Annotated in this window: 116 protein-coding genes and 1 pseudogene (1 of these 117 running past the window's edge); 72 read left to right on the top strand and 45 right to left on the bottom strand. The window is 68.8% G+C overall.

Going from position 1 to position 111,245, the window contains the following annotated elements:
• The 3 genes from FNH24_RS09390 to FNH24_RS09380 form a co-directional block, all read left to right on the top strand.
• Positions 1 to 447, top strand: the 3' portion of a protein-coding gene (locus FNH24_RS09390) for a carbohydrate ABC transporter permease (protein ID WP_152361916.1). 444 nt of this gene lie to the left of the window's left edge; 447 of the gene's 891 nt are visible here — the last part of the coding sequence; its start codon lies off the left edge, out of view; it ends in the stop codon at positions 445 to 447.
• Positions 448 to 556: 109 nt separating this feature from the next.
• Positions 557 to 2,296 (top strand): glycoside hydrolase family 97 protein, encoded by a 1,740-nt coding sequence (locus FNH24_RS09385; RefSeq protein WP_152361915.1) that lies wholly within the window; start codon positions 557 to 559, stop codon positions 2,294 to 2,296.
• A gap of 30 nt (positions 2,297 to 2,326) precedes the next feature.
• On the top strand, positions 2,327 to 3,556 hold the full coding sequence (locus tag FNH24_RS09380; protein ID WP_152361914.1) for a carbohydrate-binding protein: 1,230 nt from the start codon (positions 2,327 to 2,329) through the stop codon (positions 3,554 to 3,556).
• 136 nt (positions 3,557 to 3,692) lie between these two features.
• Here FNH24_RS09380 and FNH24_RS09375 read toward each other — a convergent pair whose 3' ends face one another.
• Complete coding sequence (locus FNH24_RS09375) at positions 3,693 to 5,483, bottom strand: glycoside hydrolase family 36 protein (protein WP_152361913.1); 1,791 nt, start codon at positions 5,481 to 5,483, stop codon at positions 3,693 to 3,695.
• 454 nt (positions 5,484 to 5,937) lie between these two features.
• Between FNH24_RS09375 and rpsJ the strand changes: the two genes are divergently transcribed.
• The 24 genes from rpsJ to FNH24_RS09255 all read left to right on the top strand — a co-directional run bounded on the left by rpsJ (position 5,938) and on the right by FNH24_RS09255 (position 18,481).
• Positions 5,938 to 6,246 (top strand): 30S ribosomal protein S10, encoded by a 309-nt coding sequence (gene rpsJ, locus FNH24_RS09370; protein WP_012923688.1) that lies wholly within the window; start codon positions 5,938 to 5,940, stop codon positions 6,244 to 6,246.
• Positions 6,247 to 6,257: 11 nt separating this feature from the next.
• Positions 6,258 to 6,938, top strand: a complete 681-nt coding sequence (rplC, locus tag FNH24_RS09365) for a 50S ribosomal protein L3 (RefSeq protein WP_152361912.1) — start codon at positions 6,258 to 6,260, stop codon at positions 6,936 to 6,938.
• On the top strand, positions 6,935 to 7,816 hold the full coding sequence (rplD, locus tag FNH24_RS09360) for a 50S ribosomal protein L4, sunset domain variant (RefSeq protein ID WP_152361911.1): 882 nt from the start codon (positions 6,935 to 6,937) through the stop codon (positions 7,814 to 7,816). Before rplC ends, rplD begins: the two co-directional genes overlap by 4 nt.
• Positions 7,813 to 8,121, top strand: a complete 309-nt coding sequence (rplW, locus tag FNH24_RS09355; protein ID WP_152361910.1) for a 50S ribosomal protein L23 — start codon at positions 7,813 to 7,815, stop codon at positions 8,119 to 8,121. Before rplD ends, rplW begins: the two co-directional genes overlap by 4 nt.
• A 20-nt stretch (positions 8,122 to 8,141) precedes the next feature.
• Complete coding sequence (rplB, locus tag FNH24_RS09350) at positions 8,142 to 8,978, top strand: 50S ribosomal protein L2 (protein WP_152361909.1); 837 nt, start codon at positions 8,142 to 8,144, stop codon at positions 8,976 to 8,978.
• A gap of 17 nt (positions 8,979 to 8,995) precedes the next feature.
• Positions 8,996 to 9,277, top strand: coding sequence for a 30S ribosomal protein S19 (gene rpsS, locus FNH24_RS09345; protein ID WP_152361908.1), 282 nt, complete (start codon positions 8,996 to 8,998; stop codon positions 9,275 to 9,277).
• 20 nt (positions 9,278 to 9,297) lie between these two features.
• On the top strand, positions 9,298 to 9,702 hold the full coding sequence (gene rplV / locus FNH24_RS09340; RefSeq protein WP_152361907.1) for a 50S ribosomal protein L22: 405 nt from the start codon (positions 9,298 to 9,300) through the stop codon (positions 9,700 to 9,702).
• Positions 9,703 to 9,704: 2 nt separating this feature from the next.
• A complete protein-coding gene (gene rpsC, locus FNH24_RS09335) occupies positions 9,705 to 10,559 on the top strand; it encodes a 30S ribosomal protein S3 (RefSeq protein ID WP_152361906.1) in 855 nt (284 codons plus the stop codon).
• Positions 10,560 to 10,562: 3 nt separating this feature from the next.
• Entirely contained in the window at positions 10,563 to 10,982 is a 420-nt protein-coding gene (gene rplP / locus FNH24_RS09330; protein WP_152361905.1) for a 50S ribosomal protein L16, read from the top strand.
• The gene (gene rpmC / locus FNH24_RS09325) at positions 10,982 to 11,251 is read left to right on the top strand and encodes a 50S ribosomal protein L29 (protein ID WP_152361904.1); all 270 of its coding nucleotides are present in this window, start codon (positions 10,982 to 10,984) and stop codon (positions 11,249 to 11,251) included. Before rplP ends, rpmC begins: the two co-directional genes overlap by 1 nt.
• A gap of 1 nt (position 11,252) precedes the next feature.
• The gene (gene rpsQ / locus FNH24_RS09320; protein ID WP_152361903.1) at positions 11,253 to 11,552 is read left to right on the top strand and encodes a 30S ribosomal protein S17; all 300 of its coding nucleotides are present in this window, start codon (positions 11,253 to 11,255) and stop codon (positions 11,550 to 11,552) included.
• Between the two features lie 37 nt (positions 11,553 to 11,589).
• Entirely contained in the window at positions 11,590 to 11,958 is a 369-nt protein-coding gene (gene rplN / locus FNH24_RS09315) for a 50S ribosomal protein L14 (protein WP_152361902.1), read from the top strand.
• Between the two features lie 4 nt (positions 11,959 to 11,962).
• Complete coding sequence (rplX, locus tag FNH24_RS09310; protein WP_152361901.1) at positions 11,963 to 12,370, top strand: 50S ribosomal protein L24; 408 nt, start codon at positions 11,963 to 11,965, stop codon at positions 12,368 to 12,370.
• Positions 12,370 to 12,942 carry a 50S ribosomal protein L5 gene (rplE, locus tag FNH24_RS09305; protein ID WP_152361900.1) on the top strand — a complete coding sequence of 191 codons (573 nt, stop codon included), beginning with the start codon at positions 12,370 to 12,372 and terminating at the stop codon, positions 12,940 to 12,942. Before rplX ends, rplE begins: the two co-directional genes overlap by 1 nt.
• A gap of 14 nt (positions 12,943 to 12,956) precedes the next feature.
• Positions 12,957 to 13,142 carry a type Z 30S ribosomal protein S14 gene (locus tag FNH24_RS09300; protein WP_152361899.1) on the top strand — a complete coding sequence of 62 codons (186 nt, stop codon included), beginning with the start codon at positions 12,957 to 12,959 and terminating at the stop codon, positions 13,140 to 13,142.
• An 83-nt stretch (positions 13,143 to 13,225) separates the two neighbouring features.
• Positions 13,226 to 13,633 carry a 30S ribosomal protein S8 gene (gene rpsH, locus FNH24_RS09295; protein WP_152361898.1) on the top strand — a complete coding sequence of 136 codons (408 nt, stop codon included), beginning with the start codon at positions 13,226 to 13,228 and terminating at the stop codon, positions 13,631 to 13,633.
• Positions 13,634 to 13,659: 26 nt separating this feature from the next.
• Positions 13,660 to 14,202, top strand: a complete 543-nt coding sequence (gene rplF, locus FNH24_RS09290) for a 50S ribosomal protein L6 (protein ID WP_152361897.1) — start codon at positions 13,660 to 13,662, stop codon at positions 14,200 to 14,202.
• 1 nt (position 14,203) lies between these two features.
• On the top strand, positions 14,204 to 14,587 hold the full coding sequence (rplR, locus tag FNH24_RS09285) for a 50S ribosomal protein L18 (RefSeq protein ID WP_152361896.1): 384 nt from the start codon (positions 14,204 to 14,206) through the stop codon (positions 14,585 to 14,587).
• 46 nt (positions 14,588 to 14,633) lie between these two features.
• Positions 14,634 to 15,227, top strand: a complete 594-nt coding sequence (rpsE, locus tag FNH24_RS09280; RefSeq protein WP_152361895.1) for a 30S ribosomal protein S5 — start codon at positions 14,634 to 14,636, stop codon at positions 15,225 to 15,227.
• Complete coding sequence (gene rpmD, locus FNH24_RS09275) at positions 15,227 to 15,409, top strand: 50S ribosomal protein L30 (protein WP_152361894.1); 183 nt, start codon at positions 15,227 to 15,229, stop codon at positions 15,407 to 15,409. Before rpsE ends, rpmD begins: the two co-directional genes overlap by 1 nt.
• Position 15,410: 1 nt before the next feature.
• Complete coding sequence (rplO, locus tag FNH24_RS09270; protein WP_152361893.1) at positions 15,411 to 15,902, top strand: 50S ribosomal protein L15; 492 nt, start codon at positions 15,411 to 15,413, stop codon at positions 15,900 to 15,902.
• A gap of 108 nt (positions 15,903 to 16,010) precedes the next feature.
• Complete coding sequence (gene secY / locus FNH24_RS09265; RefSeq protein WP_152361892.1) at positions 16,011 to 17,327, top strand: preprotein translocase subunit SecY; 1,317 nt, start codon at positions 16,011 to 16,013, stop codon at positions 17,325 to 17,327.
• Positions 17,327 to 17,926 carry an adenylate kinase gene (locus tag FNH24_RS09260; RefSeq protein WP_152361891.1) on the top strand — a complete coding sequence of 200 codons (600 nt, stop codon included), beginning with the start codon at positions 17,327 to 17,329 and terminating at the stop codon, positions 17,924 to 17,926. Before secY ends, FNH24_RS09260 begins: the two co-directional genes overlap by 1 nt.
• A 297-nt stretch (positions 17,927 to 18,223) precedes the next feature.
• A complete protein-coding gene (locus FNH24_RS09255; protein ID WP_152361890.1) occupies positions 18,224 to 18,481 on the top strand; it encodes a hypothetical protein in 258 nt (85 codons plus the stop codon).
• 77 nt (positions 18,482 to 18,558) lie between these two features.
• On the opposite strand, the gene FNH24_RS09245 is transcribed toward FNH24_RS09255, so the two are convergent.
• From FNH24_RS09245 to FNH24_RS09235, 3 genes are read right to left on the bottom strand one after another with little or no spacing between them, the layout of a single operon-like run.
• Complete coding sequence (locus FNH24_RS09245) at positions 18,559 to 19,473, bottom strand: carbohydrate ABC transporter permease (protein WP_152361889.1); 915 nt, start codon at positions 19,471 to 19,473, stop codon at positions 18,559 to 18,561.
• Positions 19,474 to 19,478: 5 nt separating this feature from the next.
• A complete protein-coding gene (locus FNH24_RS09240; RefSeq protein ID WP_152361888.1) occupies positions 19,479 to 20,360 on the bottom strand; it encodes a carbohydrate ABC transporter permease in 882 nt (293 codons plus the stop codon).
• A gap of 16 nt (positions 20,361 to 20,376) precedes the next feature.
• Complete coding sequence (locus FNH24_RS09235) at positions 20,377 to 21,723, bottom strand: ABC transporter substrate-binding protein (protein WP_161606064.1); 1,347 nt, start codon at positions 21,721 to 21,723, stop codon at positions 20,377 to 20,379.
• Between the two features lie 188 nt (positions 21,724 to 21,911).
• Here FNH24_RS09235 and FNH24_RS09230 point away from each other — a divergent pair, with 188 nt between their 5' ends.
• Positions 21,912 to 22,337, top strand: coding sequence for a MarR family winged helix-turn-helix transcriptional regulator (locus FNH24_RS09230; RefSeq protein ID WP_152361886.1), 426 nt, complete (start codon positions 21,912 to 21,914; stop codon positions 22,335 to 22,337).
• A gap of 182 nt (positions 22,338 to 22,519) precedes the next feature.
• Here the strand turns inward: FNH24_RS09230 and FNH24_RS09225 are convergent, their stop codons facing one another.
• The 5 genes from FNH24_RS09225 to FNH24_RS09205 form a co-directional block, all read right to left on the bottom strand.
• Positions 22,520 to 23,062 (bottom strand): DinB family protein, encoded by a 543-nt coding sequence (locus FNH24_RS09225; RefSeq protein WP_152361885.1) that lies wholly within the window; start codon positions 23,060 to 23,062, stop codon positions 22,520 to 22,522.
• 43 nt (positions 23,063 to 23,105) lie between these two features.
• A complete protein-coding gene (locus tag FNH24_RS09220; RefSeq protein ID WP_161606063.1) occupies positions 23,106 to 24,848 on the bottom strand; it encodes a glycoside hydrolase family 140 protein in 1,743 nt (580 codons plus the stop codon).
• 190 nt (positions 24,849 to 25,038) lie between these two features.
• Positions 25,039 to 26,325, bottom strand: coding sequence for an RNA polymerase sigma factor (locus FNH24_RS09215; RefSeq protein WP_246186821.1), 1,287 nt, complete (start codon positions 26,323 to 26,325; stop codon positions 25,039 to 25,041).
• A complete protein-coding gene (locus FNH24_RS09210; protein WP_152361883.1) occupies positions 26,312 to 26,701 on the bottom strand; it encodes a YciI family protein in 390 nt (129 codons plus the stop codon). The genes FNH24_RS09215 and FNH24_RS09210 overlap by 14 nt, the downstream gene beginning before the upstream one ends.
• Positions 26,698 to 27,789, bottom strand: a complete 1,092-nt coding sequence (locus FNH24_RS09205; protein ID WP_152361882.1) for an aminoglycoside phosphotransferase family protein — start codon at positions 27,787 to 27,789, stop codon at positions 26,698 to 26,700. Before FNH24_RS09205 ends, FNH24_RS09210 begins: the two co-directional genes overlap by 4 nt.
• A 184-nt stretch (positions 27,790 to 27,973) precedes the next feature.
• On the opposite strand from FNH24_RS09205, the gene FNH24_RS09200 reads away from it, so the two are divergent.
• Entirely contained in the window at positions 27,974 to 28,636 is a 663-nt protein-coding gene (locus FNH24_RS09200) for a cysteine hydrolase family protein (RefSeq protein WP_152361881.1), read from the top strand.
• A 70-nt stretch (positions 28,637 to 28,706) separates the two neighbouring features.
• A complete protein-coding gene (locus tag FNH24_RS09195; protein WP_152361880.1) occupies positions 28,707 to 29,462 on the top strand; it encodes a DUF899 family protein in 756 nt (251 codons plus the stop codon).
• A 435-nt stretch (positions 29,463 to 29,897) separates the two neighbouring features.
• On the opposite strand, the gene FNH24_RS09190 is transcribed toward FNH24_RS09195, so the two are convergent.
• The 3 genes from FNH24_RS09190 to FNH24_RS09180 form a co-directional block, all read right to left on the bottom strand.
• Positions 29,898 to 31,172 carry an MFS transporter gene (locus FNH24_RS09190; RefSeq protein ID WP_152361879.1) on the bottom strand — a complete coding sequence of 425 codons (1,275 nt, stop codon included), beginning with the start codon at positions 31,170 to 31,172 and terminating at the stop codon, positions 29,898 to 29,900.
• Positions 31,169 to 31,732 (bottom strand): ArsR/SmtB family transcription factor, encoded by a 564-nt coding sequence (locus tag FNH24_RS09185; RefSeq protein WP_152361878.1) that lies wholly within the window; start codon positions 31,730 to 31,732, stop codon positions 31,169 to 31,171. The genes FNH24_RS09190 and FNH24_RS09185 overlap by 4 nt, the downstream gene beginning before the upstream one ends.
• A gap of 64 nt (positions 31,733 to 31,796) precedes the next feature.
• Entirely contained in the window at positions 31,797 to 32,768 is a 972-nt protein-coding gene (locus tag FNH24_RS09180; protein ID WP_152361877.1) for a helix-turn-helix domain-containing protein, read from the bottom strand.
• A gap of 256 nt (positions 32,769 to 33,024) precedes the next feature.
• Here FNH24_RS09180 and FNH24_RS09175 point away from each other — a divergent pair, with 256 nt between their 5' ends.
• Positions 33,025 to 37,347: a S8 family serine peptidase gene (locus tag FNH24_RS09175; protein WP_152361876.1), complete on the top strand. Its 4,323-nt coding sequence runs from the start codon at positions 33,025 to 33,027 to the stop codon at positions 37,345 to 37,347.
• 76 nt (positions 37,348 to 37,423) lie between these two features.
• Here the strand turns inward: FNH24_RS09175 and FNH24_RS09170 are convergent, their stop codons facing one another.
• Positions 37,424 to 38,695: a YeeE/YedE family protein gene (locus FNH24_RS09170; RefSeq protein ID WP_152361875.1), complete on the bottom strand. Its 1,272-nt coding sequence runs from the start codon at positions 38,693 to 38,695 to the stop codon at positions 37,424 to 37,426.
• A gap of 109 nt (positions 38,696 to 38,804) precedes the next feature.
• Here FNH24_RS09170 and FNH24_RS09165 point away from each other — a divergent pair, with 109 nt between their 5' ends.
• Both FNH24_RS09165 and FNH24_RS09160 read left to right on the top strand, forming a co-directional pair.
• Positions 38,805 to 40,931 carry a prolyl oligopeptidase family serine peptidase gene (locus FNH24_RS09165; protein WP_152361874.1) on the top strand — a complete coding sequence of 709 codons (2,127 nt, stop codon included), beginning with the start codon at positions 38,805 to 38,807 and terminating at the stop codon, positions 40,929 to 40,931.
• 669 nt (positions 40,932 to 41,600) lie between these two features.
• Entirely contained in the window at positions 41,601 to 42,509 is a 909-nt protein-coding gene (locus FNH24_RS09160) for an aldose epimerase family protein (RefSeq protein WP_152361873.1), read from the top strand.
• Here the strand turns inward: FNH24_RS09160 and FNH24_RS09155 are convergent.
• Entirely contained in the window at positions 42,464 to 42,892 is a 429-nt protein-coding gene (locus FNH24_RS09155; protein WP_170304488.1) for a VOC family protein, read from the bottom strand. The two genes, FNH24_RS09160 and FNH24_RS09155, sit on opposite strands and share 46 nt — an antisense overlap.
• Before the next feature lie 60 nt (positions 42,893 to 42,952).
• Here FNH24_RS09155 and FNH24_RS09150 point away from each other — a divergent pair, with 60 nt between their 5' ends.
• Complete coding sequence (locus FNH24_RS09150; RefSeq protein ID WP_152361872.1) at positions 42,953 to 43,963, top strand: sigma-70 family RNA polymerase sigma factor; 1,011 nt, start codon at positions 42,953 to 42,955, stop codon at positions 43,961 to 43,963.
• A gap of 136 nt (positions 43,964 to 44,099) precedes the next feature.
• On the opposite strand, the gene FNH24_RS09145 is transcribed toward FNH24_RS09150, so the two are convergent.
• The gene (locus tag FNH24_RS09145; RefSeq protein ID WP_161606062.1) at positions 44,100 to 44,687 is read right to left on the bottom strand and encodes a TetR/AcrR family transcriptional regulator; all 588 of its coding nucleotides are present in this window, start codon (positions 44,685 to 44,687) and stop codon (positions 44,100 to 44,102) included.
• Between the two features lie 211 nt (positions 44,688 to 44,898).
• Here FNH24_RS09145 and FNH24_RS09140 point away from each other — a divergent pair, with 211 nt between their 5' ends.
• Positions 44,899 to 46,416 carry an MFS transporter gene (locus tag FNH24_RS09140; protein ID WP_152361870.1) on the top strand — a complete coding sequence of 506 codons (1,518 nt, stop codon included), beginning with the start codon at positions 44,899 to 44,901 and terminating at the stop codon, positions 46,414 to 46,416.
• Here the strand turns inward: FNH24_RS09140 and FNH24_RS09135 are convergent.
• Positions 46,349 to 47,413, bottom strand: coding sequence for a LacI family DNA-binding transcriptional regulator (locus FNH24_RS09135; RefSeq protein WP_152361869.1), 1,065 nt, complete (start codon positions 47,411 to 47,413; stop codon positions 46,349 to 46,351). The genes FNH24_RS09140 and FNH24_RS09135 overlap by 68 nt on opposite strands.
• An 86-nt stretch (positions 47,414 to 47,499) precedes the next feature.
• Between FNH24_RS09135 and FNH24_RS09130 the strand changes: the two genes are divergently transcribed.
• Positions 47,500 to 47,871, top strand: a complete 372-nt coding sequence (locus FNH24_RS09130) for a DUF1707 SHOCT-like domain-containing protein (RefSeq protein WP_152361868.1) — start codon at positions 47,500 to 47,502, stop codon at positions 47,869 to 47,871.
• Positions 47,872 to 47,880: 9 nt separating this feature from the next.
• Here the strand turns inward: FNH24_RS09130 and FNH24_RS09125 are convergent, their stop codons facing one another.
• Positions 47,881 to 48,483 (bottom strand): GNAT family N-acetyltransferase, encoded by a 603-nt coding sequence (locus tag FNH24_RS09125; RefSeq protein ID WP_152361867.1) that lies wholly within the window; start codon positions 48,481 to 48,483, stop codon positions 47,881 to 47,883.
• A 121-nt stretch (positions 48,484 to 48,604) separates the two neighbouring features.
• Here FNH24_RS09125 and FNH24_RS09120 point away from each other — a divergent pair, with 121 nt between their 5' ends.
• The 4 genes from FNH24_RS09120 (at position 48,605) to FNH24_RS09105 (ending at position 50,960) form a co-directional block, all read left to right on the top strand.
• On the top strand, positions 48,605 to 49,489 hold the full coding sequence (locus tag FNH24_RS09120) for a GTP-binding protein LepA (protein WP_152361866.1): 885 nt from the start codon (positions 48,605 to 48,607) through the stop codon (positions 49,487 to 49,489).
• Between the two features lie 125 nt (positions 49,490 to 49,614).
• Positions 49,615 to 50,082: an SRPBCC domain-containing protein gene (locus tag FNH24_RS09115; RefSeq protein WP_152361865.1), complete on the top strand. Its 468-nt coding sequence runs from the start codon at positions 49,615 to 49,617 to the stop codon at positions 50,080 to 50,082.
• Positions 50,079 to 50,417: an ArsR/SmtB family transcription factor gene (locus tag FNH24_RS09110; protein WP_152361864.1), complete on the top strand. Its 339-nt coding sequence runs from the start codon at positions 50,079 to 50,081 to the stop codon at positions 50,415 to 50,417. The genes FNH24_RS09115 and FNH24_RS09110 overlap by 4 nt, the downstream gene beginning before the upstream one ends.
• 90 nt (positions 50,418 to 50,507) lie before the next feature.
• Positions 50,508 to 50,960 (top strand): SRPBCC family protein, encoded by a 453-nt coding sequence (locus tag FNH24_RS09105; protein ID WP_152361863.1) that lies wholly within the window; start codon positions 50,508 to 50,510, stop codon positions 50,958 to 50,960.
• A 43-nt stretch (positions 50,961 to 51,003) separates the two neighbouring features.
• Here the strand turns inward: FNH24_RS09105 and FNH24_RS09100 are convergent, their stop codons facing one another.
• Positions 51,004 to 51,378, bottom strand: coding sequence for a VOC family protein (locus tag FNH24_RS09100; protein ID WP_152361862.1), 375 nt, complete (start codon positions 51,376 to 51,378; stop codon positions 51,004 to 51,006).
• Between FNH24_RS09100 and FNH24_RS32625 the strand changes: the two are divergent.
• Positions 51,377 to 51,853: pseudogene (locus FNH24_RS32625) on the top strand (alpha/beta fold hydrolase); the annotation flags it as partial. The gene FNH24_RS09100 and the pseudogene FNH24_RS32625 overlap by 2 nt on opposite strands.
• A gap of 528 nt (positions 51,854 to 52,381) precedes the next feature.
• Here the strand turns inward: FNH24_RS32625 and FNH24_RS09090 are convergent.
• A complete protein-coding gene (locus FNH24_RS09090; protein WP_152361861.1) occupies positions 52,382 to 53,752 on the bottom strand; it encodes a sulfatase-like hydrolase/transferase in 1,371 nt (456 codons plus the stop codon).
• Positions 53,753 to 53,848: 96 nt separating this feature from the next.
• The gene (locus FNH24_RS09085; RefSeq protein WP_152361860.1) at positions 53,849 to 54,214 is read right to left on the bottom strand and encodes a hypothetical protein; all 366 of its coding nucleotides are present in this window, start codon (positions 54,212 to 54,214) and stop codon (positions 53,849 to 53,851) included.
• Between the two features lie 253 nt (positions 54,215 to 54,467).
• Between FNH24_RS09085 and FNH24_RS09080 the strand changes: the two genes are divergently transcribed.
• Positions 54,468 to 54,815 carry a YciI family protein gene (locus FNH24_RS09080; RefSeq protein ID WP_152361859.1) on the top strand — a complete coding sequence of 116 codons (348 nt, stop codon included), beginning with the start codon at positions 54,468 to 54,470 and terminating at the stop codon, positions 54,813 to 54,815.
• 73 nt (positions 54,816 to 54,888) lie between these two features.
• Positions 54,889 to 56,085 carry an RNA polymerase sigma factor gene (locus FNH24_RS09075; protein ID WP_217428117.1) on the top strand — a complete coding sequence of 399 codons (1,197 nt, stop codon included), beginning with the start codon at positions 54,889 to 54,891 and terminating at the stop codon, positions 56,083 to 56,085.
• A gap of 138 nt (positions 56,086 to 56,223) precedes the next feature.
• Here the strand turns inward: FNH24_RS09075 and FNH24_RS09070 are convergent, their stop codons facing one another.
• Positions 56,224 to 57,318, bottom strand: a complete 1,095-nt coding sequence (locus FNH24_RS09070; RefSeq protein ID WP_152361857.1) for a carboxylate-amine ligase — start codon at positions 57,316 to 57,318, stop codon at positions 56,224 to 56,226.
• A 190-nt stretch (positions 57,319 to 57,508) separates the two neighbouring features.
• Here FNH24_RS09070 and infA point away from each other — a divergent pair, with 190 nt between their 5' ends.
• From infA to rplQ, 7 genes are all read left to right on the top strand, one after another.
• Positions 57,509 to 57,730, top strand: a complete 222-nt coding sequence (infA, locus tag FNH24_RS09065; protein ID WP_152361856.1) for a translation initiation factor IF-1 — start codon at positions 57,509 to 57,511, stop codon at positions 57,728 to 57,730.
• Positions 57,731 to 57,839: 109 nt separating this feature from the next.
• Entirely contained in the window at positions 57,840 to 57,953 is a 114-nt protein-coding gene (gene rpmJ / locus FNH24_RS09060; RefSeq protein WP_020575560.1) for a 50S ribosomal protein L36, read from the top strand.
• A gap of 216 nt (positions 57,954 to 58,169) precedes the next feature.
• A complete protein-coding gene (rpsM, locus tag FNH24_RS09055) occupies positions 58,170 to 58,544 on the top strand; it encodes a 30S ribosomal protein S13 (RefSeq protein ID WP_152361855.1) in 375 nt (124 codons plus the stop codon).
• A 44-nt stretch (positions 58,545 to 58,588) separates the two neighbouring features.
• Complete coding sequence (gene rpsK / locus FNH24_RS09050; protein ID WP_152361854.1) at positions 58,589 to 58,990, top strand: 30S ribosomal protein S11; 402 nt, start codon at positions 58,589 to 58,591, stop codon at positions 58,988 to 58,990.
• 22 nt (positions 58,991 to 59,012) lie between these two features.
• The gene (gene rpsD / locus FNH24_RS09045) at positions 59,013 to 59,618 is read left to right on the top strand and encodes a 30S ribosomal protein S4 (protein WP_152361853.1); all 606 of its coding nucleotides are present in this window, start codon (positions 59,013 to 59,015) and stop codon (positions 59,616 to 59,618) included.
• A gap of 96 nt (positions 59,619 to 59,714) precedes the next feature.
• Positions 59,715 to 60,740, top strand: a complete 1,026-nt coding sequence (locus FNH24_RS09040) for a DNA-directed RNA polymerase subunit alpha (protein ID WP_152361852.1) — start codon at positions 59,715 to 59,717, stop codon at positions 60,738 to 60,740.
• 32 nt (positions 60,741 to 60,772) lie between these two features.
• On the top strand, positions 60,773 to 61,489 hold the full coding sequence (gene rplQ / locus FNH24_RS32570; protein WP_152361851.1) for a 50S ribosomal protein L17, sunset domain variant: 717 nt from the start codon (positions 60,773 to 60,775) through the stop codon (positions 61,487 to 61,489).
• Positions 61,490 to 61,520: 31 nt separating this feature from the next.
• Here the strand turns inward: rplQ and FNH24_RS09030 are convergent, their stop codons facing one another.
• A complete protein-coding gene (locus FNH24_RS09030) occupies positions 61,521 to 62,594 on the bottom strand; it encodes an SPFH domain-containing protein (protein WP_152361850.1) in 1,074 nt (357 codons plus the stop codon).
• Positions 62,595 to 62,623: 29 nt separating this feature from the next.
• The gene (locus FNH24_RS09025; protein ID WP_246186824.1) at positions 62,624 to 63,037 is read right to left on the bottom strand and encodes an NfeD family protein; all 414 of its coding nucleotides are present in this window, start codon (positions 63,035 to 63,037) and stop codon (positions 62,624 to 62,626) included.
• 242 nt (positions 63,038 to 63,279) lie between these two features.
• Here FNH24_RS09025 and FNH24_RS09020 point away from each other — a divergent pair, with 242 nt between their 5' ends.
• Positions 63,280 to 65,364 (top strand): outer membrane protein assembly factor BamB family protein, encoded by a 2,085-nt coding sequence (locus tag FNH24_RS09020; RefSeq protein ID WP_152361848.1) that lies wholly within the window; start codon positions 63,280 to 63,282, stop codon positions 65,362 to 65,364.
• On the opposite strand, the gene FNH24_RS09015 is transcribed toward FNH24_RS09020, so the two are convergent.
• Entirely contained in the window at positions 65,365 to 66,201 is an 837-nt protein-coding gene (locus FNH24_RS09015) for a helix-turn-helix domain-containing protein (protein WP_152361847.1), read from the bottom strand. It lies immediately after the preceding gene.
• A gap of 106 nt (positions 66,202 to 66,307) precedes the next feature.
• Here FNH24_RS09015 and FNH24_RS09010 point away from each other — a divergent pair, with 106 nt between their 5' ends.
• The gene (locus FNH24_RS09010; protein ID WP_152361846.1) at positions 66,308 to 67,126 is read left to right on the top strand and encodes a phytanoyl-CoA dioxygenase family protein; all 819 of its coding nucleotides are present in this window, start codon (positions 66,308 to 66,310) and stop codon (positions 67,124 to 67,126) included.
• 7 nt (positions 67,127 to 67,133) lie between these two features.
• On the opposite strand, the gene FNH24_RS09005 is transcribed toward FNH24_RS09010, so the two are convergent.
• The 4 genes from FNH24_RS09005 to FNH24_RS08990 all read right to left on the bottom strand — a co-directional run bounded on the left by FNH24_RS09005 (position 67,134) and on the right by FNH24_RS08990 (position 69,978).
• The gene (locus tag FNH24_RS09005) at positions 67,134 to 67,904 is read right to left on the bottom strand and encodes an SDR family oxidoreductase (protein ID WP_152361845.1); all 771 of its coding nucleotides are present in this window, start codon (positions 67,902 to 67,904) and stop codon (positions 67,134 to 67,136) included.
• Positions 67,901 to 68,614 (bottom strand): VC0807 family protein, encoded by a 714-nt coding sequence (locus tag FNH24_RS09000; RefSeq protein ID WP_152361844.1) that lies wholly within the window; start codon positions 68,612 to 68,614, stop codon positions 67,901 to 67,903. Before FNH24_RS09000 ends, FNH24_RS09005 begins: the two co-directional genes overlap by 4 nt.
• Before the next feature lie 74 nt (positions 68,615 to 68,688).
• The gene (locus tag FNH24_RS08995) at positions 68,689 to 69,309 is read right to left on the bottom strand and encodes a TetR/AcrR family transcriptional regulator (protein WP_152361843.1); all 621 of its coding nucleotides are present in this window, start codon (positions 69,307 to 69,309) and stop codon (positions 68,689 to 68,691) included.
• A 24-nt stretch (positions 69,310 to 69,333) separates the two neighbouring features.
• On the bottom strand, positions 69,334 to 69,978 hold the full coding sequence (locus FNH24_RS08990; RefSeq protein ID WP_152361842.1) for a maleylpyruvate isomerase family mycothiol-dependent enzyme: 645 nt from the start codon (positions 69,976 to 69,978) through the stop codon (positions 69,334 to 69,336).
• Between the two features lie 52 nt (positions 69,979 to 70,030).
• On the opposite strand from FNH24_RS08990, the gene FNH24_RS08985 reads away from it, so the two are divergent.
• The 6 genes from FNH24_RS08985 to FNH24_RS08960 all read left to right on the top strand — a co-directional run bounded on the left by FNH24_RS08985 (position 70,031) and on the right by FNH24_RS08960 (position 76,717).
• Positions 70,031 to 70,726 carry a winged helix-turn-helix transcriptional regulator gene (locus tag FNH24_RS08985; RefSeq protein ID WP_152361841.1) on the top strand — a complete coding sequence of 232 codons (696 nt, stop codon included), beginning with the start codon at positions 70,031 to 70,033 and terminating at the stop codon, positions 70,724 to 70,726.
• Between the two features lie 34 nt (positions 70,727 to 70,760).
• A complete protein-coding gene (locus FNH24_RS08980) occupies positions 70,761 to 71,504 on the top strand; it encodes a MerR family DNA-binding transcriptional regulator (protein ID WP_217428116.1) in 744 nt (247 codons plus the stop codon).
• A 152-nt stretch (positions 71,505 to 71,656) separates the two neighbouring features.
• Complete coding sequence (locus FNH24_RS08975; protein ID WP_152361839.1) at positions 71,657 to 72,979, top strand: ABC transporter substrate-binding protein; 1,323 nt, start codon at positions 71,657 to 71,659, stop codon at positions 72,977 to 72,979.
• 6 nt (positions 72,980 to 72,985) lie between these two features.
• Positions 72,986 to 73,876, top strand: coding sequence for a carbohydrate ABC transporter permease (locus FNH24_RS08970; RefSeq protein ID WP_152361838.1), 891 nt, complete (start codon positions 72,986 to 72,988; stop codon positions 73,874 to 73,876).
• 52 nt (positions 73,877 to 73,928) lie between these two features.
• Complete coding sequence (locus tag FNH24_RS08965; protein ID WP_152361837.1) at positions 73,929 to 74,771, top strand: carbohydrate ABC transporter permease; 843 nt, start codon at positions 73,929 to 73,931, stop codon at positions 74,769 to 74,771.
• Positions 74,772 to 74,995: 224 nt separating this feature from the next.
• The gene (locus FNH24_RS08960; protein WP_152361836.1) at positions 74,996 to 76,717 is read left to right on the top strand and encodes an ATP-binding cassette domain-containing protein; all 1,722 of its coding nucleotides are present in this window, start codon (positions 74,996 to 74,998) and stop codon (positions 76,715 to 76,717) included.
• 77 nt (positions 76,718 to 76,794) lie between these two features.
• On the opposite strand, the gene FNH24_RS08955 is transcribed toward FNH24_RS08960, so the two are convergent.
• Complete coding sequence (locus FNH24_RS08955) at positions 76,795 to 77,730, bottom strand: phytanoyl-CoA dioxygenase family protein (protein WP_152361835.1); 936 nt, start codon at positions 77,728 to 77,730, stop codon at positions 76,795 to 76,797.
• Positions 77,731 to 77,823: 93 nt separating this feature from the next.
• Between FNH24_RS08955 and FNH24_RS08950 the strand changes: the two genes are divergently transcribed.
• Positions 77,824 to 78,714, top strand: a complete 891-nt coding sequence (locus tag FNH24_RS08950) for a helix-turn-helix transcriptional regulator (protein WP_152361834.1) — start codon at positions 77,824 to 77,826, stop codon at positions 78,712 to 78,714.
• 63 nt (positions 78,715 to 78,777) lie between these two features.
• Positions 78,778 to 79,512 (top strand): helix-turn-helix domain-containing protein, encoded by a 735-nt coding sequence (locus tag FNH24_RS08945; protein WP_152361833.1) that lies wholly within the window; start codon positions 78,778 to 78,780, stop codon positions 79,510 to 79,512.
• Between the two features lie 17 nt (positions 79,513 to 79,529).
• Here the strand turns inward: FNH24_RS08945 and FNH24_RS08940 are convergent, their stop codons facing one another.
• On the bottom strand, positions 79,530 to 80,519 hold the full coding sequence (locus FNH24_RS08940; protein ID WP_152361832.1) for a methyltransferase: 990 nt from the start codon (positions 80,517 to 80,519) through the stop codon (positions 79,530 to 79,532).
• A gap of 304 nt (positions 80,520 to 80,823) precedes the next feature.
• Between FNH24_RS08940 and FNH24_RS08935 the strand changes: the two genes are divergently transcribed.
• From FNH24_RS08935 to FNH24_RS08925, 3 genes are read left to right on the top strand one after another with little or no spacing between them, the layout of a single operon-like run.
• Complete coding sequence (locus FNH24_RS08935; protein WP_246186819.1) at positions 80,824 to 81,783, top strand: ABC transporter permease; 960 nt, start codon at positions 80,824 to 80,826, stop codon at positions 81,781 to 81,783.
• A gap of 17 nt (positions 81,784 to 81,800) precedes the next feature.
• Positions 81,801 to 82,706 carry a carbohydrate ABC transporter permease gene (locus FNH24_RS08930; protein WP_246186818.1) on the top strand — a complete coding sequence of 302 codons (906 nt, stop codon included), beginning with the start codon at positions 81,801 to 81,803 and terminating at the stop codon, positions 82,704 to 82,706.
• A 2-nt stretch (positions 82,707 to 82,708) separates the two neighbouring features.
• Complete coding sequence (locus FNH24_RS08925; protein ID WP_152361830.1) at positions 82,709 to 84,322, top strand: type 2 periplasmic-binding domain-containing protein; 1,614 nt, start codon at positions 82,709 to 82,711, stop codon at positions 84,320 to 84,322.
• Positions 84,323 to 84,328: 6 nt separating this feature from the next.
• Here the strand turns inward: FNH24_RS08925 and FNH24_RS08920 are convergent, their stop codons facing one another.
• Complete coding sequence (locus tag FNH24_RS08920) at positions 84,329 to 84,688, bottom strand: LacI family DNA-binding transcriptional regulator (RefSeq protein WP_152361829.1); 360 nt, start codon at positions 84,686 to 84,688, stop codon at positions 84,329 to 84,331.
• Between the two features lie 132 nt (positions 84,689 to 84,820).
• On the opposite strand from FNH24_RS08920, the gene FNH24_RS08915 reads away from it, so the two are divergent.
• Both FNH24_RS08915 and FNH24_RS08910 read left to right on the top strand, forming a co-directional pair.
• On the top strand, positions 84,821 to 85,381 hold the full coding sequence (locus tag FNH24_RS08915; RefSeq protein ID WP_152361828.1) for a CGNR zinc finger domain-containing protein: 561 nt from the start codon (positions 84,821 to 84,823) through the stop codon (positions 85,379 to 85,381).
• A 186-nt stretch (positions 85,382 to 85,567) separates the two neighbouring features.
• A complete protein-coding gene (locus FNH24_RS08910) occupies positions 85,568 to 86,296 on the top strand; it encodes a DUF899 family protein (protein WP_152361827.1) in 729 nt (242 codons plus the stop codon).
• Positions 86,297 to 86,374: 78 nt separating this feature from the next.
• Here FNH24_RS08910 and FNH24_RS08905 read toward each other — a convergent pair whose 3' ends face one another.
• The 5 genes from FNH24_RS08905 to FNH24_RS08885 are packed head-to-tail and all read right to left on the bottom strand — an operon-like array spanning position 86,375 to position 91,727.
• Complete coding sequence (locus tag FNH24_RS08905) at positions 86,375 to 87,175, bottom strand: ABC transporter ATP-binding protein (RefSeq protein WP_152361826.1); 801 nt, start codon at positions 87,173 to 87,175, stop codon at positions 86,375 to 86,377.
• Positions 87,172 to 88,038 (bottom strand): ABC transporter ATP-binding protein, encoded by an 867-nt coding sequence (locus FNH24_RS08900; RefSeq protein ID WP_152361825.1) that lies wholly within the window; start codon positions 88,036 to 88,038, stop codon positions 87,172 to 87,174. Before FNH24_RS08900 ends, FNH24_RS08905 begins: the two co-directional genes overlap by 4 nt.
• Complete coding sequence (locus FNH24_RS08895) at positions 88,035 to 88,937, bottom strand: ABC transporter permease (protein ID WP_152361824.1); 903 nt, start codon at positions 88,935 to 88,937, stop codon at positions 88,035 to 88,037. The genes FNH24_RS08900 and FNH24_RS08895 overlap by 4 nt, the downstream gene beginning before the upstream one ends.
• Entirely contained in the window at positions 88,937 to 89,947 is a 1,011-nt protein-coding gene (locus tag FNH24_RS08890) for an ABC transporter permease (RefSeq protein WP_152361823.1), read from the bottom strand. Before FNH24_RS08890 ends, FNH24_RS08895 begins: the two co-directional genes overlap by 1 nt.
• A 19-nt stretch (positions 89,948 to 89,966) precedes the next feature.
• On the bottom strand, positions 89,967 to 91,727 hold the full coding sequence (locus FNH24_RS08885; RefSeq protein ID WP_246186817.1) for an ABC transporter substrate-binding protein: 1,761 nt from the start codon (positions 91,725 to 91,727) through the stop codon (positions 89,967 to 89,969).
• A gap of 234 nt (positions 91,728 to 91,961) precedes the next feature.
• On the opposite strand from FNH24_RS08885, the gene FNH24_RS08880 reads away from it, so the two are divergent.
• Positions 91,962 to 92,273, top strand: a complete 312-nt coding sequence (locus FNH24_RS08880) for a putative quinol monooxygenase (protein WP_152361821.1) — start codon at positions 91,962 to 91,964, stop codon at positions 92,271 to 92,273.
• Positions 92,274 to 92,696: 423 nt separating this feature from the next.
• Here the strand turns inward: FNH24_RS08880 and FNH24_RS08875 are convergent, their stop codons facing one another.
• On the bottom strand, positions 92,697 to 94,622 hold the full coding sequence (locus FNH24_RS08875) for a PQQ-binding-like beta-propeller repeat protein (RefSeq protein ID WP_152361820.1): 1,926 nt from the start codon (positions 94,620 to 94,622) through the stop codon (positions 92,697 to 92,699).
• Between the two features lie 103 nt (positions 94,623 to 94,725).
• Here FNH24_RS08875 and FNH24_RS08870 point away from each other — a divergent pair, with 103 nt between their 5' ends.
• From FNH24_RS08870 to FNH24_RS08860, 3 genes are all read left to right on the top strand, one after another.
• On the top strand, positions 94,726 to 96,288 hold the full coding sequence (locus tag FNH24_RS08870; protein WP_246186816.1) for an ATP-dependent DNA ligase: 1,563 nt from the start codon (positions 94,726 to 94,728) through the stop codon (positions 96,286 to 96,288).
• 116 nt (positions 96,289 to 96,404) lie between these two features.
• A complete protein-coding gene (locus FNH24_RS08865; protein WP_246186815.1) occupies positions 96,405 to 97,076 on the top strand; it encodes a response regulator transcription factor in 672 nt (223 codons plus the stop codon).
• Positions 97,073 to 98,401, top strand: a complete 1,329-nt coding sequence (locus FNH24_RS08860; protein ID WP_152361818.1) for a sensor histidine kinase — start codon at positions 97,073 to 97,075, stop codon at positions 98,399 to 98,401. Before FNH24_RS08865 ends, FNH24_RS08860 begins: the two co-directional genes overlap by 4 nt.
• A gap of 92 nt (positions 98,402 to 98,493) precedes the next feature.
• On the opposite strand, the gene FNH24_RS08855 is transcribed toward FNH24_RS08860, so the two are convergent.
• From FNH24_RS08855 to FNH24_RS08830, 6 genes are all read right to left on the bottom strand, one after another.
• Complete coding sequence (locus FNH24_RS08855; protein ID WP_161606061.1) at positions 98,494 to 99,765, bottom strand: MFS transporter; 1,272 nt, start codon at positions 99,763 to 99,765, stop codon at positions 98,494 to 98,496.
• A 111-nt stretch (positions 99,766 to 99,876) separates the two neighbouring features.
• On the bottom strand, positions 99,877 to 101,169 hold the full coding sequence (locus tag FNH24_RS08850) for a DUF1501 domain-containing protein (protein WP_152361816.1): 1,293 nt from the start codon (positions 101,167 to 101,169) through the stop codon (positions 99,877 to 99,879).
• A 30-nt stretch (positions 101,170 to 101,199) separates the two neighbouring features.
• Entirely contained in the window at positions 101,200 to 102,483 is a 1,284-nt protein-coding gene (locus tag FNH24_RS08845; protein ID WP_152361815.1) for a DUF1800 domain-containing protein, read from the bottom strand.
• A 69-nt stretch (positions 102,484 to 102,552) separates the two neighbouring features.
• Positions 102,553 to 103,338, bottom strand: a complete 786-nt coding sequence (locus FNH24_RS08840) for an ABC transporter permease (RefSeq protein WP_152361814.1) — start codon at positions 103,336 to 103,338, stop codon at positions 102,553 to 102,555.
• Positions 103,335 to 104,105, bottom strand: a complete 771-nt coding sequence (locus FNH24_RS08835) for an ABC transporter permease (RefSeq protein WP_152361813.1) — start codon at positions 104,103 to 104,105, stop codon at positions 103,335 to 103,337. The genes FNH24_RS08840 and FNH24_RS08835 overlap by 4 nt, the downstream gene beginning before the upstream one ends.
• Positions 104,102 to 105,085 (bottom strand): ABC transporter ATP-binding protein, encoded by a 984-nt coding sequence (locus tag FNH24_RS08830; RefSeq protein ID WP_246186814.1) that lies wholly within the window; start codon positions 105,083 to 105,085, stop codon positions 104,102 to 104,104. Before FNH24_RS08830 ends, FNH24_RS08835 begins: the two co-directional genes overlap by 4 nt.
• Before the next feature lie 62 nt (positions 105,086 to 105,147).
• Here FNH24_RS08830 and FNH24_RS08825 point away from each other — a divergent pair, with 62 nt between their 5' ends.
• From FNH24_RS08825 to FNH24_RS08815, 3 genes are all read left to right on the top strand, one after another.
• Positions 105,148 to 106,119: a helix-turn-helix transcriptional regulator gene (locus tag FNH24_RS08825; RefSeq protein WP_152361812.1), complete on the top strand. Its 972-nt coding sequence runs from the start codon at positions 105,148 to 105,150 to the stop codon at positions 106,117 to 106,119.
• Positions 106,120 to 106,183: 64 nt separating this feature from the next.
• Entirely contained in the window at positions 106,184 to 107,236 is a 1,053-nt protein-coding gene (locus FNH24_RS08820) for a DUF418 domain-containing protein (RefSeq protein ID WP_152361811.1), read from the top strand.
• Between the two features lie 45 nt (positions 107,237 to 107,281).
• The gene (locus FNH24_RS08815; RefSeq protein ID WP_152361810.1) at positions 107,282 to 108,301 is read left to right on the top strand and encodes a YdcF family protein; all 1,020 of its coding nucleotides are present in this window, start codon (positions 107,282 to 107,284) and stop codon (positions 108,299 to 108,301) included.
• Between the two features lie 551 nt (positions 108,302 to 108,852).
• On the opposite strand, the gene FNH24_RS08810 is transcribed toward FNH24_RS08815, so the two are convergent.
• Complete coding sequence (locus FNH24_RS08810) at positions 108,853 to 109,722, bottom strand: DinB family protein (protein ID WP_161606060.1); 870 nt, start codon at positions 109,720 to 109,722, stop codon at positions 108,853 to 108,855.
• A 45-nt stretch (positions 109,723 to 109,767) separates the two neighbouring features.
• The gene (locus tag FNH24_RS08805) at positions 109,768 to 111,051 is read right to left on the bottom strand and encodes an MFS transporter (RefSeq protein ID WP_152361808.1); all 1,284 of its coding nucleotides are present in this window, start codon (positions 111,049 to 111,051) and stop codon (positions 109,768 to 109,770) included.
• Positions 111,052 to 111,245 lie beyond the last annotated feature (194 nt).

Here is a 111,245-nt window from a genome sequence, read left to right as displayed (position 1 = left end):
TTCGCCAAGCTCGGCTGGGTCGACAGCTATCTGCCGCTGGTGCTGCCGAACTTCTTCGGCTCGGCGCTGTTGATCTTCCTGCTGCGCCAGTTCTTCACCTCGATCCCGGAGGAGCTGGTGGACTCGGCCCGGGTCGACGGCGCCGGCGAGCTGCGGATCCTGTGGTCGATCATGCTGCCGCTGTCCCGGCCGGCGATCGCTACCGTGACCCTGCTGTCCTTCATCGGCACCTGGCCCGAGTATCTCGATCCGCTGATCTATCTGCGGTCGACCGAGAAGTTCACCATCCCGCTCGGCATCGCCATGTTCCGCGGCCAGTACGACACCCAGTATCACCTGATGATGGCGGTGTCGGTGCTCGCCCTGATCCCGATCGTGATCACCTTCCTGGCCGCCCAGAAGTACTTCATCCGCGGCATCACCCTGACCGGCCTCGGCGGCCGTTGACCCACCAGCATCGGAGCCACTGTGCAGATCACCGTGTGGAACGAGTTCCACCAGGAACGCACCGACCCCGAGTTCCCCGACCGACCACCGCCAGCACGAGGAGACCGATATGCCCACCTGGAAGCTGACCGCCGGAACCCTGGAAGCCGTGATCGAGCTGACCGACGGGGGTGAGCTGACGCTCGAGGCCCGGCACGACGGGCGTCCGGTGATCGCCGCCTCACGACTCGGCCTCCGGGCCGCCCACGCCGACCTGACCGACGGGCTGGCGTTCGATTCGATCACCGAGCGTGCGGTCGACGAGTCGTACCGGACCATGATCGGCAAGAGTCGCGATCATCACCACACCGCGACCGAGTGGACGCTGACGTTCAGCAAGGGCACTGATCGACTGCTGCTCCAGATCCAGCTCGGTGATCAAGGAATCGGCTACCGCTATCAGGTGCCGTGGTCCGGCCCGGTCACCGTCTGCGAGGAGATCTCCGGCTACGTCATCGACCCCGAGGCGCGGGCGATCCTGCTGCCGTACGACAACGGCCGCTGCGACTACGAGGAGATCCAGCACCAGACCACGGTCGGGCGGGCCGAGCCGATCCGGTACGGCTATCCGGCGCTGTTCGGCCTCGGTGACGAACTCTGGTTGATGATCACCGAGTCCGGTCTGGACGGCGGCTACGCCGGATCCCGGTTGGGCTTCGACGGGACCGTCTTCTCCCTGGACCTGCCGGACGCCTACGTCACCGCCGCCAGCCCGCTGATCACACCGTGGCGGACGATGATCATCGGCAGCCTGGGCTCGATCGTGGCCAGCGACCTGATCACCGGCCTGGCGCCGCCGTCCCGGGTGCCGGACACCTCCTGGATCAAGCCCGGTCCCGCCGCCTGGTCCTGGTGGTCGGACGGGCCGTCCAGCTGGGATCCGGAGGCGCAGCGCCGGTGGATCGACTTCGCGGCCGAGGTCGGCTGGCCGTACGTCCTGCTCGACTCCGGCTGGCATCGGGACTGGGCCCCGGAGGTGATCGCGTACGCCAAGGAGAAGGGGATCGGGGTCTGGCTCTGGACGCACTGGCAGCATGTCGACACCGAGCTGGAGCACCGGGAGAAGCTCGAGCTGTGGAAGGAGTGGGGCGCGGTCGGGATCAAGATCGACTTCACCGAATCCGACGGCCAGGAACGGATGCGCTGGTTCGATTCGATCCTGGCGGCGACGGCCCGGATCGGGCTGATGGTCGTCTTCCACGGCGGCACGATCCCGCGCGGCACCGAGCGCACCTGGCCCCAATTCCTGTCGGCCGAAGCGGTCAAGGGCGCCGAATGGATCAAACCCAAGCCGGGCAAGGAGCCGCTCTATCCGCCGACCCACTATCTGGCGCTCGCCTTCACCCGCAACGTGCAGGGTCCGATGGACTTCACGCCGTGCACGTTCAGCGCGGTCCGCACCATCTCGGCCGGCTTCGAGCTCGCCCTGTCGGTGATCTTCGAGTCCGGCATCCAGCACTTCGCCGACTCGATGGAGGTCTACCGGTCGATGCCGGAGGCCACCGCGCTGCTCTCCCGGGTCCCGGTGGCCTGGGACGAAACCCGGCTGCTGTCCGGCGATCCCGCCGATCACATCGTGCTGGCCCGGCGACACGGCGCCGATTGGTATGTCGGCGCCGGGATCACCGGGGCAGCCCGGGCGCTGACCGTACCGCTGGACTTCTTGGACGCGGGCGACTGGACCGCCGAGCTGTACGCCGACGCTGACGGCGACCGGATTGCGCGGACCACCACCCAGGTGGCGGCCGGTGCCGTGCTGGAGATCCCGGTGGCGGACAACGGCGGCTGCACCATCCGACTCACCCGCTGAGCCACGGCACCATTCACGGAAGGAACCCCGATGAGACGTCGACGTCCCCGGTGGACATCAACCCTGCTGACCCTGACCCTGATCATGGTCGGCGCGACCGTCGTGATCAGCCCTGCGGCCGCCCAGCCCGGCGGCGCCGACGACCGGCGCGACCGCTGGGAACTGCGCTGGAATCCACGCCCGGACCGAGACGGTCTGCAGGCGTTCGAAGCCCTCGAGGACGACCGCCGTGGATCGCACCCGGAGGGCTATCCGCACGTCACCGTCGAGCGTGATCACTGGCGCTTCGACGCGCACCTGGAGGACCGGGACGGCTCGGACCGGATGCGCAACGAGGTGCGCGGCATGCGGGACGCCAAGGGCATGCCGCTGGAGATCCGGAAGGACGAAGTGTGGCGGCTCAGCTGGCGGATGTTCATCCCGGACACCCTCGACGCGACCAGTTCGTTCAGCCACATCTGGCAGGTGAAGACGTCCGACACCGGCACCCCGCTGCTGCAGCTCAGCCTGCCGATCAAGAACGGCGTGCCCAAGCTCGAGGCCCGCTACTGGATCCTCGACGGCAGCGCTCAGCCCATCGCGACCTATGACCTGGCCCCGCTGCAGAACCGGTGGGTGAGCACCACGGTGGAATGGAAGTCGTCCGACGACGGCTACGTCCGCTGGTCCTTGCGGGACGATCGGGACAGACTGTTGGTCGACCAGCAGGTGGACGACGTCGATCTCTACTGGACCGAGGAGCAGTACAACCGGCCCAAGTGGGGCATCTATCGCAGCATCAACAGCGCCGGCCTGCAGGAGACCCACCTGTTGATCAAGGACCTGAAGGCCTGGCAGCGCGGCCCCGCCACCCCGCCCGTGCAGCTGCCGCCGCCGGACACCTCACCCGGCGCCTACGAGGCCGAACGGGTCGGCAACGTCTTCGAGGGCGCGGCCGAACCGGTCTACTGCAAGATCTGCTCCGGCGGTCGGAAGGTGATCCTGATCGGTGGCAACACGTACGACTACACAGCGATCAAAGGCATCCTCTCGACGACGACCGGCACCCGTCAGCTGACCATCCACGCAGTGGTCGACGGCACCCAGACCTTCCGGCTCAGCGTCAACGGTGCCGACTCGATCCCGGTGATCATGACCGGCACCAAGGACAAGATCACCACCGCCACCATCGGTGTCCCCTTGATCAACGGCGTCAACAACATCCGCTTCTTCAACCTCGAAGCCCGCTCCCCGGAGCTGGACAAGATCGTGATCATCTAGCGCGCTTCCGTTCCCTGATCCCAGGTCGAAGGGCAAGCCAGGCCGTGCCGCCTTTCTGGTCGGCCCGTCGGCCGGAAATGATGCGCCGAGGACGGGCAGGTTGCCGCGCTCCGCGGGAATCGCGGCCGGATCGCGGCTACTCGATCGACAGCAGCCCGCCGACCGGGATGTCGATGATCTGGTGGCCGGGCACCAGCCGCAGTTCGGTGCGGCTGACGTCCTGGCCGCGGCAGTCGCGCACGGTGGCCAGCACGGCGCGCTCGCCATGGCTGACCAAGGTCGTCTCGGTGGAGGGATCGGCGTTGGCGATGATCAGGCGGCGGTCAGCGGGCACCGCGATCGGCAGTGGGGCATAGCGGCCGACGATCTCCAGGTCGGCGTCGGCGGCTGAGACCAGGGGATAGCGCAGGTCCGGCCGGGTGGGACGGAAGGCGCCCTGCTGCAACACGGCGGCGTGCTCGGTGACGAAGGCCAGCCAGAAGCGCAGGACGTCGAGCTGCTCCGGGGTCTGTTCGGTCAGGTCCACCGAGATCTGCGGTACGGCGAACAGGGTGTTGATCAACTGGACCGCGACCTGCTCGGGCCGCTCGGTCGGGTGCCACATCATCATGTCGGCGTGCACGGCCAGCGGACCGGCGATCAGTCGCAGGTCGACGGTGCGCTGCCGGTTCTGGGTCGGGCTGAGCGGGCAGTCGCCGGCTCTGATCATGCTCGCGTGCCGCCACAGGCCGGGGCTGACGTACGGCTGCCGCAGCTCCACCATCGGCTCCCGGCCGACACTGCGTAGTCGATCATGAAGCTCGGCCAACAACCGATCGACCCCCTCGGTCACCGAACCGCAGTCGGCCTCCGGCCCCGCGGGCGGCGGATCCTCGACGGCGAACTGGTCGATGAAGTCGATCTTGAGCCCGTCCATGCCCCACTCGGTCACGGCCCGGCTCAGCCGGTCGGTGATCAAGGTCCGGATGAACGGATAGCGCGGATCGACGACGCCGGCGTCCAGGTGCTCCCGGAACGTCAGCAGATAGGGCTCGACCCGGGAATACAGCTCGGTCCGGCGGCCGACGAACGGGATGGCGTACCAGAGCAGATAATCGAGCCCGGCGTCGTGCACGGCGGCGACGTGCGCGGCAAGATCGGGGAAGGCGGCCGGCGACGGCTCCCACTCGCCGACCAGCCCGTAACCGCGGCCACGGTCGGTGCTGTGCCAGCCGTCGTCGACGATGATCATGGTGCAGCCCAGCTCGGCCGCCGGCCCGACCTGCCGTTCGATCGTCGCCGCGGTGACATGCTGCTGCATCGTGTACCAGGTCGAATAGGCCGGCCGGCGCACCGCCGAAGGCACCGGCTCGACCGGATACAAGGTGCTCCACCAGTCGGCGACCCCGGCCAGTGTCTCGGCGAAGTGCCGACCGCTCAGGTCCAGGCGCAGCCGCAGCTCGCTCACCGGATCGGCGGTCTGCTCCACCCAGAAGCCGAAATCGCCGGTCTCCTCGACCACCCCGGTCCGCACCGCGACCGGCCGCACCCCCTCACCCGCGGCGAACGTACACACCGCTCGGTCGGCGATGTCGATCAACGACCCGACCGGCGCCCCCTTCTCCAGCGCCGACGTGCGTGGCCGGCGCCAGAACGGCGGCAGTCCGCGGTGCTCGCCGCTGTCCGGGCTCCAATAGGTCGGCGCGGCCGTCGCCGGCAGTTGCCAGGCGGCCCGGACCACGGTGGTCGCGGCCGGGGTCAGCCGCACCTCGACCACGCCCGGTTCGACCGATACCACCTCGGCCGTCACCTCCTGATCGGCCGTGACCTCCAGGGTCAGCGAGACCCCGTCCCGCGCCAATCCGGTCGGCACCGGTTGCCGCCGGACCTCGCCGGCCGGCCGGTCGTGCGGTTGCCAGGGCTGTGGTGCACCGTCGGTCATGGTCATCCTCGTCGATCGTGGTCGGGGAACCGTACGGGATTACTTTACGGAGGAATGGAATTCGCCGGTTGGGGATCCCCGCGCGAATGTGGCAGGTTGGGCCTTCTGCCGAGCCGTCAGTTCGGCTGCGACACGCCGCAAAAACGGCCGCGGATGTGACGGGTCGGCGGTATTGGGGGGTGGATTTGCCCTGATGGGGCGGGTCTGTCAGGATTGTCGGGTTGCTCCGACGGGGTCGCCGGGGTGTGTTGCGCTGTCAGCAGTGTGACCACCGCACCGCGAGACCTCGGGAAGCCCGATCCGATTGGGCCTTGAAGGACCTGATTGGGATCGTGGCGCCAAATCCCAGCAAAAGCGCGACTGTGGTCGTGCTGTGCTGAGAAAGGCGCGACACACCCGACCTCGGGGGTCGGAGCAGAGGCAGCATTCCAGCCGGAAGTACGACAGTAAGGACGATGACGTGGCGGGACAAAAGATCCGCATCAGGCTCAAGGCCTATGACCACGAGGTGATCGACTCCTCGGCGCGCAAGATCGTCGACACGGTGACCCGCACGGGGGCCAAGGTTGCCGGCCCGGTGCCGCTGCCGACCGAGAAGAACGTGTTCTGCGTGATCCGTTCTCCGCACAAGTACAAGGACAGCCGGGAGCATTTCGAGATGCGCACCCACAAGCGGCTGATCGACATCATCGATCCCACCCCGAAGACGGTCGACTCGCTGATGCGGCTCGACCTGCCGGCCGGTGTCGACATCGAGATCAAGCTCTAAGGACTGCACCGATGACCGCCAAGAATGCAGAACGCAAGGTGAAGGGCCTGCTGGGCACCAAGCTCGGCATGACCCAGCTCTGGGACGAGAACAACCGGGTCGTGCCGGTGACCGTCATCCAGGCCGGACCGTGCGTCGTGACCCAGGTCCGGACGCCGGGCTCCGATGGCTACGCGGCCGTCCAGCTCGGCTTCGGCGCGATCAAGGCCAAGCAGGTCACCAAGCCCTCCGCCGGCCACTTCGAGCGGGCCGGCGTGACGCCGCGCAAGCACCTGGTCGAGATCCGCACCACCGATGCCAGCGAATACACCCTCGGTCAGGAACTGACCGCCGAGGTGTTCGCCAGCGGTGAGGTGCTGGATGTGACCGGTGTCAGCAAGGGCAAGGGCACCGCCGGCGTCATGAAGCGGCACGGCTTCCACGGTCTGCGCGCCAGCCATGGTGTGCACCGCAAGCACCGCGCCCCCGGCTCCATCGGCGGCTGCGCCACCCCCGGCCGCGTGTTCAAGGGCCTGAAGATGGCCGGCCGGATGGGCGCCGAGCGCGTCACCGTGCAGAACCTGACGGTCCACTCGATCGACACCGAGCGCGGCCTGATCCTGATCGAGGGTGCGATCCCGGGCGCCAAGGGCGGCCTGATCGTGCTGCGCACCGCGGCCAAGAAGGCCGGCAAGGAAGGAGACGCGGCATGACCGACACCGTTCTGGAGACCAGGAGCGTCGACGTGCTCGACGCATCCGGCGCCAAGTCCGGCACGGCCGAGCTGCCTGCGGAGATCTTCGACGTCACCGCCAACATCCCGCTGATCCACCAGGTCGTCACCGCCCAGCTGGCGGCGGCCCGGCAGGGGACCCACTCGACCAAGGGTCGGGGCGAGGTCCGCGGCGGCGGTCGGAAGCCGTACCGGCAGAAGGGCACCGGCCGCGCCCGGCAGGGCTCGATCCGGGCCCCGCAGTACACCGGTGGTGGCGTCGTGCACGGCCCGACGCCGCGCAACTACTCCCAGCGGACCCCGAAGAAGATGATCGCCGCCGCCCTGCGCGGAGCGCTCTCCGATCGGGCCCGCGGCGGTCGCGTGCACGTGGTCAGCGAGCTGGTCGGCGGTGACACCCCGTCCACCAAGACGGCGATCGCCACGCTGGCCAAGGTCGCCGACGCCGAGCGCACCCTGGTAGTGCTGCACCGCGACGACGATCTCGCCTGGCTGAGCCTGCGCAACGTCGTGACGGTGCACGCGCTGGCCGTCGATCAGCTGAACGCCTACGACGTGCTGGTCAACGACGTCGTGGTGTTCACCGAAGCCGCGCTGAAGTCGTTCGTCGGCCGCTCCGCCGGCACGGTCGAGACCGAGCACGCACACCCGTACGGCGACGGTTCCTACGTCGGCGACGAGCCGCCGGCCGGCTTCGACATCAAGGGCAACGAGGACTCGAAGAAGTTCCACACGCCCCAGTCGTCGCACTACGGGCGGACCGAGGCCGAGGTGTGGTTCAACAGCGTCGAGGCCGCTGAAGCCGCCGGCTTCGTCGCGACCAAGGGCGACGCCGGAGCAGGAGAGAAGTCCGAATGAGCAACCCGGTTAAGTACCGCGACCACCGCGACGTGCTGCTCGCTCCTGTGGTGAGCGAGAAGAGCTACGGCCTGCTGGACGAGAACAAGTACACGTTCCAGGTCACCCCGGACGCCAACAAGACCGAGATCAAGATCGCGGTCGAGACGGTGTTCAAGGTCAATGTGATCGGCGTGAACACGATCAACCGCAAGGGCAAGCGTCGCCGCACCCGCAACGGCTGGGGCAAGCGCCCGGACACGAAGCGTGCGATCGTCACCGTCGCCGACGGTGAGAGCATCGACATCTTCTCCGGCGCGGTCTGAGCGAGAGGACGAGACGAGACATGGGAATCCGTAAGTTCAAGCCGACGACCCCGGGCCGCCGTGGCGGTTCCGTCGCCGACTTCGTCGAGTTGACCCGCTCCACTCCGGAGAAGTCGCTGCTGGCGCCGAGCCCGAAGACCGGCGGTCGCAACAACACCGGCCGGATCACCACCCGGCACATCGGTGGCGGCCACAAGCAGTCCTACCGGATCGTCGATTTCCGGCGGTACGACAAGGACGGTGTCCCGGCCAAGGTCGCGCACATCGAGTACGACCCGAACCGCACCGCCCGGATCGCGCTGCTGCACTACCTGGACGGCGAGAAGCGCTACATCATCGCGCCGCAGGGCCTGAAGCAGGGCGCCCCGGTCGAGGCCGGTGAGGGTGCCGACATCAAGCCCGGCAACAACCTGCCGCTGCGCAACATCCCGGTCGGCACGACGATCCACGCGGTGGAGCTTCGTCCCGGCGGTGGCGCCAAGCTCGGCCGGTCCGCCGGCGCGAGCATCCAGCTGGTCGCCCGCGAGGGCAAGAACGCCACGCTGCGGATGCCGTCCGGTGAGATGCGGATGGTGGACGTGCGCTGCCGGGCGACGGTCGGCGAGGTCGGCAACGCCGAGCAGTCGAACCTGTCGCTGGGCAAGGCCGGTCGCAACCGGTGGAAGGGCAAGCGCCCGACCGTCCGCGGCGTCGCCATGAACCCGGTCGACCACCCGCACGGTGGCGGCGAGGGCAAGACTTCCGGTGGTCGTCACCCGGTGTCCCCGTGGGGCAAGCCGGAGGGTCGGACCCGGAACAAGAACAAGGCGAGCAGTCGCCAGATCGTCCGCCGTCGTCGTACCGGCAAGAAGCGCTGATCAGGAGTTTGTGAACAATGCCACGCAGCCTGAAGAAGGGCCCCTTCGTCGATGAGCACCTGGCCAAAAAGGTCGAGGCGCTCAACACCAAGGGCAGCAAGACCGTGATCAGGACCTGGTCCCGTCGCTCGATGATCGTGCCGGACATGATCGGCCACACCATCGCGGTGCACGACGGCCGCAAGCACGTCCCGGTCTTCATCAGCGATTCCATGGTCGGTCACAAGCTGGGCGAGTTCGCCCCGACCCGGACCTTCCGCGGTCACGAGAAGGACGACCGGAAGTCCCGGCGGCGGTAAGGCAGGGAGAGGAAAAGATCATGAGCACTTCAGAGAAGGCCCGGCCGAGCCGCCGCGCCACCCTCCTCGGCGACCGCCCCGGTTCGTACGCGATCGCGAAGCAGGTCCGGATCTCGGCCACCAAGGTGCGCCGGGTGGTGGACCTGGTCCGCGGCATGCCGGTCAGCGAGGCCCTGGCCACGCTGCAGTTCGCGCCGCAGGCCGCCAGCGAGCCGGTCTTCAAGGTGGTGGCCAGCGCCGCCGCCAACGCGGAGCAGACCGACAACCTGCGCCGCGACGACCTCTACATCTCGCAGGCGTTCGTCGACGAGGGCATGACGATGCGCCGCATCCGGGCCCGCGCCAAGGGCAGTGCGAGCCGGATCCTCAAGCGGTCCAGCCACATCACCGTGGTAGTCGAGCCCAAAGAAAGCAAGGAGGCCTGAGCATGGGTCAGAAGATCAACCCGCACGGCTTCCGGCTGGGCATCTCGACCGATCACAAGAGCCGTTGGTACGCCGACAAGCAGTACGCCGAGTACGTGGGCGAGGACGTCAAGATCCGCGAGACCCTGACCAAGGGTCTGGAGCGGGCCGGCATCTCCTCGGTGGAGATCGAGCGGACCCGGGACCGGGTCCGGGTCGACATCTACACCGCGCGGCCGGGCATCGTCATCGGCCGCAACGGCGCCGAGGCGGAGCGCGTCCGGGGCCAGCTGGAGAAGCTGACCGGCAAGCAGGTGCAGCTCAACATCCTCGAGGTCAAGAACCCCGAGACCGACGCCCAGCTGGTGGCTCAGGCCACCGCCGAGCAGTTGGCCTCCCGGGTCGCGTTCCGGCGGGCGATGCGCAAGGCGCAGCAGTCCGCGATGCGCTCCGGCGCCAAGGGCATCCGGATCCAGTGCTCGGGCCGACTGGGTGGGGCCGAGATGAGCCGGTCCGAGTTCTACCGCGAGGGCCAGGTGCCGCTGCACACGCTGCGCGCCGACATCGACTACGGCTTCTTCGAGGCCCGTACCACCTTCGGCCGGATCGGCGTGAAGGTCTGGATCTACAAGGGTGACGTGGCCGGCACGCGGGCCGAGCGCGCCGCGCAGAAGGCCGCCCGTTCGGCCGCCGGCGGCGGTCGGCGCCCGAACCGCGGTGGCCGCAGCGATCGTCCCACGCGGGCCGATCGGATGGAGCGTGGCGGCGGTCGTCGTCGGTCCGACGCGGCCCCGCAGGCCGATGCGCCGGCGAGCAACGCGCCTGCCGAGTCCGCCGACAACGCGCCCGCGACCACCACCGCAGGACAGGAGGCGTGAGCCATGCTGGTGCCCCGTAGGACCAAGTTCCGTAAGCAGCACCATCCCAAGCGTGGCGGGATGGCCAAGGGCGGCACGTCGCTCGCCTTCGGTGAGTACGGCATCCAGGCCCTGGAGAGCCACTACCTCACCAACCGGCAGATCGAGTCCGCTCGTATCGCCATGACCCGGCACATCAAGCGTGGCGGCAAGGTCTGGATCAACGTCTTCCCGGACCGCCCGCTGACCAAGAAGCCGGCCGAGACCCGGATGGGTTCCGGCAAGGGTTCCCCGGAATGGTGGATCTCCAACGTCAAGACCGGACGGGTGCTCTTCGAGCTGTCCGGCGTGACCGAGGAAGTCGCCCGCGAGGCGATGCGTCTGGCCATCCACAAGCTGCCGATGAAGGCACGGTTCATCAAGCGTGAAGGTGGTGACAACTGATGGCGAAGACCACCACCGCAGCTGAGCTGCGCGGGCTGACCCGAGGCGAGCTCGACCAGAAGGTCAAGGAGTTGAAGGAGGAGCTGTTCACGCTCCGCTTCCAGGGCGCGACCGGACAGCTCGAGTCGCACGGTCGGCTGCGCACCGTACGCAAGGACATCGCGCGGATCTACACCGTGCTGCAGGAGCGGGTGCTCGGCATCGTCGATGACCCCGATCTCGAGAACGAGGACGAGTCGGCCGAGGCCGAGGAGCGGGTGAAGGCCTGAGATGAGTGACGTGAACACCGAGAAGACCGTGGCCGAGACCGACGCCCCCGAGCGCGGCCGGCGCAAGGTCCGTGACGGGTACGTCGTCAGCGACAAGATGGACAAGACCGTCATCGTCGCCGTCGAGGACCGGGTGAAGCACCGCCTGTACGGCAAGGTGCTGCGCCAGACCGCTCGGCTGAAGGCACACGACGAGGAGAACTCCGCCGGCGTCGGCGACCGGGTCCGGATCATGGAGACCCGTCCGCTGAGCGCCACCAAGCGCTGGCGCCTGGTCGCCATCCTCGAAAAGGCCAAGTGACTCATCCGCACCCGCGGATATCTGAAAGAAGGAACGGATGATTCAGCAGGAGTCGCGACTGAAGGTCGCCGACAACACCGGTGCCAAGGAGATCTTGTGCATCCGCGTGCTCGGTGGATCCGGTCGCCGCTACGCCGGGATCGGCGACACCATCGTCGCGACGGTGAAGGATGCGATCCCGGGTGGCAACGTGAAGAAGGGCGAGGTCGTCAAGGCGGTCATCGTCCGTACCGTCAAGCAGCGGCGCCGGGCCGACGGCTCCTACATCCGGTTCGACGAGAACGCCGCCGTGATCTTGAAGGCTGACGGAGACCCGCGGGGCACCCGCATCTTCGGTCCGGTCGGCCGGGAACTCCGCGAGAAGCGCTTCATGCGCATCATCTCGCTCGCGCCAGAGGTGATCTAGGAATATGGCTGTGAAGAAGACTGAGCGTACGAAGGCCAAGCTGCACGTCGTCAAGGGCGACCGGGTGAAGGTCATCGCCGGCAAGGACAAGGGAGCGGTGGGCGAGATCATCGCCGTCGACCGCGAGCGTCAGCGGGTGACCGTGTCCGGCGTCAACATCGTCAAGCGGCACCTGCGCGACACGTCCGCGCAGCCGCAGAGCCGGCAGACCACCAAGGGCGGGATCGTTGCGTCCGAGGGCGGGATCCACGTCTCCAACGTGCAGCTGCTGGTGAAGAACAGCGACGGCGACGAGGTCGTCACCCGGGTCGCGTACGAGCGCCAAGAGGTGACCCGGCGTCGCCCGAACGGCGAGGAATACAAGGCCTTCCGCAGCGTGCGCATCGCTCGGGTGACCGGGGAGGAAATCTGATGACCGCGACTGCGACGACCGAGGTGACCGTGCCTCGGCTGAAGGTGCGCTACCACGAGGAGATCACTGCTGCCCTGCAGCAGGAGTTCAACTACGCGAACCCGATGCAGCTGCCCCGGCTGAACAAGATCGTCGTCAACATGGGCGTCGGCGAGGCGGCTCGGGACTCGAAGCTGATCGACGGCGCGACCCGCGACCTGACCACGATCACCGGGCAGAAGCCGCAGGTGACCAAGGCCCGGAAGTCGATCGCCCAGTTCAAGCTGCGCGAGGGCATGCCGATCGGCGTCCACGTCACCTTGCGCGGTGCGCGGATGTGGGAGTTCGCCGACCGGCTGCTGACCCTGGCGCTGCCCCGGATCCGTGACTTCCGCGGCCTGTCGCCCAAGCAGTTCGACGGCAACGGGAACTACACCTTCGGCCTGACCGAGCAGGTGATGTTCCACGAGATCGACCAGGACAAGATCGACCGGGTGCGCGGCATGGACATCACCTTCGTCACCTCGGCCAAGACCGACGACGAGGGGCGGGCGCTGCTCCGGCAGCTCGGCTTCCCGTTCCGGCAGAACTAAGAGGAGACGACGAGATGGCGAAGACAGCTCTGCGCGTGAAGCAGCAGCGGAAGCCGAAGTTCGGCGTCCGGGCCTACACCCGGTGCCAGAAGTGCGGCCGGCCCAAGGCCGTGCTGCGCAAGTTCGGTCTCTGCCGGGTGTGCCTGCGTTCGATGGCACACAAGGGCGAGCTGCCGGGCATCACGAAGTCGTCCTGGTAGTCCCGCGCTCCTCCATTGACCAACGGCGCAGGTCCCCGGGCGAGACCCGTGGGAAACCACGCTGAGAAAGAAAAGATGACGTTATGACGATGACAGATCCGATCGCGGACATGCTGACCCGGTTGCGGAACGCGAACCAGGCCTACCTGGACGCCGCGACGATGCCGCACAGCAAGATCAAGGTCGGGATCGCCGAGATCCTGGTCGAGCAGGGCTACATCGCCTCGTACGCGGTCGAGGACGCCCCGGAGGGGCAGGTGGGCAAGACGCTCACGGTGACCCTGAAGTACGGCCAGAACCGGGAGCGGTCGATCGCCGGCGTGCGGCGGATCTCCAAGCCGGGTCTGCGGGTGTACGCGAAGTCGACCGGGCTGCCCAAGGTGCTCGGCGGGCTGGGCATCGCGATCATCTCCACGTCCGGCGGTCTGATGACCGACCGGCAGGCACACAGGGCAAGCGTGGGCGGGGAAGTCCTCGCCTACGTCTGGTAACCGGACGAGACAGGAAAGGAAACGCCATGTCACGCATTGGCAAGATGCCGATCACCGTTCCGTCCGGCGTCGAGGTCAGCATCGACGGCCAGCAGGTGCAGGTCAAGGGGCCGAAGGGCACCCTGCAGCACCAGGTCGCGGTCCCGATCACGGTGGCCCGGAACGACGAGGGTCTGCTGGAGGTGTCCCGGCCGGACGAGGAGCGAGTGAGCAAGTCGCTGCACGGCCTGACCCGGACGCTGGTCAACAACATGGTCACCGGGGTCACCGATGGCTATGAGAAGAAGCTGGAGATCGTCGGTGTCGGTTACCGGGTGATCTCCAAGGGCCCGGCCCAGCTCGAGTTCGCGCTCGGCTTCAGCCACCCGGTCATCGTGAAGGCGCCCGAGGGCATCACCTTCGCCGTCGAGTCGGCCACCAAGTTCTCGGTCCAGGGGATCGACAAGCAGCAGGTGGGCGAGGTCGCGGCCAACATTCGTAAGATCCGCAAGCCGGAGCCGTACAAGGGCAAGGGCGTGCGGTACGCGGGCGAGCACGTCCGTCGCAAGGCTGGAAAGGCTGGTAAGTGACATGGCGGTTTCGCTGACGCACCGGAAGCACACGGCGCCCAAGACCGCGTCCCGGTTGCGGCGCCAGCTCCGGGTCCGGAAGAAGATCTTCGGCGCCCCCGCCCGGCCCCGCCTGGTGGTGACCAAGTCCGCCCGGCACATCTCCGTGCAGGTGATCGACGACACGGTCGGCCGCACCCTGGCCTCGGCCTCGACCATGGAGTCGACGGTGCGGACCGCCGACGGGGACAAGACCGACAAGGCCAAGCAGGTCGGCCAGGCCATTGCCGACCGGGCCAAGGCAGCCGGCGTGACCGAGGTCGTGTTCGACCGCGCGGGTCACAAGTACCACGGCCGGATCGCGGCCCTGGCCGACGGTGCCCGCGACGGCGGGCTGGGCTTCTGATGGCGGCCCGGGAATCTGCCGGACACGACGAGATTAAGGAAATGCGATGAGTGCACAACAGCGCCGCGGTGGCGGTGGCGGTGAGCGTCGCGGTCGGGACGATCGTCGTGGCCAGGCGCAGGACAAGAGCAATTACATCGAGAAGGTCGTAGCGATCAACCGGGTGGCGAAGGTCCACCAGGGTGGCCGCCGCTTCAGCTTCACCGCGCTGGTCGTCGTCGGTGACGGCGACGGGACCGTCGGTGTTGGCTACGGCAAGGCCAAGGAGGTGCCGGCCGCGATCGCGAAGGGTGTCGAGGACGCGAAGAAACACTTCTTCAAGGTGCCGCGGATCCAGGGCACCATCCCGCACCCGGTGCAGGGCGAGAAGGCGGCCGGCGTGGTCATGCTGCGTCCCGCCTCTCCCGGTACCGGCGTGATCGCCGGCGGCTCGGCTCGCGCGGTGCTCGAGTGCGCGGGAGTGCACGACGTGCTGGCGAAGTCGCTCGGTTCGACCAACGCGATCAACGTGGTGCACGCCTGCGTCGAGGCGCTGCAGTCGCTGGAGGAGCCGGAGCAGGTGGCGAAGCGTCGCGGACTGTCCGTCGAGGACGTCACGCCGGCCGCCATCCTGCGGGCTCGGGCCGAGGTGCACGCGTGATGCCCCGCCTCAAGGTCACCCAGGAGAAGTCCGGCATCGGCCGGGCCCAGAATCAGCGCGACACGCTCCGTTCGCTGGGGCTGAAGCGCATCGGTGACGTCGCCGTGAAGGAGGATCGCCCGGAGATCCGGGGGATGCTGTCCACGGTGACGCACCTGATCAAGGTCGAGGAGGTCGACTGACATGGCCAAGACTCCTGCCAAGACGGAGTCGGTGGACGAGCCCCAGACGGGTGGCGGCCTGCGGGTGCACCACCTGCGTCCGGCGCCCGGAGCCAAAACCGCCAAGACCCGCGTCGGCCGCGGTGAGGGCTCCAAGGGCAAGACCGCCGGCCGGGGCACCAAGGGGACGAAGGCTCGCAACACCGTGCGGGTCGGCTTCGAGGGCGGCAACCTGCCGCAGCATCGCAAGATGCCGAAGCTGCGCGGGTTTGTGAACCCGTTCCGGACCGAATACCAGGTGGTCAACCTGGAGCGGCTGGGCCTGCTGTTCCCCGAGGGCGGCACGATCGGCGTGGACGAGCTGGTTGCGGCCGGCGCGGTCCGGGCCGACCGGCCGGTCAAGGTGCTCGGCACCGGCGAGATCTCGGTCGCGGTCCAGGTGAGCGCGCACGCGTTCTCCGGCTCCGCGAAGGAGAAGATCGTCGCTGCCGGTGGCTCGATCACGCAGCTGTAGTAGACGCCTGAACCGCGTCCTCTGGCGACCGCTCGGCCTTGATAGGGTCGAGCGGTCCTAGCCGCTAGGCGGGCCAGTGGGGCCGAACAAGAATTGGGAGGGCGAGGAGTGCTCAAAGCGTTCGCCAATGCATTCCGGAGTCCGGATCTGCGGAAGAAGATCTTCTTCACGCTGGGCATCCTGGCGTTGTTCCGACTGGGTTCGATCATTCCGGTGCCGAACGTCAACGTCAGCCAGGTGGAGTTCTGCAACAGCCAGGCGCAGGCCGGTGAACAGGCCGGCATCTATTCGCTGATCAACCTGTTCTCCGGTGGCGCGCTGCTGCAGTTGGCCATCTTCGCCCTCGGCATCATGCCGTACATCACGGCGAGCATCATCCTGCAGCTGCTCACCGTCGTCATCCCGCGGCTCGAGGCGTTGAAGAAGGAAGGCCAGTCGGGCCAGGCGAAGATCACCCAGTACACCCGGATCCTGACCCTGGTGCTGGCGCTGCTGAACTCGACCGCCTTCGTCACCCTCGCCGCGAACGACCAGCTGTTCCCGGGTTGTACCGGCATCCTGTTCTCGACGCCGGCCAGCGATCCGGACGGCTACATCTTCCCGATCGTCGTGATGATCCTGACGATGACCGCGGGCACCTCGATCATCATGTGGATGGGCGAGCTGATCACCGAGCGCGGGATCGGCAACGGCATGTCGGTGATGATCTTCACCCAGGTCGCCGCGGTGATCCCCACCGCCCTGTGGGGCCTGCAGGTGACCCGGGGTTGGGCCACCTTCCTGATCGTCATCGCCCTCGGCCTGGTCGTGATGGCTGCGGTCGTCTTCATCGAGCAGTCGCAGCGCCGGATCCCGGTGCAGTACGCCAAGCGAATGGTCGGCACCCGGGTCTTCGGCGGCAGCTCGACGTACATCCCGATCAAGGTCAACCAGGCCGGCGTCATCCCGGTCATCTTCGCGTCGTCCTTGCTCTACCTGCCGTCGCTGTACGCCCAGTTCCGGCCGAACACGCCCGAGTCGGAGTGGATCACCACCCACTTCGTCCGCGGTGACCATCCGGTTTACCTGATCAGCTACTTCCTGTTGATCATCTTCTTCGCCTACTTCTACGTGTCGATCACCTTCAATCCCGAAGAGGTCGCCGACAACATGAAGAAGTACGGCGGATTCATCCCGGGCATCCGGGCCGGCAAACCCACGGAGAGTTACCTGGCTCACGTGCTGTCCCGGCTGATGTTCCCCGGATCCCTCTATCTGGGCCTGATCGCCCTCGTACCTTCTGCGGCGTTTATCCTCTTCGAGGCCAACCAGAACTTCCCGTTCGGTGGCACTTCGATCCTGATCCTCGTCGGCGTTGGACTGGACACGGTGAAGCAGATCGAAAGCCAGCTCCAGCAACGCAACTATGAAGGGTTCCTCCGCTGATGCGTCTGTTGATCATGGGTCCGCCGGGGGCGGGCAAAGGGACACAGTCGAAACGCATCGGTGATCACTACGGCATCCCGGCGATCTCCACCGGCGACGCGCTGCGGGCCGAGGTCAGTGCCGCGACCCCGCTGGGTCTCGAGGTGAAGCCGATCCTGGACTCCGGCGGTTACGTCAGCGACGACACGCTGAACCAGATCGTCGCCCACCGGCTCGAGCAGCCGGACACCGGCGCCGGCTTCCTGCTCGACGGCTACCCCCGGACGCTGGCCCAGGTCAGCGCCCTGGAGCAGCTGTTGACGAAGCAGGGGCGCACCCTGGACGCGGTGCTGGCACTGGAGGCCGACGTCGAGGAACTCGTCGACCGGCTGTCCCGGCGCGCCCAGATCGAGGGCCGCTCGGACGACACCGAGGACGCGATCCGGATCCGGCAGAAGAAGTATGCCGCTGAGACCGAGCCCCTCCTGGAGGGCTACGCCGAGCGCGGCCTGCTGGTCCGGGTGAACGGCCTCGGCTCCGTCGAAGAGGTCTCCGACCGCATCTTCGACGCCCTGGCCGCCGTTCCCCGCCGCCCCGAGCCCGGCCCCGTCGCTTCCTGATCTTTCTGGCTTGGGGTCCGCGACTTTCGCGGCACTCGTGCTGGGTGCCGCGCCGGTTGCCTTCTGGCATCCGCGGCCGCCATGCAAGTTTTGAGTCGCACTCGAGCGAGCGCCAGGTCGTCGAGTGTGACGTTATCGACGTAGTTCCGCCGAATTCACGTCGCTAGGGTCACTCTCGACAGCACTTCAGACGCTCGTCGTCGACCGCGACCTACATGGGGTCGATCTGCTAAAGGTAGCGCCGGGGATCTGCTAAAAGTAGCGTAGATGCGCTGCTAAAGGTTGCGAATGCGGCCGATGACCCTCCACGAGCGACAGCTGGTAAAACCAACCGTCAGGCTGGCCCGCCTCGTCGCAGGTCAGCAGGATGAGATCTCCGGGGTGACCGAATTCCTGGCCTCGGACTACTTCTCGGCGATCGAAACGAGTGGTTTTCCGGCGCTCCAGGGACAGCCGGCGCGACTCATCCGCAGTCAGCTGGACGCCTACCTGCAGCGGATTGTCTCCTGTGGCTGCGAGATCAACTTCCGAGTGAGGTTGTCGATCTCGTGGTGATCACGACCGGCAGGCAGGCCTACCGGCGGACCGATGGTGTCGCTGTCGTACCGTTGGCGCTGCTCGGAGCTTGATCCTCAGCCCTTCAGAGCGCCGCTGGTCAGGCCGCGCATGATCTGGCGGTTGAGGACGACGAACAGGATCAGCAGGCCGAAGACGTTGATGCAGATGCCGGCGAACAAGGGGCCGTAGTTGATCTGGCCGTATTCGCCGCTGAAGTTGAGCAGCCCGGCCTGGATCGGGCGCAGGTCGGGGTTGGTGGTGAAGGTGAGGGCGATCAGCAGGTCGTTCCAGATCCGGAGAAACTGCACCAGGCCGATGGTGAACAGCGAGTTGCGGACCATCGGCAGTCCGATCGCGAAGAACGAGCGGAGCATGCTGGCGCCGTCGATGGTCGCCGCCTCGAACACCTCCCGCGGGATGGCCCGGAAGAAGGCGGCCATCATGAAGACGGTCAGCGGCATGCCGAGACCGGTGTAGGTGATGATCATCGGCCAGTAGGTGCCGCTGATGCCGATCTTGAAGTACGCGATGAACAGCGGGATCAGGATCATCTGCCCGGGGATCATGATCCCGGAGACGAACAGCAGCAGGGTGAGGTTACGGCCCTTCCAGCGCATCACCTCGATGGCGAACGCCGCGCCGACACCGAACAGCAGGGTGAGGGTCAACGACGGGGCGGTGACGATCACCGAGTTGAGGAAGTTCCGGGCGATGTTGCCGGTTGTCCAGGCCGCGACGTAGTTGTCGAAGCTGAACGACTCCGGCAGGGCGAAGGTCGATTCCTGGATGAACTCGCGCTGGGACTTGAAGGAGCTCAGGAACAACCAGAGGACCGGATAGACGCCGATCACCAGCAGCACGGCGATGCCGAGCCAGGCCGGGATCGCGGTCTTCAGCCGGCGGGCGGTCCAGCGGCGCAGCCGCCGGGGTGGCCGGCGCTGCGGCTCGGCGGACGTCGCGGTGACGGAATCGAGATCGAGGGTGGTCATCGGTCTCAGGCCTCCGTCCGATCCTTGCGCGCCGGACCGAAGATCAACAGCGTCACCACCAGGCAGATGATCGTCAGCACCACGGCCAGCGTCGAGCCGTAGCCGTAGTCCTGGAAGGTGAACGTCGTCTTGTACATATAGAGGGTCAGCGGCTGGGTCGAGGTGCCCGGCCCGCCGTTGGTCAGGGCGAAGACCGAGTCGAAGACCTTCAGCGTGGCGTTGAAGCTGAAGATCACCGCCGACAGCAGCACCGGCGCCGACAACGGCAGGATGATCCGTCGGACCAGCTGCCAGCCGTTAGCGCCGTCGATCCGGGCCGACTCCAACATCTCTTCCGGGATGTCCAGCAGACCGGCGTAGAGCAGCACGGCGAAGAAGCCCATCGAGCCCCACAGCTCCATGATCACGATCACGATGAAGGAGCTGTCGGCCTGACCGAGCCAGTCCACCGACGGCAGGCCGAACAGGTTCAGGCCGGCGTTGATCGGGCCGGTCTGCGGTGCCACCTCGAACAGCCGGGTGAACAGCAGGGCCACCGCGACCGTCGGCAGCACCGTGGGGAAGAAGATGATCGCGCGGATCACGGCCGACGACTGGCGCAGGACGAACACGTAGAACAGCGCCAACAGGTAGCCGAGCAGCACCTGGCCGATCGTCATGATGATCGAATACTTCAAGCTGAACAAGATCGCCGCGCCGAGCTCGGCATCGGTGAACAGTGCGGCGAAGTTGGCGACGCCGACGAAGTCGAAGCCGCGCAGATTGCCCTCGAAGAAGGACAATCCGAACGACCAGAGGACCGGGACCAGCTTGACCAGGGTGTAGCAGAGCAGCGCCGGGCCGAGCAGGATGAGGACGGTCTTCTTGTCCCCGAGTACGGATTTCACCGATGCCAGTCCTTACTCAGCGCTTCTTCGCCAGGTCCTCGTCGATCGCCGCCTGGACGGTCTGGGCGAACTCAGCCGCGGTCATCGATCCGGTGATCAATGGAGCGGCACTCTCGCCGGCCGCCTGGGCGCCGCGCTGACCGAGCGGCTGCTCGAACCAGGTCACGGTCTCGGTGGTGCTGGTCATGATCTTCTGGATCTCGGCGGTCAGCGGTGGCACGTCCTCCACCGGCTGGTTGAGCTTGAACCCGGAGATCACGCCCTGGTTGTTCATCGCGCTGGAGCCGAAGTTGTCGGCGATGCAGGTCAGCCAGGCGCCGACCTTCTCGTTGTAGAGCTTGGTCGACAGCGCGGTCGGCGCTCCCGTGTTGGCCGGATACTGATCAATGCTGCCGGCCCCGCCCTCGACGGCCGGGAACGGGGCGAAGCCGAACGCGTCCGGGCCGAGCTTGTTCAGCTCCTCGTCGTTGATGCTGGCCAGCATGAAGCTGCCGTTGTACATCATGCCGGCCTCGCCGGTGAGCAGCAGGTTGGTCGCGGTCTGGATGTCCATCGTCGCGGTGCCGGGGCCGAGATACTTCTGCAGCCCGGCGATCTGCTCGATGCCCTGGACGTACTGCGGATCGGTCAGCTTCGCCCGGCCTTCGGCGACCTCCTTCATGGCGTCCGGACCGAGGGAGCGGAACAGGTAGTTGCCGACCCAGCGCAGGATCGTCCACGACTGATCACCGGACACGGTGATCGCCTGCTTGCCCGACGCCTGGATCTTGTCGGCCGCCGCGATCAGATCGGTCCAGGTCTTCGGCGGTTCCAGGCCGAGCTCGGCGAACAGCTCCTTGTTGTAGAAGACGCCCTCGATGTTGAACTGGTACGGCAGCGAGACGAACCGGCCGCCGTAGATGTTCTTCACCGTGGTCGCGGCCGCGGGCAGCACGTCGTCCATCGCGCCCAGCTCGGTCAGCGTGCTTTCCAGATTGAGCGCGACCTCGTCATCGCCGAGAGTGCCGCCGGGCTTGAGCTCGGAGGTGGAGCCGATGAACATCTCCGGCAACGCGTCCTGGCTGGCCAGCAGGGTGATCCGCTGGTTGACGTCGCCCTGCGGCAGGGTCTCCACCTTGAGCGGCATCGCCTGCTGCTGCGCCGCGCACTGCTTCTCACCGAGCAGGGCGAGCTCGTCGCGGATCAGCGAACCCTCGTTGGCCGCCAGGTAGTCGAACGTCTCGCCGCCACCCGCTGTGCCGTTGCCGCCGCCGCAGGCCACCAGTGACAGCAGCGCCAGTCCCGACACCGCCGCCAGCGCGATCTTCCTCGACCGCCGGGCCGTTCGGCTCCTCGCCGGCGCGGACGTCCATGCTGCAGACACAGTTCCTCCTCGAATGTGCGCGGCTTGCGTAATGAATATATACGCATCGACGCATTTACATGCCATCACGGTATGGCGCGCCCGGCACCCTGTCAAGGAGTAGGGCGACGCCGACCGTTAGCGGGACTAATCGAATGGCAGGTCGGGCGGTGCGGGAATCCGGGACCCGGTCCCACTAAGCTCCCTGCATGGCTGCGTCGATCGCGAGTCAGGGGACCGAAGTCCGGCTGGCCGTCTTCCGCTTGTCCCGTCGACTCCGGCTGGAGAAGACGGACGACGAACTGAGCGACACCCAGTTCGGCGTGCTCGCCGTGCTCAACCGGCACGGGGCGCACACCCTGTCCGCGCTGGCCGATCGGGAACGGGTGACCGCGCCGTCGATGAACCGGACGGTGAACTATCTGGAGGAGCGCGGCTACCTACGCCGGGACGCCGACGAGGAGGACCGCCGCCGCTCCAACATCGTGATCACCGAGGCCGGCGCCGCCGTCGTCCGAGAGACGATCGCCAAGCGCGACGCCTGGCTGACCTCGCGAATCCGCCGGCTCCCGCCGCAGGAACGCGCCATCCTGATCGAGGCCGCGGAGATCATCGGCCGCATCGCCGCCGAATAGTCCGTCACGGCCCCTGAGCCTGTCGAAGGGCTTGCTGGTTCCGTTCCCTGAGCCTGTCGAAGGGCAGGTCCGATGGGCCTCCGCAGCTCGCTTCACTGCGGGATCCGGCTTGCCCTTCGACAGGCTCAGGGAACGGAACGAGCCGTCCGGCTTGCCCTTCGACGGGCTCAGGGTACGAAGGTTCAGTAACCGGTGGTGCCGTCGAGGCACTCGCGGATCAGGTCGGCGTGGCCGAGGTGGCGGGCGTACTCCTCGATCAGGTGGGTGTAGACCCAGCGCAGGTTGACCGGCTCGCCCCTGCGGAGTCCGGGCAGGGGAGCGTCGAGCTCGCGGACGACGGCGGCATGATCACGAGACACGGCGAGCTCGGCGTGGAAGCGGTCCAGGTCGTCGAAGGCGCGGGCCGGATCGAGGTCGTGGTAGTCACCATCGGGATCGTCCGCGCAGTACAACGGTGGCGCATCGATGCCGGCGACGACGTTGGTGAACCAGACCCGCTCGACGTAGGTCAGATGCCGCACGATCCCGAGCAAAGTGAGCGAGGACGGCGGCACCGTGGCCCGGCAGAGCTGTTCGCCGGTCAGCCCGCCGATCTTGATCGGCACCGTCTCCCGGTAGAACTCGACCCAGGTCTCCAGGGACTCGCGGTCCCCGGCCAGGAAGGGTGGACCCTGCCGCTGATCTTCGACCGCGGGGCTGCGACGATCGTCGGTCGGTTCGGTCATACCGGTGGATTATTCCGGAGACCGTAACGGAGGCGGGAGCCGGTCAGTCCGGGTCGGCGGCCACCAGATGCAGCACCCAGTCCTCGGCGTCCGGTGCAGTGAAGGACTGCTCGCCGGCGGCGACGTCGACGGTCGCGTGGCTCTCGCCGGTCCGCGGGTTGAACCACTCGGCCCGGCTGGTCGGCGCGGTCAGCGTGGCCGAGCCGCCGGTGACGAAGTAGATCAGGTATTCGTCGTCCTCGGCGGCGAGACAGTAGACAAGATCATCACCGGAGTTGATCAGCCGGTCGTTCGGGCGCATCCGCCAGAACCGTACGCCGCGGGACTCGATGAACTCCACCTGCCGCCGGATGTCGCCGTAGATCGGCGGCACGCCGTCCAGGCCGAACTTGACCGACTCACCCAGCCGACCGTCGATCACGGTCGGGTAGTGCCGGTCGCAGCGCCCCATCGAGTAGCCGGCGGTCAGGGCAACCCAGTAGAGCCGGCGCTCCGCGTCGTAGCGCCCGTTGTTGCCGGCCGTCATCTCGCCGATCACCACCGGCCGGCCGAACTTCCACATCAGCTCGCCGAACGCGTTCATCGCCCGATACCAGTCGGCGACGTCGTCCTTGGGGTAGTTCCGCGGGTCCTGGGTGACGATGAAGTTGTTGTAGGCCGTGCTGACCATCAGCTCCTGCCGGCCGGCGTCGCCGAACGACTTCAGCCGGCCGTACGGATCGCGTCGGTTCAGGTAATCGGCCCAGTACGAATACCAGGCGGCCGGGATCGCCGGATCGATGAACGCCTGCGGCAGCCGCTCGTCGTTGATCTTGGCCAGATTGCCGTTCTCCGATCCGAGCGACCAGATCACGTTCCAGAACGCGCCGAACCGGGCCCACGTGTAGCGGACGTAGCGCCGGGTGTAGTCGAGATGGGTCGGGTTGTCCAGGTCGAACATCGGCTGCCAGCCGACGCCGGCCTCGTTGCCCTCGAGCCAGCCGCCGTTGGCGACATTGACCGGGTGGTGGTCCCACTCCCGCGGCCGGACCACCGAGTTGTCATAGAGCAGCTCCATCGCGAAGAAGATCCCCTTCTCCTTCGCGTGCCGCAGTTGACGATCATGACGCTGGTAGAACTCGAGGTTGAACCGGTCCTTGTCGATCTTGTTCGTCGCCGGATCGATCACCTTCCAGGGCCAGCGGAACGACGTGTCGGTGATCGTCGACTGCCGGGCGTAGAGCTGGCCGATGTCGACGATCAAGTTGATCTTGTGGTCGGCCAGGATGTCGAGGTAGCTGAGCCAGTCGGCCTCACTCGGCTGCTGGAAGTCGACGTCCTCGAAGGTCAGGTCGCCGTCCTTCAGCCGGCGACCCGGCGGCGGTTGGTACGTCGTCGTCGGCGCGACCGCGGCCTTGCGGGACCGGTTGGCCACATGGGGATACCAACCGTCGTTGGCGATGAAGGTGTGGCTGCCGTCCTGCCGCTCGAACCAGTTGCCGAAGGTGCCGCTGACCCGCAAGGCCCCGGCCGAAATCGCCGGCGTGCAGGTGAAGGAACCGTTCGTCCGCAGCTCCGGATCGTCGGCCGTCGTCGCGTACGTCCACTCGCCCTCCTCGGTCGGTGCGAACCGGACCCGCCAGACGTGCCGGCCCTCCTCGACGCCGTCGTAGAAGCCGTCCACCCGGTGCCGCACGCCACCGCTGGAGAACTCAGCTCGGACGTCGACCTCGAGGAACGGGTTCTCGTACTCGGCCGAGGTCGACAACGTCGCCTCGAACACCTCCCACTTGGCGATCTTCGACACCGAAGCCATCCTCTCCCACGAATCAGTTAGCAACGCTAATGAGCAACCCTAACTGACTAGGCATGCGTTGGCGAGTATCCAAGCAGAGTGGTTCGTTCCCTGAGCTTGTCGAAGGGCAAGCCACCTCACCTTGGCCCTTCGACAAGCTCAGGGAACGAACACTCAAACGTCCCCATCGACCAGCCCGGCGTCAGACCCGTGGCGTCCGCTCCTTCAGGTCCAGATATCGGCTGTTGAGGTAGCGCTGTTCGGGGAGACTGGTGGTGAGTTGGGCGGCGCGGAGGTAGGACTCCATCGCGCCGTCGGGATCGCCGGCTCGCTCCAGCAGGTGGGCCCGGACGGCATGGACGCGGTGATGCCGCTGCATGGCCGGGTCGGCGAGCAGCCCGTCGATGATGATCAACCCCTGCTCGGGGCCGAGGGCCATGCCGACGGCGACGGCCCGGTTGAGCGTCACGGCCGGGCTCGGCGCGACCTGGTCCAGCATCCCGTAGAGCAGGCTGATCTCCAGCCAGTCGACGTCGGCGGCGGTCGGCGCCTCGGCCTGCACCGCGGCGATCGCTGCCGACAGCTGGAACCGGCCGACTGGACCGCGGGGCAGGATCCGCTGCACGATCTCGACGCCCTCGGTGATCAGCGTCCGGTCCCAGAGCCCGCGATCCTGCAGGTCCAGGGGGATCAGGTCACCGGCGGCATCGACCCGGGCCGCGGCCCGGGCCTGGGTGAGCAGCATCAGAGCCAGGGCGCCGGCCACCTCGTCATGATCAGGAAGCGCCCGGTGCAGCTGCCGGGTCAGCCGGATCGCCTCGGTGGTCAGGCCGACGTCGAGCAACTCCTCGCCGCCGCTGCGGGTGTAGCCCTCGTTGAACATCAGGTGGCACACGTCGAGCACCGCCGCGATCCGTTCCGGCAGCGCGTCCGCCGCCGGAAGTTCGAACTCCGCGCCGGCGTCGCGCAGGGTCGCCCGGGCCCGGGTCAGCCGCTGCGCCATGGTCCGCTCCGGCACCAGATAGGCGGCGGCGACCTGAGCGGTGGACAGGCCGCCCATCGCCTGCAGGGTGAGCGCGACCTGGGACGGCCGGCTCAGGCTCGGGTGGCAGCAGAGCAAGATCAACCGGAGCGTGTCGTCGCTCTCCGAGCTCGGCGCCACGTCGGCCGGCGGAGCTTGATCGACATCCGCCGGCCGGGCGGTGCCGACCGTGGTCTCCCGGTCGGCCCGGGCCCGGTCGGACCGGAACCGGTCGATCAACTTCCGCGACGCGACCCGGATCAGCCAGGCCCGCGGATTGTCCGGTACGCCCTCGCCGGGCCACTGTGCGGCGGCTGCCTCCGCCGCTTCCTGGGCGGCGTCCTCGCAGTCGCCGAGATCGCCGTACCGCCGGAGCAGGGCGGCGAGGACGTGCGGCGACTCCCGCCGCCACACCTCCCCGATCCCGGCGGCCGGCTCGGCAGGTCCGCCAGATTCAGGCGTCGCCACCGGGCCCCATCAGCGGTCGCAGCTCGACCGTCTCGCCCGGGCCGGAGAAGCGGGCGGTGATCTCCTCGGCCCGCTGCTGGCTGTCCACGTCGATCAGGAAGAACCCGGCCAGGTGCTCCTTCGCCTCCGCGTACGGGCCGTCGGTGGCGAGCGGCTTCCCGTCTGCCCAGCGGAACAGCCGAGAGGTGGCCGGGTCGCCCAGGGCCTGGCCGCTGACCAGCTCGCCGTTGGTGTGCAGCTCGGTCAGCAGCGCCTCGAAGTCGGCGTTCATCGCATCCACCTGCTCGGGGCCCAGCTCGGCGTACTCGGGCAGGAAGTTGGAGGTCGGATGGCCCCAGGGCTGAGGGTTGGAGTGGATCAGGATGACGTACTTCATGAGTGCTCCTCGGATCTGCCGGAGCCGGCCTTCGGCTCCTTCGCCTGCGACGTCGGTGCTGAATCGGTCTCGTCGACATCGTCGACGAGATTCAGCAAGAAATTTCCGGCCGCGGCCCAGGCGGGCGCTCCCACAGCCAGTGGCCGGCCGTTCAGCGTGGCCCGGTTCTCGGCGACACATTCCAGGAGGGCGGGCACGGTCCAGCCGAGCTTGACCGCGACCGTGATGATCATGGCCTGCCGGATCGCGGTTGCATCAATCGCTCCGCCGCCCTCCCGAAAGCCCGTGGCGTAGCCGTCGGCGACCAGCTCGAACAGCTCGGCCAACAGCTCCGGGCCGAGGTGGTAGTCGTAGATCGCCTCGAGGGCCAGGCAGGCCGGATCCAGGCCGACCGGCCCGACGCCGGCGTAGGCCCAGTCGATCACCACGGTTTCGCCGTCGGCGTCGAAGAGGTTGCCGGGATGGATGTCGAAGTGGGTCAGGGTCGGCGGCAGCGTCTCGACCCGGTCCAGCCAGGTCGGCAGCCTGGCCCAGAGCGCGGCCATCCGGTCCGGCGCGTCGGGCCCGAACAGGCCGGCGGTCAGCGCCGGTTGCCAGATCCCCGGCCGGGTCAGGGTGTCCTCGTCGCGGTGCAGGGCGACGTGTTCCCGCAACCAGGTCCGGGACAGTTCCGGCGCGGCCAGCAGCGGGGACTCTGCGAGGGCGGCCTGGGTCCGGCCGAGCTGGACGGCCGCTACCCGATAGCGGTCGGGGGCCCACTCCGGACCGAACTTGCCCGTCAGCTGTTCCAGCCAGAGCGCGACCGTGTCGTCGGGCCGATCGAAGACGCCGTGACAGCGCACCGCCCGGATCCCGCCGGGCACCGCGTCCAGCGCCTGTCGGAGCCGGCTGTCCGGAGCGAGCAGGTCGGCCTCACGGCGCCAGTAGTAATTGCTGTCGGGTTCGGCGCTGGTCGGCCACCGCGGATCACCGGAGCTGCCGCAGTGGATCTGCTTCAGCACCATCGGCCCGCCGGGCAACCGCACCCGCCAGACCCCGACGGTCGCGCCGGTGATGGGTTCGTACAGCACGTCGGTCGGGTACGCCACGGGACCATCCTGCACCGATCCGGGGCGGCCGGAATTTCGGGTGGCCGCGGAGCGCGGAAGGCCTCACAATTCGAGTGGCGGGGGGATTAACCAGGCTGAAATGACGCCCTAACCGCGACGACACCAGGTCCGCTGACCATGGCTGTAGCGACGGCAGCAGGCACGTCGGAAAGGAGAACGGACCATGATGTCCGATTGGACGAGCGACCTGGACTGGTCCAAGAGCGCGCTGCTCGTGATCGACCTACAGAACGACTACTGCCACTGGCAGGGCGCCGAGGTGCTCAACGGTGGCGACGTCACCCGGCGGACCGCGATCCTGCCGGCCGTGCAGCAGTTGATCGACGCGGCTCACCGCTCCTCGACTCCGGTGATCTTCGTCCGTACGACGCACGAGCCCAGCACCACTTCGGCGGCCTGGTCGACCCGGCGGAAGGGTAAGGAGTGGCGGCATCCGTACTGCCTCACGGGGACCTGGGGCACCGAATACTTCGGCGTGGCGCCGGAGGAGGGCGACCTGGAGGTGACCAAGCACCGGTTCAGCGGCTTCGTCGGCACCGACCTGGAGCTGCGGCTGCGGGCGCTCGGCCGGGAGACCTTGATCATGACCGGCGTCGACACCAACGTCTGCGTCGAGTCGACGATGCGGGACGGCTTCATGCGCGACTTCGCATGCGTACTGGTGACGGACGCGACGGCCGCCGGATCGGCCGAGGAGCATGCCGCGGCCTGCGCCACCCTCGGCCGCTATTTCGGCTGGACGGCCAGGACCGCCACCGTGGTCGCTCAGCTGGACACGGTCGGCCCGTGGATTCCGGGACTCGGGGAGGCCCTCGCGGCCGGGTGATCAACTCGGCGCCCGGATTCGTGACAAATGACATCTGGGCGGACGGGGCCGGCGTCGGCATGATGACCCCATGAACGGGATATCAACCGGCGTCGGTGACGCCCCTGGTCAGCCGGCGATCGTCGATCGGGATGCCTTCGAAGCCGAACGCGTCGCCCTGCTGGATCGCGAGAAGGCCCACACCCGGGAGGGCGACGCCATCGCGGCCGCCCGCCGCCGGCTGCCGATGGTCGAGGTGGACGGCCGGCTGGAGCTGACCGGGCCGAACGGTCCGGTCACCCTGCTCGACGCCTTCGAGGGCCGGCGCCAGCTGATCGCGTACTACATGATGTGGTCGGCCGGCCGGTCGGCGACCGACCAGTGTGAGGGCTGCACCTGGAACAACAGCCAGGTCGAGGAGCTGTCGTACGTGCACTCGCGCGACATCACCTATGCGGTGCTCTGCCAGGGTCCGTACGACGAGAGCAGCCGCTACCGCGACTTCATGGACTGGAAGATGCCGTGGTATTCCGCCCTACCGTCTCTTGATCAACTACTGGTCGGTCGGCGGAACGGCATGATGCACGTCGTCTGCTACCTCCGCGACGGCGACCGGGTCTTCGAGACCTACTGGACCGCCGCCCGCGGGGTCGAAGCGGTGGACATCAACTACCGGCTGATGGATCTCACCGTGTACGGGCGTCAGGAGCCGTGGGAGGACTCGCCGCCCGGCTGGTTCCGGGCCTGGGGCGAGGGTGACGACTCGTTCCGCACCAACGGCCGCCCGATCGCCCACTGGTCCCGGATCGAGGCGGGACGTTCGGACGATCTCACCGGCGGGCGGTGATTCGGGCCTCCATTCCGCGAGTCTGGCGGTGGTCGGGTTGGTCTCGCGCGTCGGGTTGGGGCGTTGGGCACCCTTCTTGGCGCCAAAGGGGGCGGGTATGGCGCCGGGTGGCGTTGAGTTCGCCCCGTCCGGTTGGAGCGGGCATCGAGAGTGAACTTTTCCACCCGAGTTCGGCATTTGGACGTGGATAAGGTCACTCTCGGCGTTGCGTGGGCGTACCGACGTGGGGGCTTGGGTCCGGTAGCGCCGAGTGTGACCTTAACGACGCGAACTCTGCGATTCGGCGTCACTTTCGTCACTCTCGATGACCTCGCACCCGGCCGCCCAGCCCAACCGACGCCAGACCTGCCCTCCTCGTCGCGCAGTAGGGTCTCCACCCGCCGACGTACGACGCGGCACCCAACCTGATCCACCCAATGAGGTCGCGAATCATGATCATGACTTGGACACGAGCCGGGCGCGCTCCCGCTCCGCCCGCAGCGCGGGCAGATAGAGCGCGGCGCCGATCATGCTGAAGGCACCGGCGCAGATCATGGCGAGCTGATTCGAGCCGACGCCGGCGAGCCAGCCGAGCAGCGGGCCGATCAGGCTCAGCGAGCCGAAGGCGATCATGGAGTTCATCGAGAGCACGGTCGCGCGGTTGCGAGCCGCCGCCTCGCGGTGCAGCAGGGCGCTGTGCATCGGACCGGCGGAGCCGTGCAGGGAATAGGTCACCAGATAGGCCGCGATCAGCGCTGCCGGCCCGGCGACCAGCCCCATCACCACGGCGCCGAGACCGTTCAGGATCCGGGCCAGGATCGCGGTCCGGGCGACCCCGAGCCGGGACGACGCCATCCCGGCCAGGGCCGAGCCGAGGGCGAAGGCGCCCCAGCCGACCGAGGCGACGGGACCCATCAGGGCGCCGGCCTGCTCCTCGCTGCCGAGGATCTCGGCCAGCCGGATCGGCTGGAAGGACTCGAAGACGAGCATCGCGGTGACCCAGAACACCTCGACCAGGGTGATGCCGCGCAACACCTTGTTGGTCCGCAGCAGCCGCAGCCCGTCCCGGATCACGACCGGCGTCTGCCTGGCCGAGGCGACGGCCCGCCGGGCTCCGGTGGCGTCGAGCCGGGTCCGCGGCTCCTTGAGCAAGATCACGACCGCGACCAGGTGCACCACGGTGAGGCCCGAGGAGACCAGGAACGGCAGCAGCAGGGCGGATTCGAAGCCGAACGGGTTCCAGAGGACGAGGCCGCCGGAGACCAAGGCGCCGAAGGCGATCGAGCCGCCGAGCACGGTGTCCCGTACAGCCAGCGGCCGGCCCACGTCAGCGCCCGGGGTGCTGGCGTGCACGGTGTCGACGAACCAGGCATCGAACGGTCCGGAGTCCAGGGCGCGGAAGATGCCCATCAGCCCGGCGGCGAGCGCGAACGCCCACAAGGAGTCGGCCACCGTGTAGACCAGCGACGCGATCACGTTGACCACGGCCGCGCCGATGAACACCGGGCGCCGGCCGAACGCGTCGGCGAAGCCGCTCGTCGGCAGCTCGAGGGCGAAGACCACGAAGCCCATCACCGACCAGGCCAGCATCGTCTCGGCGACCGACAGCCCGCGCTCGATCGGCAGCAGGGTCGTCACCCCGACCACCAATCCGACCGGGAACCAACGGGTCACGGTCAGCGCCAGGAAGACCCGGCGGGCGGCGACGGGGGAGAGGGCGGCGCCGGTCACGGCTGGTCCGGGTCGGTCGGGTGCATCAGCTGCCAGATCGAGATCTGCCGGGCCTTCGGGTCCTCGACCGGTGAGCGCTTGTAGCGCTGGATCACCTCGTCGAGTTCCTCGTGCAGGGCCCGGGTCTGGGCCGGCGTCAGCACCAGGATGTCGTCGCTGATGCCGAGTGCGTCCCGCCATTCGGCCGACCAGCCGTGCTCGGCGTCGAACCAGCGCTGCATCAGCTCGGCGGCGTGCCGGACGTAGTCGCGGGTCAGCCAGGCCAGCGAGGTCTCGGCGTCCTCATCACCGGCGAAGTCGCTGGCCTGCCACGAGTGGTATTCGCTGCTGGCCCGCCAGACCCGCCGCTTGCCCTCACCCTCGTCGGTGTCCTCGACCAGCCCCACCGACTCGAGCTTGCGCAGGTGATAGCTGGTGGCGCCGGTGTTGGTGCCGAGCCGCTCCGCGAGCTCGGTGGCCGTCGCCGGGCCGTGCAGCCGCAGCGCCGACAACAGCCGGGAGCGCAGCGGGTGGGCGAGGACACGGATCGCCGCCGAGTCGAGCTGGATGTTCCGAGGCATGCGTACACAATAAGTGTGCACGGAACATATGCACAACTCTTCTGTACGCCTCCGAAGCGAGGGGTCAGATCCAGCCGCGGCGTACGGCCTGGACTCCGGCCTGGAAGCGGTTGGAGACGGAGAGCTGGTCGAAGATCGCGCTGACCCGGCGGCGCATGGTGCGGGTCGACCAGCCCATCTGGCGGGCGATCGCGGTGTCGGTGAGGCCGGCGGTGAGCAGGGTGATCAGGGTCCGGTCGGTGTCGCCGAGTTCGGCGTCGGGCTGGTCCGGGCCGATCGGTACGGCGCGCTCCCAGAACTGTTCGAAGAGGCAGATCAGCGCGTCCAGCAGCAACGACTCGCGGATCAGCGCCACCGGTGCCGTGGCCAGGTCGAAGTGCAGCGGCAGCATGGCCAGCCGGCGGTCGGCGATCGCCAGCTTGATCGGCAGGTTGGGCAGCACCCGGCCCTGCTCGCCCAACCGGGCCAGCTCGGCGACCTCGGCCATCGCGCCGGGCTGCTCCAGCGCCTCGGGCGCATAGATCGCGCGCCAGGCGATGCCGTCGGCCAGCAGCCCGGGCTCGACCGGGTTGGTCGCGGCCAGCGCGTACGGCGGCCGGTCCAGCACCAGCATTTCCTCCCGCGCCTGCTGCTGCAGCCGGACGAACCAGCGGCCGAGCTCGGCCGAGCCGGGCAGCAACTCGATCGGGCCGCCACGGCTCTCGATCCGTTGCGTGGCATGGAATACGGCCGACAGGGCCGCCGCGGTCTCCCGGGCCCGGGCCAGCTCGCCGGTGCGCTGCCGGATCAGCTGCTCGATCGCCGGTTCCGGATCGGTCACCGCGAAGCGCCGCGGACGGCCGGAAAGCTGAGTGATCAGGCCACTGCCGCGGAGCGCGCTGAGCGATCGGAGGGCCCGGCGCCCGGTCAGGGACAGTTCCGCCGCCACCTCGGCCGGAGTGGCGGACGGTCGGGTCAGCAGAAACCGGTAGACCCGCTCGTCGAGGTCCTCGATCCCGACCGCGGCCAGGATCTGATCTTCGACCTCCCCGGACATCGGCACATCATCGCAGAACCGGGCTCTGCCGGCACCGGTCGAACGCCGGCTGGACGCCGGTCGGACGCTGGCCGAGCGCGGGCCGCGGATCCCGCCCGTCCCGGCGCCCCGGGCCGAGCCGCCAGTTGTGCGTCGACACGCCGCAAAAACGGCCGCGGATCTGACGGGTCGGCGGTTGGCCGTTTGGTGCCATTGGCCGCGATCAGCCAGGCGAATTCATTGCGGCGACTCCGGCCGATTTCTTAGCGTCGGGGCCATGACTCACGTCGCTCCGCCCCGTGGCCATGCCCCCAGCAGTTCCCGGCCGCTCCTCCTGGGCGGCGTGATGATCATGGCCGTGCTCGGTGCCCTGCTGATCGGTCCCCCCGGGCCGGCGGGCGCCGAGCCGGCCGCACCCACCGATCCCGTGCGCGCGATCCTGATCTTGGACCAGGACCCGGCGCTGGCCGAGGTCTCGGCCGCCGAATCGGATCGGGCCGCCAGATCGGGCAGCGCGGAGCGGCGCCGGCTGGATCAGCGGCGGACGGCGATCCGGTCCGAGCAGGACACCGTTGTCGCGGCCGCGCGGAAGGCCGGCATCGCGATCGAGCAGCGCCGCACCCTGGTCGACCTGATCAACGCCGTCGCGGTCGAGGTGGACCCGGGCCGGCTCGACGACCTGGCCGCCCGACCCGGCGTCGCCGCGGTGCTGACCGATCAGCGGCTGACGATCGGCACCAGCACCTCGGTGCCGCACATCGGTGCGCCCGAGGTGTGGCGGCAGAGCGACCCGGCCGGCGAGCTCGTCCGCGGCGCCGGCTCGACGATCGCGGTGATCGACACCGGCATCGACTACAGCCATCCCTCGCTCGGCGAGGGCTTCGGGCCCAAGCACAAGGTGGCCGCCGGCTACGACTTCGCCAACAACGACGACGATCCGATGGACGACCAGGGTCATGGCACCCACGTGGCCGGGATCGCGGCCGGCGACGGCGGGGCCGGGCTGGTGACGGGCGTCGCGCCGGAGGCCACCCTGACCGCGTACAAGGTGCTGGACGAGTCCGGCGGCGGCTACGAGTCCGACATCATCGCCGGGCTGGAGGCGGCGGTCGACCCGGCGAATCCGTATCGCGCCGACGTGATCAACCTCAGCCTCGGCGGGTCCGGCGACGGCACCGATCCCCTCGGCCTGGCGGCGACCCGGGCCAGCCAGCTCGGCGCCGTCGTGGTCGCCGCCGCCGGCAACTCCGGCCCCGGCGCCCAGACCGTCGGCACTCCGGCCGCCGCGGCCGGTGTGCTCTCGGTCGGCGCGTCCGTCACCGGCGTCAGCGCGCCGGTGGCCAAGATCAAATCCCCGGTCGACGAGCCGCTCGGCGGCTTCCGGGTGCCGTTCAGCGCGGCCGGGCCGCAGCAGCCGATCAGCGCCGAGGTGATCGACGTCGGTCTCGGTCGGGAAGAGGACTACGAGCGGGTCGGCGACGTGACCGGCAAGATCGTCGCCTACCGGGCCAACCTGCCGTCGCAGATGCAGGACGTCACCGACGTGATGGTCGAGCACGCCCGGCTGGCCGAGACCCGGGGCGCGATCGCGGCCCTGGCCTACTCGCCGAGCAACACGCCGTTGGCCGAGCAACTCGCCCGGCAGGTCCGGAGCGGAGCCGGGTCGGCGGATCCGGTGGCGGCGCTGTCGCCGAAGCTCAGCGTGCAGCCCGATCCCTGGCGCCTGGACGAGCTGGTCGTGATCGGCCTGCTCGACCTGCAGTGGACGGCGATCCAGCGGCTGCTGGCCGACGGCCCGGTGACGATCGAGGTGTCGGCCGCCGACCTCACCGATCAGGTCGCGTCGTTCTCCTCCCGCGGCCCGACCAGCCGGTTCGCCGCCGGGGTCGATCTGGTCGCACCGGGGGTGGAGATCAGCTCCTCGCTGCCGAAGGCGAACTACGAGCAGGGCACGTACCGGATGTCCGGCACCTCGATGGCCGCCCCGCACGTCGCCGGCGCCGCCGCGTTGTTGCATCAGCTCCGTCCGGACCTGACCGGGGCCGACCTCTCCGCTCAGCTGACCGGGTCGGCGCACAAGATCAACGCCGGACCGACCGTCCAGGGCGCCGGCCGGCTCGACGTCGCCGCGGCCGCCCGGGCGACCGTGCTGGCCTCGCCGGGCACCCTCGACCTCGGCCTGGCCGGCAACGCCGCGAAGTCGATCAAGAAGTCCGGCACGGTGAGCTGGAGCAACCTCGGCGCCAAGCCGGTCACCCTCGATCTGCACGCCGAGCGGTACGGCAGCGCGGGCTCGGTCAAGCTGAGCAAGACCAAGCTCACCATCCCGGCCGGGGGCAGCGCCGCGGTCACCGTCACGGTGTCCGGGGCGGTCTCCGGCGCGGACCAGGACTTCTCCGGCTGGGTGGTGGCCACCCCGGCCGGGGGCAAGCTGCCGTCGGTCCGGACGCCGTACCTGATCGCGGTCCGGCCGCTGATCGTGCAGCCGTCGCCCGATCCGGCCGAGACGTCATCGACGGCGCTGGTCTGGAGCCCGCGGCCGGTCACCGAGCCGCCGATGATCACGCTGGTCGATCCGCAGGGCAAGGAGCAACGGATCCGGACCGTACTCGATCATGGTCAGTGGTTCCGGGCCGCGCTGCCGCTGCGCCGGGCCGGTGAGTTCGAGGTCCGGGCCACGGCCCGCACCGACACCGGGGTCGAGCTGGTCGGATCCGCTTATCTGGAAGCGATGCGGCCCAACCCCAGAGCAAAGTGGGAGCCGATCGGCCCGAACAACACCTCCGGTGCGCTGGCCGCCTCCGACGCCGATCCGGACCGGATCGTGATCAACCAGTGGGGCAAGGTCAGCCCCTGGTTCAGCGACGACGGCGGTCAGAGCTGGCAGCAGCGCCCGGTCTGGCAGGTCGCGGCCGGCAGTGGCGACGTGGTGATCGATCCGGACAATCCGGATGCCATGTGGTACGCGGTGAACGGCACGATCGGCACCGGTCCGCTGGCGTCGGTGCTCGACCCGACCTACCAGGGCACGATCCTGCGCAGCCGCGACGGCGGCCGCAGCTGGCAGCGGCTGGCGGTGCCCAACGCCTCGTACCAGAAGTTGATCATGGACGAGGAGGGTCGGGCGCTGGTGGCGGTGACCGCCGACCTGATCCTGATCAGCCGCGACGGCGGCGAGACCTGGAGCCGGACCGCCAACCCGCTCGGCGACGACCTGAACGGCGCCGGGCTGACCGGCTCGGATCTCTTCCTGGCCGGCTATTCCACGGTCTGGAAGGTGCCGGGCGTGGTCGCCGGCAAGCCGGGTGCGGCGGAGTTGATCATCGATCAGCAGCCGGGGATCGCCGGCCTGGTCGCCGATGCCGAGCAGGTCGCCTATCTGGACAGCCAGGACCGGGTCCAGGCCTCGATCGACGGCGGCGGCAGCTGGCGGGAGATCTTCGCCGAACCGGACAAGTCGGCCTACGGGCTGGTGCTGCGGTCCGGCACCCTGATGGTCTACACGCTCCGCGGTCACCAATGGCTGGGCCGGGATCACGGCGCCGAATGGACCAAGATCGCCGACATCGCCCCGGGAGCGCCGGAGACCGACTTCCTGCCGCGGCCGAACGGCGACCTGCTGTGGTCCACCCCCGGGTCCGGGCTCTACCGGAGCCGGGCGGGGGAGAAGCCGGTCCGGGTTGGCGTGCCGGGCGAGACCGTTTACGACCTGGCCGTCGCCGACCGGGACGGCAAGCCGGAGCTGATCGCCGGCACCCGGTTCGCCACCTACGACACCCCGTTGCCGGCCGGGAAGGTGACCCCGGCGACCAGCGAGTGGGGCTCCTCGGGCGGCGAGGCGTACTACGGCAAGACGGTGCACACCCTGTCGGCGTACCCGAAGGATCGGTCGATCGTCTGGCGCACCATGAAGACCGCGGCCGGCGACTTCCGGGTCGAGCGCAGCGACGACGGCGGCCGCACCTGGAAGTCGCGGGGCACGACGTTCGAGATCCCGCTGGACGTCTCGGTGTCGCCGAGTTCGCCGGACCGGGTGGTGGCCCTCTTCGGGTCACTGGTGGGCTTCGGTCTGTTCGCCACCGACGACGGCGGCCGGACCTGGCAGAAGTTCTTCCATGATCAACTGTTCACCGTGATCGAGCACGACCCGGCCGATCCGGAGCGGCTCTGGCTGGGCAGCGCCGAGGGCCTGTTCCGGTCCGACGACGGTGGCCGGACGGTGACCCGGGTGTACGACCGGCCGGTCACCGCGATCACCGTGACCGAAGATCGCATCGTGGTCGGCGGTCACGGACTGGCCGTGAGCGAGGACGGCGGAAAGACCTTCCGCGCCGGGGATTCCGGCTCGCTGCCGATCCGGGTCACCGATGTGGCCGTGGCCGGCGACACCCTGTACGCCGGCACCTCGAGCTGGTCCGGCAACGGCCTGGTCAAGGGTGGCCGCGGCGTCCTGGCCAGCACCGACGGCGGCGCGACCTGGCACAACGTGTCGGCCGGCCTGCAGAACCTGTCGGTGACCAGCCTGCAGGTCAGCCCCGACGCCCGCCTCCTGTTCGCCGGCACCGAGGAAGGCGGCGTCCACCGCCTCCGCCTCCGCTAACCCCCACTCCACCCCGACTTGTCAGACTCTCACCACGCCAGGGCGTGGTGAGAGTCTGACAAGTCGGGGGGTGGGTTCAGCAGATGGAGTCGGTGGGTTTGGGGTTGGGGAGGGCGAAGAGGGGGCGGAGTTTGAGGCCGATCCAGGTGCCGCCGAGGGCGAAGACGGCCCAGAGCCAGCCGTGCAGGCTGCCGCGGCTGATGCCGCCCAGGTAGGCGCCGATGTTGCAGCCGCCGGCCAGCCGGGCACCGATGCCCATCAGGATGCCGCCGATCAGGGCGGCGACGGCGGTCCGCCAGGGGATGCCGGTGTGGATCTTCCAGGCGCCGGCCGCGGCGGCGGCGACCCCGGCGCCGATCATGATCCCGACATCGGTGAGCGTCGTCTTGTCCTGCCAGACCGAGGCGGCCAGTGCCTTGGCGTTGCTCGGCTGCTGCCAGAACGCCCACAGCTCGGGCTGGAATCCCAGCAGCTGCAGGAACTTCGCGCCCCACAACCCGAAGGCGTACGTCACCCCCCAGGTGCCGCCGGAGACCAGGAAGACCGCTCCGGCGAGCACGCCGAGCACCACCGCGCCGACCAGGATCGGCCAGGAACCGCGGAAGATCCGGGCCGGGCCGGTCGCCGTCGGCACCACATCGGTGGGCGGCGGAGTGCGCCGCGCCTGCACCAGCTTGGTCACCGCGACGATGATCAACAGCGCGGCGATGGTGATCGCCCAGGCGCCGAGCCAGCCGACCTGATCGGACAGCGCCACGCCCGGCACCTGCGGCCAGCCGGTGAAGACCGGGTAGCCGGCGGTGTAGATCACCGACCCGGCGATGAACCCGAACAGGGTGATCAGGATCGACGTCTGACCGGACCCGACGGCGAACAGGGTGCCGGAGGCACACGCCCCGCCGAGCTGCATCCCGATCGCGAACACGGCCGCGCCGACGAACAGTGGCAGCCCGATCGCTCCCGGGCTGGCGCTCGGCGTCGCGCCGAACAGGGTCGTGCCGCTGGCCGCGATCAGCATCACCAGCGTCGCCGCGGTCCCCAGCAGCAGGGCATGCGCCCGCAGCCCCTGGCCGTTGCCGATCGAGATCAACTGCCGCCAGGCCGAGGTGAACCCGAACCGGGAGTGGAACAGTGCGAATCCGAGCCCGAGGCCGATGATCAACAACAGCCCCTGCGACAGCCCGTGCACGACGGTCACGTAGCCGGCGACGCCGACCGCCAGCAGGACGAAGATCAGCAGCGGGATCCGTCGCACCGGCTGCTGCGGCTCGGGAGTGGGAGCCGAGCCGGAGGTCGCAGCCGGGGCCATCATGGTCCGCAGTCGGGGGAGTTCGAGAGAGGACGTCATGTCCGGGATCAATTCCTAGTGTTGTGAGGGGTAATCCCACGACACTAGGTGTCTCGGCGGGACGGGAACCGCCTTCTTGGATGATGAGACGCCGGGTTAGCCTGCCGGGGTGGAGTATCCGACGACGCGCCGTGACGACCTGATCGAGACCCTGCACGGGCAGGAGATCGCCGATCCGTACCGCTGGCTGGAGGACCCCGACTCGGCCGAGACGGCGGACTGGGTCAGCCGGCAGAACGAGGTCACCGAGGAGTTTCTGGCGGAGTTGTCGGGCCGGGACTGGTTCCGGCAGACGATGCAGCGGATCCTGCGCCGACCCCGGGCCGGGACGCCGGTCCGCAAGAGCGGGCGCTACCTGGTCGGCCGCAACGACGGCGAGCAGAACCAGGACGTGATCTTCGTCGCCGACTCGCTGGCCGAGTTGCTCGCCGGCGGCCGGGTGATCATGGATCCGAACGGGTTGTCGACCGACGGGACGACGGCGGTGAACGGCTACACCGTCTCACCGGACGGGAAGACGATCGCGTTCGCGGTCAGCGAGGGCGGCAGCGACTGGCTGACCTATCGGCTGCGCGACCTGGACACCGGCGAGGACGTCGCGGACGACGTCCGGCAGGCGAAGTTCAGTGTGCCGGAATGGCTGCCGGATTCCCGCAGCTACCTGTACGTCCACTTCCCGGGCGGTGGCCGGGCCGAGGGGACCGAGACCTCGGCCCAGGGCGGCGGCCAGCTGAAGCTGCACCGGGTCGGGGCACCGCAGGCCGAGGATCAACTGATCTTGGAGTTCCCCGACGATGATCAACTGATGTTCTGGGGCGAGACCTCCCATGATCATCGCTACCTGGTGGTGCACCTGGTCCGCGGCACCGAGAACCGCAACCGGCTCTGGCTCATTCCGATCACCGACACCGACGGCACCAGCGGGCTGGGCGAGCCGATCAAGCTGATCGACCGGCCGGGCGCGATGTTCGAGTTCGTCCGGGTGGCCGACGACCGGGTCTATCTGCACACGGATCTGGACGCGCCGCGCGGCCGGGTGGTCAGCTGTGTCATCGCCGCCCCGACCGGGGATGATCTGCCGGACTTCGACGAGGTCGTCCCGGAGAGCGATTCCACCCTGTCGACCGTGGTCGCCGCCGGCGACGGGTTGCTGGTCGAAGGGCTGGCGGACGCCCAGCCGGTGGTGCAGCGGTTCGGCCTGGACGGAACCGAGCGGGGGCCGCTGGACCTCGGCGGCGGGGCGCTGAACCTGATCAACGGCCAGCCCGATCAGCGGGAGGCCTTCGCCGGAATGTCCGCCGTGGTCGCTCCGAACCGGGCCTACCTGATCGACACCGAGACCGGCGAGACGACGCCACTGGACGGCCTGGTGAGCGCCGGCGAGGGTGGTTGGGTCCCCCCGGACTACACGGTCCGCCGCCGCCGGGCGACCAGCGCCGACGGCACTGAGGTGCCGTACTTCTTGATCACTCCGGGCGATGAGCAGGAAGCCGAGGCAGACGGCCCGCGACCGACGCTGCTGTACGGCTACGGCGGTTTCAAGATCCCGATCTTCGCCTCCTATCGGGCGATCTGGCCGGCCTGGCTCGCCGCCGGCGGCGTGCTGGCGATCGCCAACCTGCGCGGCGGTGGCGAGTTCGGCACCGACTGGTACGACGCCGGCCGGCTGACCAAGAAGCAGAACGTCTTCGACGACTTCATCGCCGTCGGTGAGCACCTCGCCGAGACCGGCGTGACCAGCCCGAAGCAGCTGGCCCTGCACGGCGGCAGCAACGGTGGGCTGCTGGTCGGCGCTGTGTTGACCCAGCGCCCCGAGCTGGCCGCGGCCGCGCTGCCCGCGGTCGGCGTGCTGGATCTGCTCCGCTTCCACAAGTTCACCGTCGGCGCCGCCTGGACCTCCGACTTCGGTGATCCCGACGATCCGGACGACTTCGTCACCGCGCTGGCGTACTCCCCGCTGCACAACGTGCGCACCGGCACGAACTATCCGGCCACCCTGGTGATCACCGGCGATCATGACGACCGGGTGGTGCCCCTGCACAGCCACAAGTTCACCGCTACCCTGCAGCAGGCCCAGGCCGGCGACGCCCCGATCCTGACCAGGATCGAGACCGACGCCGGCCACGGGATGGGCAAGCCGACCGCCAAGATCGCCGCCGAGAGCGCCGACCTGCTGGCCTTCGCCGCCCACTTCACCGGGCTTCGACCGGACGCGTCCTTGGACTCGCGTCGTTGAGTCACCAGTAGGCGTGCCTGCTTCGCGGCCGTCGCTCCGGCTTCGCGCCAGGTAAAGCTGGTGCGGAGAACGTGGAAGTGGTGCGAAGGTCGGAGTGGCCGTTCCCTGAGCTTGTCGAAGCATGTCCTGAGCCTGTCGAAGGGGGCAAGCCGGATCACCGTTCGCTGTGCGGTTCGGGTCGGGGTGTGCGTGGTTTCCCGTCGACGGGCTCAGCCCGGGTCCACCGATGATCTTGGTCGTGGGGTCGTGCCAGCCAACCAGGTGCACCCGTCGAGTGGGCCCGAGCCGACCGGCTTCGGTCGCTCGAGGTCGGCCGGTCGGACAAGTCCGCTCGGTGCGCGCCGAGGATTAGAAAGACGCGCCAAGGACGGGCGGGTTACGGCGTTTCCTGGGAATGTCCGGCCGGGTGCTGGTTGCGCAGCCGGCGACTTTCGCAGCCGACACCGGCGCCCGGGCGCATGACGCGGCGGACCGCCTTGACCCGCCCGCTTCTTGGCGCGTCTTTTCCGGCCGTGAGGCCGAAACCGGAGGGGCACCCAGCTGGCTTGCCCTTCGACAGGCTCAGGGAACGAACAAGTGGGGCACGAACGAGCGGCGACAGGCTCAAGGGACGAACCACGGTGTTCGGTTCAGGCGGGCTCTCGGCGCCCGGAGGTTAGGGTCGGCAGGGTGACGACGTGGTGGCCGGGGGAGTCGGCGGTCAAGATCATCGGGGCCGGGCTGACGATGATCATGGTCCCGGGGCGGGGCGGCAAGATCGTGTCGCTGGTCGATGATCACGGCACGGAGTGGCTGCTCGGCCCGCCGGATCCGCTGCCGGCGCCGGCGCGGCCCGGGGACGTCTTCACCGAGGCCGAGCTGTGCGGCTGGGACGAGTGCGCACCGACGATCGCCGCCGGCCGGCTGGCCGACGGCACCGAACTGCCCGATCACGGCGAGCTGTGGACGACGGCCTGGTCGACCCCGACCGATCAGGACGGGTCGGCCGCGCTGGAAGTCGGCGGCACGGCGCTGCCGTACACGCTGCGGCGCGAGGTGGCGGCCACCGAGACGGGGCTCGAGCTGCGTTACCGGGTCAGCGCCGAGGCCCGGCCGGTGCCGTTCCTCTGGGCCGCGCACCCGCAGTTCCTGGCACCGCCGGGGACCATGATCGAATTGCCGGACCGGGTCGAGCGGGTGATCGACGTGCACGCCGAGCCGGGGGTCGAGCATCGCTGGAACGCCGGTCTGGCCGGCATCGACACGGTGGCCGTGGGCACCGGGCGCAAGGTCTATCTGCCGCCGACGGAAGCAGTCGGCAGCGCCGCCCTGCGCCGGCCGGAGGGTCGCGCGCTGCGGCTGTCCTGGGATCCGGCGATCGTGCCGTACCTCGGCCTCTGGTACGACCGCCGCGCCTTCGCGCGGGCCGACGTGATCGCCATCGAACCGACCACCGGCTACTACGACTCCCTGGCCGAGGCCGTCACCCGCGACCGGGTCACGACCGTGCAGCCCGGCCACCCGCTCGAATGGACCCTCGCCCTGGAACTGATTCAGGGGCCACTGCCGAACTCCAGGTGCAGCAACTCCCAGACATGACCGTCCGGATCGGCGAAACTGTGGCCGTACATCACACCGTCGTCCACCTTGTCCCGCCAGACCCGACCGCCGCCGAGCACCGCGCGGGTGACCAGCCGGTCGACCTCGTCCCGGCTCGCGGCGGTCAGACAGTTCAGCACCTCGGTGGTGCGGTGCGCGTCGGCGATCTCGCCGTCGATGGCCTGGGCGAACCGGTCGTGGCCGAGCAGCATCACGCAGATCGACCGGGAGATGACGACGCAGACGCACTGGCCGTCGCTCAGTTGCGGGTCGACGGCGAAGCCGAGGCCGGCGTAGAACCTCCGCGAACGCTCCAGGTCGGCCACCGGGAGGTTGATGAAGATCATCCGGTTGATGGAGGCGTCTTCCGCAAAGGAGGTCATGGAGAGGTTGACTCGACGGATCGGCAGAACTCGTCGGTGCCAGGGGGTACGTTTTCGCTCATGACCACCGTTGCCCCCGACGAGACGTTCGATGCGACCTTCGCCGAGCAGGTCGAGCCGCTGCGCCGGGAGATCATGGCGCACTGCTATCGGATGATGGGCTCGGTGCACGACGCCGAGGATCTGGTGCAGGAGGCCTACATCCGGGCCTGGCGCGCGTTCCGCGGCTTCGAGGGGCGATCCTCGGTCCGGACCTGGATGTATCAGATCGCCACCAACGTCTGCCTGACCGCGCTGGAGGGCAAGAAGCGCCGGCCGCTGCCGACCGGCCTCGGCCAGCCCAACGCCAACCCGTCGGCGGCGCTGGACCAGCGCACCGAGGTGCCCTGGCTGGAGCCGATGCCGGACGAGCTGGTCTGGGGCGGCCAGTCGGCCGATCCGTCCGACGACGTGATCTCCCGGGATTCGGTCCGGCTGGCCTTCGTCGCCGCGCTGCAGCACCTCAACCCGCAGCAGCGCGCGGTGCTGATCCTGCGCGACGTGCTGGCCTGGCAGGCGAGCGAGGTCGCCGAGCTGCTCGACCTGACCACCGCCGGGGTCAACTCGACCCTGCAGCGGGCCCGCGCCAACGTGGCCAAGCTCGACCCGGAGTCCAAGCCGGAGCTGCCCGACGACGAGCATCGCCGGGACCTGCTGAAGAACTATGTGGCGGCGTTCGAGAACTATGACGTGACCAAGATCGTTTCGCTGCTCAGCGACGACGTGGTCTGGGAGATGCCGCCGTTCCTCGGTTGGTATCAGGGCCCCGCCGACGTCGGGACCTTGATCAAGACCTACTGCCCGGCGACCGACGGCGATTCGCAGCGGCTGCTACCGACCTGGGCCAACGGCCAGCCGGCGTTCGGGCTGTACATGCGCGACGAGGCCGGCGTCTACCAGCCGTTCCAGCTGCACCAGTTGACGATCACCGAGGACGGCGTCAGCCACGTGGTCTGCTACTTCGACACCGACCTCTTTCCGCGCTTCGGCCTGCCGGAGGTGTGGACGCCGGAAGCGGCCATCGCCGGCTGAGCCTGGTCGTGCGGTTGGTGTCGGCTGTGCTGTCGCCGCGACGGGGCGGGCCCTCGAAGAAGTCGCTCATCGTTGCCGTACATGCTGCCGATGAGCGGGTCTCGCCCGGTAGTGACTTCTGTCATCGAGTACGCGCTCAGCCGCGTGGGCGCAGGCCGGCCAGGACGATGTCGATCTGGGCGTCGACGTCGACGCCGTCCGGGACGTGCTCGGCCACCATGCCGATGCCGCTGAGCAGTTGCGACACCATCCGGAACTCGATCTCGGGCCGGACCAGCCCGGCCGTCTTGGCCCGTTCCAGCACGACCGCGGCGACGTCGCCGAGCACGGTCTTGCACGAGTAGAGCACGGAGGTCTTGTCGTCCGGATCGGCGACCAGGCGGGCGTGCAGGCCGCGGAAGAACGACTTGTGGGTGAAGTGGTTCCGGGCCCACTCGGCCAGGGCTCGCTCCGGGTCCTCGGCGGCGAGTTCTTTCAGTCGCTCGCCATCCGCCCGTACGTCTTCCTGCCAGTCCTCGAGGACGGCCCGGTAGAGGTGGTCCCGAGTGGGGAAGTGCCGGTAGAGGGTGCCCGGGCCGACGCCGGCGCGCTTGGCGATGTCGTCCAGCGAAGCCTCGGCGCCCCGCTCACCGAAGGCCGTCCGGGCGACCGCGACGATCGCGTCGTAGTTGCGCTGGGCATCCGCGCGTAACTTTCGCGGCTGATCGGCATCGGTTGTGGTCACGTCGAACATCCCTGTTGCCAAAACGGAGACTCTCTCCGTAAGATAACCGGAGGCAGTCTCCGGAACCGTCCTGCCGGTCCGATCGGAAATCGGAGCCGGTCTCCAGTTCAGTGTAGTGGCTCGAGTCGACACGAGGCCACCGGTGCGGCGCCATGGGGCGCGGACCGACCGCTCCACCCAGCACGCTCACCCACACGGGGTAAGGATCTTCATGTCTTCAGTCTCGACGTCGGCCTCGCCGACGCTCACCGGGCCGCCCGCGACCACCGGGTTACCCACCACCTCTGCCGGCGGTCCCGGGGCACCGTCGCGTCCCGGCCTCACTCTGGCCGTCATCCTGACCGTTCAGCTGATGCTCGTGCTCGACGCGACCATCGTCAACGTCGCCCTGCCGATCATCCACACCACCTTCGGCTTCTCCGCCGCCGACCTCTCCTGGGTGCTGAACGCCTACACCCTGGCCTTCGGTGGACTGCTGCTGCTCGGCGGCCGGCTCGGTGACGTGCTCGGCTACCGCCGGACGTTCACCCTCGGGGTGATCATCTTCATCGCCGGCTCGATCCTCGGCGGCGCCGCGCTGAGCGGCAGTTGGTTGATCGGGTCCCGGGCCATCCAGGGCATCGGCGCCGCGATGGCCGCGCCGGCGGCGCTTGCGCTGCTGACCCGCTCCCAGCCCGAGGGCCCGGCCCGCAACCGCGCTCTCGGTCTGTTCACCGCCGTCAGCTCCGGTGGTGGCTCGGTCGGGCTGCTGCTCGGCGGCATCCTGACCTCGGCGGCGTCCTGGCGCTGGTCGTTCTTCATCAACGTGCCGATCGGCATCGCCGTGCTCATCCTCGGCACCCGGCTGCTGCCGGCGACCGAGCGGCGGCGCGAGCCGTTCGACATCCCCGGCGCGCTGGCGGCGAGCATCGGCATGATCGCCTTGGTCGCCGGCTTCGTCTGGTTGCCCGAGGACGGCCTCTCCACCCGGACCGTGATCGCCTTCGCGCTGGCCGTGATCGGGTTGGCCTCGCTCGGCCTGATCGAACGGCGGGCCAGCCATCCGCTGTTCGCCTTCCGGCTGCTCAAGGACCCGCAGCGGGTGACGGCGCTGCTCGGCTTCATGCTGATCGTCGGGCCGCAGATGGCTGCCTTCTTCTTCCTGGTGCAGTTCCTCCAGGTGGTGCACGGCTACGACGCGTTCCTGTCCGGGCTGGCCTTCCTGCCGTTGACCCTCGGCATCTTCGGGATGTCGCGGATCACGCCACGGCTGGTCAATCGGTTCGGTCCGTACGGGGTCGCGCTGGCCGGCTCGGTGCTGCTGATCATCGGCCATCTCCTGTTCAGCCGACTCACCGTTGAGACCGACTACTGGAGCGGCGTGCTGCTGCCGATGATCTTGCTCGGTGTCGGCGGCGGGCTGTCGTTCATGCCCTTCTCGGCCAGGATCCTGGGCGGGGTGCCCCGGTCCGATCAGGGTGCCGCGGCCGGTTTGATGCAGACCGCGCAGCAGGCCGGCGGCGTTGCCCTCGGGCTGGCCGGACTGATCGCGATCTCGGGCATCAGTTCCGGGTCGGGGGCGGCCGTGCCGGTGCCGGAGTTGATCACCGGCATGGACCGGGCGTTCACCGCCGGGGCGATCTTCGTCGGGCTGAGCCTGGTGATCACACTTGTTTCGTTGATCATGAGTCGACTGGCGCAACCCGTCGCCGGACGCTCTGTCGATGCACGATCGAGTACGGCACCGTAACGCTCTGAGTTGGTCGGCTCGGATCGTCGATCCGGGCCGACAACAGATCCAGCGCGGTCCGGGCCAGCCGGCGCTTGTCGAAGTCGATCGTGGTCAGCGGCGGCTGGGAGAAGCGAGCCTCCCAGACGTTGTCGTAGCTGACCACGGAGACATCGTCCGGCACCCGGAACCCGGCGCCGGACAGGGCGCTGATCGCGCCGATCGCCATCGCATCGGTCATGCAATAGATCGCGTCCGGCACGTCATGATCGGCGAGGAACGCGGTCATCGCCCGAAACCCGCCGTGGCCGGACCATTCCTGACAGGGGATCTCCAGCTCCGGCGGGATCGGCCGGCCCGCGTTGGCATGCGCCTCCCGGAAGCCTTCCAGCCGTTGCCGGGCGCTCTCCGCCCGGGTCGGGCCGAGGGTGGCGATCCGGCGATGCCCCGCGTTGATCAACAACGCCACCACGTCCCGGCTGGCCCCGACGTTGTCGATCCAGACATGATCGGCGATCGGCTGGTGCACCTCGCCGATCAGCACCACCGGCGGCAGCACGACGCCGCGCTGCACGGCCGAGGTCTCCAGCCGCACCGGGTTCAAGATCAAACCGTCCACCAGGTGCGCGTTGGCCCGGGACAGCAGCTGGGTCTCCCGATCGGCCTGGCCGTACGTCTCCTCCAACTGGACGCCCAGACCGCGCTCACCGGCCAGCGTGATGAAGTGGTGCGCCATCTCGGCCGAGTAGGCCGAGGCCAAGTCGGGCAGCGCCACGGCGATCAGGTCGCTGCGGCCGTTCCGCAGGCCCCGGGCCGACAGGTTCGGCACGTAGTCCAGCTCGGCCAGCGCCTGGTCGACCCGCAGCCGGGTCTCGGGGCTGACCGGGGCGGAGCCGTTGATCACGTTGGAGACGGTCTTGGCCGACACTCCCGCGCGGCGCGCGACATCGCGCAACGTCGGCCGCGGCCGGGAGCGCTCGCCTTCTCCATGCCCGTTCAGATCGGGCCCGATCCGCATGTGCACACCCTAAGCCGACCGGAGCGACGGGCCGACTCGATTTGCCGGCTCCGGTCCGACCGGCCCGCCGCGGGTAGGCTGATGGCGTGAGCGAACTCCCGATCTCCTCGCCGTATCGGAGCAAGCCGGCCGAGCCGGTCTCCGACGACGAACGGGACCGGTTGAGCCGCCGGCTGAACACCGCCTTCACCGACGGAGCGCTGACGCAGGAGGAGTATCAGTCCCGGCTGGATCAGTTGTTCGCCGCCCGACAGCTGGGCGAGCTGGTCCCGGTGGTGCAGGGTCTGCCCCCGCTGCAGACGTACGAGAACCCGGCGATCGTCGACACCGGCACCGGCCGGCCCGGCGAGCTGGCCGAGCCGAGGTCCGGCAACCGGCTGGCGGTGATCGCGGTCGGCGCGGTCGTCGGCGTGGTGGCCCTGATCGCGATCCTCATCGTGATCCTGATCGCCATCTGACCCCACCGCTCAGGAGCCGGCCGCGACCTCCAGGGTCATCACGCAGTTGCCCAGGCCCTTGGGCCGCTGATAGCTGAACCCGAGCTGTTCGTACATGCTCCGGGTGGCGTTGTAGAGGAACGACGCGGAGGGCCTCTTGCCCGGCGCGAGGTCGTGCGGATAAGACTCGACCAGCCCGCCGCCCGCTCGGCCGATCAACAGCAGCGCACCCTGGACCGCGAGCCGGGCCATCCCCCGGCGGCGATAGTCCCGATCGACGAAGAGACAGGTGATGCGGAAGTCGGGTCGGCGGGTGACCGTAGGCTCCCATTCCTTGCGGTGCTGGATGTCCGGCAACTCGTCGATCGGGCCGAACTCGGCCCAGGCGACCGCCCGGTCGCCGTCGAACACCAGCGCCGCGTGCGCCCGGTCCAGCTCGACCAGGCGTCGCTTGAACTCGCGGGTGCCGAGCGTCGCGCGATCCACGCCCTCGCAGTCGCCGTGAAACTTGGTGCACCAACAGCCACCCCAGACGCCGTTGTGCCGTTCGGCCAGGGCCGCGAAGGCGGCCCAGGTCTGCGTGCTCAGTGCCTCGATCCGGTAATCGCCGAACCCCAACTCACGATCGGTCATGTGCCTCAGAGTAGAAACGGTTGCGGACGATCGGCGTCCGGTTCAGAGTTCAGGTCCTGTTGTGTTGGAGGACACAGACAAGGCTTTGGTTGCCCTAATTTCTGGGAGTTAGACTCCATCCGTGCCACGGCAGCGGATCACCCAGCAGAAGATCGCTGAACACGTTCAGCGACTGGGTGAACTTTACCCTCCGATCTCCCTCGATTCCGTCGACCGGACGGTGAAACGCCCCGACCTGGTGCAGTCGAAGTACGGTCACGTGATCGACTATCTGGCTCGGGTCGAGCTCGAGGTGGACCGCAACGTGCTGGAGCTGCTGGTGCTGCTTCCGGACGTGGACGACACCAACCGCACCTTCTACGCCGACGTCTGGCAGCCGCAGGAGATCCAGCACGGGCTGATCTTGGACCGGCTGCAGCAGGACCTCGGTCGCAAGCAGGCCGAGCCGCACCTGGACGTCTCGTTCAAGATCAAGATCCTGGGCGCGCTGGCCAACCTCAAGCCGGTCCAGGAAGTGGCGAAGCTGCTCTACTTCCTCACCGGGGCGAGCACCGAGCGGCAGGCCGTGCTGGCGTACAACCAGATCAACTCGGGGATGCGCGAGATGGGCGAGGACGCGATCGCGGAGACGATCATCACGCCGATCAAGCAGCAGGAGCCGGGTCACTTCGCGTTCTACCAGATGTCGGCGACCGCGATGGTCCAGGACGGCGTGCTGAAGCCGTGGCAGCTGTTCCTGACCCGGGTGCTGCGGGAGAAGTCGTACAACCTGGTCGGCACCAACGCGATGAACAATTTCAAGGCCGACATGGGCGGCGTGGTGGTCGACCTCGGCCTCGATGATGATCTTGCCGGGTACGCCCGCGAGGTCGGCCGGGTCGAGCAGCGGCTGCTCTGGGCCCATCGCCAGGGCATGGACTTCCCGCCCTACATCCTCAAGGCCCTCCGGGAGAGCGTCGAGCTCTACCTGGAACGCGGCGGCCTGACCGCCCCGGCACCGGCCTGATCCTGCTCCGATCACGATCCTGGGCGCTCTCGTCACTTAATGTGCAACTAATGGTTGCATTGCGGCTGAACCTGCTCTAGAGTTATGCGCAACGAAAGGTTGCACTACTAGGTCAGGGAAACATCATGAACCAGCACAGCAGCATCGAGCGGGAGTTCCGGATCGAGGCGACGCCCGAGGTGGTCTACCGGGTGATCAGTTCCCCGGAGCACGTGCGCGAATGGTGGCCGGACGAGGCCGAGCTCGACCCGGTGCCCGGTGGGGCCGGAACCATCACCTTCGGCGACCCGGCCGATCCCGACGCCAAGATCGTCTCCCTGCTGGTGGTCGAAGCCGATCCGCCGCGGCGCTTCTCGTTCCGCTGGGTCTACGACGAGGGCGTCACCCCGGGCCCCGGCAACTCGCTGCTGGTGACCTTCGACCTGGAGCCCAACGGCTCCGGGACCTTGCTGCGGTTCAGCGAGACCGGCTTCACCGACCGGGGCTGGGAGCCGGGCCTGGTCGAGGACGCCCATCGCGATCACGCGACCGGTTGGGATCACTTCCTGCCCCGGTTGGTCGGCTACGTCAGCCGGCTGACCCCGACGCCATGAGTGAGGCGGCCGACGACCAGCTCTGGTCGGCCATCGGCGATCCCACCCGCCGGCGGATGCTCGACCTATTGCTGATCGCCGGCGGCGGGACCGCGACCACGCTGAGCGAACAGCTCCCGGTCACCCGGCAGGCGGTCGCCAAACACCTCGGCGTCCTGGACCGGGTCGGGCTGGTGCACAGCGCGCCGGCCGGCCGGGAGCGTCGCTACGAAGTTGATCAAGACCGGCTCGCCCGGGCCAGCCGGCAACTCGTCACGGTCGGGTCCGCCTGGGACGCCCGACTGAATCGGATCAAGCGGATCGCCGAGACGATCCAGCGCAATCAGGACGCCTGAACGTCCTTCCTCATCAGGAAAGCTTCGCCACGCCCGTGGCGAAGTTGATCAAACCTGCCCGAATCCGGGCGCTCACAGAGAGACATCATCATGGTCGACATCCTGCATCGCATCGGCACCACCGCTCCGCTGGGCGACGTGTATGCCGCCGTCAGCACCATCGACGGCCTGGCCGGCTGGTGGACCGCCGACACCGGCGGTGACGCGACGGTCGGTGGCAAGATCGAATTCCGGTTCCAGGACGCCCCGCCGCCCGGCGGCTTCGACATGCTGGTCCGCGAGAACGAGGCCGGGCAGCGCGTCGTCTGGGAGGTCGTCGGCGGCGCGGACGAGTGGATCGGCACCACCATCTACTTCGAGCTGAGCACCGAGGACGACTACACCATCGTCCTGTTCAGCCACCGCGGCTGGCGCGAGCCCGTCCCCTTCATGCACCACTGCAGCACCAAGTGGGCGACGTTCCTGATGAGCCTCAAGGCGCTGGTCGAGACCGGCACCGGCGAGGCCGCCCCGAACGACGTCCGGATCAGCAACTGGCACTGAGCCCGGCCCGCTTGTCCGTTCCCTGAGCCTGTCGAAGGGCAAGTCAGGCGTCCTCGAGCGGCGTCTGCAGCAGCCACTCGTGGCCGAACGGATCCCGCACCCGGCCACCCCGCGCGCCGTAGGCCTGATCGGCAACGGGAAACACACTGGTCCCGCCCAGCCGCAGCGCGGCGGCCTCGAACCGGTCGGGATCATCGGTGTCCACCTCGACGAGCACTCCCCGCTCGGTCGGCGCCGGATCGAACTCGTCCCCGTCCTTGAGCCCGACGGCACCGCCGAAGACCTCGATCGAGGCATACACCACCCGATCACCGTGGGTGTAGCGATCGAGCAGGCGAGCGCCGAAGGCCTCGGTGTACCAGGCGATCGCCTCATCGGCCTTGGCGACGGGCAGTTTGGGGCGGACTGGCTGCTTCATGATCACGAGTCTGCCCGGCCGGGGTCGCCGCCGACTTGGACAATTCGGAACTGTCGGCGGCGGGCTCGACACTGTCGGGATGGAGCAGTCGGGCCTGGTCGAGGTCGGCGACGTGACGCTGTTCGTCCGACAGCTGGGCCGGCGCCGGACCGATCGTCCGTCGCTGGTCGCCCTGCACGGTGGTCCCGATGTCGGGCACAGCTATCTGCTGCCAGGTTTGCGGCCGTTGGCCGTCGATCATCACGTCGTCACCTTCGACTTCCGCGGCTGCGGCCGAAGCAGCCGCGATCTTCCGCCGGACGCCCTGCAGCCCGAGTTCGTGATCGAGGACACCTGGCGGTTGATCAAGAAGCTGCGCCTGGGCATCGTCGACCTGCTCGGCTTCTCGACCGGAGGCCGGGCCGCGACCCGTTATGTGCAAGAGCATCCGGCCGATGTCCGTCGGCTCGTGCTCGCCTCGACCAGCACGTACGACAGCTCCGCCGGCCGGCCCTACCTCGACGGCTGGGCGGAGTACCAACGGCGGCGCGCCATCGAGCAGGACGCCGCAGGAGCGCTGCGCAACTCGACGATCTTCGTCTGGAACCTCGACCTCGCTCCGGCCTACCTGGCCTTGATCGACGGTGTGGACCCGGGAGATCCGGGCCTTCCTCGCCGGTCCGTCGTAGCGGAGGGTGATTTGAAAGACGCGCCAAGGACGGGCGGGGCAGGAGGGGTGCAGCTGATCCTGCCGGGCGTCGGTCGGTGTGGAGCTCGGGATCCGCGCCGACCGGCTTCGCTCCACTTTCTGGGCCTTCGCGCCGGCTGTAGGTGGGGCGGAGGGCGAGGAGGTGGGGCGAAGTGGTCCTGGCGGCCGGTGCCGACGGCGCCGCCCATCCGGCGGTCGGCAGCGGAGACTCGACCCAGCTCAACCCGCCCGCCCTTTGCCGCGTCTTCATCTTTTGACCAGCTCAGACCGGGACTCAGCGAACGATCGAGCAACCTAGTGCCCTGGCGCAGGGCACTAGAGCAGGACTTCCTCGGCGGACACGGTGAGTTGGCGGTTGCCGGCGCGTTCGGGGGCCGGGTCGATCCGGGCGGGCGGCTCGCCGGCGAGGGTCATCCACTCCGCGATCCGGGTGCGCAGGCGGTCGGCGACGGCGCGGTGGCTCGGCAGGCCGGTCAGGTCGGTGAGTTCGTACGGATCGGCCTGCAGGTCGTACAGGTAGCCGTCGACGTAATGATCACTGTGCTGATCGCGGAGCGGGTCGGCGGCCGGGGCGACGATGCCGTACTTCCAGCGACTGGTCCGCAATCCGCGCGCGACCTCGGTCTCGCTGACCTGGATGAAGGCCTCGCCGGAGCGCCGGGGTGCCGCCGGGTCCATCGCCGCGGCCAGGCTGGGCTGCATCCCTTCCGGTGGGGCGATCCCGGCCAGCTCCAGCAGCGTCGCCGGCAGCGAGACGGTGCTCACCACTTCGTCGACGAACCGGCCGCGCGGCACGCCCGGGCCGTTGATCACCAGTGGCACCCGGGCCGAGGCGTCGTGCACGGATCGCTTGTATTCGCCGTTCCTGGTCTTGAAGTGGTTTCCATGATCGGAACTGAAGGCGATCACCGTCTGGTCCAGCTGGCCGAGACTGCGCAGCGCGTCGACCAGTCGGCCGTAGGCTTCGTCCAGTCGCTTGATCATTCCGTAGTAGCCGCCGAGTTGTTGGTACGCGGTGCCGCGCAGCGCGGCCAGATCCGGTGGCATCCACCGGCCGCGATAGCGCTCGTCGTAGCCGTCCGGCGCGGGATAGTCGTCCCGGTGGTTCTGGTGGTGCGGCTCGAGGAACGACAGGAACAGGAAGAATGGCTGGCCGTCGTCGCCATCGCCGGGAGCATGATCATCGACGTAGCGGATCGCGGCGTCGGTCAGTGCGTCCACCCGATAGCCGGGCAGCCGCACCTCTTGATCATCGCCGTCCCAGACCACGGTCCGGTACGCATCCGAGGTGTGCTCCAAGGCATTCGCGGCCAGCCAGTCGTGGTAGCCGCCGCGCTGTTCGGGCCGGACCGGGCCGCGGGAGGAGGTGTCACCCAGATGCCACTTGCCGATGTAGCCGCAGCGATAGCCAGCGCGGCCGAAGATCTTGGCCAGCGTCTCGGCGTCGGTGTCCAGCGGGATCCCGTTGCGGTAGACCCCGTTGCTGCTGGCGAACCGACCGGTCTGCAGACACGACCGCGCCGGCGTGCACAGCGGCTGCGGCGTGATCGCCGCGTCGAAGTAGGCGCCGCGCCGAGCCATCCGGTCCAGGTTGGGCGTCAGCCCTTCGGGATTCCCGGCCAGTCCGAGGGTGTCCCAGCGCTGTTGATCAGTGAGGAAAACGATCACATTGGGGCGTCGCGGCATGCGGTCATTCTCGCGGGCCGACGATCTTGCGGTAGAGCCGGGTCGCTAACCATGGGTGGCGACATCCGGCTCCAGGCAGCTCGGTGCGGCGTGGATCTACCTGCTCGGCTTTCGGCGCCGATCGGACCCGCCCGACGTCGGATCGGATCCCAGGTGTCGGCTGGCTTCGTCGGCGAGGGTGAACCATTCTCCGAGGTCAGCGGTGAGCCGTTCGATCTCCCGGCCGGCGATCGCCCGCACCGCGCCCCAACCGTCGTCGGCGACCGCGACGACTTCGCGCACCGCGACGGCGGCGGAGTCGGCCCCGGCCCGTGCGGCAGCGATCGTGACTTCCTTGGCCTCGGCGCCGAGTGGATCAGCCGGATCATGCCGCAGCCCACCGGCCGCGACGATCAGCCGCTCCAGCCGGCTCAGCTTCAGCCGCCGCGCCGCGACCTCGCCCGCCTCGCCACTGAGCGCCACCCGGCGAAGTGCTCGGCAGCGACCGGCCGCCGAGCCGGCATCCTCTCGTGAACCATTTCCCTCAGACACAGCACAGTCACCCCCGCGACCTCAACTGGACTCTCCATTCTAGAAAGGAACTGACACCGGTTCGGGGCATCCCGCAAAATGCCGGTGCTGGGGACCGGAAATCCCGGACGACGCGTTGTCGATTTCGGCGACACCCGTTCGTCCCCGGGGTGACACTGGCGCAAGACGACTGAAAGGGGCGGCGATGCCGGCCTACATGTTCCTGCTGTACGGAGACCCGGCCGAGGGGCCCAGTGACGAGGCGGGGGTCGAGGCCCTGATGGCCGAGCACGGGAAGTTCATGGAGCAGGCCCGCGAGTCCGGGGCGACGATCGTGGCCACCGAGGCGCTCGAACCGGGGGCGACGGCGACCACGGTGCGCAACCGGGCCGGGGCCGAATCGATGATCACCGACGGTCCGTTCGCCGAGACCAAGGAGGAGCTCGGTGGCTATTACCTGATCGAGGCTCGCGATCTCGATCATGCCCTCAGCCTGGCCCGGCTGATTCCGGAACCCAACGTCGAGGTCCGGCCGGTGATGCCGACTGGCTGAGCGCCGAGGATCCGCCGACCCGTCCGAGGTCGCCGCGGCCGCCGCCGAGGCGCACCGGACGGGTTGGTCGACTGTGCTCGCAGCGACCGCCCGGTCGGCCGCGGGCGATCTCGGCCTGGCCGAGCAGGCCTGCGCCGATGCGTACGTACGCGCCCTGGAGACCTGGCCGAACGACGGGGTGCCGGAGCAGCCGATCAACTGGCTGGTGGCGACCGCCCGGCGCAAACTGATCGATGCGATCCGGCGCGATCAGACCCTGCGCCGGAAACTGCCGCTGCTCGCGGCCGAGCCGGAGTCCGTCGAGATCGGCGAAGCGGACGGCCTGCTCGGTTACGACGACCGACTGCGGTTGATCTTCGTCTGTTGCCATCCGGCGCTGGCCCTGCCGGCCCGGGTGGCGCTGACGCTGCGGATGGTCGGCGGCCTGACCACGGCCGAGATCGCGAACGCGTTCCTGGTGCCGGAGCCGACGATGGCGGCCCGGCTGACCCGGGCCAAGAAGAAGATCGCGGCCGCCTCGATCCCGTACCAGGTGCCGCCGGATCCGAAGCTGGGGGAGCGCCTGGACGGCGTGCTGGCGGTGATCTATTTGATCTTCAACGAGGGCTACTCGCCGACCGGCGGTGCCGCGGCGACCCGGCCGGAGTTGATCGCCTCCGCGCTCGACCTCGGCCGAGTGCTGGCCGGGCTGCTGCCGGCCGAGACCGAGGCCGCCGGCCTGCTGGCCCTGATGCTGCTCACCGATGCCCGCCGGGACGCGCGGATCGACGAAGCCGGCCGACTGGTGCTGCTGCCCGACCAGGACCGCGAACGCTGGGATCGGGACAAGATCACCGAGGGGCTGGCGCTACTGGACCGGATCGCCGGTGATCATCGCCCGGCCGACCCCGGCCGCCACGTCCTGCAGGCCGCGATAGCCGGCGTCCACGCCTCGGCCCGCATCGCCGACGCGACCGACTGGCCCGCGGTGGTCGCCGGCTACGACCGGCTCTACCGCCGCTGGCCGAGCCCGATCGTCGCCCTCAACCGGGCCGTCGCGATCTCCCACACCGCCGGCCCCGCGGTGGCGCTGGAATTGATCGACGCCCTCACCGCCGACCCCGAACTCGCCTCTTACCGCTATCTCCCCGCCGCCCGCGCCGACCTGCTCCGCCGCCTGGGCCGGACCGGTGAGGCCGAGCTCGCGTACCGGCAGGCCCTGGGGCTCGGCCCGACCGACCCCGAACGCGCCCTGCTCGAATCCCGCCTCGCCGCTCTCCGATCCCGGTAGCAGGCCTGCTTGGTGCGGAAGTCGACCCCGGTCGAGTTACGTGCGGCGGAGGGGTCGTTGGGTGTGCGGAAGTCGACCCCGGTCGAGTTCCGTGCGCCGAACGGGCCAGGGTCGGCGGCTACACCGGTCCGGGCCGGATCAGGCGAGGGTGAGCTCGGCGGAGCCGCGGACGACCGCGGAGAGGTCGCCGGTGCGTTCCAGCAACTCACGCTGATGATCCGCACCGGTGCCGTGGGCCAGGACCCGCTCCACCTCGGCGTGCACGGTGTCCCGGTCGCCGTTGGCGGTGAGGGCGTCGTCGACGTAGTCCAGCAGCGCGCCGATCACCTCCGGGCCCGGCCGCGGACGGCCACCGACCGGATCGACCAGGTCGCCGCGGGGGCCGGACCGGCCGGCCTGCCACTGCGCCAGCCGGAGCCGGTCAGGGTCGGTGCCGGGCGCCGGCTCACCGGCCGCCCAGGCCGCGGCGGTGGTGTCGACCAGGGCCCGGGCCAGGCCGGCGATCATCACCGTGTCGGCCGTCCGGGCACACACGTCGGCCACCCTGATCTCCACCGTCGGGTAGTGCCGGGACAGCCGGGCGTTGAAATACATCATGTCGCCGTCCAACGGGACACCGCTGGCGAGCAGTTCGTCGACGTGGGCCCGGTACGCCGCGGGGGAGCCGAACGGCCGGGTCGGACCCGACGTCGGGAACCGAGCCCAGACCTGGGACCGGAAGCTGACGTACCCGCTGTCGCGGCCGTGCCAGAACGGCGAATTGGCCGAGAGGGCCAGCAGGCACGGCAACCACGGCTGCAGCCGGTCGATCACCGCGACCCCCTCGTCGTCGGACTCCACCCCGACATGGACATGGCAGCCGCAGGTCAGCTGCTCCATCGTGGTCAGTCCGAACCGCTCCACCATCGCCCGGTACCGCGGCTTGACCGTGGTCCGCGGATCGACCGGCAGCGGTGACGTGGCCAGTGCGACCACCCGGACGTTCGAGGCCCGGCCCAGCTCGTCGGCCCGATGGCGCCAGTCGCGGACCTGGGTGCCGATCTCGGTCAGCGAGGTCGTGGGTGTGGTCTCGACCTCGATCTGTTGCTGCTGCAGTTCGGCCTCGATCTCGCCGGCCGGATGGCCACCGGCCCGGGCCGCGGCGTCGGCCAGCACACTGCCCGCGACGGCTGCCGGACTTCCGGACTCGGGATCCACCAGCAGCAGTTCTTCCTCTACCCCCATGGTTCGCATCGGGCCCAGTGTGGCAGCCGATTTGAGCGGCCGGAGCAGACTGGACACATCAGCGCAGGATGCCCGCCCCGACCGCCGATCGGCCCGATCGGCCGTGATTTGGGTCGACGGGCGATCTGGCGTAAAGTTTCGGGTCGGCCACCTTTGTCGGTGGCTCGATGTTTCCTGTCAGGCGATCGTTAGAGAGTTTATGGCGAAGAAGGAAGGCGCCCTCGAGTTGGAGGGCACCGTGGTCGAGGCCCTGCCGAACGCGATGTTTCGTGTCGAGTTGTCCAACGGACACAAGGTGCTGGCCACGATCAGCGGCAAGATGCGGCAGAACTACATCCGCATTCTTCCCACCGACCGCGTTGTCGTCGAGCTCTCCGCGTACGACCTGAACCGGGGCCGCATCGTCTACCGGCACAAGTAGTCACCGTTCCGGGACCAGTCCCGGATCTCGCTCCTCGCTCCGGCGAGGGCAACCGCAAACCATCCACCAGACCTGTGGCGTGCCATGGGTTGATCGAGAAAGCAGCTCGATGAAGGTTCAGCCGAGCGTCAAGAAGATCTGCGACAAGTGCAAGGTGATTCGCCGGCACGGTCGTGTGATGGTGATCTGCGAGAACCCCCGACACAAGCAGCGCCAGGGCTGATCGACACCAGGCCCGATCGGGAACTCGCAAGTCCCCGAATCAACTGAAAAAGCGTGACCGCAACTCCGGGCAAGCACCCGGAGCCCACCCTCGGACGAAGGCCGAGGCCCTGTCAGTTCTGGATCGACAGGGACGCGTCACGCCAGACACCTTCGCGGTCCGGATGACACCCGCAGGAAACGGGATCCGGGCCGGAACCGAGAGGTAGACCGCCTGATGGCACGCCTGATTGGTGTGGACCTGCCGCGTGAGAAGCGGCTCGAGGTCGCACTGACCTACATCTTCGGCGTCGGCAAGACGCGCGCCGCCGAAACCCTGGAGGCCACGAAGATCAGTGGCGATCTCCGGGTTCATCAACTGGGCGACGAGCAACTCGTCGCTCTGCGGGACTGGATCGAAGCGAACTACCAGACCGAGGGTGATCTTCGCCGAGAGGTTTCGGCGGACATCCGGCGCAAGGTGGAGATCGGCTCCTACCAGGGCCGTCGTCACCGCAGCGGCCTGCCGGTACGTGGTCAGCGCACCCGTACCAACGCCCGGGGCCGTAAGGGCGCCCGGAAGCCCGTTGCCGGAAAGAAGAAGTCCAAGTAACGCCGCCGCGTACTTGGTAGAAACCTCCAGGAGATACAGCACTGATGGCTAATGCAGCACGCGGCGCCGCCAAGAAGGTCCGGCGCAAGGAGAAGAAGAACGTGGTCGCGGGCCACGCCCACATCAAGAGCACGTTCAACAACACCGTCATTTCGATCACCGACCCGACCGGCGCCGTGATCGCCTGGGGCTCGGCCGGCACCGTCGGCTTCAAGGGCTCCCGCAAGTCCACCCCGTACGCCGCGCAGATGGCCGCCGAGGCCGTGGGCCGGCGCGCGATGGAGCACGGCATGAAGCGGGTCGACGTCTTCGTCAAGGGCCCGGGCTCGGGCCGGGAGACCGCCATCCGTTCGCTCGGCGCCGTCGGCCTCGAGGTCGGCGCGATCGCCGACGTGACCCCCGTTCCGCACAACGGCTGCCGCCCGCCCAAGCGGCGCCGGGTCTGATCCCAGAAAGGACGACTGAAACATGGCTCGCTATACCGGTCCCATGACCAAGAAGTCCCGTCGACTGGGTGTTGACCTGGTCGGTGGCGACAAGGCGTTCGAGCGCCGCCCCTACCCGCCCGGCGTGCACGGCCGCGGCCGGACGAAGGACACCGAGTACGCGCTGCAGTTGCGGGAGAAGCAGAAGGCCCGCTTCGCCTACGGCGTGCTGGAGAAGCAGTTCGCCCGCTACTACGAAGAGGCCAACAAGCAGTCCGGCAAGACCGGTGACCTGCTGTTGCAGATCCTCGAGTCGCGGCTGGACAACGTCGTGTATCGGGCCGGCTTCGCCCGGACCCGGCGGCAGGCCCGGCAGCTGGTCGTGCACGGCCACTTCCTGGTCAACGGCCAGAAGGTCAACATCCCGTCGTTCCGGGTCAGCCCGCACGACGTGATCGACCTCAAGGAGAAGTCGCGCGAGGTGCTGCCGCTGGTGGTCGCCCGCGAGACCCACGGCGAGCGGGACGTGCCCGGCTGGATGGACGCGCTGCCGAACAAGATGCGCGTGCTCATCCACCAGCTGCCGACGCGCGAACAGATCGTGATCGACGTTCAGGAACAGCTGATCGTCGAGCTCTACTCCAAGTAATTGATCTTGGAGTGAAAGCAGGACCCGCCGGCGTTGGATGCGCCGGCGGTTTCCGTACCGTCAAATAGCGGTCGGTACGGGGAAAGAAGATTCATCATGTTGATCGCACAGCGCCCGACGCTGTCGGAGGAGACCGTCTCCGACTACCGTTCCCGCTTCGCCATCGAGCCGCTGGAGCCGGGCTTCGGCTACACGCTCGGCAACTCGCTGCGGCGCACGCTGCTGTCCTCCATCCCGGGGGCGGCCGTCACCAGCATCAAGATCGACGGTAACCAGCACGAGTTCGACACGCTCGAGGGCGTCGTCGAGGACGTCACCGAGATCATCCTCAACCTCAAGGGCCTGGTCGTTTCCTCCGAGGAGGACGAGCCGGTCACCATGTATCTGCGCAAGGCGGGCCCGGGCGCGGTCACCGCGGCCGACATCGCCCCGCCGGCCGGCGTCGAGGTGCACAACCCCGACCTGCACATCGCCACCCTGGCCGACAACGGCCGGCTGGAGATGGAGCTCGTCGTCGAGCGTGGCCGCGGCTACGTCTCCGCGGTGCAGAACAAGACCGCCGACGCCGAGATCGGCCGGATCCCGGTCGACTCGATCTACTCGCCGGTGCTCAAGGTCACCTACAAGGTCGAGGCCACCCGAGTCGAGCAGCGGACCGACTTCGACCGGCTGATCATCGACGTCGAGACCAAGACGGCGATCCGGCCGCGGGATGCGGTGGCTTCGGCCGGCCGCACCCTGGTCGAGCTGTTCGGCCTGGCCCGCGAGCTCAACCTCGAGGCCGAAGGCATCGAGATCGGCCCGTCGCCGATCGACGAGCAGCTGGCCGCCGATCTGGCCCTGCCGGTCGAGGACCTCAACCTGACCGTGCGGTCGTACAACTGCCTGAAGCGCGAGGGCATCCACACGGTGAGCGAGTTGGTGTCGCGCAGCGAGCAGGATCTGCTGGACATCCGCAACTTCGGCTCCAAGTCGATCGACGAGGTCAAGCTGAAGCTGCACGAGATGGGCTTGTCCCTGAAGGACAGCTCGCCCGGCTTCGACCCGCTGACGGTGGGCCGGAACTATGACGACGAAGAGACCGAGGACGAGGTCGACTTCAGCGAGACCGAGCAGTACTGAGTCGACGTCGCTAACAGGAAGAATCTACTGAGATGCCTACCCCCACCAAGGGCAACCGGCTCGGCGGCAGCCCGGCCCACGAGCGCCTGATCCTGTCCAATCTGGCCAGCCAGCTCTTCGAGCACGGCCGGATCGTGACCACCCAGGCCAAGGCGAAGCGGGTCCAGCCGCTGGCCGAGAAGTTGATCACCAAGGCCAAGCGCGGTGATCTTCACTCCCGTCGGCAGGTGCTGTCGACGATCCGGGACAAGGGTGTCGTGCACACCCTGTTCGCCGACATCGCGCCGACCTTCACCGAGCGTGAGGGCGGCTACACCCGGATCACCAAGGTCGGGCCGCGCAAGGGCGACAACGCCCCGATGGCCGTGATCGAGCTGGTGACCGAGACCGTCGAGGAGTCCAAGCAGGCCAACGGCCGGGGCACCGCGCCGGCCAAGAAGGCCGCGGCGAAGAAGACGGCCAAGAAGGCCGCCGAGCCGTCGAACGAGGAGCTGGCCGCCGACGCGTCCGAGGCCGTGGCCGAGGACACCGCCGAGCCGACCAACGCCGAGCTCGCCGCCGAGAAGTCCGAGACCGCCGATGGCACCTACCGGGGCACCGAGCCGCCAGCGGGCTTCGACATCAAGGGCAACGAGGACTCGATGAAGTACCACACGACCGCGTCGCAGTGGTACGACCAGACCGAGGCCGAGGTCTGGTTCGACAGCGAGGAAGCAGCCGAGGCCGCAGGCTTCACCAAGGCCGGCTGACCTCAACGATCACCGGAACCGGCGCTCATCCTCACGGATGGGCGCCGTTTCCCGTTCCCGGACCGCGCTCCACCGCCGCGACCTGTGACTTGGCCTCGGTCAGTGCCGAGACGGCCTCGACCGCGGCCAGGGTCGTGTCCTGCGCATCGCCCGTGGTCAAGGCGCGGGTCCGGTCGTCCTCGTCGGCATCGGGTGACGGGCCGTCGTCGGTCGGCCGAGCGGTCGGTGTGGGCACCGCAGGGTGATCACGGAAGCCCTCCGTCACGGCCTGGATCGCCTGGGTCAACTCTCCGGGAATGACCCAGAAGGTGTTGTTGTCGCCGTCGGCCAACTGGGGCAGCATCTGCAGATACTTGTACGCGAGCACCTTCGGGTCGGCGTCGTTGCGGTGCACGGCCTGGAAGACGCGCTCGATCGCCTTGGCCTCGCCGTCCGCGCGCAGGATCGCTGCCTGTTGATCACCTTGCGCGACGAGGATCTCCTGCTGCCGGGTCCCCTCCGCGGTCAGGATCTTGGCCTGCCGCTCGCCTTCGGCGTGCAGGATGGCGGCCCGCTTGTCGCGCTCGGCCCGCATCTGCTTCTCCATCGCCTCCTTGATCGTGGCCGGCGGGTCGATCGCCTTGATCTCCACCCGGTTCACCCGGATGCCCCACTTGCCGGTGGCGTCGTCGAGCACGATCCGCAACTGGGTGTTGATCTCCTCGCGCGAGGTCAGCGTCCGCTCCAGGTCCATGCTGCCGATCACGTTGCGCAGGGTGGTCACGGTGAGCTGGTCGATCGCCTGCAGATAGTCGGCGACCTCGTACGCCGCGGCCCGCGGGTCGGTGATCTGGTAGTACAGCACCGTGTCGATGTTCACCACCAGGTTGTCCTGGGTGATCACCGGTTGCGGGCGCGAGGAGAACACCTGCTCGCGTACGTCCAGCTTGTTGTTGACCCGGTCGGCCAACGGGATGATGAAGTTCAATCCCGGTTGCAGCGTCGCCCGATAGCGGCCGAAGCGTTCGACGTTGTAGCGCCGGGCCTGCGGCACGATCCGTACCGCACCCACCGCCACGAAACCGACGAGCAGCACCACGATGATGATCAAGAACAGGGTCTCCATCTCTCCTCCTTCCGTCCTCGGTGACGGGGTCAGGGCAGCAATTCGCGCGGATAGACCACGGCCGTGGCGCCGTCGATCTCCAGCACGTCGACGAGCGTCCCGGCTTCGATCACCTGGTGCTCGTCGTAGGACCGGGCCGACCATTCCTCGCCGCCGAGCTTGATCAGGCCCCGCGCCATGCTGACCTGCTGCAGGACCACCGCGGTCTTGCCGATCAGCGCATCACTGCCGTCGCGCACCAAGGGGGTGCCCGACCGCTGCCGCATGGCGATGGGGCGCACCACCAGGAGCCCGGCCGCGGTGGCGGCGGCGAAGACCAGGATCTGGACCAGCACCGGGGCGCCGAGGCCGGCGGTGACTGCGGCGATCAACGCCGCTGCCGCCAACAGGCCGAATGCCAGTGTCAGAGTGAAGAATTCGGCGACGCCCAGAACGGCGGCCACGACCAACCAGATAACCCACGCCATTGTGTCCTCCGTCTGCGACGGGTTGAAATCATGGTATCTCGGCGTCCCGCGACCCGCTCCAGGTTCGGCGTCGGTCGCCTCAGCTGACCCGGGCAACCGGGCGCCTTCAAGTCCTTGACGGGATCGGTCCGCGGCCTCTACATTCCCTGAATAACGACAGGTCGGTAACCGCTCGATCGAGCGTCCGAAATCTGTCGGTCTCAAGGGGGCGGGGCGCGATGAGTCGCTGGGTCGTCGGAGCACTGGTGTTGATCATGGTCGTGGCCGGTCTGGCCCGCCCGCCGATCGCCGCGGCGGAGGTGCCGCCGAGCAGGCCGCAGTGGTGGAACCGCGGGCAGATCCCGCTCTATTCGACCAGTTCGCCGAGCGGGGAGACGGCGCGGATGCCGGACGGATCGGTGCGGACCTACCGAGTGTTCAGCGGGTCGCCCGGCTACCTGGCGGAGATCGACACGTTCTCCGCGAAGGTGCTGCGGATGCTGCCGCTCTTCGTGCCCGATCCGGACTCGACCGAGGTGCCGGCGGACAAGGGGGCTCAGGGCGCCTGGGGTGTCTCGGTGGACCGGCACGGCAACGTCTTCGCCTCCTCGTACGGCTACGGGCACGTCTACCGGCTGCCCTGGGGAGCGGCCGAGCTCGAGGACCTCGGCCGGCCGACGCAGTACGCCAGCTTCACCTGGGAGGGCGACGTCGACGACGACGGCAACTTCTACCTCGGCACCACCGAGGGCTTCGCCCCGCCGCCACTGCCCGGCGGCCGGCTGCTCGCCTGGAACGCCGAGACCCGCAGCTTCCGGGACTACGGCGACTTCGGCGGCAGGTACGGTTACGTCCGCTCGGTCGAATACGCCGAGGGCAAGATCTACGCCGGCCTGGGCCAGAGCGCCGGGCTGTGGCAGGTCGATCCGGCGACCGGGAAGCGGGTCGAGATCCCGCTGCCGAAGGGCATGCCGACCGACAAGTACGCGTACCAGCTGGAGGACGAGGCCGGCTATCTCTACGTGATGTTCGCCGGCGGCACCAGCCCGTCGACCGGCTGGGTGCTCAACCTGCGGACCCTGAAGTGGGCGTACGAGATCCCGGGTTACGCCGGCCAGACGATCACCGCCGCCGACTCCCGCGGCCGGGTCTACCTGATCGACTCGACCGAGCTGAAGCGGTTCGATCCGCGGACCGGCACGCTGACCGGCACGGGCTACCGCGGCGGCGATGAGCAGGCGGACAAGGGCGGGCTCGGCGCGGGCAAGGGGCTCGGCCGGTTCGCCGATCCGACCACCGGCCACGAGACGATCGTCGGTGGCGGCGCCGGTGGCGACCTCTGGCGCTACGACACGGTGACCAAGACGGGCGTCCTGGCCCAGATCGACGGGCTGGTCGGCACGCCGACCGCGCCGCGCTCGCTGGCCAAGGGGCCCGACGGCCGGATCTACGGCGGCGGCTACTTCCAGGGCGGCTTCGTCGCGTACGACCCGGCGACGACGAAATGGACCGAGTACAAGTTCCCGCATCAGATCGAGGGCATGGGCAGCCACAACGGCAAGCTCTACCTCGGCATCTACGCCAACGCCGAGCTCTGGGAATACGATCCGGCCCAGCCGTTCGCCGATGGCACCAACCCGAAGAAGTTGTTCGATCTGAAGAAGGAGGGCCAGGAGCGGCCGTGGACGGTGGTCAGCGCCGGCAAGTACGTCGCGATCGGCACGTCGCCCAAGAACACCCAGCTCAACGGCGCGGTCACCCTCTACGACCCGGCGACGGGGGAGCGGCGGACCTGGAATTCCGGGCTCGTCTCCGGTGCCAACCAGATCTCGGCGCTGACCTATCGGGACGGGATCCTCTACGGCGGGTCGCTCGGCTGCTGCAACCCGGCCGACGGCTCGAAGCACCGCGGCCAGGTGTTCGCCCTGGACGCGGCCACGGGGGCGGTGAAGTGGACGTCGACCCCGCTGGCCGACGAGGACGGCGTGGCCGGGCTGACCTTCGACGGCCAGGGCCGGCTGTTCGGTCAGTCGTACGGGACCGTCTTCGAGATCGACCCGGCGGACGGCAGCCTGCTCCGGTCGAAGAAATACTTCGACTACCCGTGGCCGACCATCTCGGGCTTCCAGCCGCGGGCCGTCAACATGTCGTTCGATCCCGGCGACGGCGCGATCTACACCACCAGCGGGACCACCCGGCGGATCGACCCGGACACGCTGAATGATCTTGGTCCCAACTACCGCTGCAGCTTCGCCGACACGTCACCCGGGGCCAGTAAGTTCTATGTCCAGAACGGATTGCTGCTCGAGGTGAAGTGGTATTGATCATCCCGAGGAGGGCCGGGCGATCCGGCGGAAGCTGCTCGGGGTCTGGCCGAGGCCGCGGCGGAACTCGCGGTTGAAATGAGCCAGGTTGGCGAAGCCGCTCAGCCGGGCCACCGTGGCGATGGGCGCGTCCGACTCGGCCAGGGCGTGGCAGGCGTTGGCGATCCGGGCCCGGTTGAGATAGGCGGTGATCGTCATCCCGGTCTGCCGGCGGAAGAACCGGCTGGTCGCGGTCGGCGTCAACGCGGCGACCGCGGCGATCTCGGTCAGCGTGATCGGCTCGGTCAGGTGATCGGCAAGATGACCGACGACCCGCTCCAGCCGGTCTCGTGATCTTGTCGACCGGTCCGGCAGGTAGCGGGAGCTGGCCACCCGCCGGCCGTCGGTCCGATCGGCAAGCTCAACCAGCAGCCCGAGCAGATTGACCGTTCGCCGCCCCGGACTCGGCGCGCTCAGGCCCGACCAACCCTGCTCGGTGCACCCGGCGAAGTGCAGCCCGGTGCCTGCCTCGCCGAGCAGCCGGCGCAGCGTGGTGAACTCGGGCCGGTGCCGCAGCTCCGGCCCGATCAGGGTCTCCGGAAACTGGCAGACCAGCGCGTGGCTCGAGGTCGCCGAGACGTAGGCGTGCGGCAGTTGCGGGCCGAGCAGGAACAGGTCGCCGGGCGCGTAGGGCAGCACCCGGTCGCCGACGAAGATCGAACCGGTGCCGGTGGTGATCAAGATCAGCTCGAGCTCGGCGTGGTTGTGCCAGAGGTAGGTGTACAGGCCGGTGGCCTCGAACCACCGCCAGGACTGGCCGGGCTCCGGCACGGTCCGCTCGTACAGCGGCTGGCGCATCCCGAGATCGTACGCAATCGGTTGCGGGCCCGGCGGGCAACGGGGTATCAGAACCGGGCAAACCGGCTACTGGTCTGCGGCGCCCGGTGCGGCGATGCTGATCGACATGACCACGACGATCGACACCGTCACCAGCAACTATCAGCTGACCGACGCCGAGCGACTGGCCTTCGAACGGCAGGGCTTCGCCAAGCTGCGCGGCGTGCTGGACCCGGTCGAGCTGGCGCCGTTCGCCGACGAGATCACCGAGAAGGTGATCGAACTGAACACCCAGCACCTGCCGATGGAAGAGCGGGACACGTACAGCAAGGCCTTCCTGCAGGTCGGTCACCTGTGGAAGCAGAGCCCGATGGTCGAGCGCTTCGTCCGCTCACCGGACCTGGCCCGGCTGGCGGCCGACCTGCTCGGCGTCCGGTCGGTGCGGCTCTACCATGATCAGGCGCTGTACAAGGAGCCGAGCGGCGGGATCACCCCGTGGCACGCCGACCAGTACTACTGGCCGCTGTCCACCGACCGGGCGATCACTGTCTGGATTCCGTTGCAGGACACGCCGGCCGAGCTCGGCCCGCTGACCTTCGCGGTGGGCAGCCACCGGTTCGGGATGGGCCGCGACCTGCCGATCAGTGACGAGTCCGAGGCCAAGGTCGCCGACTACATGCTGCGCCAGGGCTACGAGATCGACGACAGCCCGTTCGCCCTCGGCGACGTCAGCTATCACCTCGGCTGGACCTTCCACCGGGCCAGCCCGAACACGTCGACCGTGCCGCGCCGGGTGATGACGATCATCTACATGGACGCCGACATGATCATCGGCGAGCCGACCAACGACGCGCAGCGGGCCGACCTGTTGACCTGCGGCCCCGGCCGCAGCCCCGGCGATCGCTTCGACACCGAGCTCAACCCGGTGCTCTACCCGGCACCCTGACCCGTCGTCAGCCCTGCCACTGACGGTCACCGAGCAGGGCCGCTTCGGCGCCGCCATCGGCGAAGATCACCTGGCCGGTGACGAATCGGTTCTCCGGTCCGGCCAGCCAGCCGATCAGCTGCCCGACCCACTCGGGCCGGCCGGGGAAGCCGCCGAGGGGTTGCGGTGCGGCCGCCTCGACGGCAGCCCGGACCGCATCGTCGTTGAGGATCCAGGCGGCGGCGGGAGTGTCCACCACCCCGGGGGCGACCGCGTTCAGCGGGATGCCGGCGCCGGCCCAGTCCGGAGTCGGCGCCGCTCGTCGTACCCAACCGTTGAGGGCTCGCTTGGCGATGCCGTAGGCGGCCTCGCGCAGGGTGGGATCGGCGGCGACCAGAGCGGTCGCGACGGCTTCGTCACCGGCGGCGCAGGCCTGCAGCACCCGGCTGTCCGCGGGAGCCAGCGACGAGGTCGAGGAGACGGCGACGGCCCGCGGGGCCCGGCTTCGCGCCAGCAGCGGCCGCAGGCCCTCGAGGGTGGCCACGGTGCCGAAGTAGTTGGTCTCGAGCAGCCCGGTCCGTCCGCCCCCCGCGACCGCCAGCACGGCATCGATCGGCCCACCTTTCGTCACCTCGGCGACGAGCGACTCGCGGCCGGCCGGGGTGGACAGGTCGGCGATGATGTCGGCGTCGTTCAGGTCGCAGCCGATGATCGTGGCACCAAGATCTCGAAGGATCGACGCGGTGCTGGCCCCGATGCCCGAGGCCGAGCCGGTGACGACGTAGGTGCGCTCGCTCATGATCGCTCCTGGCCGTCGGCCTGATCAAGTGACAGCAGCGGCACGCCCTTGAGCCGGAACCACACCTGGCTGCTCACCTCGGCGAGAATGATCAAGACGACGAGCTTGACCGCACCGATCAGCGGGACCAGGTCGATCGGCAGCGTGTAGGCGAAGATCACCGTGCTCGCGGCGTCCAGCAGCAACGCGGAACCCCAGATCACCGTGCACCTGTACACGACCCTTCGAAAGTCCGGCCGATCGCTCCAGGCCGAGTTGATCTTGTCCCGCAGCGTGCCGCCGGTGAACAGCCGCAGCGCGGACAGATAGTAGGGCGTACGGGTCAGGGTGAAGATCATCCAGCCGCCGATGGCCGCGGTGACCACGCCGTCGCGCGCCAACAGGGTCCGCGGGCTGCCGGTCAGCAGCGACAACCCGACGCTGAGCACCAGGGCGGCCATGACGAGGCCGGCGAGCACGTCGACCCGCCGCTTGGTCAGCACCGAATGCACGGCCATCGCGGCCGGTGCGATCAGGCCCAGCATCAGCGCCAGCCACTGATCCACCCCGGCCGCGCGCAACCCGTAGAACGTCGCGATCGGCAGCACCGCGTTGACGACCAGGCTGAGCGCGATCTCGCGCTGCGGGTTGCGGGCACCGCCGGTCGACCCCGGCTCCGTCGCCGGCGAGGCCGGACTCACCGCCTCGTCCGACGGAACGTTATTGACCATGCAGTCATTATTAATGACCAGGTAGTCAATAGGCAAGTCGAAGGCCCGGCAGCCCGGGCCGATCAGGGGTTGGGTCAGCGGCTCCCGGCTTGCATCCCGCCGAGCAGGATCTCGGCGAGCCCGGCCGCGTAGTGGGCGGGATCGACCTCGGGATGGTCCTCGAGGTAGGCGATCATCACGTCGATCGAGCCCTGGTAGGTGACCGCCATGACCCTGGGGTCGAAGTCGCGCAGGCTGCCCTCGGCCTGGCCGCGTCGGAACAGTTGCTCCTGCTGGAGGTAGGTCTCCTCGTAGAAGCCGGCGATGCTGCGCTCGTCGTTGTGCAGGTTGTGCACGATCCGGTTCAGGGCGAGCAACTCGTTGCGATGGGTCAGGACCTGGAGCGCGGCCTGCCGTAGGGCCGACCGGATGATGTCGGGCACCGGCTGACCGAGATCGAGGACGTCGACGATCTGCTCCCGCATCATCTCCATCGTCGCCCGGGCCGTGGCTTCCATCAGCTCGTCCTTGCCGCTGAAGTAGCGCCAGACCAGGCCCTTGGCCACGTCGGCGCGGGCCGCGATCCGGGTCAGCGTTGCGCTCTCGTACCCGCTGTCGGCGATCTCCTGGATGGCCGCGGCCATGATCTGCTTCCGTCGCTCATCTTCGCCGAGCCGCTGCCGCCGGCCCGGCGGTCGGCGAGGAGTGGCGGTCATGACCACTGACAGTACCGGCGGCGATCAGGCGCTGAAGCTCGCCGTCAGGGTCTCCAGCCCGGCGCCGGACAGCTCGGCGGCGCCGGCCGGGCGGCCGGACAGGGCCAGCAGCAGGTCGATGCCCCGGCCGCGCAGGTCCGGCCCGGAGCCGGTCGACCAGTCCAGATCGGTCGCCTGGATCCGCAACCCGCTGACTCGCTCCTTACCGCCGCCCACGGCCACGCCGGTCCTGGCCAGATAGTTCAGCGCCGCGCCGATCCCGGTTGCCGGATAGCTGCCGGTGAGGCCCAGCGGACGGCGGATGTCCTCGCCGTGGCCGAACGCCTCGACCAGCCGGGTGGCGGGATCGGCCGGCGGAGTCCGGGTCAGCTCGACCGTCGCCGCCAGTGCGGCCAGGGTGTCCTCCGGGCGGTCCCGTCGCTCCCGGGCCACCCCGTTCGCGTTGTCCCGGTCGAAGTCGAAGCGGCTGGTGATCATCCGCCGGATGAAGTCGAGCCGGCCGACCTTGGCCGAGTCGACCAGGTGCGCGACCACGTCGTGCACGGTCCAGTCCGGGCAGAGCGACCGCGTCTCCCACTGCTCGGCCGTGAGGTCGGCGAGGTCCCGGACGAGCGCGCGCCGTTCGGCGTGGACGATCGCCCACACCTCGGCAGTCTTCAGCTTGGTCATGACACTACTGAAACGGTAGCGAGCACTACTTGTCAAGTAGTAAGGTTGGGACATGGCAACACGGAGGTCGTACGGGTCCTATGACGACGGCTGTGCCGCGGCGCACGCCCTGGACCTGATCGGCGAGCGCTGGGCGTTGATCATCATCCGCGAACTGCTGCTCGGGCCGAAGCGGTTCGGTGACCTGCAGCGCGACGTGATCGGCATCGGCCCGACCGCGTTGACCCAGCGGTTGCACGAGCTCGAGACGTCCGGCGTGCTGACCCGGCGCGAGTTGCCCGAGCCGGCCCGGGTGGCCGTCTACGACCTGACCGACTGGGGCCGCGAGCTCGAGGCGGTGAATGCCGCGCTGTCGTTGTGGGCGGTGAGTTCGCCGGGGCTGCCGGTCGAAGCGGGGATGAGTCCGGACACCCTGGTGCTGGCGATGCGGGCCCATGCCCGGCCTGGTCCGGTCGGGGGCCCGGACCTGGTGGTCGGGCTGCGGCTGACCGATTCGCGGATCGAGAGTGCACCGCCGGTGCAGTATGTCGGCACGATCACCGAGTCCGGCACCGTTATGGCGAGAGGCCTGCCGCCACAGGGGCCGGCGGCCGCCGTCGAGGCGTCGACGGGAGCCTGGAAGGCGTGCATCTTCGCCGCGGTCGATCCCGCGGAAGCGCCCGGCGTCAGCGTCAGCGGCGACGCGGATGCCGTCCGGTCGCTCGTCGCGGCCACCCGGTTCGAGCCGCACCCGGCAAGCGGGGCTTGACTCTCGGGTCACCGGAGACAGCACGATGTCGGATGTGACCGAAGAACTCGTACCCGAAGAACTCGTGACCATCGGGAGCTTCTCGATGCTGACCGGGCTGTCGATCCCGACCCTGCGCCACTACGACGAGATCGGCTTGCTGCCGCCGGCCTCGACCGATCCACGGACCGGCTATCGGCGGTACGGCTACGCGCAGGTCGGGCCCGGCCGGCGGGTCCGACTGCTCCGGGAGGCGGAGCTGTCGACCGAGGACATCGGCACGATCCTGAACGGCACCGCCGCCGAGGCGCGGGTGGTGCTGGACCGGCGCCGGGCCGAGCTGCGCGAACGAGCGGGCCGGGTCGAGGCCGTGCTGGACCGACTGACCGACACCGAGAGAGATGAGACGCCGATGACGACCGCTGCTGATTTCCGACTCGCCACCGTGAACCTGGGCGTGGATTCCCAGGCCGACCTCGAGGTCGCGGCCGCCTTCTGGGGTGAGGTGCTGGGCACCCCGCTCGAGGACTGGGGCGGCGGCGGTCGCCAGGTCGTCCTCGGCGAGGGCGACGCGATCGGCTTCCTGAACTTCCGGGTCCGTACCGCGGACGAACCGCACTTCGGGCACCGGACCGCGTTCGGGCTCGGCGTCGTCGGGCTGGAGGAGACCCATCGGCGTGCCCTGGCCGCGGGGGCGGTCGAACAGTACCCGCCGTCCGACGGCGTGAACCGGCCGCGGAGTTCGCGGATCGAGGACCCGGTGGGCAACCGGATCGTGCTGTGGGAGAGCGCTCGTTGATCTTGCCGGCCGCGAGCTGATCTTGTCAGGTTCACAGGTGATCTTGCCGGGATTCATCTGATCTTGTCGGATTTAGGTCATGGCCTGTGGTGAGCCGGTTGCCGGTTGTACAGTCGGAGCTGCTCGGGGATCAGTGCAACGAAGGAGTCGCCATGGTCCCGCTACCGCCCAGTTCACTGACCCGTCGGCGGCTGCTCGCCGGGCTCGGTCTCGGTGCCGCCGCGGTCGGCGCTCCCGGACTGCTGGCCGGCTGTGGCGGCGGGAGTACGGGTCTGGACGGCGGTGGCGCGGAGCCGGGCGGCGGTGGCGCCAAGCCCAATCTCAAGGTCTGGTATCACCAGTACGGCGAATCCGGGACCCAGCAGGCCGTCGAGCGCTACGCCAAGGACTATCCCGACGCGACGATCAAGGTGCAGTGGACCCCGGGCGACTACACGTCGAAGGTCAACAGTGGCCTGCTGTCCGGCGACGGGCCGGACGTCTTCGAGGGCAGCGCCAACCTGGCCATGGTCCGAGCCAACCAGATCGTGCCGCTGGACGACATCCTGGAGCCGATCAGGTCCGACTACACCGACGCCGACCTGAAGTCGATCACCGTCGACGGCAAGTTGTACGGGGCGCGGATCGTCGACGACACGGTGCTGCTCTACTACCGCAAGAGCGTGCTGGAGAAGGCGGGCGTCAATCCGCCGACCACCCTGGACGAGCTGGTCAGCGCGGCCAAAGAGCTCACCACCCCCGATCAGAAGGGCCTGTTCATCGGCAACGACGCCGGGGTCACGCCGGCCTACGGCGGCGGCTCGATGCTCGGGCCGGTGCTCTGGTCGGTCGGCCAGAACTACCTGACCCCGGACAACAAGATCAACTTCACCGGGGACAACGTGGTCGCGGCGCTCGGCAAGCTCAAGCAGCTGGTCGACGACAAGTCGATCCTGCTCGGCGCCCCGACCGACTACTGGGATCCGTCGTCGTTCACCCAGGGCCTGTGCGCCATGCAGTGGACCGGCCTGTGGGCGATGCCGGCGATCCAGCAGGCCCTCGACGACGACTTCGGGATCGTGCCGTTCCCGCCGTTCAGCGCGACGATCGGCAAGCCCTCGACGCCGCAGGGCGGCTGGTCGGCGATGGTGAGTGCCAAATCGGGCAACGTCGACGCGGCGAAGGCCTACATCAAGTGGCTCTGGCTGGACAACACGGCGTTCCAGGAGGACTTCAACCTCTCCTACGGCTTCCACATCCCGCCGCGGAAGAGCCTGGCGGCGAAGGCGGCCAAGCTGCAGTCCGGGCCGGCTGCGGAGGCGGTGAAGTTCTACAACGACTACGCCATCGCCGGCGGCACCACCTGGAGCCCGGCGATGAACAACGCGCTCGGTGACGCGGCGACGGCGATCGTGCGGAAGGGCCAGGATCCTTCGACGTCGCTGAACGCGGCGGTCAAGACGGTGCAGCAGCAGCTTGATCAACTGCTGGGCTGAGCCGCCATGGCCACCCGGATCCGCGGTGTCACGGGCGCGTTCTGGCTGTTCGTCGGGCCGTTCGCCCTGGGTTTGTTGATCTTCGTCTACATCCCGATCGCCTGGTCGGTGGTGCTCAGCTTCAACCGCGCCCAGAACACGGTCACGCCGCGAGCCTGGGTCGGGCTGCAGAACTATGTCGACCTGCTCCGGCCCGGTCCGTTCCTGACCAGCCTGGTCGATTTCATGATCTTCGCGGTCTTCATCGTGCCGATCACGTTGATCTGTGCGCTGGCGTTCGCCCTGCTGCTGCAGCGGATCCGGTTCGCCCGCGCCTTCTTCCGGTCGGTCTTCTTCCTGCCCACCGCCTGCTCCTACGTCGTCGCCTCGATGGTCTGGAAGCTGTCGATCTTCAACGGCGTCCGGTTCGGCCTGGCCAACACCGTGCTGGGCTGGTTCGGGATCGAGAACGTCGCCTGGCTCGGCACCCCGGATCCGCCGCTGTACTGGGTGGTGATCGTGACCGCCCGGCTCTGGCTGCAGATCGGCTTCTACATGATCTTGTTCATCGCCGGGTTGCAGCGGATCCCGCCCGAGCTCTACGAGGCGGCCCAGGTGGACGGCGCCAGACCCGGCTGGCAGACCCTGTGGCACATCACGCTGCCGCAGCTGCGCGCCACCACCGTCGCGGTGACCCTGCTGCTGTTCATCGCCGCCTTCCAGGCGTTCGACGAGTTCGTCAACCTGCTCGGCAACTCCTCCTTCGCCCGGCCGCCGCTGGTCTACCTCTACTACACGGCGATCTACGACCAGAACTTCGGCTACGGCAGCGCCGGGGCCGTCATCCTGGCGTTGCTGATCATGATCGTCACGCTGCTGCAGGGCAAGATCTTCGGCTTCGGCAAGGCGGCGGAATGAAATCACCCCACGAAAACGCTCCGCTGCGCTCCACGTTTCCGCGGGGACCCCGATGAATAGCGCCCGCGGAGCCCGGATCGCCGGCGCCATCGTCCGCTACCTGGTGCTGATCATCGCGGCCGTGCTGTTCCTGATCCCGTTCTATCTCGTGCTGCGCAACGGTTTGTCGACCGAGGTGGAGATCACCTCGCCGAACTGGACGTTCTTCCCGACCGAGCTGCAGTGGGCCAACTTCACCGAGCTGTTCACCGACCGGTCGGTCAACATCCTGGGCGGCCTGAAGAACTCGGCGATCGTCGCCGTGCTGCAGACGCTGGGCCAGTTGCTGCTGTCGTCGCTGGCCGGCTACGGCCTGGCCCGGATCCCGTACCGGCACGCGAACAAGATCTTCTACGCCACCCTGGTCACGCTGATGATCCCGGCCGCGGTGACGTTCATCCCGAGCTTCATCATCGTCTCCCAACTGCGCTGGGTGGACACCCTGCAGGGCATCATCGTGCCGACCCTGTTCAGCGGGCTGACCACCTTCCTGTTCCGGCAGTACTTCCTCAACTTCCCGAAGGAGCTGGAGGAGGCCGCCCGGGTCGACGGTCTCGGCTGGTTCCGGGCCTACTGGCAGATCGTGGTGCCCAACTCGCTGGCCTTCTTCTCCGCGATCGCGGTGATCACCTTCATCAACAGCTGGAACTCCTTCCTCTGGCCGCTGGTGATCGGTCAGAGCTCGGACATGTGGACCGTCCAGGTCGCCCTCTCCACCCTGATGACCGCCCAGACGATCAACCTGCACGAGCTCTTCCTCGCCGCCGCCGTAGCCATCGCCCCCCTCGTCCTGGTCTTCGTCTTCCTCCAGCGCTACCTCGTCCAAGGCGTAGCCGAAACCGGCCTCAAAGGCTGACCCAACCCCGACTTGTCAGACTCTAGGCACGCTATAGCGTGCCCAGAGTCTGACAACTCGGGGTTGGTAGGGTGAGATTCAACCTTCGGCCATCTGCCTCTGGGTCTCGGCGACGAGACGGCATCGCATTTGGTGGGAGCCCGGTAGATACGCAGCGCTCAGGGGGCGCGAGCGTGCCCGGGCTTCGATCCCACCCGAATCGATCAAGAAACTTGGTGCCTTCGATGCCGTCGTCCCTGCTGTCCGCCCTTCCCGCCGCTTGCTGGAGCCTCCGGCTGTCGGCCCGCCGAACTCCCGGTTGGCTGGCCGGCTACGGCCTGCTCACATTGGTCCAAGCGCTGCTGCCGGCGCTCCAAGTGATCATGGTCCAGGCCTTGATCACCCGACTCGACGGCGGGACACCCGGTGATCTGGCCGGACCGTTGCTGGGCGTCACCGCGGTGGTCGGGCTGAGCTATCCGCTGTCCCAGGTCGCGATGACGCTGGCCCAGCGGATGTGGCTGCGGCTGCGCTTCCGCCTGCAGGCCGACCTACTGACCGCGGTGTCCCGGCTGCCACCCGGCGCGTTGTCCGACGCGTCGGTCGGCACCGAGATCGAGGCCAGCCGGGCGGCCTGCGAGGAGATCGACAAGCTGTCCAGCAAGGTGATCGAGGTGGTGAGCATGTTGATCTCGGCTCTCGCCCTGTGCGGCTCGCTGTTCTTGATCAACCCGGTGACGGCGATCCTGGTCGGCGCGGCCCTGCTGCCGACCGTGTTCGGCCACACGGTGATCGCCCGGGCCGAGACGCGCGGTTGGCCGATCCTGGCCCGGCACCAGCACCGGGCCGGCTACGCGACCGAGCAGGTGATCCGGGAACGCACCGGCACCGAACTGGCGACGCTCGGCACGGCCGGCCGGGTGGCCGAGCTCGCTGCCGGCGAGCGCCGCGCCGCCCTCCGCGTGCTCGATTCCATGATCGCCGTCGGACAGCGGATGGATCTGCTGTCCGGCCTGGCCACCGCGCTGCTGCTGGCCGGTGCTTTGGCGGCGCTGGTGGTCGGCGGGGCCAACACCGCCGGTGCCGCGGCAGCCGTGTTGGGCACGGTGGCCGGACTGGCCGGGATCCGCTACGCCGGCTTCGCGATCGGCATCATCGTCTCGGCCGCGCCGAAGGCGATCACCTACCGCCGCCTCGTCGAGTCGGTGCCGTTGGTGCCGATCCAGTCGATCGACCGGTCGGCGGAGACGCTGTCCTGCGAGGCGATCACGGTCGGCTACGGCGACGGTCCGGCGGTGCTGCACGACGTGTCGCTGACCGCCCGGCGCGGCGAAATGATCGCCCTGGTCGGGATCAACGGTGCCGGAAAGACGACCTGCGTCAACGCGCTGCTCGGCACCGTCGGGCTGCGGTCGGGCCGGGTGGCGATCGACGGCGTCGATCTGGCCGGACTGTCGATCACCGAGCGGCTGGGCCGGTTCGGGCTGTTGACCCAGGAGTTCGGCCGGTACGAGTTCACGGTGCGCGACGTCGTCGGCCTCGGCCGGCCCCGCCCGGCCGATGATCATGAACTGCGGGCCGCCCTGACCGATGCCCACGCCGACACTCTGGTCGACCGGCTGCCGGACGGCCTGGACACTCAACTCGGCCAGCAGTGGAGCGGCCCCGGCCTCTCCGGAGGACAGTGGCAGCGCCTGGCGCTGGCCCGGATCCACCTGCGGGCCGCTGGGATCTGGATCCTCGACGAACCGACGTCGGCGGTCGACGCCGAGGCCGAGCGGATGATCTTCGACGAGCTGCGCCGGACCAAGCAGGAGCGGATCACCATCGTCGTCTCGCACCGGGCGACGACCCTCCGCGGCATGGACCGGATCTATGTCTTCGACGACGGCCGCATCGTCGAATCGGGCACGTACCCCGACCTGATCACCGGGACCGGCCCCTTCTCCCGCCTCTTCAAAGGCTGACCCAACCCCGACTTGTCAGAATTAGGGCACGCTATAGCGTTCCCTAATTCTGACAACTCGGGGTGGTAGGTGTTGGGTCAGCGGTCGCAGCCGCCGTCTTTGTCGGCGCGGGACATGGGGCGGTGTTCGTCGACGATTCCCTTGTACGCATACGGATCCTCGCCGGCCACCAGCAGAATGTCGCGGAAGTCGGCGGTGGCCATGTGTTCGCCCTCGGTCGGCAGGCGCCACGGCAGCAGCGACTCGGCGCTCATATAGTGGTTGGCCAGGGCCCGCCGGTAGCCGTGCTTGCCGGAGTTCTCCAGCGACCGGTGCAGCAGGTAGCCGTTGAAGATCAACGCCGTGCCGGCCGGGATCTCGACCGGGACCGCATCCTCGTCGGCGTAGGGGAAGTCGTACGCCTCGCCGGTGCAGTCGAAGCGCGGATCGTTCTGCTCCTTGGAGGGATAGATCACGCCGCGGCGGTGCGAACCGGGCTGCACCCAGAGGCAGCCGTTCTCGATCGTCGCGTCATCCAGCGCGATCCAGACCGCGGTCAGCGACCGGTCCCGGGTGGGGATGAAGAACTCGTCCTGGTGCCAGGCCTGGCCGGGCTTGCCCTCGGACTTGATGAACAGCATCGACTGCATCGCCTTGACGTTGGGGCCGATCACCGAGACCAGCGCGTCCACGATCCGCGGCGCGGTCAGCGCGGCCAGCGACGCCTCTGACACCTTGTGCGGGAAGTGGATGCAGAGGAAGGAGCGCAGCACCTCCTCGTCGGTCCGGGTGGCGATGTCGGCCGGGGCGCTGTGCGGATCGTCGCTGTCCCGCCAGCCGTTGTAGATCTCGCCCAGATCACCGCGGCAGAGCCGGAGCGCGTCGTCATTGACCGCGGCCACCTCCTCGGCGCTGAGCCCGTCGGCCAGCAGCGCGAAGCCGTGTTCGGCGAAGTGCCGGGCGAACTCCGCATCCGGGCGGTCGAACCGCCGCAGCGCCGGGTGATCGGTGCCGGTGGCGAGCAGTGAGGTCATGGTGGCCCCCTCGAGGTCTGGGTCGTTGATCAACACAGTGCCAAGGCCGATCGATCCGGCCAATAGCGGAAAGCCGCGAACTAATATCTGATCGTGACATCAGGGCCGCTTCGGGTGCAGACCGCCGGGACCGTGCTGTTCGCTGATTATCCCCCAGGAGATGTGTACGGGCCACGAACCCTGTCCAGTTTCGAGCTGGTCTGGCTGTTGACCGGGTCGGCCCGGCATATCTGGTCCCGCCCTCGCGCCGGCGAGCTCGAGGCCGGCACGACGCCGCTGCGGCCCGGCCAGCTGGTGCTGGCGACGCCCGGCACCCGGGACACCTTCCAGTGGGATCCGCGCCGGGCGACCCGGCACGCCTTCATCCATTTCATGATCACCGATCCGGCCGGACTGCCACCGACCTGGCGCTGGCCGATGGTCCGGGACCTGGTCACTGCGCCGATCCTGAGCGGCATCTGCGACTACCTGCTCGAGCTCGCCGGCCTGGGCACCGACGCGGCCCGGCGGCGCAGCGACGAGTTGGTCACCCTGCTCGTCGACCTGTACGTCACCGGCCCGCTGGCCGCCGCCGAGCCCGACCTGCCGACCCAGGTCGCGGCAGCGGTGGACCGGGTCCGGTCGCTCTGGGCGGCCGACGGGATGCGGATCGTGCCGGTCGAGGAGCTGTGCGGGGCGATCGGCGTCTCCTCCGGGCACCTGCACCGGGTGTTTCGTGATCACTACGGCACCGGGCCGGCGCGCTGCTTCGAGCTGATCCGGCTGGCTCGCGGCGCGGTCTCGCTGCAGCGCAGCAACGCCGGGCTGGCCGAGGTGGCCCGGCAGGTCGGCTACACGAATCCGTACCACTTCTCCCGCCGGTTCCGGCAGGCCTACGGTTGCCCGCCCGGCCGCTATCGCGGTACCGCCGACCCGGTCGACCCACTGGAGCCGCTCCGGCTCGGCGGCCTGCTGCCGCTGGCCGGCCGGCTGCTGAGCCTCTGATTTCCGCCCTACACCGGTTCTAAACTACGAAGGACCGGTCCGGACCAGAACGACGAGGCGACGGTGGATGTAGCAGTGGGGGTATCGACAGCACTGGAACGTCTGGACGAGGCGCTGGACCACCATCGCTTCCGGGTGCAGCGGCGGCTGGCCCCACCGGCGCAGCTGATCCGGGGCCGTGGCTGCGAGATGTGGAACGTCATCGCCGACCTGCGCCGCGGCGTCGAGCGGGAGTTCCTCGGCATCGACGACACCAGTTGGCTGGTCGAGAACGCCGTACCGGAACGGATTCAGCTCCGCGGCCCGGCCACGTTGCGGGCGGCCCTGCGCCGCGGCGCGGCGGTCCGTCAGGTGACGTCGCGCCGGGGCCTGGCCGCGGATCGGGCCACCGGCGCGATCGTGCACCGGGAGGGCGGGCAGGCTCGGGTGCTGGACCGGGTCCCGTTCAAGGTGTCCATCCTCGATCGCCGGCTCGCCGTGATGGCGGTCGACCGGACGGTCCTGGCGAACGGCTTCGCGATCATCAGCGACCGGCTGCTGGTCGACACCCTGGTCACCCTGCATCGTGATCTCTGGCGGCGCGGTACGCGGATCGACGACGAGTCGGGACAGCTGCCGCCGCACCTGGCCCCGGTGCTGCCGCTGCTTGCCGCCGGCGAGACCGACCTGGTGGCCTGCCGCAAGCTCGGCATCTCCGACCGCAGCTACAGCCGCCGGGTCCGCGAGCTGCTCACCTTCCTCGGCGTCCAGAGCCGCTTCCAGGCCGGCGCCGAAGCCAACCGCCGCGGCCTCCTCTAACCCCCCCCCGCGCCACATCAGGTGGCCCGGAAGACCAGCAGCTGCCTGTGGCCGGTCAGTGGATCGATGCTCCCGAGAGCGAGGCCGGCCCGATCGGCCATGGTGCGGAACTGCTGTTCGGTACGTTCGCCGCCGCCGAAGAGGACGAACAGCCGGAGATCCTGGATCGCCGTCTCGAGCGTCGCCGCGTCGGCCGTGAGCTGCTCCGGGACGACGCGTTCAACGACGACGACCCGGCCGTGCGGCCCGGCGGCGCGGGCGGCCGAGGCGAGGATCCGGATCGCCTGTTCGTCGTCCCAGTCGTGCAGGACGTGCGCGAGCAGGTAGACGTCGGCACCGGTGGGTACGTCGCCGAAGAAGTCGCCGGGCTCGAGCCGGAGCCGGCCAGCGGCAACCGCTTCTGATCCGGCCAGATCGGTGATCACGGCCGCCCGGTCCAGCAGGGTGCCGCGCAACCGGGGCCAGGCGTCGAGCAGGGCGCGCAGCAGATGCCCGCGACCGCCGCCGAGCTCCAGCACGTGATCAACTCCGGACCACAGCGGATGGGCCGCCACCGGCGCGATCCATTCGGTGGCCCGGGCCGACATCAGGGCGTCGAAGGACCGGCTGAGCTCCGGATCCCGGTCCAGCCGGTCCCACAGCCGGTCCGGGGCAGCGCCCCGGACGGCGGACAGGGCCTCGCTGATCACGAGCCGGTCCAGCTCGCCGGCCGCACCGGCCCAGTCCAGCCGGGCCGAGAACGCCCCGGTCGGCCCGTCGGCGAGGGCGCGCCCGACCTCGGTCGCGACGGCCCGGTCGCCCTCCAGCCGGACCACCTGCCGGACGGCCAGCGGCCGCAGCAGACGGCGCAGTACGTCCTCGGTCAGCGCCAGTTCGGCGGCCAGTTCGGGAATCGGTACCGGGGCGTCGACGATGCGGCCGAGCAGACCGGTCGTGGCGGCGATCCGTACCGCCAGCGGAGTGACCAGATCGATCACTGTCCAGGCTTCGAGCGCAACATCGTCCATAGACCGATCCTGTCCGGCCGGGGTCGTCCGGGCCGCCGGGCTGGCGACAAGTCGCCAGGATTCGGCCGGGATGATACGGTCCCGTGAAACCGCTCTCTCGGACAGCGGGCAGCGGGATCGAATATTTCAATTCGTTTTGGCAATCGGATGACAAACGGTTGCCACGTTGCAGACGTCTGCTGCAGGGTGAAGGGGATCGGCAGCCGACGAGGATGCGAAGGGGATGCGCGTGGCCCGAACAGACCGGACGACAGTCCCGGACACTGGCGGACCTGACACCATCGAGGTCGAGGACCCCGGCGCGGTGGCGAGATCGTCGCCGCCGGCCGTGCCGCGACCGCAGAAACCGGCCCTCTCCTGGTGGGCTCGCGCCCGGCGGGACAAGGTGCTGCTGTTGATGGCGATCCCGGGTCTGGGCCTGCTGCTGGCCTTTCACTACCTGCCGCTGCTGGGCAATCTGATCGCCTTCCAGGAATACCTGCCGTTCGTCCCGCTGGGCCGCAGCCCGTGGGTCGGCTTCGAGAACTTCGCCGTGATCTTCAACGGCGATCTCGAGTTCCTCAACGCGCTGCGCAACACCCTGGTGATCACTCTGGTCCAGGTGGTGTTCGTCTTCCCCGCGCCGATCGCCCTGGCCCTGCTGCTGAACAGCCTGCTGTCGGAGCGGATCAAGCGGATCGTCCAGTCGGTGCTCTACCTGCCGCACTTCCTGTCCTGGGTGATCGTGATCGCGATCTTCCAGCAGATCCTCGGTGGCAGCGGCTTGATCAACAACCTGTTCCGGTCGCAGGGGATCGAGACCGTCGACTTCCTCGGCAACCCGGACACCTTCATCACCCTGCTGACCAGCCAGGTGATCTGGAAGGACACCGGGTGGGGGACGATCTTGTTCCTGGCCGCGCTGACCCAGATCGATCCCGCCCTGTACGAGGCGGCGCGGGTCGACGGAGCCTCGCGCTGGCGCCAGCTGTGGCACGTCACGCTGCCCGGGATCCGCGGCCTGATCATCCTGTTGTTGATCTTGCGGCTGGGCGACTCGCTCACCGTCGGCTTCGAGCAGATCGTCCTGCAGCAAGGCTTCGTCGGCAGACCGGCCAGTGAGGTGTTGGACACCTACGTCTACAACAACGGCGTCCTGGCCGGCCAGTGGGGCGTGTCGGCCGCGGTCGGCCTGGTCAAGGGCCTGGTCGGCGTCGCGCTGGTGCTGGGGGCCAACAAGATCGCGCACGTGTTCGGCGAGGCGGGGGTGTATCAGAAGCAATGACGACCACACAGAATCTCGTGACGCCACCGCGAGGCAGGCGCCGGCGGCCGATCGACGCGCCGAGCGTCCCAGTCCGGGCGATCAAGGCGATCGTGCTGGTGGTGGCCTGCCTGCTGGTGATCATCCCGTTCGTCGGCGTGATCTCGACCAGCATCGCCAGCCAGTCCCACGTCACCAACTCCGGCGGCTTCGTGCTCTGGCCGGACGGCATCCATCTGGACGCCTACCGGACGATCTTCAACGGCGGCGTCGTCCTGCAGGCGCTGCTGGTCAGCTTCCTGATCACGATCGGCGGCACCCTGGTCAGCCTGGCCGGCTCCACCATGCTGGCCTACTCGCTCAGCCGGCCGGGCTCGTTCGGCCAGCGGCCGATCCTGATGATCGTCCTGTTCAGTCTCCTGTTCAGTCCGGGCCTGATCCCGAACTATCTGGTGGTGAAGCAGTTCGGCCTCCTCGACTCGCTCTGGGCGCTGATCCTGCCGACCGCGATCAGCGGTTTCAACGTGATCATCCTGCGCTCGTTCTTCATGGGCATCCCGGACGAGGTCGTCGACGCGGCCCGGATCGACGGTGCCGGTGATCTCCGGATCTTCTGGTCGGTCGTGCTGCCGCTGTCCCGCGCCGTGCTCGCGGTGATCGGACTGTTCTACGCGGTCGGCTACTGGAACGCGTTCTTCAGCGCCCTGCTCTACATCAGCGACACGGCGAAGTGGCCGCTGCAGTTGGTGCTGCGGACGTACGTGATCAACAACACTGAGCTCAGCAGCGGCGATCTCGGCGGCGCGGCGGCCGATCAGCTGCCACCGCAGGAGTCGATCCAGATGGCGATCCTGGTGATCTCCCTGGTCCCGATCCTGATCGTCTACCCGTTCCTGCAGCGGCACTTCGCCAAGGGCATGCTGACCGGGGCGGTGAAGGGATGACCATGATCAGCAGAAGAGGGCTGCTCGGCGGATCCGTGGCGGCCGCGGCCGGGCTGGCGGGCCTGAGCGGCTGCGCCACGGTGACCCGGTCCAAGGACATCGCGGCGCTGAACCGTCCGGTCGAGCTGCCGACGTACCAGCGGTTCGACGGCCCGAAGCCGGACCTGCCGACGACCCACGAACTGATGCCGGACTGCTTCTACCGGTTCCCGGCCGACCCGCCGCAGGCGACCCAGGGCTCGCCGGGCGACGGCAGCGAGATCAGCGGCACGGTGCAGACCTCCAACCCGATCCCGCCGACGGCCGACCGGAACCCGTACTGGCAGGAGCTGAACAAGAGGCTCGGATCGCCGCTGCGGTTGAGCATCACGGCGGCGAGCGACTGGGGCAGCAAGTTCGCCACCGCGGTGGCCGGCGACACCCTGGGCGACATGTTCAACGTCGACGGCGGCTTCGCCTACCTGCCGCAGTTCCTCGAGGCGCGGGCCCAGGACCTGACCGAGCATCTGTCCGGCGACGCCATCCTGGAGTATCCGTTCCTGGCCAACCTGTCCGCCGAGTCCTGGCGCGGCTGCGTGTATTCCGGCGGCATCCGGGCGGTGCCGATCCAGCGAGGGGTGATGTCGTCCAACCTGCTGCTGGCCCGGCAGGACCTGTTGGACCAGCTCGGTGTTGATCTTGGTTCGCCGAACGCCGACGAGTTGATCAAGGCGGCGGCCGCGATCACCGACGAGAAGCAGAACCGGTGGGCGTTCGCCGTCCCGCCGACGGCGGCGCTGGCCGCGATGCTCGGCATGCCCAACGACTGGGAGGTGCGCGACGGCAAGTTGGTGCACAGCCGGGAAACCGAAGAGCACAAGGAGATGCTGAGCATCACGGCCAAGCTGCAGGCCGATGGGCTGATCCATCCGGACGGCATCGCCAAGAACAACCAGAAGGTCTGGTTCAGCCAGGGCTCGGCGGTGCTGACTCAGGACACGTACTCGTCGATCCAGAGCTTCTACCGGCGCAACACGGTCGAGGGCTTCGCGATCTCGCTGCCGGTCGCCCGGCAACGCGACGGGGATGTCGGCCGGTTCCTGCTCGGCTCACCGAACAACTCGATCGCGACGATCAAGCCGAGCTCACCGGAGCGGACCCGGCTGCTGCTCCGGGTGCTCAACTGGATGGCCGCCCCGTTCGGCACCCAGGAATACCTGTTCCGCAAGTTCGGGCTGCCCGACCGTCACTACACCCTCGACGGCACCGACCCGGTGCTGACCGAGGTCGGCGGCAGCGAGGTCTGCCTGGGTGAGTTCCCGATCCAGTACCTGATCGACGGCGGCTTCCCGGTCTACTTCCCGGGACATCCCGAGGCGGTCGACGTGGCCTACAACCACCTCAAGGCGATCCTGCCGACGGCGGCGACCAAGCCCGTCTACGGCACCTACTCGCCGACCCAGTCGACCCGCGGCAAGATCCTCGACTCCCGGATGGACGCCACCACCAAGGACATCCAGCTCGGCCGGGCCGACCTCGGCAGCTGGGACCAGGCGGTCGCCGACTGGCGCAAGTCCGGCGGTGACGCCATCCGGCACGAGTACGAAGAGGCGCTGGCGATCCAGGGCCGGAACTGAACCCGCTCAGTCGCTGAGCGGGGGAGCTGGGCGCTCGGCCGTCAAGATCAACAGGCTGTTCCGATCGGTGGCGTCACGATGATCGGTGACGATCTCGCAGCCCAGTTGCTCGGCCGCCATGATCACCTGCCGGGCGACGGTGATCATCAACTCGTCGCCGCCGGCCGGGACCACCAGGGTCAGCAGGTCGCCGCGCCCGCCGCGCAGGGCCCGGGCGAGCTGGTTGGGCCGGTAGTCGAGCTCCTCGACCGCGGCCTCGACCCGGCGGCGCAGGTGATCGCTCACCCGGGTGTAGCCGTTGATCGCATTGGACGCGGTCTTGGTCGACACCCCGGCCCGGTCGGCGACGTCGCGCAGCGTGGCCATCTCGGCCCCTTTCGTGTCCTTCGCGGTCCAACCCCCGTAACACCGGCCAACACCGAACACCGGTGTTCTGAGTCTGATCGACGAATTCATACCAGTCAAGACGTTATGGTGGTGTGAGAGGAGGTGGTCGCGATGGCACCCGAGGCGATTCCGGCCGAGGTAGTGCTGCTCCGCGACTTCGTCAACAGCTACGAGCCGCAGGTCGACGACGAGACCCTCGACCGGCCGGCAGCCCTGCGGGATTGGTTCGTTGCCCGCGGACTGCTGCCGGCCTCCGCCCGGCTCGCCGCGGCCGACCTGACGGCGGCCCGGGCGGTCCGGGAGGGGATTCGCGCGATGCTGCTCGAACACGGCGGACACGAGGCGGTCGGTGCGGCCATCGAGGCGGGCAACCGCATCCTCGCCGGCTTGCCGGTTCGGGCGGCGTTCGGTCCGGGCGGCTACCGGTTGGTGCCGGCCGGGGACGCCGCGATCGAACGAGCGCTGGTCGGCCTGCTCGAGGCGATCCGGCAGGCGACCGAGGCCCACACCTGGCCGCGGCTCAAGGTCTGCGACCGCGACACCTGCCGCTGGGCCTACTACGACACGTCGCGGAACCAGTCGCGCCGCTGGTGCTCCATGGCCGGCTGCGGCAACCACATCAAGATGAAGCGTGCGTACGCCGCCCGGGTGGCCCGCGCCGACACGGACTGATCGCAGAGCTCTAGCCCGGGCACCGTCACAAATCGGGAGCGCAACGCATCGCCGGGCCCGGATTTCGGCTCGGATCGGCGTTGCGCTCCCGATTTGTGACGGTCGGCCGATGAGTCTCGTGGGTCCGGCGGGTCTACCCAGTCGACGGCGCGGAACGTCCGCGCTCGAACCGAGAGAAGGGCAAGCATGACGGAGCGCAACGACGCCAATCCGCTACCCGAGGTCGTCGACCGCGCGACCTGGCAGGCCGAGGCGGACCGGCTGCTGGTCCGGGAGAAGGCCCACACCCGCGAGGGCGACGCGATCGCCGCAGCCCGGCGCCGGCTGCCCATGGTCGAGGTCGACGCGTCGATCCCGGTCATCGGACCCGACGGCGAGGTGTCGCTGATCGAGACCTTCGAGGGCCGCAAGCAACTGATCGTCTACTACCACATGTGGCATCACGGAAGGCCCGCGGCGGACCAGTGCGAGGGCTGCACGTTCTTCACCGGGCACGCCCTAGAGCTTTCCTACCTGCACTCCCGCGATGTCACCTACGCGACCTTCTGCGCGGGCTCCTATCCGGAGACCTCGAAATACCGGGACTTCATGGGCTGGACCATGCCCTGGTATTCCGCCCGTGACTCCGAACAGGCCCTGCTCGGGGACCTCGGGTTCGGCGGCTATGCCTGCTACGTGCGCGACGGGGACCGGGTGTTCCAAACCAGCTGGACCGGCGACCGCGGCACCGAGGCCGGAGCAAACAGCTACAGCCTGCTCGACCTCACCGTGTACGGCCGCCAGGAGGCCTGGGAGGATTCGCCGGCCGGCTGGCCGCAGCCGTACCAGACCGCCGGCGAACAGTTCCGGCTGAACGGCCGTCCGACCGCCCAATGGTCGCGGATCGAAGCCGGCCACTCCGACGACCTCAGCTAGCTTGTTCCGTTCCCTGAGCCTGTCGAAGGGCGGGCCCCATCGCCTCTGCCCTTCGACAGGCTCAGGGAACGACCAAGATCAGGCGGATTCGTGCAGGCGGGGGACGTCGGCCAGGAGGCGCTGGGTGTATTCGTGTTGCGGGTTGAAGATCACGTCGTCGGTCGGGCCCTGCTCGACCAGCACGCCGTTCTCCATCACCAGCACCTTGTCGGCGATATAACAGGCCTGGCCGATGTCGTGGGTGATGAACAGGACGGTCATTCCCAGTTGATCACGCAGGTCGGTGAGCACGTTCAGGATGTTGACCCGGAGTGACGCGTCCAGCATCGAGGTCGCCTCGTCGGCGACCAGCAGCCGGGGCCGGAGCATCAGCGCGCGGGCGATCATGATCCGCTGCCGCTGCCCGCCGGAGAGCTGGTGCGGGAACCGGTCGAGCACGTCCAGGCCCATGTCGACGTGGCCCAGCGCCTCCTCCAGCCGCTCCTTCGCCGACACCTTGTCCAGCATCCGCAGCGACCGGTTGAGCAGCCGGCGCACGGTGAAGAACTGGTTGAAGGCGGAGAACGGGTCCTGGAAGACGGCCTGGACATCGCGCCAGTACGCGATCCGCGCGGTCGACGACAGGGTCGTCACGTCCCGGCCGTCGAAGCTCATCGTGCCCGAACTCACCGGCAGCAGCCCGAGCACCATCCGGGCGATGGTCGACTTCCCGGAGCCGCTCTCGCCGACGATCGTCGTGATCGCCTTCTCCTTGAGCACGAAGCTGACGCCGTCGACCGCGGTCACGGCGTTGCGGCCCGTGCCGAAGACCCGGCTGATCCGCTCCGCGGCGAAGATGTCGGTGCCGGCATCCGGTGCCGATGGTTCCACGGCGGTCATGACGTCCTCCCGGTGGTCGGTGCGTCCTCGAAGCCCTTCATCCCCTCGATCCGGAGCTTGCGATAGCGCGGCTCCGGGACCAGGACCGAGCCGAGCAGGGCCCGGGTGTACGGATGCTGCGGGTCGTCCACCATCTCGCCCGTGTTGCCGGTCTCGACGATCTGGCCGCGATACATGATCGACAACCGGTTCGAGACCGTACGCAACACGGGAAGATCATGGGTGATGAAGATGACGCCGGACATGATCTTCTTCTCCAGCATGTCCTGCAGCATGTCGATCAATGCCTTCTGCGACGTCACGTCCAGCGCCGAGGTCGGCTCGTCGGCGATCAGGATCCGCGGGTTGAGCAGCGTCGAGATCACGGTCACGGTCCGCTGCTTCATCCCGCCGGACAGCTGGTGCGGATAGGCGTCCAGCGCCCGGACCGGCAGCCCGAGGGTCTCGAACCGGTCCCGGGCCAGATCGATCGCCTCCGACTTCTTGACCGATCGATCATGGGCCTTGACCACGTCGACGACGAGATCACGGACCCGCATGGTCGGGCTGATCGAGTTCATCGCGCCCTGCGGCAGCATCGACACCACCGATCCGCGCCAAGTCCGGGGGATCCGCTGGGATCCGTCCAGCATCAGCTCCTTGCCGTCGATCTCCAGCTTGCCGTCGTCGACATACAGGGGCGGACGGGCGGTGAGCGAGATGATCGAGCCCAGGGTCGACTTGCCGCTGCCGGATTCGCCGGCCAGCCCGAGCACCTCGCCCTCGTCCAGGGTCAGCGAGACATGATCAACAGCGTGCAACTCCGCGCTGCCGGAACGATAGACGCCGTGGATGTTCTCGGCCTTCAACAGCAGTGAGGTCATTTCGGCGGCCCTTCCACGGGGAGTGCCGCTTCCTTCTCCTGCATGCTGCGCCGCCGTCGCGCCCGGCCGCGGCGCAACCGCGGATTGAACACCTCGTCCAGGCTGGACTGCAACATCAAGAGCGAGAACGCCACGATCGACAACATCACGGTCGGCGGGATGAACGCGAACCAGTAGTTGTTGCGCACCGCCCCCCAGGTCAGTGACCAATAGAGCATCAGGCCGAGGCTGACCGTGCCGCCGGCCGGGCCGAGGCCGAGCAGGCTGAGGGCCGACTCGGCCAGGATCGCCCCGGACACCTGGAGCACGAACGCCATCACGACGTAGCTGAGCAGGTAGGGCAGCACATCCCAGCCGAGGATCGACCAGAACCGCGCGCCGGAGAGCCGGGCGACGTCGATGTGTTCCCGGGTCCGCACGCTGGTCGCCTGGGCCCGGACCGCCCGGGCCGTCCACGGCCAGCCGGTCACCCCGATCACCAGTGCGAGGGTGAGGATCGAGCGGTTGCTCAGTGCGATCGACAGCAAGATCACCACGACGATGCCGGGGATGGCCAGCGCGATGTTGGTCGCGCCCATCAGGATGTCGTCCACCCAGCCGCCGCGGTAGCCGGCGATCAGGCCGATGATCAGACCGATCGCGGTGGCCAGCGAGCCGGCCAGCAGCCCGACGATCAACGAGGTCCGGGTGCCGTAGACCAGATTGGCGATCACGCTCTGGCCCTCGTTGTCGGTGCCGAGCAACAGCGGGCCGAAGCCCTGGGGTGGATCGTAGAGACCGCCGATGACCTGGTTCGGGTCGGTCTGGATGATCAACGGACCGAACAGGCCGATCAGAATGGTCAGCCCGATCAGCACGCTGGCGAACCAGAAGCGGGGAGTGAAGTTCACGGCTCTCATCAGCGGTCACCACTCTGAGCTGCCCGGATCCGGGGATCGATGATGCCGTACGCGATCTCGACACAGAAGTTCGCGCCGAGCACGGCCAGCGTGATCAACAGGGTGATCGACTGGATCACCGGATAGTCTCCCTGGCTGATCGCGTTGAACAACAGGGTGCCGAGGCCGGGGTAGTTGAACACCAGCTCGGTGATCAGCGCGCCGCCGATCATGCCGCCGATCGACAGCGCCAGCCCGGTGATCTGCGGCAGCATCGCGTTCCGGAAGATGTAGCGGACGATGGTCGAATCCCGCAGACCCAGGCCGCGACCGTAGTTCACGTAGTCGGAGCCGAGCTCGTAGATGGCCATCGACCGCATCCCGATCGCCTGGCCGCCGACGAAGATCAACACCAGCGACCAGAACGGTAACCAGAAGTAGGTGATCGCGTCACCGAAGAAGGCGAACGACAGCTCCGGTGACAGCCCGAGCGAGTAGGCCCCGCTGATCGGCATGATGCCGAGCGTGACGCCGACGATGTACTGCAGCAGGATCGCCAGGCAGTAGTACGGCAGGCTGGACAGGAACAGCGAGCCGAGGAACGCGCCCCGGTCGAAGCCGCCGCCCTTGAAGGCGGCGATCGCACCGAGGGCGTTGCCGACGATCCAGCCGATCAGGATCGCCGGCAGCTGGATCACGATGCTCCACGGCAGAGCGTCCCCGATCAGCTTGTTCACCGGCGCCGGGTACTGCGCGAACGACGTGCCCAGGTTGCCCTGGGCCAGTTGGCCCAGATAGATGAAGAATTGCTTCCACATCGGCTCGTTCAGGCCGAACTCGGCCATGAAGTGCTCGTGGATGATGCGCATCTGATCACCACTGGTGCCGCCGCCCCGGGCCAACTGGCTGACGATCGCGTCAACCGGGTTGCCCGGGATCAGCCGGGGCAGCAGGAAGTTGAGCAGCAGCGCGACGACCAGGGCGAGCAGGTACCAGAGCACCTTGCGGCCCAGATAGCGGGCGAAGACCATGAACTGAGTTCCCCGAGGCCTAGGTGCCCACCTTCTTGAGCTTGAACAACCATTGGATGCCGGCCCCCTGCCACATCGGTGGCGCGAAGGCGTTCTCCGAGGTCGGGAAGCCGGTCCAGTTGGTCTCGTTGAACTCGTAGAACTCCAGCGGCCGATACATCAGCGGCACCGCCGGCACCTTCTCCCGGAAGATCGCATCCAGCTGCTGATAGACCGTGCGACGTTCCTCGTCGCTGGTCGCGGCGCCGGCCTGGTCGAGCAGGCCGGGCACGGCGGGATCGGAGAACCGGATGAAGTTGAAGAAGGTGGTCTTGCCGAGCGGAGCGGCGCCGCGGGAATCCATCAGATCCCGGAACCGCGACCACGGGCTGGCCGGGCTGACCCCGGAGGCGCTCCAGCAGGCCAGCTCGAAGTCGCCGTTCTGCATCTTCGACGTCACTTGGGGTGCCTGTGGGAATTCGGTGGCGACATCCATGCCGACCGCCTTGAGGCTCTTCACCGTCACCTCGCAGGCAGTCTGCCAGTCGGACCAGCCGGTCGGGGTGATCATGGTCCACGGGCCGAGCCGGGTCCCGTCCGGCAGTTCGTAGATGCCGTCGGAGCCCTTCTTGGCCTTGAGCTCGCCCTCCAGGATCTCGACCGCCTTGTCGGGATCGTACTTCCAGCCCTGGGAGTCGACCGCCGCCTGGTCGTAGAACTTCTCCTCGTAACCGGTCGGCAGGATCAGGCTCGCGTTGGCCGGGTCGGAGTAGTCCGACATGGCCGTCGCGGCGATGTTCGGGGTGTCGATGGCGAACGCGATCGCGCGCCGGACCAGCGGGTTGTCCAGGCCCTTGACCTTATTGTTGATCTGCAGCAGCGGCGTGTTGCCCGGCAGGTAGTAGGGCTTCTCCTTCAGCCAGGTGCCGACCGGCTTGCCCTTCTCCCACATCTTCCAGATCTGGGCGGTGAACTGCTGGCTGGCGTCGATCTCGCCGCTCTCCAGCTTGAGGTCGCCGTCGTTGTTGGACCGGAAGATCGGGTGGTTGATCGTGGTCATCGCCGGGGTGCCGTACAGCGCCTTGCCCCAGTAGTCGTCGAAGCGGGCCAGGTTGATCTGGGTCTGGTCGGCCTTGTCGATCGTGAACGGGCCGCTGCCGATCGGCTTCAGGTTGGTGTCGGTCTGCAGCTTCTTGGCGTCCAGCTTGCTCCAGACCGCCTTGGGCAGGATCAGTGTGGTGGCCAGCGCGTTGCGGATCGGCAGCAGGTTCAGCGGATTGGACTTGGCCTTGAACTGGATCGTCCGCGGATCCGTCGCGGTCACCGACTCCAGGTATTCCCAGACGTTGGAGTAGCTGAGCTCGTTGTCCTTGGCCAGCTCGAAGGTGAACACGACGTCCTCGGCTGTGAGTTCCGAGCCGTCCTGCCACTTGGTGCCCTCCTGCAGCGGCACGTCGAGCGTCTGCCCGTCGACCTCCTTGAGCTCGGCCCCGAGGCCGGGCTGCAGGCTGCCGTCCAGCATGTTGAACCGGAGCAGGGTTTCGTAGATCAGCTGGATCTGCGCGTTGCCGCACGGCCACGCGGGCGACGGGCCGAGCGGATTGAAGTTGTTCGGCGGGCCCCACTGGAAGCCGGCCACGAAGAAGGTCTCCCCGGACGCTCCGGGGCGGCCCCGGCTCTGCTCTCCGCCAGGTCGGTTTCCGGTCTGTGCCGTACCGCAGCCAGCGGCGCCGATGCCGACGGCCGCTCCGCCGGCGGTGAGCCCGGCCATGGCCAGGAACCGGCGTCGACTGGACTCCATGGAAGACCCCCAGGAGTTGAGATCCACACCTGTGTGGTTCTTCGGTTCGGTCATCGTCGTCCTTCCCCCTCGGGCAACATTGGTGCGAGTGAGGACAACCCATCACTTAACCGGTTCGGTGTCAATGGGACTCGACCGTTTGCATGCAGATTGATATTTGGCCCGGGGCCTGCCGACGTGGCACACCGCGATGAGCCATAATCGGCCCGCGTCCGCCAATCATCGAGGAGTGCCATGACCGTCGTCGTCACCGCCGTCTTCCACCCGGTCGAGGGAGCCAAGGATCGGCTCGCCGAGGCGATGCGGGCCGGCATCGAGGCCGTCCACGCCGAGTCCGGCTGCGAGTTGTACGCCATCCACGACGCCGCCGACGGCACGATCACGATGATCGAGAAGTGGACCTCGGCCGAGGAGCTGGACGCCCACGGCGCCGGCGACGCGGTGAAGATCCTCGGCGCCGGGATCAACGGCCTGTTGGCCAAGCCGACCGTCGTGACCCGGATGACCCCGATCCCCGTCGGCACCGCCGATCAGGGCACACTCTGACGCCTGTCCACCGATGATCTTGGAGCTGTGGTGTGGCATCCCCTGTTCCGGCGGGGTCGGTCGTGGGTGTCCGTTCCCTGAGCTCTGTCGAAGGGCCGAGCGCGCCGAGTGTGACCTTATCCACGATGATTCGACGATTTCAGGTGGAAAAGTCCACTCTCGACGCAAGCTCCGCCACGGACCTTGCCGACTCAACGGCCGCAGCGGAACGCGAGCGGGCGGACCGGAGCCGACGGGCGTCCGAGCCCGCCCCTCTTGGTGCCAAGAAAGTCCCCGAAGGCTCAACCGGCAGCAATGATCGTTCCCTGAGCCTGTCGAAGGGCAGACCAGACCAGGCCCCTCCTGCGCTGCGGCCCAACGGCCGGAATCGACGCAAGGGCAGGGTTGAACCGAGTCTTCGGCGAGCTCAGGAAGCCATGATCATCAGAAGCTGGTGACCGCGATCAGGTTGCGACCCTTGATCGTGTAGAGGGTGCGGCCGTCGGGGGAGGCGGCGATCAGGCCGACGGCGTAGGCCTGGGCGGCCAGTCCGTCGACCACGGTGCTGACGGTCGGGGTCGGGCCGGAGTTGATCTTGAACAGCCGCTTCCCGTCGGTGCCGTACAGGCCGTCGCCCGCCAGCACCAGGCTGCTGGCGCCGGTGCCGATCTTGACCGTGGCGGCGACCTGCCGGCCGGAACGATCAAGGACGAACAGGTCGCCCTTCTCGGTGGTGCCGTAGACGCGGCCCTGGTACGGCATCAGGTCGGTGATCTGCTGTGCTCCGGGCACGGGCGCGAACTGGTCGAGGACTCGGCCGGTGCGCCGGTCGACCCGGGAGATCGTGGCTTCCTTCTCGATCGGGTCGGTGCCGAGGCTGTTGCGGGTTTCGCTGCCCAGGTAGGCGATGCCGTTGTGTACGGTGATCGACTTCAGTGACTGGTTCGGCACGATCCCGCGGTGGACGGTCAGCCGCCCGTCGCCGGGCCGGTAGGTGGCCAGGGAGCCGTTGATCTTGCCGTAGTCGGCCTCGGTGGCGATCAAGAGCTGCCGCGTGCCGCGGTCGTACCAGGCGTCGGTCGGGCGGGTCTGCTCGTACTCGATCCGGTCCAGCTCGGTCAGGTCGGTGCCGTCCGGCCGCATCGACCAGACCCGGGCCAGCGTGTAGACGCCGAGATAGAGCCGGTCGCCGATCGCCGTCATCGTCTTGGCCTCGCCGGGCAGGAAGACCCGGCTGTTGCTGCCCGCGCGCAGGTCGTGGACCTGGATGCCGGCCTTGCCGCTGACCAGGACCTGCCGGTCGGTGGCGGCGAGATGCATCGCCAGCTCGGGCGCCGGCGGCAGGCCGGCCTGGCCAAGATCAACTCCGGTGAAGGTGCCGGTCGCCTTGTCGTAGTCCACGATCTGACTGGTCAGGCTGGCCCGGACCTGATCGCCGTCGATCAGGATGTTGTTGAAGTAGGCGCCGTCGTAGGGCTGGCCGAGTCGCTCCGGCTCGCCGCCGGTGGCCGGCACCCGGTAGAGCGTGCCGGAGGCCCGGGTGGCGAAGTAGATGTCGCCGTTCGCCGGGTCGTGGCTGATCGCCGTCACGTACTGATCACCGCCCGGTGACTGCACCTCGACCGGAGTGCTCAGATCGCCGGTGTCGAAGATCAACATCGTGCCGGTGGGCGACAGTCCGGCGGCGAGGCGATCTCCGTCCAGGGCGAGGGTGGCGACGAAGGTGCGGTCGGCGTACTTGGCCGGCAGCACGCTGGCGGTGGCTCCGCTGGTCCGGTCGACGGTGATCAACTTCGCGTGCGAGCCGATGCCGGCATAGATCGTCCGGTCGTCGGCGGCGATGCTGCGGACGTACTGCTCGCCGGGGGCGACGGTGCCGTAGGAGCGGGTGCTGCCGGTGGCCGGGTCGTAGCTGTGCACGCCCGCGTCGGGGTAGGTGCCGGCCACGATCGTGCCGTCCGGTGCGGCGGCCAGCGACCAGATGAAGGAGCCGAAGTTGGCCACCTTGGTCAGCGTGCCGTTGTCGGTGTTGATCTTGTACAGATCGCCCGGGGTGTAGGTGCCGACGTAGAGGTCGGTGCCGACGGTGGCCATCGCCCAGACCCCGGCTCCGGACGGCAGGTCGATGGTGCGCTCGACCCGGCCGGTGTCGGGATCGAAGGCGCCGACCTTGACCGGCGACACCCCGGAGGTGGCGGTCCAGATGAGGTCGCCGAGCTGCGCGGCCACCCCGGTGGAGGTGACCGAGGACGCCGGACCCAGGTCGGTCACGGTGGCGGCCCGTGGTTCGGCCCCGGCCGGCACCGCGATGCCGGTCAGGGCCAGCAGCAGGGCCGCGAGGAGCGCCAGTCGACGAGCAACTCTGGACATTCGACCCACCCATTTCCCCGGTTAGTGCACGGTCGTAATTGAATGGAAGGTACGTGAGCGCGGAACCGGCGTCAAGGGTCGGTCCAGCCGGAATGTCGGGCCGATGGTGGAGACTGCCGGCATGCAGCTGGAACGGGTGGCCGCCGCGTCGGCAGCGATGGCGGCGACGCGGTCGCGGATCGCCAAGCGGGAGTTGATCGCGGAGGTGCTGCGGGATGGCGATGCCGCGGAGATCGAGATCGTGGTGGCCTATCTCGCCGGCTCGTTGCGGCAACGGCGGACCGGGATCGGCTGGCGGACGATCAGCAAGGCGCCGACCCCGGCGGTCGAGTCGACGCTGACGGTGGCCGAGGTCGACGCGGCATTCCAGGCCACCGCCGAACTGTCCGGTGCGGGATCGGCCGGCCGCCGGGCCGAGGTGGTGGCGGAGCTCTTCGGCCGGGCGACCGCGGCGGAGCAGCGGCTGCTGGCCGGGCTCGTCTCCGGCGAGCTGCGGCAGGGCGCGCTGGAGGCGCAGGTCCAGGAGGGCCTGGCGGTCGCGTACGAGGTGCCGCTGGCGGCGGTCCGGCGGGCGGCGATGCTCAGCTCGTCGACCACGGCCGCGGCCCGGGTGCTGGTCGACGGCGGCCTGGCCGCGCTGGAACGGGTCGGCCTCTCCGTCGGCACCGGGATCCAGCCGATGCTGGCGGCGAGCGCTCCCGACGTCGCCGCAGCGGCGGCGAAGTCCGGGCTGCCGGCGCTGGTCGACCACAAGCTGGACGGGATCCGGGTCCAGGTGCACAAGGACGGCGACACGATCAGGATGTTCACCCGGTCGCTGGACGAGATCACCGAACGGCTGCCCGAGGTGAGCGCCACGGTCGCCGCGCTGCCGTACCGGACGCTGGTGCTGGACGGCGAGGTGCTGGCCTTCCAGCCGGACGGGAAGCCGGAGAGTTTCCAGGTGACCGCGTCCCGGACCGGGTCGCAGCTGGACGTCGCCGGGCACTCCGAGCGCACTCCGCTGCGCGGCTACTTCTTCGACCTGCTGCACCTGGACGGTCGCGATCTGCTCGACGAACCGCTGACCGAGCGGACCAGGATCATGACCGAGGTGCTGCCTGACGAGCTGATCGTGCCGCGCCGGGTCTGCGCCACCGAGGCCGAGTTGACCGCCGTGTTCGGCTCGGCGGTCGCTGACGGCTACGAGGGCGTGGTGGTGAAGCGGCTGGATTCGCCGTACGCGGCGGGCCGCCGGGACGCCGCCTGGATCAAGATCAAACCGCGGCACACCCTCGACCTGCTGGTGATCGCCGCCGAATGGGGCCACGGCCGCCGCCAGGGCTGGCTGTCCAACCTGCACCTGGCCGCGCGCGATCCGCGGGGCGGCGAGCCGATCATGCTCGGCAAGACGTTCAAGGGGATGACCGACAAGCTGTTGACCTGGCAGACCGAACGGTTCCAGGAACTCGAGACCAGCCGGGACGACTACACCGTCTATCTGCGACCGGAAACCGTGGTGGAGATCGCGTTCGACGGTTTGCAGCGCTCGACCCGCTATCCCGGCGGCGTTGCCCTGCGCTTCGCCCGGGTGCTGCGCTATCGCGAGGACAAGACCGCGGACCAGGCCGACACCCTGGACACGGTCCTGGCCCTGGGCGCGATCAAGGACGAGCCGGGGGACTAGTGCCCCTGGCGGGGGGCACTAGACGCGCACCTCGCACTGCTCGGCGGCCGACTTGCCCGGCCACCAGGCGTGGCTGTTGCGTCGCGGCGGCGACCGGTCCGGGCACAATGGGGCGGGTGGCCGGCTCCCGAATCCTCGTCGTCGAAGACAGCGACGCGATCCGGATGTCGGTGCTCGCGGCCCTGACCGCGGAGGGATTCGAGCCGCTCGGCGCGGCCGACGGCGACGGGCTGGAGCGCGTGCTCGGTGAGTTCCGACCTGCCTTGGTGATCTTGGACGTGATGCTGCCGGGCCGCGACGGCTTCGAGCTGCTGGACCTGATCCGGCCGATCAGCTCCGCGGCCGTGCTGATGCTGACCGCTCGGGACACCACCGTCGACCGGGTCCGCGGGCTGTCCGGTGGTGCAGACGACTATCTGGTGAAGCCGTTCGCGATGGTGGAGTTGATCGCCCGGGTCCGCGCTGTCCTGCGCCGGACCGCTCCCGGCGGCCCGGCGATCATGGTCGGCGACCTGCTGATCGCCGAGCAGTCGGGCCAGGTGGCCCGGGGTGATCACCGGATCGAGCTGACCGAGACCGAGCAGCAGATCCTGGCGTATCTGGCCCACCAGCGCGGCAACGTGGTCAGCAAGGACAAGATCATCAGCGAGGTCTGGGGGTACGCGGGCTTCGATCGCAACCTGGTCGAGGTGCACGTCAGCTCGCTGCGGCGAAAACTGGAACGGCACGGCCCGCGGCTGATCCACACCGTGCGCGGTCGCGGCTACCGGCTCGCGGAGTCGCCGTGACCGGCCTGCGGACCGGCTCGGTGCAGATCCGGGTGGCGGTGGCGACGATCGCCGTCCTGGTGGCGGTCCTGATCGGGCTCGGCCTGGTGATCGACACGATCTTCGCGGTCCAGTCCGAGCGCAGCCTGGACGCGCTGCTGACCGGGCGAGCCCAGTTGGCCCGGCAGCTGGCCCGGACCGGGGTGCGGCCGCAGCAGTTGGTCAACCGGGTCGACGCCGACGGGGTACGGGCTCGGTTGGTGCTCCGGGACGGGACCGAATACGGCAGCATCATCCAGCCCGGCGATCAGACCAAGATCACCCGAACCAAGCTGGCCGGCCCGGGCCGGATCGACGGCGCGACCCTCACCCTCGGCGTCGACCTCGCCCTCAACAGTGACGCCCGGTCGGTGCTGCGGCAGGTGCTGTTGATCACCGGCGCGGTCGCGATCGTGATCAGCGCCGGGCTGGTGGTGCTCGCGGTCCGGCTGTCGTTGTCACCGCTCGGCGCGATGGCCCGGCTGGCCCGGACCATCGCCGGCGGCGACCGCGGCCGGCGGCTCCGGCCGACCCGGCCGAACACCGAGCTGGGCCGCACCGCGGTCGCGTTCGACGAGATGCTGGACGAGCTCGAGGGCGCGGAACAGCGGGCCCGGCAGGCGGAGGAGCGGACCAAGGAGTTCCTCGCCGACGCCGCGCACGAGCTGCGCACCCCGATCGCCGGCATCCAGGCCGCGGCCGAGTCCCTGCTGCACTACCATGATCAACTTTCGGCGGCCGAGCGGGAACGGCTGCAGCAGCTGCTGATCGGCGAGACCGGCCGGGCCGGCTCCCTGGTCAACGACCTGCTGACGGCCGCCCGGCTGGACGCCGGGCTGGAGCTGAACCGCACCATGATCGACGTCACCGAGTCGATCGACGCCGACCTGCACCGGGCCCGGGCGTTGCATCCCGAGCTGACCTTTCGCCGGGAGGGCGGCTCGGCCCTGGCCTTCGCCGACCCGGACCGGCTGTCCGGCATCCTGCGCAACCTGATCGACAACGCCGGCCGCGCGGTGGCCGATCAAGGAACCATCCTGATCACCGTCGAGCCGACCGCCGACCGGGTGCTGATCCGGGTCGAGGACGACGGCCCCGGCATCCCGGCCGCGGACCGGGACCGCGTCTTCGACCGCCTGGTCCGGCTCGATCAGCACCGGAGCACCGTCGGCCCGCCGGGCGGCTTCGGCCTAGGCCTGGCCATCGCCCGCGGCTACGCCCGCGCCCAAGGCGGCGACCTGACCTGCCTCGCCCCCCGCACCCTCCCCGGCGCCCACTTCCTCCTAACCCTCCCCTCCCCCACCTGAAACCCCGCCGAGACGGCACTAATGCACGCGTTTCTGCGGCGTGTCGGTACACAAGTGACGTCTCGGCACGGAGGAGGTCCGTCGTCCCTGGCTCAGTGGCCGTCGCGCTCGGGGCCAGGTCCGGTCGCGACGGTCCGCACCGCGAGGGTCACCAGACCGGCCAGGGTGCCGCCGAGGCCGGCGGCGACAAGCAGTGGGGTCAGCCCGACCACCCCGACCAGGACGGCAGCGGTCGCCGCGCCGGCCACCTCCGCCCCGCGGCCGATCCAGAGCGAGGCCGCGGTCGCGCTGGCACGAGACCGATCGGGCAGCACCGACTGCTGATAGGTCTGGGCCAGCACCTCGAAGCCCGACCACGCGCAAGCGTTGAGGGCTCGGGCGGCGATCAGGACCACCAGCCGGACGTCCGGATCGAAGGCCAGGCTCAACGGCAACAGCAGCAGCCCGACGCCGCGCAGGATCGCCGTCAGGACGAGGATCCGGTCGAACCCGAATCGTCGCCGGAGCCGGACCACGACCAGGGCACCGACCAGGCCGCCGAGGCTGCCGACGGCGAAGATCACGCCGATCAGCCCGGCACCGAGCCCGATCGTCGTCCGGAGAAAGACGATCAACACGGCGAAGATCAGATCGAAGAAGAACAGGTACAGGGTCTCGGCGAGAGTGATCCAGCGAAGCGGCCGGATCCTCATCAGACAACGGAATCCGTCGGCGATGTCGCGGGCCCAGGAGGCCGGCCCCACCGCTCGCCGCTCGCGTACCGGAGGCCTGTCTTCGGTCCTGATCGACTGAGTGGACAGCGCGGCCAGCAGCGCGGTGCCGGCCTGGACCAGGAGCGCCACCGGCGCCGTGACCGCCTGCACCAGCAGTCCGGCGATGGCGGGTCCGGCAGATCGGGCCACGGCGTCCGTCGCGGCCAGCCGTCCGTTGGCGGCGTCGAGCTCCGACACCGGTACGACTCCGGGCAGGAATGACCGGTAGGCGATGTCGAAGATCATCCCCAGAATGCCGACGATCGGCAGCACGACGAACAACTGCTGCAGCGTGAGCACTCCGAGCAGGTAGCCGACCGGGATGGTCAGCCAGAGCAGGGCTCGGCCGAGGTGGCTGATCACGAGCAGTCGTTTTCGATCACTCCGGTCGGCGAGGGCTCCGATGATCGGCGGCAGGATCAGCCAGGGCAGTTGCGCCGCCAGTGCCAGCAGCCCCACCTCGGTGGCGCCGGCGTGCAGGACATCGATCGCGACCAGGGGCAGGGCGATCAGGCTGACCTGGAGGCCTAACAAGGACGACGATTGGGCCAACCACAGCCGACGGAGATTCCGCTTCCAGCCGGTCCGGGGGGCATCGGGATGCTGAGTCATGGGCATGCCTCACTGCGCTGCCCACCGCAATCCCTGTGCAAGTGTGTTCGGTTGTGCCGCCGATCGTAGCGCCGTTGTACCGGGGCGACCAGCGATCGGTCGGACCAGTGATCAGTCGAACAGCCCGTCCAGCCGCGTGCCGTAGCCGGCGAGCAGCGGCTCCGGCTCGGCGCCGAGAACCCGGTCCAGCACCGAGGCGTAGATCGAGCGGAAGTCGACGCCGGCGCGCAGGTCGCCGTCGTCCAGGTCGGTCAGGCTCGGCTCCTCGCCGAGGAAGCCGCCGTGGATCCCGTCGCCGAACAGGAACACCGGCCCGGCGGTGCCGTGATCGGTCCCGTCGCTGGCGTTCGCCACGACCCGGCGGCCGAACTCGGAGTAGATCATGGTCACCACCTGTCGGCCGCGTTCGCTGCCCTGCAGTCGTGCCCGAAACTTGGCGACCGCCGCATCCAGTTCGCCCAGCAGCCGCTCCTGGGTGCCGCGCTCGTCGGAATGGGTGTCGAAGCCGCCGAGGGAGACCGAGTAGACCCGGGTCGGCACGCCCATGTCGATCATGGTCGCAACCAGATCGAGCTGGGCGGCGAGCTGGCTCTGGCCGCCGGCCGAGCCACCCTTGGCCGACTCGTCGTCCCGGTCCTCCGGTTGATCATCATCCTGGCCCGCCGCCTGTTGCCGGGCCGGGCCGAGGGTCTTGCTGGCCGCGCCGAGATCGGCGTACTGCTTCGCCGCCTGGGTCAGCCAGTGATCATCGCCCGGATCCGGCCTGGCCAGCCGTTCGATCGCCGTACCCAATCCGCCCTTGGGCAAGGCCAAGCCGGACAGGGGAAACGAGGCTGCGGCCAGCTTCTCCCCGGCGAGCAACGGCGGCGTCACCGAATCGAGGGAGACCGCCTGCAGCGGATCGGTGGTGGTGGCGTCGAGCCAGCGGCCGAGCCAGCCGCTGCGGGCCGGGGTGTCCGGGGCGGCGGTCTGCCAGATCGCCATCGACCGGAAGTGGCTCCGATCGGCCTTCGGATAGCCGACGCCGCGGACGATCGCCAGGCCTTGGTCCCGCCACAGCCCGTGCAGGGAGGTGAGGCCCGGATTGAAGCCGAGCCCCTGGCCGAGGTCGAGCACGTCCTCCGGCCGGTAGGCCAGCTCGGCCCGGGCCTGCTGATAGACCGGATCGCCGGTGGGCACTACGGTGTTCAGCCCGTCATTGCCGCCGTACAGGGTGATCACCACCAGCACGCCGGCCTCCGGAACGAGCGGCGAGGTCGCGGCGGCCTGAACCAGGTCGCCCCACCTGATCTGCGAGGCGCCGACCGCGAGAGCGCCGGCGCCCGCGACCCCGGAGAAGGCGAGGAACCGGCGGCGGGTGACCGGGCTGACCGACGTCGAAAGCTGTTCAGGGGGGTGGTTCATCTTCATCACGTCCTTCACGGAGCCGAGCGGTTACAGGGAAACGACGTATTCGGGAGAGCAGGCGGCGACGGCCAGCCGGCTCTCGGCCGGTGCACTCTCGATCGAGGCGGCGGTCCGGTCCGACACCCGGTCCAGCCCGAGCACCGCGGCCGGGTCGGCTTCGGTGAGCTCGGCGTCCGCGGCCTTGTTGATCATGGCGGCGAGTTCGATCCGGGACCGGGCGGCGGCGGTCGACAACCAGGCCGAGCCGGCCGCCCAGCCCCCGACACTGGGCGGCAAGAACGGGAGCTGGCCCATGCCCTTCAGCAGCGTGATCAACTTCTGTTGCTGCTTCGGCTCCAGCTTGCTCGGCCGGACGCCAGCGGCCCGGAGCAGGCCGACCGCCCACTCGACCGGTTGCTTCACCAGCGTCGTCGTCGAATCGGCGAACGCGTCCTCCTCGGCCAGTGCGCCGAGCAGAGCCGTGAAGTCACGGTCCGGCCCGTACGCGCCGACGAGCCGGTCCACCGCCTCGTCCGGCGGCGGCTCGGCGTTGACCAGCCGGAACCAGAGCCGGGACACCAGGAATCGCGGGCAGGCCGGCTGTGCCACGACCTGGTCGACGAAGCCCTTGGCGTCGAAGTCGGCGGTCCGGCCCAAGATCGTCTTGTCACCGGTCGCGTGTTGCCTCGGGCTGAGCTTGGCGATGCCGGTCTTCCGGTTGAGCTTCCAACCGGTCAACGCCCGAGCCGCCCCCTTGATGTCGTCCTCGGAGTAGTGGCCATGGCCGAGCGTGAACAGCTCGAGGAACTCGCGGGCCAGATTCTCGTTGGCCGCCTTCGCCGTGTTGTCGTTGCCGTCCAACCAGATCAGCATCGCGGGATCGATGATCATCGACCGGGCGAGGTCACGGAAGTCGCCCCGGCCGAGCCGCCGCAGCGAGGTGTTCTGGGTCAGCATCAGCCGCGGATCCTTCACCTTCTGCAGGCTGGTGGCGAAGTGACCGTGCCAGAACCAGGTCAGCCGCTCGACCAGCGGCGCGTCGGTGGCGACCATCCGGTCCAACCACCAGATCGTGGCCGCGGTCCGGTCGGCGCGCTGCCGCTGCTTGCGCTCCTTCTTTGCCGCCGGGTCCTCGTCCTTGCCGCCGCGCTGATACGGGGCCAGCTCCGGCGGCGGGGTGGCGGAGGAGTCGTCGCTCTCGGGGGAGAGCAAGGTCGAGAGCGACGCACGCCACCCCGCCCGCCGGGCGTCGGCGAGCTCGGTGCCGCCGGCGCCGAACCCGTACCGGTCCAGCAGCCGGCGGATCGCCTGATCTTCGGTCATCCGAGCCATGCCCCCACCGTGCCGAGGCAGCGGCCGCGGAACAATCGAATCGGCCCGACCTTCAGCGGATCTACAGCATCACGACGTCGCGCCCGTGTAGCGGCGCAGGCCCAGCCGCCAGCACAGCGTGGTCAGGCCGGCACCGATGATCGCGCCCGCGATCCCACCGAGCAGCAGAGCCGGATCCGGGCCGCGGACCAGGACCAGCGTCGGGGCGGTAGCGATCAGGGCCATCGGAAACAGGTACGTCAGCACGGCGCGCAGGGGACCGGGATAGATGTCGACCGGATAGCGGGCGAGCTGCCAGGCCGAGCCGTAGAACACGTCGAGTTGCAGCTTCGGCGCCCAGAACGCCAGCACCGCGAGGATCATGCCCAACGACCAGGTGATCACCAGACCGACCATGATCATCACCAGCCAGGACACCACCGCCGCCGGCTCGGGCGGCCGGCCGAGCCGGGCCAGGCCGACCACGATCACGCCCAGCCCGAGCCCGGACTGCACCAGCGAGAGCGGCGAGCAGCTGGACAGGCTGACCAGGAACAGGGTCGGCGCCGGCTGGAGCAGCATGACGTCGAGCTTGCCCTGGCGGATCCCGCGCTCGGGAAACCAGGACAGATTGGGATCGAGAAAGGTCTGTTTCAGCCCACTGAGCACCTGGAACGTGCCGATCAAGATCAGCGCCTCTGGCAGGCTCCAGCCGGCCAGGGTGTCGGTCGCGGTGTAGACCACCAGCACCGTGGCCAGGGTTACCGCCAGCCAGATCATCGACATCACCACATCGAAGATCAGGTTCACCCGGAAGGCGAGCAGGCGGCGCAGCGCCATCGAGAAGCTCGCGCCCAGCAGCGCAATCGCGATCATGCGCCGACCACCGTGTAGCGCCGGGTGCCGGCCCGCCACAGCCGGACGCAGCTCGCCACCCCGACAGCGATCCAGCCGAGCTGCAGCAGATAGCCGGTGATCACCGGGCCGCCGGTCAGCCGACCGGTGGCGAGCTCGGCCGGGAAGCCGAGCATGGCGTACATCGGCAACACCCGGCTGAGCTGCTGCCACGGCTCGGGCAGCAGCCCGACCGGGGCGATGGTGCCGCCGAGGATCATGATCAGATAGCTGCCGAAGGCGACGACGGCATGCACCCGCTCGGTCCAGAACCCGGTCAGCGACAGGCCGTACGTCCAGAGGAACATCATGATCCCGGCCAGCGGCACTGCCGGCAGGGCCAGCAGGATCGCCGCCGGATCGAACCGGACTCCCATGGCGAGGCCGGTCAGGAAGACTGCCGGGATGCCGATGATCGTCAACCAGGAGCGGATCGCAAGGTTGGCGCCGATGACGCCGATCAGCACCGGTTGCGGCCGCAGCAGCTCATGGCTGAGGGTGCCGTCGTAGATCCGCTCGGCCAGGGTGAACTGCTCGAACGACTCCGTCATCAGCGTGATCAACATCAGCGCCACGTAGTAGCTGACGATGGACGGATCGCCGGGGAACACCGCCGACCAGACGAACAGCCCGATCAACGGACCGACAACGGCCTGGACCACCAGCGTGGTCAGGAACCACCAGGAGCCGCTCCACTCCAGCACCTCCTGCCGCAGCCGGAGCATGATCAACTGGGACAGCCGGCTCATCCGATCCCCTCTCGGTAGGCGCGGTCGATGACCTGCTCCAGGGGCGGATCCTCGACCGCGAGGTCGGTGACCCGGATCGTGGACAGCACCCGGGCGGTCGTCGTCGCCACCTCGGCCCGCGGCACCCGGAGCAGCCAGCGATCATCCCCGTCCTCCTGGACCACCTCACCGAGACCGGAGAACTGCTCGGCCCCGGCTTCGGGAGCCGCGAACCGGATCAATTTGTACGGCGACAGTCGGGCCGACAGCTGACCGAGCGGCCCGTCGTAGCGGACCGTGCCCTGGTCGATCAAGATCAGCCGTGGGCACAGCTCCTCCACGTCGGCCATGTAGTGGCTGGTCAGCAGCACCGTGGCCCCGGTCCGGGCGACCTGGTCGCGGACGAAGGTGCGGATCGCGGCGGCCGCGGAGACGTCCAGCCCGAGGGTCGGCTCGTCCAGGAACAGCACCTCGGGTCGATAGCTCAGCGACAGGGCGAGCCCGACCCGCATCCGTTCGCCGAGGCTGAGGGCTCGCAGTTGCCGCTGCAGCAGTGGTTCCAGGTCGAGTAGGGTGGTCAGTTCCGCCAGCGTCGCGGCGAACTCGGCCCGGTCGACCTGATAGAGCAGCCGTTGGTAGTCCAGCGTGTCCAGGACGGTCAGCTCCTGCGAGCCGCCGACCGGCTGACTGCCGCGGACGAAGGCGATCCGTTTCAGGAAGGCCGTTCGGCGGTCCCACGGGGTCTGGCCGAGGACGTCGATCCGGCCGGCGGTCGGCCGGAGCAACCCGGACAGGATCTTCATCGTCGTCGTCTTTCCGGCGCCGTTCGGGCCGATGAAGCCGACCAGTTCACCCGGCCGGACGGAGAACGAGGCGTCGGCCACGGCCGCGATGTCGCGCCGGCTGCGCCGGCCGATCGATCGCAGCGCCGCCCGCAGGCCGGGCTCGCGGATCGGGACCCGGTAGGTCATGGTCAGTCCGTCGACAGTGATCGCATCCACGGAGTTCAGCCTTGACGCAAAAGATGCCAGTCAATGGCTTATTTCCGTGACACAGTGACGGGGTGCGTGCCGAACGCCTGCTCCGGATCCTGCTGCTGTTGCAGAGCCGCGGGCGGTTGACCGTGTCCGAGCTCGCCCGCCGGCTGGAGGTCTCACCGCGGACGGTGCAGCGCGACCTGGAGGCGATGAGCCTGGCCGGCGTGCCGGTCTACCCGACCCGCGGCCGGGGTGGCGGCTGGTCGCTGTTGCCGGACTTCCGGACCAGGCTGTTCGGGCTGACCGCGGCGGAGGCGATGTCGATCTTCGTCGGCACCACCACGCAGGTGCTGACCGACCTCGGTCTGGGCGAGACCGACCGGGCCTACGACAAGCTGCTCACCGCGCTGCCGTCGGGGATCCGCCGCGAGGCGGGCTTCGCGCTGCAGCGGGTGCTGATCGACCGGCCCGGCTGGGACGAAGAACCGACCGACGACGTCGGCTGGCTCACCGTCTGCCGTCAGGCGTTGTGGGAGGAACGTCTGATGATCATGAAGTACGGCAGCGGCCGGTCCAAGATCACGGTCGGCCCGCTCGGCTTGGTCGCCAAGGGCCATGCCTGGTATCTGGTCGCCCGGCGCGGCGCGGAGCCGCGCACCTACCGGGTCAGCCGGATCCTCAGCGCCGAAGTCACCGCGCAGTCCTTCGACCGGCCCGCGAACTTCGATCTTGCCGACTACTGGGCCGAATCGGTGCGGCGGACCCGGGCGCAGTGGCCGAGCTATCCGGTCGTGTTCCGGGTCCGCGACGCCGCCCTCGCCCGTTTCCGCGGCCGGCCCGGGGCGCGGATCACGCCGGCGGCCGCCGAACATCCGGGCTGGTCCCGGGTGGAGATCGACCTGGAGAATCCGGGCGAGGCCCGCTCCGTCGCGCTCGCGCTCGCCGGCGCCGCCGTGGTCGAGGAGCCCGCCGAACTCCGCCATCAGGTCCGGCTGGCCGCCGAAGAGGTGCTGCAACTCCATGATCAGATCAACGTCCCCGACCCTGGTCGTACCTGATCGCGACACACCGAGGACCTTCGCCGGATGATCGGCGAGCGGCCATCCGGCATGATCGGATCACATGGATCATGCGGGCAGCCTTCAATCCTCGACGTCGTCGCGGCGCTTCGTCTCACTGGACGTCCTGCGCGGTGTCGCGATCGCCGGGATCTTTCCGCTCAACTCGGTGGCGATCTGGATCACTGCCGGGGCGATCCCGGTCGAGGTGTTCCAGACGGCCGGCTGGACCGGGCTCCGGCTCTTCTTCCAGGGCCATTTCCTGCCGCTGTTCTCCCTGCTCTTCGGCCTGAGCTTCGGCATGGTGTGGCGGGCCGGTCGGGACACCCGGGTCCGGCCCCGGGCCGCGTTGGCCCGACGTGCGGGCTTCCTGGTGATCCTCGGCCTGCCGCATCAGCTCTTCGCGCCGGGCGAGGCGTTGTTGATCTACGGACTGAGCGGATTGATCTTCCTGTTGCCTTCGACCTTGCTGCCGCGGCGCCGCGCCGCACCCGTGCTCGGACTGGTCGGCTTGATCGGGATCGTCGCCGGGCTGGCGATCGAGGCCCAGCTGTTCACCCTGATCGGTCTGCAGCTCGCCGGCTTCGCCCTCGGCATCCTCGGCGCCGCCGGCCGTTGGGAGAGCCCGTCGGCCGGCCGGGCGATCATGATCACCGGCGTCTCGACCGGAGCGCTGGCGCTGGCCGGAGCCACCCTGCTGGTGCTCCGTCCCGAGCTGCAGGCCTCGTACGTGCTGTTGACCCTGGTGCAGCTGGTGATGGCCGCCGGCTACGTCGCCCTGGTGCTGGGCCTGATGCGGACCCGGTTGGCGCCGGCCCTGGTGGCCGCGTTCGAGCCGCTGGGTCGCACGGCGCTGACCTGCTACCTGTCCGCCACCGTATTGATCACCTTCGGTGCGGCAGCCGTCCGCGCCCTGGCTCCGGACCCACAGGGACTCGGGACGTGGCTCGGGCTGACCGCCTGGGTGATCGGAGTGCTGGCGATCCAGAACCTCGGGATGCGGCTGTGGCTACGCCGCTTCCGCCGCGGCCCGCTGGAGGAACTCTGGCGCCGCTTCACCTGGTGGACGCGCGACGGCCGGCCGACCCCACGTCCCGTCCCGGCCTCGGTATCCTGAGGTGATGCGGAGTCAGGCCCTGCGGCCCGGTCGGTCGGATCATTCATGATCGTCGTCTTTGCGCTGTCGGTGGCGGTGGCCGTCTGCGTGATCGCGGTCTGGCGCACCCGCACGGAGCCGCGGCGCCTCAGCAACGCGTTCTGGTTGTTGGCCGGCGGCATGCTGCTGATCAACGGGCTCGGGTCGATCGGGCTGATGGACGGGAGTCTGCTGTTCTTCCTGATCGCGTTGCTGGCGTTGCTCTCGCCGCTGTTGGTCCTCGTCCTCGGCGCCTTTCTGATCTTGAACGGGGTGGTGATGCTCCGCCGGGAGCGGGCGAGCCTGGCCAACTCGCTCTCCCTGCTCGCCGGGCTGTTGATCATCGTCCTGGTCGCCGGGACCATCCCGGTCTTGCTGAGCGCGCCGCTGTGGGTGAAGGCCGGCTGGCTGTTCGGCCTGCTGGTCGCCGGTTACCTGGGCTTCCAGTTCGTCGCGTTCGTCGGCTATGCCGGACTGTACGGCTGGCTGGTGCGTGATCATCCGGCCGAGTGGGTGATGGTGCTCGGCTCGGGCCTGCGCGCCGGCAGTGAGGTGCCGCCGCTGCTCGCCTCTCGGGTCCGCGCCGGGATGACCGAGTTCGCCCGCCGCCGCGGCCGGATCTTGATCATGTCAGGCGGCAAGGGGAGCGATGAGCAGGTCCCCGAGGCCGAGGCGATGGCCCGCTGGGCGGTGGACAACGGCGCCGATCCGACCGTGCTGCGGACCGAGATCGAATCCCGCAACACCGAGCAGAACCTGCGCTTCTCCTCGGCCCTGGTCCTCGCCGAACAGGTGACACCGCCGGCCGGGCCCGGCCTGATCGTCACCAGCAACTACCACGTCCTCCGCGCCGCGATCCTGGCCCGCAAGCTCGGCATCGCCGCCCAGGCCGCTGGCGCCCCCACCGCCGACTACTACTGGCCGAGCGCGATGATCCGCGAGTTCGTCGCGATCCTGCGCGAGCAGCGCCTCGTCCACACGATCTTGGTGTTGATCATCGCCATCCCGCTGCCCCTGGCCCTGCTCCTCGCCGGGATCCCGGCCTAGCCGCCTTCCTGCACGGCAGGGTTCGGCTGTTCGTTCCCTGAGCCTGTCGACTCGTTCCCTGAGCCTGTCGAAGGGGGCAGGCCAGATGCTGCCCCTTTCGGTTTCGGCCTGACGGCCGGAAAGACGCGCCAAGGACGGGCGGGTCAAGGCGAACCGCCGCGTTATCCGGCCGGGTGCCGGTGTTTGGGGGGCGAAAGTCGCCGGCTGGGTATCGACTGTGACGTTTCCCGGCCGTTCGACGCCGATCGAGCCCGGAAACGTCACAGTCGATGATCCCAACCACAGCCCAACCGGTACCCGGCCGGAAGTTCCCAGGAAACGCCGTCACCCGCCCGCCCTTGGCGCGTCTTTCAATCTTCGGCGTGCACCGAGCGGACTGGCCCGGCCGAACCCGGGCGCCGGCGAATCCTGCCGTTCCCGGGTCCACTCCACGGGTGCACCGGTCCTGCCACCCGAACCCGAGACAGCGCTTGATTGGCTTGCCCTTCGACAGGCTCAGGGAACGAAGGGCGACAGGCTCAAGGGACGAATACCCTCACGTCGCCTCGACCTCAGCCGAGCGCCTCGGCGACCTCGGTCTGACCGAAGAAGGCGGCCCAGCCGCGCGGGGTCTCGTGGAAGGTCGGATCGCGGGCCTCGAGATCGGCGCCATGATCAACGAGCAGCCGGACGATCCGGAGTTCGCCGGCGCCGGCCGCGTAGTGGACGGCGGCGGTGCCGCTCGGTGGGTCGGCCGGGAAGCCCAGCTCGACCAGGAGTTCGACGCCGGGCCAGCGCTGCGCCGCCGCGACCTGCCGGACCAGGTCGGGATGCCGGTCCGGCAGCGTCGGATCCGTTGCCAGCAAGGCTTCCAGTGCGGGACGGTCGGCGCCGAGGGCCGCGGCGACGATCGGCGGTTGCGGTCGGGACGCGGCGAAAAGATCACGCAGCACTCCCACCTCCGCGGCGTGATGGATCAGTTCGTCCAGCTCGTGCAACAGGAACGAACGCCTCGAGCTGCCCTGGTACGGCCCCGCGATCGGACCCATCGTGAGGTCGAGCTCGGTGGCCTGGGCGAGGCAGCGCCGCCAGAAGGCGTACGCGTCGTCCAGGTGCTCCCGGCATTCCGCTACGGTCCCCGCCCGGCCCGGCCGATCGGGGCGCGCCTCGGGAGTCAGCCCGATCCAGGTTGCGTTGCGTTCACCGGACAGCACGTCGCCGAGGTGGCTCAACCGCCAGGCGATCGTGGTGATCGGCGCCGGGTCCGGCGGCAGGGCGGCGCCGTCGAGTTGCCAGACACCGTCGGCATCCGGCCGCACCGACCAGCTGTCCTCCGCCGGCTGCCAGAGGTATTCCTCGTCGTCGAGACTCTCGATCCGCGCTAGCAGTCGCTGCCACGCGAAGTCCGACAAGGACAAAAGATCATCTCGTTCCGCCGTCATGAAACCGACGATAACGCGAGTGCCCGACAGGCTTCTGTCGGGCATTCAGTCGAGCGTCTTGTGGGCGGTCTCCTTGAGGAAGATGTAGACGATCAGGGAGATCAGGCAGAGCGCCGCGATGTACCAGCCGAACAGCCCCGGATTGCCGAGCTGCTTGAACCAGGTCCCGATGTACGGCGCGGTGCCGCCGAAGATCGCCACGGTCAGTGAATACGGGAAGCCGATGCCGGAGGCCCGCACCCGGCCTGGGATCAACTCGGCGTTCAGGGCGGCGCTGATCGAGGTGAAGCCGCTGAGGAAGATCATCCCCAGCAGGGTGATGATCAACAGCCCGGCGAAGCTGTTGCTCGAGCTGATCAACGACAGCGCCGGCACGATCCCGATCACGAACGCGGCGGCAAACGTGATCAACATCGGCCTCCGGCCGATCTTGTCCGAGATCGCCCCGGTGATCGGCTGGATCAGGCCGAAGAAGGCGAGCGAGATCGTGCTCACCAACAGGGCTTGCTGGGCCGAGTGGCCGTTCTGCTGCGCGAAGGTCGGCAGATAGGTGGTCCAGGAGTAGTACGCGATCGTGCCGGCGATGGTGACGCCGCAGACCAGCAGCGACTCCCGCGGGTGCCGCACGATCGCCTCCAGCAGCCACGGCCGCCGGGCGTCCGCGGTCACGTCCCGGGTCTCCTCGGCGCTGACCCGGATCACCAGGCCGACCAGGGCGATCACCGCACCGATGAAGAAGCCGATCCGCCAACCCCAGCCGGACAACTGTTCCGGGGTCAAGGAGAAGGCCAGCACCGTCGCCACGCCGGAGGCGACCAGCTGGCCGGCCGTGGTGGAGACGTACTGGAAGGAGGAGAAGAAGCCGCGGCGGCGCGGCGGGGCGGACTCGACCAGGAAGGTCGTGTTGGCCGCGAACTCGCCGCCGATCGAGAAGCCGGCGACCAGTCGGCCGAACACCAAGATCACCGGCGCCAGCACCCCGGCCGACTCATACGTCGGGGTGAGCCCGATGATCAAGCTGCCGACGCCCATCATCAGGATCGTCGCGGTCAGGGTGTTCTTCCGGCCCCAGCGGTCGGCCGCCCAGCCGATCACCAGGCCGCCGATCGGCCGCAGGAAGAAGCCGACCGCGAAGACCCCGAAGGCCAGCAGCACCTGGGCGATCGGGTCGCCGGGAGCGAACACCTGCGCCGCGAAGATCGGCGTCAGGAACGTGTAGATGTACCAGTCGTACCACTCGACCGCGTTGCCGATCGACGCCGCGATGATCTGCCGCGGCCCGCGCTGCTGGGCCCGGCTCCGCTGATCAAGATTCGGCTCTGAGCTCATGATCACCTCGAGCGTCCGCAGGGTTACGCTCCCTGAGCCTGTCGAAGGGCCAAGGTGATTCTGGTCCGCCCTTCGACAGGCTCAGGGAACGAAAAGGGTTCAGGCGGGGTTGATCAATCCCGGGGTCTGCGCCTTGGCGGCGGCGTAGCGCTTCTGGGCGTCGGCCCAGTTGACGACGTTCCACCAGGCCTTGA

The organism is Microlunatus speluncae, assembly GCF_009299835.1.
GTDB classification, from domain to species: domain Bacteria; phylum Actinomycetota; class Actinomycetes; order Propionibacteriales; family Propionibacteriaceae; genus Microlunatus; species Microlunatus speluncae.
The sequence above is the reverse complement of the archived record's forward strand: the minus strand, read 5'-3'. Positions and strand labels throughout refer to the sequence as shown.

Coding starts and splice junctions, on each gene's coding strand:
- FNH24_RS09385 (WP_152361915.1), top strand. CDS start 557: ATGCCCACCTGGAAGCTGACCGCCGGAACCCTGGAAGCCGTGATCGAG.
- FNH24_RS09380 (WP_152361914.1), top strand. CDS start 2,327: ATGAGACGTCGACGTCCCCGGTGGACATCAACCCTGCTGACCCTGACC.
- FNH24_RS09375 (WP_152361913.1), bottom strand. CDS start 5,483: ATGACCATGACCGACGGTGCACCACAGCCCTGGCAACCGCACGACCGG.
- rplC (WP_152361912.1), top strand. CDS start 6,258: ATGACCGCCAAGAATGCAGAACGCAAGGTGAAGGGCCTGCTGGGCACC.
- rplD (WP_152361911.1), top strand. CDS start 6,935: ATGACCGACACCGTTCTGGAGACCAGGAGCGTCGACGTGCTCGACGCA.
- rplW (WP_152361910.1), top strand. CDS start 7,813: ATGAGCAACCCGGTTAAGTACCGCGACCACCGCGACGTGCTGCTCGCT.
- rplB (WP_152361909.1), top strand. CDS start 8,142: ATGGGAATCCGTAAGTTCAAGCCGACGACCCCGGGCCGCCGTGGCGGT.
- rpsS (WP_152361908.1), top strand. CDS start 8,996: ATGCCACGCAGCCTGAAGAAGGGCCCCTTCGTCGATGAGCACCTGGCC.
- rplV (WP_152361907.1), top strand. CDS start 9,298: ATGAGCACTTCAGAGAAGGCCCGGCCGAGCCGCCGCGCCACCCTCCTC.
- rpsC (WP_152361906.1), top strand. CDS start 9,705: ATGGGTCAGAAGATCAACCCGCACGGCTTCCGGCTGGGCATCTCGACC.
- rplP (WP_152361905.1), top strand. CDS start 10,563: ATGCTGGTGCCCCGTAGGACCAAGTTCCGTAAGCAGCACCATCCCAAG.
- rpmC (WP_152361904.1), top strand. CDS start 10,982: ATGGCGAAGACCACCACCGCAGCTGAGCTGCGCGGGCTGACCCGAGGC.
- rpsQ (WP_152361903.1), top strand. CDS start 11,253: ATGAGTGACGTGAACACCGAGAAGACCGTGGCCGAGACCGACGCCCCC.
- rplN (WP_152361902.1), top strand. CDS start 11,590: ATGATTCAGCAGGAGTCGCGACTGAAGGTCGCCGACAACACCGGTGCC.
- rplX (WP_152361901.1), top strand. CDS start 11,963: ATGGCTGTGAAGAAGACTGAGCGTACGAAGGCCAAGCTGCACGTCGTC.
- rplE (WP_152361900.1), top strand. CDS start 12,370: ATGACCGCGACTGCGACGACCGAGGTGACCGTGCCTCGGCTGAAGGTG.
- FNH24_RS09300 (WP_152361899.1), top strand. CDS start 12,957: ATGGCGAAGACAGCTCTGCGCGTGAAGCAGCAGCGGAAGCCGAAGTTC.
- rpsH (WP_152361898.1), top strand. CDS start 13,226: ATGACGATGACAGATCCGATCGCGGACATGCTGACCCGGTTGCGGAAC.
- rplF (WP_152361897.1), top strand. CDS start 13,660: ATGTCACGCATTGGCAAGATGCCGATCACCGTTCCGTCCGGCGTCGAG.
- rplR (WP_152361896.1), top strand. CDS start 14,204: ATGGCGGTTTCGCTGACGCACCGGAAGCACACGGCGCCCAAGACCGCG.
- rpsE (WP_152361895.1), top strand. CDS start 14,634: ATGAGTGCACAACAGCGCCGCGGTGGCGGTGGCGGTGAGCGTCGCGGT.
- rpmD (WP_152361894.1), top strand. CDS start 15,227: ATGCCCCGCCTCAAGGTCACCCAGGAGAAGTCCGGCATCGGCCGGGCC.
- rplO (WP_152361893.1), top strand. CDS start 15,411: ATGGCCAAGACTCCTGCCAAGACGGAGTCGGTGGACGAGCCCCAGACG.
- FNH24_RS09260 (WP_152361891.1), top strand. CDS start 17,327: ATGCGTCTGTTGATCATGGGTCCGCCGGGGGCGGGCAAAGGGACACAG.
- FNH24_RS09255 (WP_152361890.1), top strand. CDS start 18,224: ATGACCCTCCACGAGCGACAGCTGGTAAAACCAACCGTCAGGCTGGCC.
- FNH24_RS09245 (WP_152361889.1), bottom strand. CDS start 19,473: ATGACCACCCTCGATCTCGATTCCGTCACCGCGACGTCCGCCGAGCCG.
- FNH24_RS09230 (WP_152361886.1), top strand. CDS start 21,912: ATGGCTGCGTCGATCGCGAGTCAGGGGACCGAAGTCCGGCTGGCCGTC.
- FNH24_RS09225 (WP_152361885.1), bottom strand. CDS start 23,062: ATGACCGAACCGACCGACGATCGTCGCAGCCCCGCGGTCGAAGATCAG.
- FNH24_RS09210 (WP_152361883.1), bottom strand. CDS start 26,701: ATGAAGTACGTCATCCTGATCCACTCCAACCCTCAGCCCTGGGGCCAT.
- FNH24_RS09200 (WP_152361881.1), top strand. CDS start 27,974: ATGATGTCCGATTGGACGAGCGACCTGGACTGGTCCAAGAGCGCGCTG.
- FNH24_RS09195 (WP_152361880.1), top strand. CDS start 28,707: ATGAACGGGATATCAACCGGCGTCGGTGACGCCCCTGGTCAGCCGGCG.
- FNH24_RS09185 (WP_152361878.1), bottom strand. CDS start 31,732: ATGCCTCGGAACATCCAGCTCGACTCGGCGGCGATCCGTGTCCTCGCC.
- FNH24_RS09180 (WP_152361877.1), bottom strand. CDS start 32,768: ATGTCCGGGGAGGTCGAAGATCAGATCCTGGCCGCGGTCGGGATCGAG.
- FNH24_RS09175 (WP_152361876.1), top strand. CDS start 33,025: ATGACTCACGTCGCTCCGCCCCGTGGCCATGCCCCCAGCAGTTCCCGG.
- FNH24_RS09170 (WP_152361875.1), bottom strand. CDS start 38,695: ATGACGTCCTCTCTCGAACTCCCCCGACTGCGGACCATGATGGCCCCG.
- FNH24_RS09155 (WP_170304488.1), bottom strand. CDS start 42,892: ATGACCTCCTTTGCGGAAGACGCCTCCATCAACCGGATGATCTTCATC.
- FNH24_RS09150 (WP_152361872.1), top strand. CDS start 42,953: ATGACCACCGTTGCCCCCGACGAGACGTTCGATGCGACCTTCGCCGAG.
- FNH24_RS09140 (WP_152361870.1), top strand. CDS start 44,899: ATGTCTTCAGTCTCGACGTCGGCCTCGCCGACGCTCACCGGGCCGCCC.
- FNH24_RS09135 (WP_152361869.1), bottom strand. CDS start 47,413: ATGCGGATCGGGCCCGATCTGAACGGGCATGGAGAAGGCGAGCGCTCC.
- FNH24_RS09125 (WP_152361867.1), bottom strand. CDS start 48,483: ATGACCGATCGTGAGTTGGGGTTCGGCGATTACCGGATCGAGGCACTG.
- FNH24_RS09115 (WP_152361865.1), top strand. CDS start 49,615: ATGAACCAGCACAGCAGCATCGAGCGGGAGTTCCGGATCGAGGCGACG.
- FNH24_RS09110 (WP_152361864.1), top strand. CDS start 50,079: ATGAGTGAGGCGGCCGACGACCAGCTCTGGTCGGCCATCGGCGATCCC.
- FNH24_RS09105 (WP_152361863.1), top strand. CDS start 50,508: ATGGTCGACATCCTGCATCGCATCGGCACCACCGCTCCGCTGGGCGAC.
- FNH24_RS09100 (WP_152361862.1), bottom strand. CDS start 51,378: ATGAAGCAGCCAGTCCGCCCCAAACTGCCCGTCGCCAAGGCCGATGAG.
- FNH24_RS09090 (WP_152361861.1), bottom strand. CDS start 53,752: ATGCCGCGACGCCCCAATGTGATCGTTTTCCTCACTGATCAACAGCGC.
- FNH24_RS09080 (WP_152361859.1), top strand. CDS start 54,468: ATGCCGGCCTACATGTTCCTGCTGTACGGAGACCCGGCCGAGGGGCCC.
- FNH24_RS09070 (WP_152361857.1), bottom strand. CDS start 57,318: ATGCGAACCATGGGGGTAGAGGAAGAACTGCTGCTGGTGGATCCCGAG.
- infA (WP_152361856.1), top strand. CDS start 57,509: ATGGCGAAGAAGGAAGGCGCCCTCGAGTTGGAGGGCACCGTGGTCGAG.
- rpmJ (WP_020575560.1), top strand. CDS start 57,840: ATGAAGGTTCAGCCGAGCGTCAAGAAGATCTGCGACAAGTGCAAGGTG.
- rpsM (WP_152361855.1), top strand. CDS start 58,170: ATGGCACGCCTGATTGGTGTGGACCTGCCGCGTGAGAAGCGGCTCGAG.
- rpsK (WP_152361854.1), top strand. CDS start 58,589: ATGGCTAATGCAGCACGCGGCGCCGCCAAGAAGGTCCGGCGCAAGGAG.
- rpsD (WP_152361853.1), top strand. CDS start 59,013: ATGGCTCGCTATACCGGTCCCATGACCAAGAAGTCCCGTCGACTGGGT.
- FNH24_RS09040 (WP_152361852.1), top strand. CDS start 59,715: ATGTTGATCGCACAGCGCCCGACGCTGTCGGAGGAGACCGTCTCCGAC.
- rplQ (WP_152361851.1), top strand. CDS start 60,773: ATGCCTACCCCCACCAAGGGCAACCGGCTCGGCGGCAGCCCGGCCCAC.
- FNH24_RS09030 (WP_152361850.1), bottom strand. CDS start 62,594: ATGGAGACCCTGTTCTTGATCATCATCGTGGTGCTGCTCGTCGGTTTC.
- FNH24_RS09020 (WP_152361848.1), top strand. CDS start 63,280: ATGAGTCGCTGGGTCGTCGGAGCACTGGTGTTGATCATGGTCGTGGCC.
- FNH24_RS09015 (WP_152361847.1), bottom strand. CDS start 66,201: ATGCGCCAGCCGCTGTACGAGCGGACCGTGCCGGAGCCCGGCCAGTCC.
- FNH24_RS09010 (WP_152361846.1), top strand. CDS start 66,308: ATGACCACGACGATCGACACCGTCACCAGCAACTATCAGCTGACCGAC.
- FNH24_RS09005 (WP_152361845.1), bottom strand. CDS start 67,904: ATGAGCGAGCGCACCTACGTCGTCACCGGCTCGGCCTCGGGCATCGGG.
- FNH24_RS09000 (WP_152361844.1), bottom strand. CDS start 68,614: ATGGTCAATAACGTTCCGTCGGACGAGGCGGTGAGTCCGGCCTCGCCG.
- FNH24_RS08995 (WP_152361843.1), bottom strand. CDS start 69,309: ATGACCGCCACTCCTCGCCGACCGCCGGGCCGGCGGCAGCGGCTCGGC.
- FNH24_RS08990 (WP_152361842.1), bottom strand. CDS start 69,978: ATGACCAAGCTGAAGACTGCCGAGGTGTGGGCGATCGTCCACGCCGAA.
- FNH24_RS08985 (WP_152361841.1), top strand. CDS start 70,031: ATGGCAACACGGAGGTCGTACGGGTCCTATGACGACGGCTGTGCCGCG.
- FNH24_RS08975 (WP_152361839.1), top strand. CDS start 71,657: ATGGTCCCGCTACCGCCCAGTTCACTGACCCGTCGGCGGCTGCTCGCC.
- FNH24_RS08970 (WP_152361838.1), top strand. CDS start 72,986: ATGGCCACCCGGATCCGCGGTGTCACGGGCGCGTTCTGGCTGTTCGTC.
- FNH24_RS08965 (WP_152361837.1), top strand. CDS start 73,929: ATGAATAGCGCCCGCGGAGCCCGGATCGCCGGCGCCATCGTCCGCTAC.
- FNH24_RS08960 (WP_152361836.1), top strand. CDS start 74,996: ATGCCGTCGTCCCTGCTGTCCGCCCTTCCCGCCGCTTGCTGGAGCCTC.
- FNH24_RS08955 (WP_152361835.1), bottom strand. CDS start 77,730: ATGACCTCACTGCTCGCCACCGGCACCGATCACCCGGCGCTGCGGCGG.
- FNH24_RS08940 (WP_152361832.1), bottom strand. CDS start 80,519: ATGGACGATGTTGCGCTCGAAGCCTGGACAGTGATCGATCTGGTCACT.
- FNH24_RS08925 (WP_152361830.1), top strand. CDS start 82,709: ATGATCAGCAGAAGAGGGCTGCTCGGCGGATCCGTGGCGGCCGCGGCC.
- FNH24_RS08920 (WP_152361829.1), bottom strand. CDS start 84,688: ATGGCCACGCTGCGCGACGTCGCCGACCGGGCCGGGGTGTCGACCAAG.
- FNH24_RS08915 (WP_152361828.1), top strand. CDS start 84,821: ATGGCACCCGAGGCGATTCCGGCCGAGGTAGTGCTGCTCCGCGACTTC.
- FNH24_RS08910 (WP_152361827.1), top strand. CDS start 85,568: ATGACGGAGCGCAACGACGCCAATCCGCTACCCGAGGTCGTCGACCGC.
- FNH24_RS08905 (WP_152361826.1), bottom strand. CDS start 87,175: ATGACCGCCGTGGAACCATCGGCACCGGATGCCGGCACCGACATCTTC.
- FNH24_RS08900 (WP_152361825.1), bottom strand. CDS start 88,038: ATGACCTCACTGCTGTTGAAGGCCGAGAACATCCACGGCGTCTATCGT.
- FNH24_RS08895 (WP_152361824.1), bottom strand. CDS start 88,937: ATGAGAGCCGTGAACTTCACTCCCCGCTTCTGGTTCGCCAGCGTGCTG.
- FNH24_RS08890 (WP_152361823.1), bottom strand. CDS start 89,947: ATGGTCTTCGCCCGCTATCTGGGCCGCAAGGTGCTCTGGTACCTGCTC.
- FNH24_RS08885 (WP_246186817.1), bottom strand. CDS start 91,727: ATGGAGTCCAGTCGACGCCGGTTCCTGGCCATGGCCGGGCTCACCGCC.
- FNH24_RS08880 (WP_152361821.1), top strand. CDS start 91,962: ATGACCGTCGTCGTCACCGCCGTCTTCCACCCGGTCGAGGGAGCCAAG.
- FNH24_RS08875 (WP_152361820.1), bottom strand. CDS start 94,622: ATGTCCAGAGTTGCTCGTCGACTGGCGCTCCTCGCGGCCCTGCTGCTG.
- FNH24_RS08870 (WP_246186816.1), top strand. CDS start 94,726: ATGGTGGAGACTGCCGGCATGCAGCTGGAACGGGTGGCCGCCGCGTCG.
- FNH24_RS08855 (WP_161606061.1), bottom strand. CDS start 99,765: ATGACTCAGCATCCCGATGCCCCCCGGACCGGCTGGAAGCGGAATCTC.
- FNH24_RS08850 (WP_152361816.1), bottom strand. CDS start 101,169: ATGAACCACCCCCCTGAACAGCTTTCGACGTCGGTCAGCCCGGTCACC.
- FNH24_RS08845 (WP_152361815.1), bottom strand. CDS start 102,483: ATGGCTCGGATGACCGAAGATCAGGCGATCCGCCGGCTGCTGGACCGG.
- FNH24_RS08840 (WP_152361814.1), bottom strand. CDS start 103,338: ATGATCGCGATTGCGCTGCTGGGCGCGAGCTTCTCGATGGCGCTGCGC.
- FNH24_RS08835 (WP_152361813.1), bottom strand. CDS start 104,105: ATGAGCCGGCTGTCCCAGTTGATCATGCTCCGGCTGCGGCAGGAGGTG.
- FNH24_RS08820 (WP_152361811.1), top strand. CDS start 106,184: ATGGATCATGCGGGCAGCCTTCAATCCTCGACGTCGTCGCGGCGCTTC.
- FNH24_RS08815 (WP_152361810.1), top strand. CDS start 107,282: ATGATCGTCGTCTTTGCGCTGTCGGTGGCGGTGGCCGTCTGCGTGATC.
- FNH24_RS08810 (WP_161606060.1), bottom strand. CDS start 109,722: ATGACGGCGGAACGAGATGATCTTTTGTCCTTGTCGGACTTCGCGTGG.
- FNH24_RS08805 (WP_152361808.1), bottom strand. CDS start 111,051: ATGAGCTCAGAGCCGAATCTTGATCAGCGGAGCCGGGCCCAGCAGCGC.